The sequence below is a fragment of the Caballeronia sp. RCC_10 genome, assembly GCF_041360715.1.
GTDB lineage: Bacteria > Pseudomonadota > Gammaproteobacteria > Burkholderiales > Burkholderiaceae > Caballeronia > Caballeronia grimmiae.
The window spans coordinates 701,569-814,002 of sequence record NZ_JBFUPT010000001.1; the positions used below are offsets into that span (position 1 = coordinate 701,569).

The window sequence follows — 112,434 nt, forward strand, 5'->3', positions numbered from 1 at the left end:
CCGCGCCATTTTTTCGAAGGGCCTTCCAGACGGAAGGCCCTTTTTGTTTTTGGCGCAGATATTGGCGCGTGATCGAGCCTCGCGCCGGATGGCAGCGCGACGCGCTATACCGGGCCTACCACGCCGTCAGACTGTGAGATCTGCACTAAGCCCTGCTGCGCCACGAGGCGACGCGTCCGCCGCCCACGGATGCTATCGGCGGTGTAGAAGCTGTTTCGTGCATGGAGTCGCGCAAAGGCGCCAAAGCGCCAACTCAATCACGTGCCCCCGCCGGCGACGGACGCATCAATAGTCCGATGCGAAACCACCTCCCCGCCACACCGAATCCCAAGAAAACTCAAGGCCGCGGCGCCGACCGCACATCCCCTATCCGCCCCTCAGGAACAGGAACATCCCCCGCCGTGCTAACGGCAGTCTGCTCCGAGATAGATTCAGCCCGCGTCCCAAGCAGTGTCTGCGGATGCCGCAGATAAACGTCCTCGACGGCATCGCCGAAAGAATGCTGCACGAACGCGCGCAGCAGCGCGATGCGCAGCGACGGCCCGCGCCCTTCCACCGGCTGGCCCTGCGCGCCGAACGTCACCGTGCATTGCACCTCGCCACGCCCGTGATCGCTCATCTCCAGCCGGCAGGCGCGCTCCAGCACGACGGAAGCCGCCTCCCATGACGTCGATGGAAGGAATCGCCCGTCCCATGCCTTGCCACGGTCATTGCCGCGAATGGAGAGCGTCTCTCCGCTGTCGGTGAAGTAGATTTCGCGGATGAAGTCGTGCAGCCCGCGCGCGACCCAGTAGTCGAGCGTGGCGCCTTCGAGATCGGATGTTTTCATTGCGGCGTTTCCCATGCTTTCGGTCGAATGACGAAAGGCATGCACGCCGCGTTCCCGCGCCGCTCAGTAGTCGGCGCGTTCCCGGTCGACACGCATGCCGCCGTCCTGATTGCGATGATGCGGCTCGTCGCTCGGACGCTCCCGCGCAATGCGCATCACGTCCAGGTTCGTGCGCACGCGGCGCATCACGTTGGCGAGATGCACGCGGTCGCTGACCTGAATCACGAAACGCAACAGCTTGGCTTCCTGCGAAACATCTTCGTCCATCGCGATATGCACGATGTTCGCATCCGCCGACGTGATGTCCGCCGCGACCCGCGCGAACACGCCCTTGGTGTTCCGCACGAGCACCTTCACGGCGACATCGAAGAGACGGCCAGGCTGCGGCGCCCACGCGACGTCGATCCAGCGGCCCGGATCGCGCCGATGAATGCGTTGCGCGACGCGGCACTCGGTCGTGTGAATCGCCATGCCGAGCCCGATGCCGATATAGCCCATGATGTTGTCGCCCGGAATCGGGCGGCAACACGGCGACAGCTGCACCGACATGCCCTCGGTGCCCGTAATCACCACCGGCGGCGCGGTATTCGTGTTGTGATGCTCGCGATGCGGATGCTCGTCGTCATCGGCGATGCCGTTCATCAAGACTTCGATGCGCTTCGCCATCACCGCCGCGACGCGACGGCCAAGGCCGATGTCCGCGAAAATTTCCTGGCGCGTCTTGTTGCCCGTCCACTGCACGAGCTTTTCCCACACTTCCGGCGTGACCTCGGACAATGCGAGGCCGTAGCCCTTGAGACTCTGGTCGACGAGCCGCTCGCCCAGTTGCACCGACTCGTTCAGACGCATCGTCTTGAGATAGTGACGAATGGCCGAGCGCGCCTTGCCGGTGCGCACGAAGCCCAGCCACGCGGGATTCGGCTTCGAATACGGCGCGGTGATCACTTCGACGATATCGCCGCTCTTCAGCTCCGTGCGCAGCGGCAGCAATTCGTTGTTGATCTTCACCGCGACGCACTGATTGCCGAGGTCGCTGTGGATCGAATACGCGAAGTCGAGCGCGGTCGCGCCGCGCGGCAGCGGCATGATCTTCGACTTCGGCGTGAAGACATAGACCGCGTCCGGGAACAGGTCGATCTTGACGTGTTCGAGGAATTCGCTCGAATCGCCGGCTTCGCTTTGAATGTCGAGCAGGGATTTTAACCACTGATGCGCGCGCTTCTGCACATCGTTGAGGTCCGCGCCGCCGTTCTTGTAGAGCCAGTGCGCCGCGACGCCCGCTTCGGCGATCTCATGCATCTTGCGCGTGCGAATCTGAAACTCGATGGGCGCGCCGAACGGCCCCACGAGCGTCGTGTGCAACGACTGATAGCCGTTGACCTTCGGAATCGCGATGTAATCCTTGAACTTGCCCGGCACGGGCTTGTAGAGCGCATGCAGCGCGCCGATGCACGTATAGCATTCCAGCGCGCTCTCGACGACGACGCGAAAGCCGTACACATCGAGCACTTGCGAGAACGACAACTGCTTGTCGCGCATCTTCTTGTAGATGCTGAAGATGGTCTTCTCGCGGCCGGTGACTTCGGCGCAAATTTTCGCATCCGCGATGGTGCGCTGCACCGCTTCGAGAATCTTGCCGACCACTTCGCGCCGGTTGCCGCGCGCCGACTTCACCGCTTTTTCGAGCGTGGCGTAGCGATTCGGGTTGAAGTTCGCGAAGCTCAGGTCCTGCAACTCGCGATACGTGTTGTTCAGGCCGAGCCGATGCGCAATCGGCGCATAGATGTCCAGCGTTTCGCGCGCGACGCGGCGGCGCTTTTCCGGCGGCACCGCGCCGAGCGTGCGCATGTTGTGCAGCCGGTCTGCGAGCTTGACGAGAATCACGCGGACGTCGCGCGCCATCGCGAGCAGCATCTTGCGGAAGTTCTCCGCCTGTGCTTCCTCGCGATTTCGAAACTCCATCTTGTCGAGCTTCGACAAGCCATCGACCAGTTCCGCGACTTTCGCGCCGAAGCGCTCTGCGATCTCCGTCTTGGTCACGCCCTGATCTTCGATCACGTCGTGCAGGAGCGCCGCCATGATCGATTGCGCGTCCAGCTTCCAGCTCGCGCAGATTTCCGCGACCGCGACCGGATGCGTGATGTACGGCTCGCCGCTCTGGCGATACTGCCCGAGATGCGCTTCGTCGCTGAAGTGGAACGCCGCCTTGACTTCCTTGATCTCGTCGGCCGAGATGTAGCTCGCGAGCGCGTTCGTCAGGTTCGCGATGGAAACGACGTCGTGCTTGCGCGGCTGCTCCGGCGTTGCGGTCGGGCCGAACAGATGACGGAAAGACTGTTCGAGGACTGCGTCGATGTACTTGCGCGCGGCGTGCGGCTTGTCGGCGTCGAGGAGCGCGTCCTGGTCGATGTCGGAATCGGTCTCGGGGTCCACGGACGCGGAGACGGGCAACGGTGTCTGACTCAAGTTCGCCTCCGTGTTCGTGTGACGCGCCGCTTTACGATCTGTCGCGCCGGTTGCAAGAAATGAAACGCGTATGAAGCGTTAAGACTTTGAAGCCGGCAGCCCTTAAACGGGCACCTTCTTCAGCATTTCGACGCCCACCTGCCCCGCTGCGATTTCGCGCAGCGCGACGACGGTCGGCTTGTCGCGGCTTTCGATTTTCGGGGTGTGACCTTGCGCCAGTTGACGCGCGCGATACGTTGCCGCGAGCGCGAGCTCGAAGCGATTCGGAATTTGTTTCAGGCAGTCTTCGACGGTAATACGGGCCATGTTTGTTTCCTTCTCAATATGAGTTTCATTCTACCTTATGTGACCGGTACGGCTTGGCCACGGCTCGCGTCACGACGCGTGCGAGGGATGAATGCCGAGGTCGACGAAAAGCTGCGTATGACGCGCGTATTGCGACGTGAAGCGCAGCCGCGTCGCGGTGACGAGGCATTGCAGTTCGGTGAGCGCGCGATCGAACTTTTCGTTGATGACCACGTACTCTGCTTCCGATGCATGCGCCATCTCGCTGCCCGCCGCGAGCAGACGGCGCACGATGACTTTCTCCGAGTCCTGGCCGCGCTTCTTGAGCCGGTCTTCGAGCGCATCCAGCGACGGCGGCAGAATGAAGATCTCCACCGCGTTGCGGAACTGCTTCTTCACCTGCTGCGCGCCCTGCCAGTCGATTTCGAGCAGCACGTCGTGGCCCATCTTCATCTGGTCTTCGATCCACAGGCGCGAGGTCGCATAGTAGTTGCCGTGGACTTCGGCGCTCTCCAGGAACTCGCCCTTGCCGTGCCGTTCCATGAAGTCTTCGACCGACACGAAGTGATACTGCACGCCGTTGGTTTCCGTCGGACGCGGATCGCGCGTCGTGTACGAGACGGACAGGCGAATCGCCGGATCCTGCGCGAGCAGCGCGTTGACGAGCGTGGACTTGCCCGCGCCCGAAGGCGCGACCACCATGAACAGGTTGCCGGGATAGACGCCCGTGTAGTTGCTATGCGAGCGGTGTGCGGTGTTCGGCATGATGTTGCGTTACTCCAGATTCTGTACTTGTTCGCGCATCTGTTCGATGAGCAGCTTGAGCGTCATCGATGCATCCGCGAGTTCCTTCGCCGCCGCCTTCGAGCCGAGCGTGTTCGCTTCGCGATTCAGCTCCTGCATCATGAAGTCGAGCCGCTTGCCGACCTTGCCGCCCTTCTGCAGGACGTGGCGAGTTTCAGCGAGATGCGCGGTCAGGCGCTGCAATTCTTCGGCGATATCGATGCGAATGCCGTACATCGTCACTTCCTGACGGATGCGCTCCGCGATCTCTTCGCGCGGCACGCTCGTCGTGGCCGTGTTCTCGGCGGTCGCGATGCCGAGCGCGTCCTGCAAGCGCTCGACGATCTTCTGCTGATGCTTGGCGATCAGCTCCGGCACCAGCGGCGTGATGCGCGCGACGATGGTTTCCATCTCCGTCACGTTATTGATGAGCACGTTGCCGAGCGCCGCGCCTTCACGCGCGCGCACGTCGATCAGATCGGCGATCGCCTGCTTGCCGCACGCAAGCACCGCTTCACGCAGCGTTTCCGGCGACACCGAGCTTTCCGCCAGCACGCCCGGCCAGCGAAGAATCTCGCCGGTGCGCATGCGTTCGGCATCCGGGAAAACGTCGAGCACCGCGCGTTCGAGCGTCGCGAGTTGCGTGAGCGCCTCGCGATTGAGCGCGCCCGCATTGGCCGTCTGCTCGACGCGATTCAGGTTGATGCGAATATCGACCTTGCCGCGCGAGAGCTTCGTCATCAGCATTTCGCGCAATTGCGGTTCGGTCGCGCGCACGTCTTCGGGCATCCGGAAATTCAGGTCGAGAAAGCGCGAATTCACCGTGCGCAACTCCACCGAAACGCCGACGCCGGAACCGCCGGCGCCATTGGGTCCGGCGCCATCCGCGACGACTTCGCGCGTCGCGCTGGCATAGCCTGTCATGCTGTAGATCATGGTCCGTCTCGCGATGTGAGCCTTCCTTGCGAAGGCCGGTTCAACGAAACGCCCGGCGCGTCTGAAGGTGCTTTGGGATGAGCACGCGTGTGCCGCCGGGCGATGAATCGGCATTATCCCATTTTTGCCGCGCGGGCCGCCCGGACAGGCGCTCTCCGCACCCGTCGCGCCCGGCAACGTCTCGCGTTGAATGACGATAAAATCGCTGCACCCGGCGCGATCGGCTTCGAAGCCACGCCTGACCTCTCCTACTCCGGATCACCATGACCGACTCTCCCCTGCTGAAGCCTTCCATTCCACGTCCGAGCGGCCGCCGCGACAGCCAGTTGCGCGATGTCCGCATCACGCGGCATTACACGAAGCACGCGGAAGGTTCGGTGCTCGTCGAGTTCGGCGATACCAAGGTGATCTGCACGGCGAGCATTGCCGAGCGCGTTCCGGCGTTTCTGAGCGGACGCGAGCAAGGCTGGCTGACCGCCGAATACGGCATGCTGCCGCGCGCCACGCACACGCGCAGCGACCGCGAAGCCGCACGCGGCAAGCAGACCGGCCGCACGCAGGAGATCCAGCGCCTGATCGGCCGCGCGCTGCGCTCGGTATTCGATCTCAACGCGCTCGGCCCCCGTACGCTGCATATCGACTGCGACGTGATCCAGGCCGATGGCGGCACGCGCACGGCGAGCATCACCGGCGCGTTCGTCGCCGCGCACGATGCGGCAACGAAGCTGCTCGCGAGCGGGCGCATCGCGCAATCGCCGGTGAAGGATTTCGTCGCGGCGATTTCGGTCGGCATCTTCGATGGATCGCCGGTGCTCGATCTGGATTACGAAGAAGACTCGCAGTGCGATACCGACATGAACGTCGTGATGACGGGCGCAGGCGGTTTCGTCGAAGTTCAGGGCACGGCGGAAGGCGCGCCGTTCTCGCGCGACGAAATGAACGCGCTGCTCGATCTCGCGGACAGCGGCATCAAGGCGCTGATCGCGAAGCAGAAGGCGGCGCTGGAGATCGAAGGTGTCTGATACGCATGGCATGAAGCGCGTGGTGCTCGCGTCGAACAACGCGGGCAAGCTGCGCGAATTTGCATCGCTGCTGGAGGCGGCGGGCATCGAACTGATCGTGCAGGGCGAACTCGGCGTGCCGGAAGCGGAAGAGCCGCACGCGACGTTCGTCGAGAACGCGCTGGCGAAGGCGCGTCATGCATCGGCGTTGACGAACCTGCCCGCGCTCGCCGACGACTCCGGTCTGTGCGTGCGCGCGCTGAACGGCGCGCCCGGCGTTTATTCGGCGCGCTACGCGATGATGAACGGCGGCGACAAAAGCGACGCCGCCAACAATGCGCGGCTCGTCGCGGACCTCGCGAACGAGGCGGACCGCCGCGCATACTATTTCTGCGTGCTCGTGCTGGTGCGGCATGCGAACGATCCCGAGCCGCTCATCGCGGAAGGCCGTTGGCACGGCGAAGTAATCGATGCCCCGCGCGGCGCGAATGGCTTCGGCTACGATCCGCACTTCTTCCTGCCGACACTGAACGCGACTGCCGCCGAACTCGATCCCGCACGGAAGAACGCGCTGAGCCATCGCGCGCTCGCGCTGCGTGACCTGCTGCAACGGCTGAAGGAACTCGCGTGAGCACCGGACCCGACAGCACCAAACGCACGATCAACGTCGTCCAGGCCTTCACGTCGCCGGGCAGCATCCGGCTGACGTCGCTGCCGCCGCTTTCGCTCTACGTGCATTTTCCGTGGTGCGTGCGCAAGTGCCCTTACTGCGATTTCAACTCGCACGAATCAAAGGACGACACGTTCCCTGAAGACCGCTATCTCGACGCGTTGCGCGCCGATCTCGAAAGCGCCTTGCCGCTGGTATGGGGACGTCAGGTCCACACGATTTTCATCGGCGGCGGCACGCCATCGTTGCTGTCGGCGAAGGGACTCGACCGGCTGCTCTCCGATGCGCGCGCCCTGCTTCCCATCGACGCCGACGCCGAGATCACGCTCGAAGCCAATCCCGGCACGTTCGAAGTCGAGAAGTTCGCGCAGTATCGCGTGAGCGGGGTGAATCGCCTGTCGATCGGCATTCAGAGTTTCAACGAGGCGCATCTGAAGGCGCTCGGGCGCATCCACGATGCGAGCCAGGCGCGGCGCGCGGTCGAGATCGCCGCGAAGCACTTCGACAACTTCAATCTCGACCTGATGTTCGCGTTGCCGCAGCAGACGCTGGATGAATGCCGGCAGGACATCGAGACGGCGATCGCATTCGCGCCGCCGCATCTGTCGCTGTATCACCTGACGATGGAGCCGAATACGCTCTTCGCGAAATATCCGCCCGCGCTGCCCGACGACGACGCCGCCGCCGACATGCAGGACTGGATTCACGAGCGCACGCGCGATGCGGGCTATGAGCGTTACGAAGTGTCGGCGTATGCGAAGCCGCACCGGCAGAGCCGGCACAACCTGAATTACTGGCGCTTCGGCGACTATCTGGGCATCGGCGCGGGCGCGCATACGAAGCTGTCGTTTCCGCAGAAGATCGTGCGGCAGGCGCGCTTCAAGCATCCGTCGACGTATATGGATCAGGCGCTGTCGCCCGGCGAAAGCGCGATTCAGGAAGAGCGCCAGGTCGGTCCGCGCGATTTGCCGTTCGAATTCATGCTGAATACGCTGCGGCTCGTCGAGGGTTTTCCGGTCCACGCGTTCGTCGAGCGCACCGGTCTCGCGATGTCCGCGATCGAGCCTGCGCTCGTCGAAGCGGAGAAGCGCGGACTCATCACGCGCGATTTCGAGCGCATCGCGCCGACTGAGCTCGGCCAGCGTTTTCTGAACGATCTCCAGGAGTTGTTCTTGAAGGATCCGCACAGTTGAGCGCGCCCGCGATGGCGCCAGGCTCGGTGATGCGGCATCGTCCTTTCGCGCTTTTCTGGAGCGCGCGGGTGATGTCGTCGGTGGCGTTTCAGATGATGTCGGTCGCGATCGGATGGCAGGTCTATTCGATCACGCACAGCGCCTATGCGCTCGGCCTCGTCGGACTCGCGCAGTTTCTGCCGATGTTCGTGCTCACGCTCGTCGTCGGTCACGCCGCGGATCGCTACGACCGGCGCACGATTGCGTATGTCTGTCAGACGATCGAGGGCATCGCGGCGCTCGTGCTGTGCTTCGGCGCGTGGCGCGGCTGGGATCACGTCGGCCCCATCTACGCGATCGCAATGATCACGGGCGCTGCGCGCGCGTTCGAATCGCCGTCGATGGCCGCGCTGCTGCCGAACCTCGTCGCGCGCAATCAGTTGCAGCACGCGAGCGCGTGGTCGACATCGGCGAATCAGACCGCGCAGATTGTCGGCCCCGCGATGGGCGGCCTGCTGTACGGTCTCGGCGCATCGACCGTGTATGGCGCAGTGACGGCCGCTTTCGTGGTCGCGGCGTGCGCGGTCTCGGCGATTCGCATCGATGACGCCGTGCGCATGCGTGCGCCCTTGTCGTTTGCGGCGTTGTTCAGCGGGGTCAGCTTTATTCGAAGCAAGCCGGTGATTCTCGGCGCGTTGTCACTCGATTTGTTCGCGGTGCTGCTTGGCGGCGCCACCGCGCTGCTGCCGGTGTTCGCGCGTGACATCCTGCATACCGGGCCGTGGGGATTGGGCGTGCTGCGAGCGGCGCCGGCGGCGGGCGCGCTGGCCGGATCGATCTGGCTCGCGCATTTTCCGTTGCGACGGCGCGCGGGCACGGCGCTGTTCGGCGGCGTGATCGCGTTCGGCATCGCGACGATCGTGTTCGGGCTCTCGAGCAATCTGTACGTGTCGCTGATCGCGCTGGCGGCGTTGGGCGCGTCGGATGTGATCAGCGTCGTCGTGCGGATGTCGCTCGTGCAATTGCAGACGCCGGACGAGATGCGCGGACGCGTCGGCGCGATCAATTCGCTGTTTATCGGAACGTCGAACCAGCTTGGCGAATTCGAATCGGGGATGACGGCGGGGCTGTTCGGCGCGGTGCCGGCGGTGCTGATCGGCGGCATCGGCACGATTGCGGTCGCGTTGCTGTGGATGCGGCTGTTTCCCGCTCTAAAGGCGACGCGCACGCTCGAAGGCTGACCGTTTCTTGCGGCCTGCGAGTTGCGCTACAATACGCGCCTTGCTGGAGGTGTGGCCGAGCGGTTTAAGGCACCGGTCTTGAAAACCGGCGAAGGAGCGATCCTTCCGTGAGTTCGAATCTCACCGCCTCCACCAATGCATCAATCGAACCCCGTAAGTCTGATGACTTTACGGGGTTTCTGTTTTTCTGGCCGGGCGATATCGTGGTTTTGTTGTGTTTCAGCTTTCCCTATGTTCTCCTCTCCGCCATCCCCTAAGAAGCAGAGAAGTAACACGCAACAGCAGAAGCAAACCAGAGCGTTATTCTGAATAACCAACATAATGACGGTCGCAGGAATCGAGACAAAGTTTCAGTCTTGCCAAGCCCTGAGCAACCTCGACACCCACGCAATACCACGCGCCCACCGTCAACTAATGAACCCCTCCGACCGCACGCCCTCTAACCCGCCTTAAGCCCACGGAGAACCGCGCATGAAAATCCCAGGCGGCATAACGGCGCTCCTTTTAGCACTCGCTCTCAGCAACCTCATACCGTCCGCGCACGCCGAAGTCCTGCCCAACACCCAATGGCGCGCATCCGACATCACCTTGTTCGACCTGATCCAGAACGGATACACGATAACCGGCACGACGAGCGTCGCCGCGCGCAGCACCGGCCTGCCCGAGGACACCTACATCCTGCAGAAGACAAACAGCGTCTACCGCTGCGTCGAAACGCGCGCGACGGATTCAGCCGCGACGCGTTCCCTCACGCCGCTGCGCTGCGCCGAACTGGTCCAACCCTACCGCGACTGACGCAAATGCCCCGCGTCAGTTGTCGTCCGTTCTGACCGGACGCTCGTGCGGCGCGGGCTCGGCCTTATCGGCATCGGGAACCGAGCCGTTCTCGTTGGGTGACGGCGGCTGTTTTTCAGGCGCGCCGTTGGAAGGGGGATCGTTCGCGGGTGACATGGCTTTCTCCCAAGAGGCGCGGGACGCCTCTCTCCTACCTTAGCACCGCATCCCCGGTGCGCTCAACCCACCGGCGGCTCGCCCGCGCCCGGCTCTTTGCCCGGCTGGTCATTCGGCGCCTGCTTGCGGCCTTCGTCGTTACGCTCCGGCAACTTGCTCTTCTCGTTGTCGCTATGCTCGGCCGGTTGTGCATCTTCAGGGCGATTCGGTTCGCTGCTCATGACTTCCTCCGTTCTCCGTTCGATGTACGACCATTGTTAGCAAGTTTTGCACCCGTCGACGCAATCACCGACTACTATTAAATCATTGGGTCACTCGTGCTTTCGTTCCATGTGCGCCTCATTCATACGACGGTCGGGCATCTGCGTCACGTCGATACTGCTTCTCGCCACCACCGCCTGCACTTTCACGCCGCCGCCGAGCGTCGTGCAGGCGCGCGCCGCCGCGCCCGCGACGCCCGCACCCAGTCCCACGCTCAATGACTACAAAGCGCGCATCGCGGAGCGCATCTTCGAGCGCAATCCGTCGCTCGTGCTGCGGGGCACCCCGCAAGCGATGCTGCGCTCGTTCGTCCTCGTCTCGTTCACCGTCGATCGCAGCGGGCGAGTCGTGCATTCGTCGGTGTATCGCACGAACGGGGACGATGAAGCCGAAGCCACCGCGCTCGCGTCATTGCGACGCTCGGCGCCCTTGCCCGCGCCGCCCGCGCGGCTGCTGAACGGCAGCGGCCAGATCGAACTCTTCGAAGGATGGATGTTCAACGACAACGGCCAGTTCCAGTTGCAGACATCGCACTCGCCGCAGGCGACGACCATCGACTAGCGCCCGCCGGCGAACGAGTTGGCGCTCCCCGCGCCCGGTCGATATACTTTTGGCACCCCCTGCCGGCTCCGACCGGCGCCGCCTTCGCCGCGCGCCGACCCCGCGCGCCGCGCGAAGCGCTCATGCGGCCACGCCGCACCCGCCTTGCGCACACTCTCGCGCAACCCGAGGCATCGTATTTCATCCCTATAAAAGCATGACCGAGCGCCATCGTCCATTTGCGGCCGATGCGCCCAACAGCGCTTCATGAAACGGAGACACCATGTCCTCAACCCCGCTTTCCGCCGCCAACCCCGGCGATAAAGCCCAAAGCACCTCGCGCGTGATCTTCGCGAGCTTCATCGGCACCGCGATCGAGTTCTACGACTTCTACGTGTACGCGACCGCCGCCGCGCTCGTCATCGGGCCGGTGTTTTTTCCGCACGGATCGCCGGCGGCGCAGGCGCTCTCAGCGTTCGTCACCTTCGGCATCGCGTTTCTGGCTCGCCCCATCGGCTCGTTCCTGTTCGGGCATTTCGGCGATCGCGTCGGCCGGAAATCGACGCTCGTCGCCTCGCTGCTCGTGATGGGCGTCTCCACGACGCTCATCGGCTTCGTGCCCGGCTACGATTCCATCGGCAGCCTCGCGCCCGTGCTGCTGTGCATCCTGCGCTTCGGCCAGGGCATCGGGCTCGGCGGCGAATGGGGCGGCGCGGCGCTGCTCGCGACCGAATACGCGCCGAAAGGCAAGCGCGGCCTGTTCGGGATGTTTCCGCAGCTCGGGCCGTCGGTCGGTTTTCTGGCATCGAACGGATTGTTCTTCGGCCTCGCGCTCTCGCTTTCCGACGAACAGTTTCGCAGCTGGGGCTGGCGCGTGCCGTTCATCGTCAGCGCGGTGCTGGTGGCGCTCGGCCTCTACGTGCGCCTGAAGATCGCGGAAACGCCCGCGTTCCGCGCCGCGCTGGAACGCCAGGAGCGCGTGCGCGTGCCCATCGCGACGCTGCTTGGCCGCTATCTCGGGCCGACGCTGCTCGGCGCACTCGCGATGGTCGTCTGCTATACGCTCTTCTACATCTCGACGGTCTTTTCGCTGTCGTACGGCGTCGCCACGCTGCACTTCTCGCGCGAGAAGTTCCTCGGCCTGTTGTGCTTCGCCGTGCTGTTCATGGCGATCGCCACGCCGATCTCCGCTATCGCCAGCGACCGCTTCGGCCGCAAGCCGGTGCTGGCCGTCGGCTGCATCGCGGCGATCCTCTCCGGCTTCGCGATGGCGCCGTTGCTCGGCAGCGGCAACACGGCTTACGTCGCGCTCTTCCTCGTAATCGAACTGTTCCTCATGGGCGTGACGTTTGCACCGATGGGAGCGCTTCTGCCCGAACTGTTTCCGACCAACGTGCGCTATACCGGCGCGGGCGTCGCGTACAACCTGGGCGGGATTCTGGGAGCGTCGGTGGCGCCGTATATCGCGCAACTGCTCGCGAATCGCGGCGGACTCGCGTGGGTCGGCGGCTATGTGTCGGTCGCGGCGGCGGTGAGCCTCCTCGCCGTGCTGGCGATGCGCGAGACACGCGACATCACGCTGGAGTGACGAAGGCGCGGCGCGGCGACACGTTCAACGCTCGCGCCGCCGATCGACGGCGTGCGCGGGTGCCGGCTGCCGCTCGATGACGGACAGACGCGGCGACGGCTTCGCCCCGGCGCGGGCCGCCTCTTTCGCGCGGGCCGCCTTCGCCGCCTTGCGATCCGCCCAGAAGCGCGCGAGCCAGAGCAGCGCGCCGATGGCGAGCGCATCGGCGGCGAGTCCCGCGAGCCAGTGCGACGGCGTCCGCCCCAGTTGATCGACGCCCATCACGCGCAGCGCCGAATCCAGCACGAGCGACACGCACGCGCCCGCGATGAAACACACGAGCCCCTGCTGCCCCACCGTCACGACGCCCGGCAGCCTGCGCGCCAGATCGCCGATCCATCCTCGATACACCGCCCGCGCGACGATCCACGCCACCACCGCGAAGCTCACGATGCGCAGCGTCGCGAGATTTTGCTTCATGTATCCCGGCGGGGCCTGCGTCTCGAGAAACAGCTTCGCAAACGCGAACGTCAGAGCAAAGGCGACCGCGAAGCACGTGAGCCAGCGCGCGGTCCGGCTCGCGTGGAACGTGTCGCTGATCGGCTGCACGCGCGCCAGCACGCCCGCCACGAACATCAGTTGCCAGGCGAACGGGTTGAAGGACCATGCTTGCAGATATGACGCCGGCAGCGCGTGCGTGAGCGGCCCAGCGGCGAGCCACAGGAGCAGGCTGCCGAACATCACGACGACGGGCTTGCGCTGCGCAAGCGGCGCCACGACCGGCATGGCCAGCGCGAATAGCGCATACATCGGCAATACCGACGACAGATACGGCTGCTGGCGCAACGTTGCGACATCGAGCATCAGACCGAACGGACGCCCGAGCAGCGCGGGCCATTCGGTGTATTGCAGCATCGGCGAATCGATCTGAAGGATCATCAGCAGCGCGCCGCCCAGCAGCATCAAAACCGCCGTCAGCAGGTACGCGCGATAGATTTCCCAGCTTCGCTTGAAAAAGCGTTGGCGAGCGGCCGGATGGCCACGGCGAGTCGCGAGCGCCGTGTAAGCCGCCGCCGACGCGTAACCGCCAAGAAACACGAAGACTTCAGCGGAATCGCAGAACGCGTATCGATGCAACGTGAAATGCGACAGCACGCTTCCCGATATGTGGTCGACCGCGATGACCAGCAGCACGATTCCCCGAAAGAAATCGACTTCTAGTGAACGTGTCGTCGGGGAAGTCATCGATCGAATGCTCCACGAACTGCTGTCGGGCGCGCCTCTCAGCGACGATTGCGCGCATTCGGGTTGGTAAGCGGCGCTGCAAGAAGATCCCCTGAAATGCGTGCATCAAAGCTAACACTCGAACGCCGTCCGCAGGCTGGCGGGAAAATGGCGTTTCTGCCGGTTTCACGCGCGGCGCGGCGTGCCTATACTCGATTGCAGCAAGGCACTTCAGCGGAGACCACCATGCGCCTCTATCTGCAAAGCTCGCACCTCGTCGCGATGATCGCCATCGCGCTGTCCGTCGCCCTGCTGCTTGCGATCCGCTTCCGGCCCGCGACATGGCGCGGAGTCCTATGCGAGGCGGTCGTCGCCAATCTCGGCGCAATCGCCGCCGTGATTGCTTTCGAAGTCCTTACGGCTTGAACGTCCGGGCCACGAAGTTCGAAACTCCGTTGAACTTCCATCGCGTGACCCAGTCCGAACGATTAATGCCGCGCGTGCTTGCTCATGGTTCCGGCGCGTGCGGCGCTCTTCTCCTCTCCGCTCCTGTTTTGTGGGAGCGTTTCCTGGGCGCCCGGCGCAAGCCTCGCGCCTGTTCTTTTTTCTGGCGACCGTTCTGCCTTCTCAGCCAGCGCGCCCGTTTATGAGATGGTCGTTATAATCGGCGCTCATCAGAAAGCGACGGCTACCGCATGCTCCGAGCGCTCCGCTCTCTCTCGACCTTGACCACGCGCCGCACGCGCAGTCTGTGGCGGCGCTACGGCATCTTCTGGCTGGGCGCGATTCTCGTCGGTCTCGTCGCGGTGTATTACGCACGGCTCATCGACTGGGGCTACGGCCTCTTCATGCACTATCGCGCCGAGCATCCGTGGCTGCCGCTCATCGTGACGCCGGCGGTCGCGGCGCTGTGCGTCTTTCTCACGCGCAGCTTCTTTCGCGGCTCCGAAGGCAGCGGCATTCCGCAAGTCATCGCCGTGCTGCACAGCCCGACGGCGGCGGCAGGCAAGCGGCTCATGACGCTCAAGATCCTCGCGAGCAAGATCGCCGTTTCCTTCATCGCGATTCTCGGCGGCTTCACGATCGGACGCGAAGGGCCGACCGTGCAGGTCGGCGCGGCGCTGATGTTCAACATGCGGCGGTTCTATCCGCGCTCGAATCTGCTGATCGAGCGGCAACTCGTGCTCGCAGGCGCGGCGGCGGGTCTGTCGGCGGCGTTCAACACGCCGCTTGCCGGTATCGTGTTCGCGATCGAGGAACTGACACGCAGCTTCTCGACGCGGGCGAGCGGCGTGCTGATCACCGGCATCATCATCGCCGGCATCGTGGCGCTGGGGCTGAACGGCAACTACACGTACTTCGGCACCATCGACGTCGGCGCGCATTTCCCCAGTCTGCTGGCAGTCGCGGTCGTCGTGACGGCGGTCATCACCGGTATCGCGGGCGGCGTGTTCTGCTGGCTGCTGCTCAACACGGCGAAGTGGATTCCCGCGCCGCTGCGCACGCTGCACGCATCGCGTCCGGTGGCGTTCGCGGCGCTGTGCGGGCTCGTCATCGCGGTGGCGGGCATCGTGTCCGGCGGGACGACGTTCGGCAGCGGATACGCCGAAGCGCGCGGCCTGCTCGAAGGACGCGAGCATCTGTCGGTGTTTTATCCGCTGCTCAAGATGGTGTCGATGATCGGCTCGTATCTGCCCGGCATCCCCGGCGGCATCTTCGCGCCATCGCTGTCGATCGGCGCGGGCTTCGGCAATGTGCTCCACATGTTCTTCACCGACATGCCGCTGCCGATGCTCATCGCGCTCGCGATGGTCGGCTATCTCGCCGCCGTCACCCAGTCGCCGATCACCGCGTTCGTCATCGTGATGGAGATGATCAACGGCCACGCGCTCGTCATCTCGCTGATGGCGACCGCGCTCATCTCGAGCCGGGTGTCGCGTGCGTTCGCGCCCCCGCTCTACGAGGCGCTGTCCGAGCGCTATGCGACGCCCGTCGCCGCGCAGGCGCCGTCGCCGGAAGTGCCCGCAACCGAAGCGGCGCGCGTCGAAAAACAGGCGTGAACCGCGGCGCGCAAACGATAACGCGCATAAGCAAAAAGCCAGGATCGCCCGATCCTGGCTTTTTCGTATCACAACGCACCGCGCGGACGTACGACGCCGCGCGGTGCGTGATGGCGCGTTACGCCTGCGGAATTTCGATCTTCACTTCCAGCACTTCGAGATCGTCCTGACGTTCGAGGCTCACTCGAATATCGTCATCGGAAATCTTCACGTACTTCGAAATCACGGCAACCAGTTCTCGTTGCAACGCCGGCAGATAATCGGCGGCGGCTTTGCCACCCGCGCGCTCGTGCGCAATGATCAACTGCAAGCGTTCCTTCGCGACCGTAGCGGACTTCTTTTTCTCGCCCAGCAAAAACGAAAGAATCGACATTGCGTCCCCTTACTTGGTGCCGAAGATGCGTTGCAGCAGGCCAGGCTTCTGGTAGTCAGTGAAACGCAGCGCCTTTTCCTCGCCGAGGAAACGCGACACCACGTCCTTGTAGGATTCCGCGACATCTGTGCCGTCGAGATGCACGGCCGGCAAACCCTGATTCGATGCATGCAGCACCGCTTCGGATTCCGGGATCACGCCGATGAGGTCGATGCGCAGGATTTCCTGGATATCGCTGAGCGACAGCATCTCGCCCTCGGAGACGCGCTTCGGGTTGTAGCGCGTGATCAGCAAGTGTTCCTTGACCGGCTCCTTGCCTTCCATCGCGCGCTTCGTCTTCGATGCGAGGATGCCGAGAATGCGGTCCGAGTCCCGCACCGACGACACTTCCGGATTCGTCACGATGAGCGCTTCGTCGGCGAAGTGCATGGCCATCAGCGCGCCCGACTCGATGCCCGCGGGCGAATCGCAGACGATGTACTCGAAGTCCATCTTGATGAGTTCGTCGATGACCTTCTCGACGCCTTCGAGCGTCAATGCGTCCTTGTCACGCGTCTGAGACGCCGGAAGGATGTAAAGGTTCTCGCATTTCTTGTCCTTGATGAGCGCCTGATGCAGGTTCGCTTCGCCCTGAATGACGTTGATCAGGTCGTACACGACGCGGCGTTCGCAGCCCATGATGAGGTCGAGGTTGCGCAGACCGACGTCGAAGTCGATCACGGCCGTCTTGTGGCCGCGTATGGCAAGCGCCGATGCAAAGCTCGCGCTGGTGGTCGTCTTGCCGACGCCGCCCTTCCCCGAAGTCACCACAATGATTTTTGCCATACAAGTACCTTGTGTTCGTCAATAGGTCCGCTTGCGCCTCATGCATGAGCGCGCGCCATACGCAACGGGCGCGCGGCTTCAGGTCAGCCGCAGCGGTTCGATCATGAGCTTTTCTTCGTCGAGCCAGATCTGCACGGGCTTGCTCTGCACATCGGCTGCGAGCGGGTTCTCGGTCGTCCGGTAGATCCCGGCGATGGAAATCAGTTCCGGCTCGAGACACGTGCAGAAGATGCGCGCTTCGAGATTGCCGTGCACGCCTGCGAGCGCGCGGCCACGCAACGGCGCATAGATATGGATGTTTCCTTCCGCGATGACCTCGGCTCCATACGACACGAGCCCGAGCACGATGAGATCGCCCTTCGCGTACACCTGCTGCCCGGAGCGCAGCGGCCTTTCGATGATGGTCGCCGGTTGCGGCAGCGCAGGCGGCGGCTCCTTCGCGACGGCTGCTTCGATGACAGCGGCGGCTTCGGTGTTGGGCCTGGCTTCATCGACGGAGGGCTTCGGCGCACCCCGGCGGTCGCGTGCTTCCAGAATGGGCAAGCCGCCCGCGTTGGCCCATTGAATCGCCCAGGCCTGCGACGGCAACGCGACAACGCCGACGGGACGCATGCGTACGCTTTTCAAAAGCGTCTCAAGCTCAGCCAGCGATACACGCTCGCCTTCGCCGCCGTCAGCCGAGGCGAGGCGCCGCACGTCGATGGCGACGACGTCGTTCGCGAAGAATTCGGGAGTCGCTTCGAAGCGCCGCGTGAGTTCGGTGCGAAGGACGTCGAGGTCGGGAGTCTTGACGACGAAGAGAAGCGTGTCGACGGAGCCGCTGCGCAGTTCGAAGAAGGGCGTTTTGTTGAGCGACATAGGAACGGCCAAAAATTTTGCGTATTTTACAGGCGTACACGCTTGCGGCCATAGTTTTTCAGGCCGATTTTCTGGCATCGAACAGATGAGTGCGTGCGGCGCGCACGCCATGCAAAGGCTGGACGCGGAGGGCTTAAGCGTCGTGTCCGGACTTCATGTGACGCACGTACAGCGATTCCGCTTCCTGCTCGTGCATCGGCATTGCGCGTCGATCGCCGGTGGGGCCGAAGCCGAGGCGTTCGTAGAAGCGCATCGCGTTGCGGTTTTCATCGGCGATCCATGCATGCACTTCCGATGCGCCCTGCTCCGCGAGCCACTGCGATGCGAAGTTGACGAGCAGCTCCCCGCCCCGCAGATGACGAACCGCCGGCGCGACCCACAGTGCGCTCACGAATGCCCGCTTGTCGTCGGCCTCTTCGATATACGCATGCACGAGCCCGGCCGGATGCCCTTCGGTGTACAGCAGAAAGGTGGCGAGCCGGGGCGAGCTGGCGTGCAGCGTGGCGGTATCGTCGAATGATGCGGGATCGACGAGCAGTGCGTCTTCGAGTGTTTCGCCGAACGCGTACGGCGCTTCGCGCAGCGATGCCGTGCGAAGCTCGCGCAAAACCGAACCTTGTTGCGCGCCGATGCGGCTGACGGTCAGTGAGGGACTCATGCGGGCGATTATCTCTCTGGCTTTCTGGCTTTGCCCGGGCGCCTTGCGGCGGCTCGGGCGCAGGCCCATTCGCGTAGCTTCATCCGAACGGGCGAACCCGTCAATTCCTAAATCCTGGAAAGTGCTTTAAAGCGCACGCTTTCGCGGCTTTCCTGGGGCTGTCCGCTCACGGTTGCGCGTAAGCGCCCGTGCCATCCGGCCACGGCGTAAGCAGCTCGAAGCCTTCCTCGGTGACGGCGACCATGTGCTCCCATTGCGCCGACAGCGAGCGGTCCTTGGTGGTGACGGTCCAGCCATCGCGTGATTGCTGCGTGGCCGCGCGGCCCGCGTTGATCATCGGCTCGATGGTGAAGACCAGGCCGGGCTTCAGACGCAGCCCCGCGCCGCGCTGGCCGTAATGCAGCACTTGCGGGTCTTCGTGATACACCCGGCCGATGCCGTGGCCGCAATACTCGCGCACCACCGAGAAGCCTTCGCGATGCGCGACCGACTGGATCGCGAAGCCGATATCGCCGAGCGTCGCGCCGGGACGCACCGCGCGGATGCCGGCGACCATCGCTTCGTAGGTGGTTTCGGTCAGACGCCGCGCTTCCTTCGCAGGCGTGCCGGCGTAGTACATGCGGCTGGTGTCGCCGAAGTAGCCGTCCTTGATGATCGCCACATCGATATTGATGATGTCGCCGTCCTTCAATTCCTTCGGCCCCGGAATGCCGTGACACACCACGTGATTGACCGACGTGCAAACCGTCTTCGGAAAGCCCATGTAGCCGACGTTCGCCGGCACCGCCTTCAGCTCGTCGACGATGAAACGATTGCAGATGGAGTCGAGTTCGTCGGTGGTGACGCCGGGGCGCACGTGTTCGGCGATCATCGCGAGAACTTCGGCGGCCAGGCGGCCTGAGATGCGCAGCTTCTCGATGTCGGCGGGAGTCTTGAGGGTGATGGCCATTGAGCAATGCGGATGGTTTCGTGCCGCCTGCATGCGGGCCCGGAACCGCCTCTGGCGAATGCCGGAGGTGCGCCCCGCACGAGGACAATGGGCCCGATGATAGCATTGCCGCTTTCGGCAACGGGCGGCCGCCGCTCTGGACCACGGCCTTTTGTGCTGTTTTCGGTGTGTGTCGCGTCCGTGCGCCGACTTCGCGTTTTCTCACGGAGCGTTATGACCTTGCATCGCCTTTTTCTCGTTACCGCTTTCGTATCGGCTGCCGGGGCGCTTGCCGCGTGCGGCTCGACCAGTGGCCCGGAACTGCGGGCAGCGAAGCCCATGATCTATGTCTCGTCGGCGCGTGCAGCGTCGGACATATCGGACTGCCTGCAGCGCAGGCTGCCGTCGACGCAAGTGATCCGCGATCAGGGTTCGACGGAGCTTATCGTCGGATCGAATGCGTGGCTCGTGACGCTGACCCCTTCGGGGTACGGATCGATCGTGAAGGTGCAGCAGTCGGCGAGCGATGATGGCGGCGTGCCGGAGCCGCAGATGCGCTTCGATGTGGCGCGGTGCGTGGTCTGAGTCTGCCTGCCGGGGCGCGGGCCATACGGTCCGCGAGCTCTCTGAAACAGCGCCGGAAATGAAAAACCCCGCAAGTCTTGTCGACTTGCGGGGCTCAAGAATTTTGGCGGAAAGGGTGGGATTCGAACCCACGGTACGGGAAAACCGTACGCCTGATTTCGAGTCAGGTACATTCGACCACTCTGCCACCTTTCCGTCTACCAGCTTACTGCTGCCGGCCTTCGCTAAACGGGTCGCTGCTCAACGAAGAATGAAAGTATATCGAAGCCGCTGAAGTTTTCAAGCACCTTTTTGCAAATAAACATCAGGCTGAGGCACGGGCTTCGATCCGTTCCGCACCGCGCATATACGGACGCAGCGCCGCTGGAATCGTCACCGATCCGTCCGCGTTCTGGAAGTTTTCCAGTACCGCAACGAGCGTGCGCCCGACCGCCAGTCCCGAGCCGTTGAGCGTGTGCACGAACTCCGGCTTGCCCTGCGCGTTGCGAAAGCGCGCCTGCATGCGGCGCGCCTGAAACGCCTCGGTGTTCGAACAGCTCGAAATCTCGCGATAGGTGTTTTGGGCCGGCAACCAGACCTCCAGATCGAAGGTCTTCGCCGCAGAGAATCCCATGTCGCCCGTGCACAGCGTGATGACGCGGTAAGGCAGTTCGAGCTTTTGCAGAATGGCTTCCGCCTGGCCGACCATCTCGTCGAGCGCCGCGTACGAATGTTCGGGCGCGACGACCTGCACCATCTCGACCTTGTCGAACTGATGCTGGCGGATCAGTCCGCGCGTGTCGCGTCCATACGAGCCCGCCTCCGAACGGAAGCACGGCGAGTGCGCGGTCAGCTTCACAGGCAGCGCGCTCGCTTCGAGGATGCTCTCGCGCACGGTATTGGTCAGCGAAATCTCCGACGTCGAAATCAGATACTGCGTGACCGTGTTGTCGTCGCCGCCCTTTTCCACGCGGAACATGTCGTCGGCGAACTTCGGCAACTGGCCGGTGCCGTACAGAATCTCCGGATTGACGATGTACGGCGTATAAGCCTCCGTATAACCGTGCTGCTCGGTATGCGTGTCGATCATGAACTGCGCAAGCGCGCGATGCAGCCGCGCAATCGGCCCGCGCAGCAGCGTGAAGCGCGCGCCCGAGAGCTTCGCGCCGGTTTCGAAATCGAGGCCGAGCGGCGCGCCGACATCGACGTGATCCTTCACTTCGAAATCGAAGGCGCGCGGTGCGCCCCAGCGCCGCACTTCGACGTTCTGCGTCTCGTCGTTGCCGACCGGCACGCTTTCGTGCGGCAGATTCGGCACCGTCAGCATCAGATCCGACAGACGCTTCTGCACGTCATCCAGCTGCGCCGCCGATGCCTTCATCGTGTCGCCGATGCCGCTTACTTCCGCCATGACAGCGGACGTGTCCTCGCCGCGGCTTTTCATCGCTCCGATCTGCTTGGACAGGCTGTTGCGGCGCGCCTGAAGTTCTTCGGTGCGAGTCTGAATCTCGCGGCGCTCGGCTTCGAGCGCGGCGAAGGCGGCGACGTCGAGTGTGTAACCCCGATCGGCGAGGCGCTTCGCGACGCCGTCCAGGTCTTTGCGGAGGAGTTGAATGTCGAGCATGACGGGCTGCTTTTGTTAAGTATTCGGAAACGCCGATTCTAGCGTACGGACAGGCCGGGACTGACTGACGCACGTTCGCGCGGAAACGGTACCGGGCCTGTGCGCGAACCGCCTATGCGCAGTCAGCGCCGCCTGATGAAATCACCGCTGAAGTCTAGTCCACCGTCAGCGCGAATCACCGGGGGCGGCCCGCCCGCTTCGCGAAAAACGCGGCGCCCCGGAGCGAAACACCCGGCGCATCAGCGCTTCTTTTCTTCCCGATGCTCGCGCCGCCATGCATCGTCGAGATCGGCGAGGCGTGAAAGTTTTTCGCCGATCTTGCCCTCCAGTCCGCGCGGCGTCGGCTGATACCAGTGCGGCTCGCGCATGCCGTCCGGCAGATACGTTTCGCCGGCCGCGTAGGCGTCGGGCTCGTCGTGCGCGTAGCGGTACTCGTGGCCGTAGCCCAGTTCTTTCATCAGCTTCGTCGGCGCGTTGCGCAGATGCACGGGCACGCCGCGCGACTGGTCCTTGCCGACGAACCGCCGCGCCTCGTTGTAGGCGTTGTAGCCGGCATTCGATTTCGGCGCGACCGCGAGATAGATGAGCGCCTGCGCGAGCGCCAGTTCGCCCTCGGGCGTGCCGAGGCGCTCGTACGTTTCGGCGGCATCGAGCGCGATGCGCGCGCCGCGCGGATCGGCAAGCCCGATGTCCTCCCACGCCATGCGCACGATGCGCCGCGCCAGATATCGCGCGTCCGCGCCGCCGTCGAGCATGCGGCAGAACCAGTACAGCGCCGCATCCGGATTGCTGCCGCGCACCGACTTATGCAGCGCGCTGATCTGGTCGTAGAACGCGTCGCCGCCCTTGTCGAAACGCCGCAGATTCTCCGCGAGCGCGCTGCCGAGCAAGGCGCCGTCCACGTCCGTCGTCTTCTGCTGCGCCGCCGCCCGCGCGACGATCTCGAGGTTGTTGAGCAGCTTGCGCCCGTCGCCGTCCGCGGAGCCGATGAGCGCGTCGCGCGCCTCGTCCGTGAAGGTCAAGCCGCCGAGTTCGGCGGTCGCGCGTTCGAGCAGTTGCGTCAGCTCGTCGGCGTCGAGGCTCTTGAGCACGTACACGGCCGCACGCGACAACAACGCACTGTTCACCTCGAACGAAGGATTCTCGGTCGTCGCGCCGACGAACACGAACAGGCCCGATTCGACATGCGGCAAGAACGCATCCTGCTGGCTCTTGTTGAAGCGATGCACTTCGTCGACGAACACGAGCGTCTGCCGCCCGTTCGCGCGATGAATCTGCGCGGTCTCGACGGCCTCGCGGATATCCTTCACGCCCGACAGCACCGCCGAAAGCGAGATGAACTCGGCGTTGAACGCAGCCGCCATGAGGCGCGCAAGCGTCGTCTTGCCGACGCCGGGCGGGCCCCATAGGATCATCGAATGCGCCTCGCCCGATTCGAACGCGACGCGCAGCGGCTTGTTTGGCCCGAGCAGATGCTTCTGGCCGATCACATCGTCGATGGTGCGGGGACGCAGGCGCTCCGCGAGCGGAACGTTGCCACGGTTTTCTTCGAACATGGGCGGTGGACGCAGTGGATGCAGGTTGGTGCGCTGATCGCACGCAGCAAAAACGCGGCGATAATCTTGCGCTTCTCACGGAGCGCGGGGCATTAGCCATTCGGCCAGGTTTCCGCGCGGCCAGCCGTGGCGCAAAATGGGCAACGATTCCGGGAATTATGACAGCCGGACGCTGCACATGATCGCGCCGGTCGAGAACGCGGCGGCCGTCACTCCGAACCGACACTATCTGGGGATCCAATCCGATGCAGCAAGACAACACGTCCACCTACGCGCCGCTCACGCCGGTGCCCGCCGAGCGGCGCGCTTTCGGCACGAGCGACGCCTTCGCGCTCTGGTTCTCGCTCGGCATCGGTCTCTTGGTCGCACAGGCGGGCGCGCTGCTCGTGCCGGGCTTGTCGCTGCCGCACGCGCTGGTCGCGATCGTCATCGGCACGGTGATCGGCGTCGTGCTGCTCGCGCTCGCCGGCGTCATCGGCACCGACACGGGGCTCGCGGCGATGTCGTCGCTGCGCCCGACGCTCGGCGTGCGCGGCGCGTCGGCGCCCGCCGTGCTGAACGCGGTGCAACTGGTCGGCTGGGGCTCGTTCGAAATCATCGTGATGCGCGATTCCGCCGACGCGCTCGCCCGGCGATCCTTCCATCTCTCGATGCCGCTCGTCTGGACGCTCGTGTTCGGCGCGCTTGCGACGCTGCTCGCGATAAGCGGCCCGCTCTCCTTCGTGCGGCGCTTTCTGCGCACGTGGGGCATCTGGCTGCTGCTCGGCGGCGCGGGGTGGCTGACCTGGAACCTGCTTTCGAAGCATGATCTCACCTCGCTGATGGCGCGTCCCGGCACCGGCGAGATGGCGTTCGGCGCGGGCATCGATCTGGTCGTCGCGATGCCGCTTTCGTGGCTGCCGCTCATTGCGGACTACACGCGCTTCGGGCGCAGCGCACGCGGCACGTTTCGCGGCACGCTGCTCGGCTATGGCATCGCGAACCTGTGGTTCTATGCGCTCGGCGCGGTCTATGGCCTCGCGGCGGGCGGCGGCGATGCGCTCCTGACCGTCGCGCTGGCGCAGGCGGGCGGTGGCATCGCGCTGCTGCTGATCCTGATCGATGAGATCGACAACGCCTTCGCCGACATCCACTCGGCCGCCGTGTCGACGGGCACGTTCTGGGTGCGCGCGAGCGTGCCGATGCTGTCGGCTGGCTACGGGGCGTTGTGCACGCTGGTCGCGCTCTTCGTCGCGATGGGCAAGTATCAAAACTTCCTGCTGCTGATCGGCTCGGTGTTCGCGCCGCTGTTCGGGGTGGTGCTGGCGGATCACTTCGTGGTGAGAAAGCGCCGGGTCGATGCCGCCGCGCTCGGCCGGCTCGACGGGCGCTATGGCTACTCCGGCGGCTGGCACGTGAGCGCGTTCGTCGCATGGGCGATCGGCATCGCCGCGTATCACGCGATCAATCAATGGCTGCCGAATCTCGGCGCGACGCTGCCGGCGCTCGCGCTGGGCGCTGCGTGCTATCTGCTGCTGGTTTCGACGCGGCGGGCGGCATTGGCTTCGTGAGCACGCGTTGGCTTCGTGAGCACGCCGCGCCGCGTGGGCGCTGCGCGCGATGCTACGTTAAAGATGCCCGCATAGTGACGCGGGATGTCGCGTAAGCATGGCTCTAGAATGCGCCTCCCGGGCGCACCCGCGTAGCGGCGGATGATCGGCTCGCATCACTTCCATCCCGACAAGCATTTCGAGCAGTTCAATCCGGGCATCGGCGCGGAATGCTGGCTTCGGCCGAACGACGCGGCCGGCGTGCCCGCGAGACCGAGCGCGCCCGCTTCGGCGCGTGATGCATCGGTAGCGCCGCGCGAGCGGTTTCGTCAAACGCGCCTTTGCACACCCGGCAGCACGCACAACAACTCGAAGGCGAGATTCGCACCGAGCAGCGCCGTCGTGCCGAACGGATCGTACGGCGGCGCGACCTCCACCAGGTCCGCGCCGACGATGTTCAGCCCCCACGCGCCGCGCACGATCTCCAACGCCTGCGGCACCGTCAGCCCGGCGATCTCCGGCGTGCCGGTTCCGGGCGCGAAGGCCGGATCGATGCCGTCGATATCGAAGGTGATGTACACCGGCCCGTCGCCCATCTGCGCGCGCACTTCCTCCATCAGCGGCGCGAGCGACTTGTTCCAGCATTCCTCCGTCTGTACGACGCGAAAACCCTGCTCGCGGCACCAGTCGAAATCGCCCGCTTCGTAACCGGTTCCGCGCAATCCGATCTGCACGACCCGCTCGCAATCGAGCAGACCCTCTTCCACCGCGCGGCGAAACGGCGTGCCGTGCGCGATCTTCTCGCCGAACATCGTGTCGTTGACGTCCGCGTGGGCGTCGACGTGAATCAGGCCGACCTTGCCGTGCTTCGCGTGAATCGCGCGTAGGATCGGCAACGCGATGGTGTGATCGCCGCCGAGCGTGATCGGCTTGCAATCGTGTTCGAGAATCTCGCGATACGCCCGCTCGATCCGGTCGATGGAATCGAGCAGGTTGTACGGATTGATCGCGACGTCGCCGATGTCCGCGACACGCAGCGAATCGAACGGCGCGGCGCGCGTCGCCATGTTGTAGGGGCGCAGCAGCACCGATTCGCTGCGCACCTGACGCGGCCCGAAGCGCGCGCCGGTGCGGTTCGACGTGCCGAGATCGAACGGCACGCCGACGAAACACACGTCGAGTCCGGCGGCGGAGGGCACGTGGGGCAGGCGCATCATCGTCGTGATCCCGCCGCAGCGCGGCATCTGGTTGCCCGACAGCGGCTGCGGCCGCTCGGCGCGATGATCCTGAAAATGCGAATCGAAGTGTTCGGCGGGAGCGAAGAGCGAAGATGTATTCATGGCAGTAAATGTCGCCTAAAAGGTTGACAAACCTCATTAGTACCGTCTTTCCCGCCAAGTTAAAATACAACTGCCATCCACTTCACATCGATAAATATCGATCTATCGGCGGTCCGCATGTTCACTCACCTTTCCGATCTGGATTTGCGGCTGATCCGCGTCTTTCTCGCCATCGTCGATGCAGGCGGCGTTTCATCCGCGCAGGCGACGCTGAACGTCGGGCAGTCCACCATCAGCACCCAGCTCGCGACGCTCGAAACGCGGCTCGGCTACCGGCTTTGCGAACGCGGACGCGGCGGTTTCGCGTTGACGTCGCGCGGCGAGCAGTTCGTCGATGCCTGCCGCACGCTGCTCGTCGCCGTCGATACGTTCGATTCGACCGCGCGCAACGTCGGCAGGACGCTCGTCGGCACGCTCACGCTCGGCATGATCGGCACGACGCCGGTCAGCGCGAACGCGCGCATCAGCGAGGCGATCGCGCGCTTTCGCGAGCGCGACGAATCAGTGCGCTTCTCTGTGCTGGTCCGGTCGCCGAACGAACTGGAGGAAATGCTGCTCGCCGGGCGCATTCAGATGGCGATCGGGTATTTCTGGCATCGCGTGCCGTCGCTCGAGTACACGGAGATTTCCGCGGAGGACCAGCTTGCGTATTGCGCGCGGTTGCATCCGCTGTTCGCGCGGGCGGGCGGCGTGACGCTCGACGAAGCCGCCGAGCATGACTGGGCGTGGCGCAGCTATCCGTTGCCCGAAGCGGGGGCGCTGATGCCCCGCTCGATCAGCGCCGTCGCGGACAACATGGAATCGGTCGCGATGCTCGTACTGTCCGGGCGGCATCTCGGTTATCTGCCGGAGCATTTCGCCGCCTCATATGTCGAGGATGGCCTGCTCGCCCCGCTGAACAAAGAGACGATGCGCTATCGCGTCGCCTTTCAGATGGTCACGCGAGCACGGCGGGACCGCGGGGAACGACGCGAGATTCTCGATGCGTTCGTCGACGATATGAGCGCAGCGCATCGTAGGTGAAACGTTTATTGCAGCCTACAGGCATCCAAAATCGGTGTATCGCTGCCAAGTAGACAGGAATCCTGTCTATTTTGAGATGCGCGCACGAATGTCCTTGGCATCTTGTTCGGACTGTTCTTATTATTGTCTGACGTGCCGGTTCGCGAGATAAGAAGCATCTCGCGAACCGGGCGACCAAGACAACGAACCGGGGGAACGCGATGGGCAGATCGACGCTGCATGCAAGGAAGGCTGGACGTTTGGCAATCGCAGGGGCGGCCGCCTGCTTCGCCATTTCCGCGAGCGCAGTGACCATACAGGGAGGGACCATTACCTTCAGAGGGGCGCTGGTGTCGCCGCCGTTCGGACTTTCGATGCGCACGACATCGGCGGAAGACAACGGATTCTCCACGCGGCGAAGCGCAAGCGGAGCGACGGCCTCGGTGATATTCACGCCCGCGCCGAACAGTTCCCCCAGCGCCGATGTTTCGCTGGTTATCGATAGCCACCGGGCCGCACCGAATGCGCTAGGCGCGACCTTCACGGACGGCAGCGGACATCCGATAAAGGCAGACGGCGCAGGCGCATTTCACGTGAGGCCGTCGGGCGGCGTGCTGTCAATGCAGGAAAAGCAGTTGTCCACGAGGGCCGTGACGCTCGTCACGAACTATCACTGAGCATCGCCGCCGCAAGCGACGCGCGGCTTTCAGGAGCCGCGGGGGGAAGGTGCATCGAGCTTGTGCGGCGGCGTGCCCTCAAAAAAGGACAAGGCATCGTCGCGAGCCAGATGCATTCGGCTTCCGGCGATGAATGCCGGTAGCGAGATCAGGCGGACACGGCGTCAGAGTCGAGTCAACGGGAAGTCACGACGCGCGGCCTCTCGCGGCTCATCACCCGTTGATCACATCCGCGCCCTTCGGCACGTTGAACTTGAAGGTATCGCCCTTGATCGGCGGGTTCTTCTGGATGTTCAGGAACGTCAGCAGCGTGACGTTGCCGAATACGTCGTGCAGTTCCATGGCCTGCAGATTGCCGTCCTTGAAGCCGATGCCGACCGTCTCGAACTGCGTGTCCTTCGCCTTCGGCGTCAGTTCCAGCCAGTCGATGCCGCCCTTCACGCCGGCATCGCGCAGCGTGAAGTTCTTGTCGAGATCGTTGCTGCCGAAGAGGATCGCGGCCGGGCTTGCGCCGAGCGCGCCGCCGAGGCTGCGCACGGTCACCTGATTCAGGTCCTTGTCGTAGACATAGAGCTTGTCGCCGTCCGCCTGCAGGACTTGCGAATACGGCTTCTCATACGACCAGATGAACTTGCCCGGACGCGCAAACATGAACGTGCCGCTGGAGTTCGCACCTTTCGATGCCGTGGGCGTGGCCGACGCGCCGTTGTTCGCTCGGCCAGGCGCCCTCACCTCCTGCTGCGTGAATTCGCCGCGCGCAGCGTGAACCTGCGACACGAACTGCTTCAACTGCTCCGTGCCGCTCGCGAATGCCTGCGTTGCGAAAAGCATCGACGCCGACAACAGCATCGCGCCAAAAATCTTCCCCGTTCGCTGCTTCATAGTCTCGTTCTCCAAATGTTGCCCGCCGTGCGCGACGCTCATTCCGCTTCGCGCGCCGGCGTAAGAATCTCCCGGTTGCCGTTCGACGACATCGCCGAAATGAGGCCCGAGTTTTCCATCTGTTCCAGAAGCCGCGCCGCCCGGTTATAGCCGATGCGCAAATGCCGCTGCACGAGCGAAATGGAAGCGCGCTTGTTCTTGATGACGACTTCGACGGCCTGGTCATACAGCGGGTCGGCCTCGCCGTCGGCCGAGCCCGCTCCCGCGCCGGCCGCGCCTTCGTCGCCATCGCCCGCGAGCCCGCCTTCCAGGATGCCTTCGATATAGTTCGGCTCGCCCTGTTCCTTCAGCTTGTCGACGACGCGATGCACTTCCTCATCCGAGACGAACGCGCCGTGCACGCGCACCGGCAGCCCCGAGCCCGGCGGCAGATAGAGCATGTCGCCCATGCCGAGCAGCGACTCCGCGCCCTGCTGATCGAGAATCGTGCGTGAATCGATCTTCGACGACACCTGAAACGCCATGCGCGTCGGCACGTTCGCCTTGATGAGGCCCGTGATGACATCGACCGATGGCCGCTGCGTCGCCAGAATCAGATGGATGCCCGCCGCCCGCGCCTTCTGCGCAATCCGCGCGATCAGCTCTTCGACCTTCTTGCCGACGACCATCATCAGATCGGCGAGTTCGTCGATCACCACGACGATGTGCGGCAGGCGCGTCAGCGGCTCCGGGGCGTCGGGCGTCAGGCTGAACGGGTTCGGAATCTTCTCGTCGCGCTTCTTCGCTTCGTCGATCTTCGTATTGAAGCTCGCGAGATTGCGCACGCCCATCTTGCTCATCAGCTTGTAGCGGCGCTCCATCTCGGCGACGGCCCAGTTCAGCGCGTGACCCGCCTGCCGCATGTCGGTGACGACCGGACACAGCAGATGCGGAATGCCTTCATAGACGCTCATTTCGAGCATCTTCGGATCGATCAGGATGAGCCGCACCTGATCCGCGCTCGCCTTGTAGAGCAGCGAGAGGATCATCGCGTTGATGCCGACCGACTTGCCCGAGCCCGTTGTGCCCGCGACCAGCAGGTGCGGCATCTTCGCGAGGTCGGCGCAGACCGGATTGCCGCCGATGTCCTTGCCGAGACCCATCGTGAGCGGCGAAGCGCCGTTCGCGTACACCTCGGAGCCGAGAATCTCGGAGAGCTTGACGGTCTGCCGGCGCTGGTTCGGCAATTCGAGCGCCATGAAGTTTTTGCCCGGAATCGTCTCGACGACGCGAATCGACACGAGCGACAGCGACCGCGCCAGATCCTTCGCCAGACCGACGATCTGGCTGCCCTTCACGCCCGTCGCCGGCTCGATCTCATAGCGCGTGACGACCGGCCCCGGATACGCCGCGACCACGCTCACCTCGACGCCGAAGTCCTTCAGCTTCTTTTCGATCAGGCGCGACGTGTATTCGAGCGTATCGGCGGCGATGGTTTCCTGCACCTTCGGCGGCGGATCGAGCAGCGAAATGGCCGGCAACGTGGAATCGCCCGGCAGGTTGGCGAACAGCGGAACCTGCTTTTCCTTCTCGACGCGCTCAGAGCGCGCAGGCGTCGCGACCGGCGGCACGATCACGACCGGCTCGTGGTCCTCCTGCTTCACGCGCGAACGCACGACCTTGCCTTCGCGCTTCGACGCGGCCTCCTCGCCGAGCTTGCGGTCGCGGCCGGCTTCGCGCCGCAGCTGCGCGCCGGTGATCGCGTTCAGAATGCCCTCGCCGACCTTCTCGCACACGGAAAGCCACGAAAAGCGGAAATAGAGCGACAGCCCGATCGCGAGCGCGATCAGCAGAAAGAGCGTGGCGCCGGTGAAGCCGAGTGCATGCGACACATGACGCGCGATCAGGTCGCCGACCACGCCGCCCGGCGCGCGCGGCAGCGGCACCTTCAGCGACCACATGCGCAGAGCCTCGATGCCGTCGCTGGCGAGCAGCACGAGCACGAACGCGAACGCTTCGGCAAGCCAGGTGCGGTCGCGCGGCGCGTCTTCATCGTTCTTCGATGACTGCGCCGCCGGCTCGCTGATGCGCCGGTAATTCGCGATGATGCGCCGCCCGAGCAGCACGACGAGCCAGTACGACGACAGCCCGAACACGAGGAGCAGAATATCCGACGTGTATGCGCCGACGCGGCCGGCCCAGTTCGAGATGCGATCGACGCTCACCGCGTGGGTCCAGCTCGGGTCCTTGCGGCTGTAGGAAATCAGCGCCATCACGAGGAAGAGTCCGAGCGCGACCTGGAGAATCCAGCGAATCTCGGTGAAGAGCCGCGACATGCGGTGCGGCAACGCCTGCGGGCTCGCGGAATAGGATGCTTTTGCCATTGATTCGGTGTCGCTTTTTGCGGCCCTGGGTGGATGAGCGCCGATGGCGCATGGGGCCGTACGAACGGTGGCCTATTGTAAACGCTGCATTGCGGGGAAAGGCGCAAAAACGGCCGCGTTCTTGCATCCTGTAACACTCCTCACATGCCGCTTGCGTGGGGTTTCTGCGTCGAATCTGCGACTGAAGCCTATCAATGCGATTGAAAGGTTCACTCGGAACGCTTTCGCACGGACCTTTATAATCGGGGACTTGCATCCAACTACGGGTCATCGGAATGCGACGCGCGCGGGAAGTCGAACTTGCTGCGCTGGCGTCATCCCTTCGGCTTCCGGCAGACCATCAATAACGGACCATCGCCATGTCTTCATCCCAAAGCGCGCCCAAGCACGCCAAAGTGCTGATTCTCGGTTCCGGCCCCGCCGGCTACTCCGCCGCCGTCTATGCGGCGCGCGCGAACCTGTCGCCGCTGCTCGTCACCGGCCTCGCGCAAGGCGGCCAGCTGATGACCACGACCGACGTCGAAAACTGGCCGGGCGATCCCTCGGGCGTGCAAGGTCCGGAACTCATGCAGCGCATGGAGGAACACGCGCGCCGCTTCAACACCGAGATCGTGTTCGACCACATCCATACCGCGAAGCTCAACGAGCGGCCGTTCCGTCTGATCGGCGATTCGGGCGAGTACACCTGCGATTCGCTGATCATCTCGACGGGCGCATCGGCGCAATATCTCGGTGAGGCGTCGGAACAGGCGTTCATGGGCAAGGGTGTGTCCGCGTGCGCCACGTGCGACGGCTTCTTCTACCGCAACGGCGAAGTCGCGGTAATCGGCGGCGGCAATACGGCGGTCGAAGAAGCGCTGTATCTGTCGGGCATCGCGAAGAAGGTGACGGTGATTCACCGCCGCGACAAGTTCCGCGCCGAGCCGATTCTCATCGACCGCCTGCTCGCAAAGGAACAGGAAGGCGTGGTCGACATCAAGTGGAATCACGTGCTGGACGAAGTGCTGGGCGATGAATCCGGCGTCACCGGCCTGCGCGTGAAGCATACGGGCACCGGCGAAACCACCGACATCGCGCTGCAAGGCGTGTTCGTCGCGATCGGCCACAAGCCGAACACCGACCTCTTCACCGGCCAGGTCGAGATGAAGAACGGCTACATCATCACGAAGGGCGGCACCGCGGGCAACGCGACCGCGACGAGCATCCCCGGCGTGTTCGCGGCGGGCGACGTGCAGGATCACATCTACCGTCAGGCGATCACGAGCGCCGGCACCGGCTGTATGGCCGCGCTCGATGCGCAGCGTTACCTCGAAGCCATCGACGAAACGCCCACGCCGCACTCGATGAGCCACGAAAAGGATCGTTGAACGGCAAGCGATACAGCGCGCCGGGCCGCTAAAATGGGATTCGGCGCGCTGCATTCGACGCTTCGCGACGCCGACCACACCGGCGTTTCGACGACAAAACGGGCCACGGCCCGTTTTTTGTTTCCCGGGATGGCCGCGCGCGTTTCGGCTTCGCGCATGCGACGGCGGCCGCGCCCGTGGCACAATCGGCGCGCCGCGTCGATGCCGTCCTCAGCCGCTTGCTTTTGACCCGCAGCCGACTCTTCTGGCCGAACGATGCCCAAAAATCATCCGCACCCGAACGAACCGAAAGCCCGCCGCCGGGAAGCGCCGCGCCCCGTCGCGCCCGCGCAGAAGCCGGCCGATCCGCGCGAGGTGTCGGCGGCGGTGAAGCGCGAAGGTCTTGCCGGTCTCGCGTCGCTGAAGACCGCGCTCAAAGCCGACGCAGACCAGCGCCAGGCCCGACGTATCGCGGCAGCGCGGGCCGAGCGCGAGGCAGTCGCCGATGCCGACGATTTTCGCCGCGCGATCGGTGAAGTCGAGCCGCTGAAGACACCGCCGCGCACGACCGTGCCGCGCGTGCCGCCCTCGCCGTTGCCGCTGCAAAGCCTGCGCGACGAAGAAGCGGTGCTGCAGGAAGCGCTCTCCGACGAATACGATCCCGAAAGTCTGCTCGACATCGACGAAACGCTCTCCTATCACCGGCCGGGCGTCAGTCAGGAAGTCGTGAAGAAACTGCGGCGCGGCGCGTGGATCGTGCAGGCGCAACTCGACCTGCACGGCATGCGGCGCGAGGAAGCCCGCGAGGCGCTTGCGGAGTTCATCCGCGAATCGGTGAAACGCGGGCTGCGCTGCCTGCGCGTAATTCATGGCAAAGGGCTCGGCTCGATCGGCAAGCATCCCGTGCTGAAGGGCAAGGTGCGCGCGTGGCTCGTGCAGAAGGCCGAAGTGATTGCCTTCTGTCAGGCGCGTCCGCACGACGGCGGCGCGGGGGCCGTGCTCGTGCTGCTGCAACCGGGCGGCACGCCGCGGCATCACAACCATCCACAAGACAAGACCCGCTGAACGGAACGCACGTGCATCCCAGGCTCACCCTCGCCATTTCCATCATGGAGGCGTTCGCGATTTTCGCGTATGCGCTCTCCGGCCTCATCGAAGCGAGGAAGCGCCGGCTCGACGCGGTCGGCGCCTTTCTCGTCGCGCTCGCCACCGCGTTCGGCGGCGGCACCGTGCGCGACGTGCTGCTGTCCCGCCGCCCCTTCTACTGGGTCGAACATCAGGAATACGTGGTCGCGATCTTCGCGATGGCCATCTTCGCGCCGTATTTCCTGCGCGTCACGACGCGTCTCTTCGACCAGCGCGCGCTCCTTGTCACCGACGCCATCGGGCTCGGCCTCTTCAGCGTGTCGGGCACCTCCATCGCCCTCGATGCGCAGATGCCCGTCTTCACCGCGACGATGATGGGCGTCACGACCGGCGTGTTCGGCGGCATCATGCGCGACGTGCTGTGCAACGAGATCCCGCTGATCCTGCGCGATTCCCGCCCCTACGCGGTATGCGCGTTCGCGGGCTGCTGGATCTACATCGGGCTGGAGCAATTCGCCGTCGAACCGATCTATAACGTGCTGATGTCGACGGCGTTCATCCTCGTCGCGCGGCTCATCACGTTCAAGTTCGATATCCGGCTGCCGCATTAGACCCGCGCGGCGCGGGCGGCCAAAGGCATCGATTTGCTACAATCGCGAAGTCAATCCGCCCCGCTCCGCCGCTTCCCGCCGCGCATCGGGGCGCATGTTCCCGGTCGTCAACACGCACACAGAAAATGAACATCGAGCAAGCGCGTTTCAACATGATCGAGCAACAGATTCGTCCGTGGGATGTGCTGGACCAGGACGTATTGAACCTGCTGTCGATCGTCAAGCGCGAGAACTTCGTTCCCGCCGCCTATCGCAACATCGCTTTCGCGGACCTCGAGATTCCGCTGCCGGGCGGCGAACGCATGCTCGCGCCGAAGATCGAAGCGCGCATCCTGCAGGAACTGGCGGTGAAGAAGACCGAAACGGTCCTCGAAATCGGCGCGGGCTCGGGCTACATGGCGTCGCTGCTCGCGCATCGCGGCCGCAGCGTGACGACCGTCGAAATCTCGCCGGAACTGGCTGAATTCGCGAAGCAGAACCTCGCAGCGAATGGCGTGACGAATGCGCAGGTCGTCGAAGGCGACGGCGCGCGCGGCTGGAACGAAGGCGCACCGTACGACGTCATCTGCGTGTCGGGCGGTCTGCCGATCATGCCGCAGGAATTTCTGGAACAACTCAGCATCGGCGGGCGCATTGCGGCGTTCGTCGGCACGGCGCCGGTCATGAAGGCGCAAATCATCACGCGTGTCGACGAAAAGCAGTTCCGCGTGTCCGATGTGTTCGAAACGCTCGTCGCGCCGTTGAAGAACGCGGTGCATCCTTCGCCGTTCAGGTTCTAAACGTCAACCGGTCCGCGGCGCGGGGACACCGCCGCTGCGGATCATCATCGTCCGCTCACGTTCCCATGCAGAATCTCTCCGTTTCCGAACTCGCCGCGTGGCTCGCCGATTCGTCCCGCCCCGCTCCCGTGCTGCTCGACGTGCGCGAACCGTGGGAGCTTCAGACGGCGAAGATGGACAACATCGTGTCCATTCCGATGCGCGACATTCCCGCGCGCAGCGAAGAACTCGACGACGACGCGCAGATCGTCTGCATCTGCCATCACGGCGCGCGCAGCGCCCAGGTCGGCATGTTCCTCGAATCGCGCGGCTTCACGAACATCTTCAATCTGTACGGCGGCATCGACGCGTGGTCGCGTCAGGTCGATCCGTCCGTTCCCACCTACTGAGCCGCTCCGGTCGCCGTGCCGGTCGCCCAGACGGGCTTGCCGGCCGTCGAATAGACGACGAGGTTGCCGTCGCGCTGCATGTAGGCGTAGCCGGCTGCATCCGTTTTCGTGCTCTGCCACACGCGTGCGCCGCCGGCGTTGTAGAGCGACAGCGCGCCGTCTTCCGCGAAGCGCATCACGACGCCCGGCGCTCCCGCCGCACTCGACGACCAGATCGCCGCGCCGTTGACCACGATGGCGAGAAACCCGTCGCGGCCTAGCGTCAGCGAGAATCGTCCGTCGCACGAAGCGAGCGTCTGCCCGACCAATAGCCCTTCGCCCGGCGCAAGCCGGCCGCAGCCCGACGGGGCGCGCACGGCGGGCAAGGCGGCGAACCAGCCGAGATTCGCCGCATCGGCGATGGCTTGCATGCCCGCATCGTTCGGATGCAGGTTGTCGCCGCTATTGAACGCTGCCGCGAAGGCGCTCGCGCCGATGCCCGCGCCGCCGAGTGCGAGCGCCTGGTCGAGCAGGCCATCGCATCCGCTGGATTTGTCGCGCAAGAAGGCGTTCACCGCTTGCCGCGTGTTTTCGATGCCGGGCGTCCATCGCGAAACGCCCTGAAACGGCGTGAGCGTCGAGCAGATGATCTTCACGTTCGCGGCGTGCGCTTGCGCGATCAGTTCGCGGAATGCGTCAACGAGCCGCTGGGCGGTCGGCGGATCGCCGCCAATTAGGTTGTTCACCGCATCGTCGGACACGATGACCCACTTCACGTTGGCCTGTTGCAGCACGTCGCGACCGAAGCGCGTGAGGCCCGCCTGGCCCGATGCGGCGCCATCCGAGAAGAAGTTGTTGCCGCTGATCCCCTGGTTCAGCACGCCCACGTTAATGCCCGCGCCGATGAGCCGCCCGGCCAATCGATTCGGCCAGCGCCCGTTCATGTTCAGCGCCGACGAGAGGCCGTCCGTGATGGATGCGCCGAACGTGACGACCGCGCCCGTCGCGCCCGCGTTGACCACATCGACATTGGTCAGGAAGTAATACGATCGCTCGCCCGCCGCATTCGCGACGCCGCCCGCGAACGACGCATCCCCGCTTGCGTCGCCGGGCGCGATATAGACATCCTGCAATCCGGCGACGTGTCCGGTCGAATTCGGCGGCGTCTTCGACGGCACGTGAACGCTCACGGCGATGTCGCCAAGCGTTGGCACCGGGAAGGCGACCGTATCGCTCGACACGGAGCTGCCCGCTGGAATCGTCACGTAAGACTGCCCGTTGAACGTCGCGACGCGATCGGTCGCGGCGACGGTCTGCGCGCCGCTCGCCCGCTGCGCGAGATGCACATTGCCGATGGTCACCGGCTGTGTACCGAAGAGATTGGAGAACCGCAAACGCGCCGCCGTTCCGCCGATGCTCGTGTGCACGATCTGGCGAATCGTCTGATTGTCGAAGCCGGGATCGCTGGTCACGGCGGGCGCGGCGGACCATGTGCCTGTCCATTGCGGCGCGCTTGTCTGCGCAAAAGCGGGCGACGATACGGCGCACGACAGCAAGACACCGAGCGCGCGCGCGGCGACGGTTCGAAGCCTGTTCGGTCTGTTCACTTGGTCTCCTTTAGCCGACTGTCCCGGCGGCTGAATGAGAATAGATCACGCTACGGCGGTCGCGGGCCGTGCGGCAACGAACGGACAGACGCGGAGAAATGAAAAAGCCGCAGCGCTTCACGCAGCTGCGGCTTTCAAGGACTTCGGATTCGAATTCGTCTTACACGACGTTCATCGCCAGTGCGCTCGCGCGATAGTGCTCGGCGGCCTTGTCGGCATCGCCGAGTTGCTCGTGCAGACGAGCCAGCGCCCGATGCGTCCGAATCTTCAGCGGTTCGTTGTCGGCCAGCTTCAGCGCCGATTCGAGGAACGCCTGCGCCTTGCCCCACAACTGCTGATGCAAGCAGAGCCTGCCGAGCGTGAAGAGCAGATCCGCGTCCTCGGTGCGTTCCTTCTGCCACGCCTCGGCGCGCTGGATCAGCGGGACCGCGTCGCCGCCGACGATGCAATCCGGATAACGCCGCAACAGGCGCGCATCCCAGTTATGCGCGAGTGCGTCTTCGACGATCTTCTTCGCTTCGGCACGGCGATCCAGCGCGATCAGCAGTTCGGCGGCAAGATCAGCGAGACGCGGCGACTGGCGCTCCGTCACCGACAGCGACTGCCAGAATTCGAGCAGCGCGTCGGGATTGTGCCGCCGATCGCGCAACAAATTCTCCGCCGCAACCTGACGCAGCCGCACCGCGACCGCCGGATGCAGCGCCTCGCGCTTCTCCAGCATCCGCACGAGCTTGAGCACTTCGCCCCAGTTCTTCAACTGCTGCTGGGCGCGCAACGCGATCTGCTGCGCGTGGATGCGCCGGCCGCCCTGCGCCTGCATTTCCGTCAACGCGACGAGCGCGCCGTCCGCGTCGCGGCCGTCGGCGCGCATGTCGGCGGTCGCCATGAGGCGGGCATCCTGCCAGTCTGCGCCGGTGACGTGCGTGAGCCATTCGTCGCGGCGCGCGTATTCATGCAGCCGATGCGCCGCGTGCGCCCCGACGAGACCCGCCGCGCCCTTGTTGGCATCGACGGAAAGCGCATCGCGGGCGGCTTTCTCCGCCTTCGAGAAGCGGCCCGCGTACAGATGGCCGATAGCGTCGCGCAAGGACGCATTCGCCTTTGCAAGACGGCTGCGCGCCCGGTATGCGGCGACGCGCTCCGGCATTTTCCACACGCCGCGCGCCGCGCGAATCAGCGCATACAGCACGATGAACAGCACGACGAGCGCCACCGCGAACAGGTTCAGCGACAGGTCCACGCGATACGGCGGCACCACGAACAGAACCTGTCCGCCGTTGAAACCGCCGACCGTCGCGACGATCACCGCGACCGCGAACAGCAGCGCGAGCCAGATGAGTCCACGAATCGTCATCATCCGCCTCGCTTGAACTGGTGCACGGCGGCGAGGCTCGCGTTCAGGTTCGGCACGGCGACCGCGAGCGACGCCTGTTCGACCTGCTTCACGAGCTCGCGCACGGCCTGCACTTTCTTCGACGACGGATCGAAGTAGCGGCCCAGCGACGCGTCGGCGGCCTCGAGATCGGACTTGAGCGTTGGTTCGCTGCGCGACAGCAAGGACAGACGCGCGGACAACAGCCGCAGCTTCACGTTCTCGCGCACGAAGTAACCCTGATCGGGCGACGTGAGCATGGCGTCGGCGTTGTCGATGCGCCGCACCGACACGAGACTCGCCAGTTGCTGCCCGATGCCGGTCGTGATCTGCCGCCACAGCACTTTCCAGCGCGGCTCGCCGGTGGCCGCCGCGATCGACGCGCTATCGGCGGGCGTCGCGGCCTGTGCGCGCGCACGCTCGATCGGCGCTTCGCCGGCGAGCGGCAACCCGTCGATCTGTTCGATGGCGGTATCGAGCTTGATGGCGAGGCCGGTGAGATCGGTCGTCGGCGCGGCTTTCAGCTTGTCCATGTCCTGCGCGATGGCCTTGCGGATGGACACCACTTGCGGGCCGGTCGTCGCGGCGAGGCGCGTGTCGGCGCTCTCGAGCGCGAACAGCGCGAGCTGCACGTTGCCGGTCAGTTGCAGCTGCTGGCTCGCGCTCGACAGAATCTGCTCGACTTCAGCCAGCGTCCAGTCGTCGCGATTGCTCGCGAGGTCCTGATACTGCTGCTGCAACGCCTGGCTGTGCGCTTCGGCATCGTTGAGCTTGCCTTGCAACTGGATGATCTGCGTGTTGAGCGCGCCGGTTGCGCTCGCGGCCTGTTCGGCCTTCGCGCGCAAATCGGCGTTTTGCGCATCGGCCTGCGCCACGCGCTGCGTCAGTTGTTGTTCCTTGCGGTCGACCTTGCGGTTCAGCGCGTAACCGCCCGCGCCCGCGGCAATCGCCACGATGGCGACGACGAACCACAACAATACGGTGCCCGCGCCGCCCCGCCGCTTCTGCTGCTCGTAGGGCGTGAACGGCGTGTTGGGAGGCAGCGGCGGTGTCACGTTCGGCTGAGGTGAAGCTTTCTTGGAATCGTTCGAATCAGTCATGCGTGATTGAGCCGGTTGATGGGCCGGTGAGTTGTCCGGCGAATGGGCCGGTGTGTTGTCCGTCGATACAGCCGCCGATGACGACATCGATGCTCCGGTGCTACGCGGCTGCGCGGCGGCATCTTGCGGAAACAGGGTTTCCAGCGTCTCCACGATGCGCTCATCGCCGGCGCCGGACACCGTAATCCTATCAAAACCCGTCTGGCGCGCGGCTTCGGCGATGCGCGGATGCGGGCAGAGCACCGGCGCACGCTTCAGCCGGGCGATTTCGTCGGCGGTGAGATGCTCGCGGGCCAGTTCGTCGAGATTGCGCACGCCTTCCGAGCTGGTCAGCAGCCACGCGTGCGGTTCGCCGGCGAGCAGCGTGTGGATGCGCTCCCACTTCTGCATCGACGGCTCCGGCAACAGACGCCGGTACGCCGCCGCTTTCTCGACGCGCGCGCCCGCTTCCGCGAGGCGGCCGGCGAGCCACTCGCGCCCGCCGTCGCCGCGCACGATCAGCACGCGCTTGCCTTCGAGCCCGTTCGCGCCGAAATGCGCTTCGATGGCCGCGTAGAGCGCCTCGGAATCGAAACGCGGATCGGCATGCTCCGCCGATGGACTGATGACCCGATGCCCCGGCGCGCTCACGCCTTGCCGCGCGAGCGCCGCGACGCTGCCCGGCCCGACTACGGCCACCGGCACGTCCGCCGGCCACGGCGCGAAGAGACGGCCGAACGCGTGATCGATGGCGTTCGGGGAAACGAACACGACGAGCGCGTAACGCCCGGGGCCGTAGAGTTCGTCGAGGGCGGCGCGCAGCGGGGCGTCGTCGGCGACGGGGGCAATGTCGATCAGCGGAAATTCGAACGCATCGAACTGCGCGCGATGAAGCCGCTCGATGAGCCCCGACGACTGCCCGCCCGGCCGCGTGATGACGACGGTGGCGCGGCGCTGGCTCGCCATCAGGACGGGTCCGCCGCCGACGGCGGCACTCGGTCGTCCCGCGCCGGAGCCGCATTGGGCGCATCGGCGCGGCTCATCGTTGAGAGCGCGTTGACGATGTCCATCGCGCCTTGCGCCTCCAGGTCCGCGGACACGCGCTGGCCGAGCGCGAGCGCACCCGCGAGATCGGGCGCGCGCACGTGCTCTTCGGCGCGCAGCACGCGCTTGCCATCGGGCAGCGATACCGCGCCGCGCAGATAGAGCGCGTCGTCACGCCAATGCGCGTACGCGGCGAGCGGCACTTCGCAGCTTCCGCCGAGCGCCCGCGACACCGCGCGTTCCGCTTCGACGGCGAGCGCGGTCGCTTCATCGTGCAGCGGCTCGAGCCACGCGGCCAGATCGGCGCGGTCCGCGCGAATCTCGATGCCGAGCGCGCCCTGACCGGCAGCCGGCAGACTCTCCGACGCATCGAGCAACGCGCGGATGCGCCCTTCCATGCCGAGCCGCTTGAGTCCCGCCGCCGCGAGAATGATGGCGGCATAGTCGCCGCGATCGAGCTTGCCGAGGCGCGTGTCGAGATTGCCGCGCAACGGCCGCACTTCCAGGTGCGGGAAACGCGCGCGGATCATCGCTTCGCGGCGCAGGCTCGACGTGCCGACGACGCTGCCCGCCGGCAGTTCCGCCAGCGATGCGTAATGCGGCGACACGAAGGCATCGCGCGGGTCTTCGCGTTCGAGAATCGCGCCGAGCGTGAAGCCCTCGGGCAATCGCATCGGCACGTCCTTCAGCGAATGGACGGCCAGATCGGCGCGGCCTTCGGCGAGCGCGGCTTCGAGTTCCTTGACGAAGAGCCCCTTGCCGCCGACTTTGGACAGCGTGCGATCCAGAATCTGATCGCCGCGCGTCGTCATTCCGAGAATTTTGACGTCGCAAGATGGATATAATTTGTGCAGCGCACACCGCACGTGCTCGGCCTGCCACATGGCGAGCCGGCTTTCCCTCGACGCGATGATGAGCGTGGCGGGCGGTGTCGTTGAATGCGTCTCGGAATTCATTGATGCTCGATCGAATGACGGGATGAAATAACGAATAATGGTAGCACGCACGCCAGGGTCCATTTGGCGCGGGCGGCACGCCGGAGCCTTGTCTGGTGCGCCTTTCCGAGCGCCTGCGAGGTCGGCGCCGTGCGTGGCCGCGGCACGGGGAGACACGTGCGCGCCCACACCGCGCTTCGAGCACGTCCGCTTTCGCTGATCCGCATGACACGCCCAGGACGCCGGCCCCGGCCGCCGCGTCTGCCGATGTTCTCTGGCTTGCATCAAAGAGGAATCCAACGTGACGTCTTCCGCATCGGCCCGCCCGGCCAGCAGCAACGGCGCATTGCCTGACTCATCCTCTGACGCGCCGCTCGCGTTCGAGGCGAAGCCATCGAAGAAATCGGACCGCGTGACGCCGCGCAAGAAGCCGAAGGCCGACGCCGTCATCGAAGAGACATCCGCCGAACGCGCGAAGCCCACGAACCGCGCCCGCGACGACAAGGACCGCCCGCTCTTCGAGGACATCCGCTTTCTCGGCCGGCTGCTCGGTGAAGTGTTGCGCGAGCAGGAAGGCGACGCCGTGTTCGACATGGTCGAGACCATCCGTCAGACCGCCGTGAAATTCCGCCGCGAAGACGATGTCGATGCGTCGCAGGCGCTGGAAAAACGCCTGCGCGCGCTGTCGCCGGAGCAGACGGTGAGCGTCGTGCGCGCGTTCAGCTATTTCTCGCACCTGGCGAATATCGCAGAAGACCGGCATCACAACCGCCGCCGGCGCATTCACGCGCTCGCGGGCACCGCGCCGCGGCCCGGCGCAATCGCCTATGCCATCGAGCGGATGCGCGAACAGAAGAACGTCAGCGCGACGCGCAAGCTGCTGCAGAAGTTCTTCGATGACGCGCTGATCGTTCCCGTCCTCACCGCGCATCCGACCGAAGTGCAGCGCAAGAGCATCCTGGATGCGCAGCACGACATCGCCCGGCTGCTCGCCGAGCGCGATCAGGAACTGACCGCCCGCGAACGTGCGCGGAACGAAGCGGTGCTGCGTGCACGGGTGACATCGCTGTGGCAGACGCGCATGCTGCGCGACGCGCGGCTGACCGTTGCCGATGAGATCGAGAACGCGCTGTCCTACTATCGCGCGACCTTTCTGCAGGAAATTCCCGCGCTTTACGCCGATATCGAAGCCGCGCTCGCCGAGCACGGCCTGCCCGCGCGCCTGCCGCCGTTCTTCCAGATGGGAAGCTGGATCGGCGGCGACCGCGACGGCAATCCGAACGTCACCGCCGAGACGCTCGAAAACGCGATCACCCGGCAGGCGACCGTCATCTTCGAACACTATCTCGAAGAAGTGCACAAGCTGGGCGCGGAGTTGTCGGTGTCGGAGCTGCTGTCCGGATCGAGCGCGGCGCTGCAGGCACTCGCCGATGCGTCGCCAGACCGCTCGCCGCATCGCACGGACGAGCCGTACCGCCGGGCGCTGATCGGCATCTACACGCGGCTCGCCGCGAGCGCGCGCGTGCGGCTCGGCGAGGGCGCGGTGTCCGTGCGCAGCGCCGGACGCGGCGCGACGCCGGTCCGCGCGACGCCCTACGCCGACGCCGCCGAGTTCACGCGCGATCTGCACGTGCTGATCGATTCGCTCGCGGAGCATCACGGCGCGTCCCTGTCCTCGCTGCGCTTGTCGCCGCTCGCGCGGGCATCGGAAGTGTTCGGCTTCCATCTCGCGAGCATCGATCTGCGGCAGAGTTCTGACATCCACGAAGCCGTCGTCGCGGAATTGCTGTCGCGCGGCGGCGTCGAGCAGGACTACGCGGCGCTTTCGGAGGAAGACAAGCGCCGCGTGCTGTTGAAGGAACTGGCGCAGCCGCGTCCGCTGCGTCTGCCTTATGCGCGCTATTCCGACCTCGCGACGAGCGAACTCGGCGTGCTCGAAGCGGCGCGCGTGACCCGCGAGAAATTCGGCACGCGCGCCGTGCGCAACTACATCATTTCCCATACGGAAACCGTCAGCGACCTGCTGGAAGTGATGCTGCTGCAGAAGGAAACCGGCGTCCTGCAAGGCTGCCTCGGCAGCGACGACGATCCCGCGCGCGATGGCCTCATGGTGATTCCGCTCTTCGAGACGATCGCGGACTTGCGCAATGCGCCCGTCATCATGGGCGATCTCTTCTCGCTGCCGGGCGTCGATGCGCTCATCGAGAATCAGGGCGGCGAGCAGGAAGTCATGCTGGGCTATTCGGACAGCAACAAGGACGGCGGCTTTCTCACGTCGAACTGGGAGCTGTATCGCGCGGAACTGGCGCTCGTCGCGTTGTTCAAGCAGCGGCGCACGACGCTCAGGCTGTTCCACGGGCGCGGCGGCACCGTCGGACGCGGCGGCGGCCCGACCTATCAGGCGATCCTGTCGCAGCCGCCCGGCACCGTCGACGGCCAGATTCGCCTGACCGAGCAAGGCGAAGTCATCGCGAGCAAGTTCGGCAATCCGGAAATCGGGCGGCGCAATCTGGAAACGGTCGTCGCCGCGACGCTGGAAGCTACGCTCCTGCCGCACGAAAACGCGCCCGCCGATTTGCCGAAGTTCGAAGCGACGATGCAGACGCTGTCCGATGCGGCGATGTCCGCGTATCGCGCGCTCGTCTACGAGACGCCCGGCTTCACCGATTACTTCTTCTCGTCCACGCCGATTGCGGAGATCGCGGAGCTGAACATCGGCAGCCGGCCGGCGTCGCGCAAGCTGCAGGACCCGAAGCATCGCAAGATCGAGGATTTGCGCGCGATTCCGTGGGGCTTCTCATGGGGACAGTGCCGCTTGCTGCTGACGGGCTGGTACGGCTTCGGCAGCGCGGTCACGGCCTATCTGGATCAGGCCGCATCCGACGCCGACCGCACCAAGCGCCTTGCCACGCTGCGCAAGATGCACAAGACGTGGCCGTTTTTTCAGAACCTGCTGTCGAACATGGACATGGTGCTCGCGAAAACCGATCTCGCGGTGGCCTCGCGCTATGCGCAGCTCGTCAGCGACAAGAAGCTGCGCAAGCTCGTGTTCGAGCGGATCGTCGCCGAACACGAGCGCACCTGCCGCGTGCTCGGCGAAATCACCGGCAAGAGCGAGCGGCTTGCCGACAACCCGCTGCTCGCGCGATCGATCAAGAACCGCTTCCCCTATCTCGATCCGCTGAATCACCTGCAAGTGGAACTGCTCAAGCGTCATCGCTCGGGAGACCAGAACGTGCGGCTGCGGCGCGGCATTCATTTGACGATCAACGGGATCGCGGCAGGCCTGCGCAATACTGGCTGACGATCCCGGGGCGAACGCGTCAGTTGCGGCGCTTCGCCTCGATCATCAGCGCGTCCAGTTCGAACGAGCAGTCGTCCTGCACGCTGAAGTACTGGCGCACTTCGTCGGGCGCGCTCGTCCACATCGAGCGGATCGCGGTCACGCGCTCCGGCGGCGTGCGCATCCGCGCTACCCACGCTTCGAATTCCAGCGGAATGCGCCAGCGCTCGGTCACCTGCGCGTCGAAGCCGGCTGCGTCGAGCATCGCGATCCACTCGTTTGCGCGATAGTCGCGAATGTGCGACGCGTCGCGCAGCAATTCGATCGCCTGGATATGCGTGTCGTAAAGCGGATCGTCGATGCCCGCAATATCGATGAACTTCAGCCGCCCGCCCGGCTTCAGCACGCGATGCGCTTCCCGGAGCGCGCGCGGCACGTCGCGCCAGTGATGCGCGCTCATGCGGCTCACGGCCCAGTTGAACGATGCGTCGTCGAACGGCAGCGTCTCGGCGGCGCCCTGCTGCGTGCGGATGGTCGTGAGGCCGCGTTCCTTCGCGGCGGCATCGACCGTGGCGAGCATCTGCGGCGCGATGTCGTACGCCACCACTTCCCGCACATGCGGGGCGATCGCAAAGCTCGCGTGGCCCGCGCCGCAGCCCATGTCGAGCACCGTCGCGTTGCCGCAGGTAGCCGCGAAGGTCGCGGCGAGGTTCTGCAAGTCCGCGCCGGTCGCGTGAACCTGGCTCGTGAGATACGCGGCGGCGGTCGAGCCAAAGGCGTCGGCGACCTGTTCGTGGTGTTTCATCGTGGGCTCCGTTTTGTCGTCGGCTGAAGTGCCTGCCGCTACAATAGAGCCCGCCTTGTACCAGTACAAGTTGAGTAGATATTCTGGTATCGGAACCACCCGTCGAAGTCTGAATGAACGCTGAGAAAAACTCTTCCGAGCCGTTGCCCGAGACGCCTGCCCGCGCACTCGGCGATTTCATCCGCACGCATCGCGAACGCCTGTCGCCGCTCGCCGTCGGTTTGCCGCCGGGACCGCGCCGCCGCACGCCCGGGCTGCGGCGCGAGGAAGTCGCGCAGCTCTGCGGCGTGAGCCCGACGTGGTACACGTGGATCGAGCAGGGCCGCCCGGTGTCCGCTTCCGCCGATGCCCTCGCGCGCATCGCGGTCGCGCTGCAACTGTCGCGCGCCGAGCGGGCTTACCTGTTCGAACTCGCCGCCCAGCGCGATCCCGCCGAGCCCGATCCCGCCGCGCAGGACGTGCCGGCCGCGCTGCTGCAGACGGTCGGGCTGATCGGCGCGCCCGCCTACGTGCTCGACCGCCAGTGGAATGCGCTGCGCTGGAACGCGCCCGCCGCCGAGCTGTTCGTCGGCTGGCTCGACGGCGAGCACGACCGCAATCTGCTGGCGTACACGTTCACGTCGATGGCCGCACGGGAATTGATCGTCGATTGGGACACGCGCGCGCGTCGGCTCGCCGCCGAATTTCGCGCCGATTCCATCCGTCACCTGAACGATCCGCCCACGCGCGCGCTGATCGATTCGCTGACAGCCGCCAGCGATGCCTTCGCGCGTTACTGGGCCTCACAAGACGTCTTCGAGCGCGAAGGCGGCGAGCGCGCGTTTCAGCATCCGGTGCGCGGGCGCATCGTTTTCAATCAGATCACGTTCAAGCCCGCGCATCGCGAGGATCTGAAGCTGGTGATTCTGGTCGGGTCGGAATAGTCCCGAATGTTAAAATCTTCGTCTTCCGGCTTGACGCAAAGCCGCTCCAACCGCTGAAAACATCACCATGACGTCCCAACTCCACAAAAAAGGCGAAGCCTGGTCGGCTCGCTTCTCCGAGCCGATGTCGGAGCTCGTCAAGCGCTATACGTCGTCGGTGTTTTTCGACAAGCGGCTTGCGCTCGTCGACATTCAAGGCTCGCTCGCGCACGCATCCATGCTCGCCGCGCAGAAGATCATCAGCGCCGATGACCTCGCGGCCATCGAGCGCGGCATGGCGCAGATCAAGGGCGAAATCGAGCGCGGCGAGTTCGAGTGGAAGCTGGACCTGGAAGACGTGCACCTGAACATCGAGGCGCGCCTGACGGCGTTGATCGGCGATGCCGGCAAGCGCCTGCACACCGGACGCTCGCGCAACGATCAGGTCGCGACGGACATCCGCCTGTGGCTGCGCGGCGAGATCGACCGCATCGGCGGCCTGCTGACCGACCTGCGCGGCGCGCTCATCGACATGGCCGAGAAAAATGCCGACACGATCATGCCCGGCTTCACGCATTTGCAGGTCGCGCAGCCGGTGACGTTCGGGCATCACCTGCTCGCCTACGTCGAGATGTTCGCCCGCGATGCCGAACGCATGCGCGATTGCCGCAAGCGCGTGAATCGCCTGCCGCTCGGCGCGGCGGCGCTCGCGGGGACGAGCTATCCGATCGACCGTCACGCGGTGGCCGCGTCGCTCGGCTTCGACGGCATTTGCGCCAATTCGCTGGACGCCGTGTCGGACCGCGACTTCGCGATCGAATTCACGGCGGCGGCCGCGCTCGTGATGACGCACGTGTCGCGCTTCTCGGAAGAACTGGTGCTGTGGATGAGCCCGCGCGTCGGCTTCATCGATCTGGCGGATCGCTTCTGCACCGGCTCGTCGATCATGCCGCAGAAGAAGAATCCCGACGTGCCCGAACTGGCACGCGGAAAGACGGGTCGCGTGAACGGGCATCTGATGGCGCTGCTGACGCTGATGAAGGGCCAGCCGCTGGCGTACAACAAGGACAATCAGGAAGATAAGGAACCGCTCTTCGATACGGTCGATACCGTCGCCGATACGCTGCGCATCTTTTCGGAGATGGCGGCGGGTATCACGGTCAAGCCGCAAGCGATGCGCGCTGCGGCGCTGCAAGGCTTCTCGACGGCCACCGATCTCGCGGACTATCTCGTGAAGCGCGGCCTGCCCTTCCGCGACGCGCACGAAGCCGTCGCGCACGCGGTGCGCATCTGTGACGATCGCGGCTGCGATCTCGCGGACCTGTCGCTCGACGCGATGCGCATCGAGTTGCCGAACGTCGCGCATCTGATCGGCGAAGACGTGTTCGACTATCTGACGCTCGAAGGCTCGGTCGCGAGCCGCAATCATCCGGGCGGGACCGCACCGGATCAAGTGCGCGCGGCGGCGAAGGCTGCGCGGGCGGCGCTCTGAACGCGCGCTTGCATCGCACGCATTGCATGAAGGGCCGTCGGATTCGACGGCCTTTTTTGTCGCCACGCGATTGCCGGCATTTCGGGATAATCGCGTGATCGTCCCTGGCGTTCCATCATGATCATTCGCCCCAAGCTGCACTGGTTCCGCATGCTGTTCGTCTGGCGCGGCTCCGTGCTGCCGCAATTGCTGCCGCGCCTCGGGCTGATCTTCGCGCTGTCGGTCGCGGCGATCTTCATGCACGACCACATGCGCCACTATCCGATCGGGCTCGGCACGCCGCCGTTCGCGCTCGTCGGGATCGCGCTCGCGGTGTTTCTCGGCTTTCGCAACAGCGCGAGCTATGACCGCTGGTGGGAAGGCCGCAAGCTATGGGGATCGCTGCTGATCACGGCGCGTTCGCTCGCGCGGCAGGCGCTGGCGTTGCAGCATCCGCGCGATACGGAAGCGACACGGCGCTTTCTCGCCGCGATCGGCGGCTTCGCTCATGCGCTGCGGCACCAGTTGCGCGGCACCGATGCATCCGCCGATCTCGCGCCGCGCCTGCCGCCCGAATTGCTCGCGCGGGTGGACGCCGCGCAATACAAGCCCGCGACGATCCTGCTGTGGCTTGGCGAATGGATCGCGGAGCGCAAGCGCGAAGCGTCGCTCGACGGCTACGCGGTGCTCGCGATGGATCACAACCTGAATGCGCTCTCGGTGGTCGTCGGCGGATGCGAGCGGCTTGCATCGACGCCGCTGCCGTTTTCCTACTCGGTGATGATCCATCGCACGATCTACGTGTTCTGCTTTCTGCTGCCGTTCGGCCTCGTCGATGGCGCGGGCGTGCTGACGCCGCTCTTCGCGCTGCTGGTGGCCTACGCGTTCATGGCGCTGGAAGCGATCGCCGCGCAGATCGAGGACCCGTTCGGGCTGGAGGAGAACGATCTCGCGCTGAGCGCGATATGCGCGACGCTCGAAGCCGCCTTGCACGATATGGCGGCCGATCCGGGGTTTGCTTCCGCGCCGCCCGCCGCGCGGGAGCCGTCGCGGATGTTTATCGTTGATTAGCGGCGAAGGCGGGGCGGGTTGACGAGGCGTCTGGTGAGGTCGTCCCTGCTTCCGCGACGCTCACGCGCACCGATTCATCACCGCTTCCCACAGCCCATCGTTTCGCCCGACGACATGAACCATTCCTCGCCCGTCACTGCCCGCTGCCATTCGAATCGTTCATAATGCTCCGCGATTCACTTGGAGATTCGAATGAAACTGTTTTACAAAGCCGGCGCATGCTCGCTTGCATCGCACATTGTTCTTGAAGAGTCCGGTCTGCCGTACGAGATCGAAGCAGTCGATCTGAAAACGAAGCTGACCGCAAGCGGCGCGGATTTCACGGCGATCAACGCAAAAGGCTACGTGCCCGCGCTGCAACTCGATAACGGCGAATTGCTCACCGAAGGCCCGGCGATCATGCAGTACATCGCCGATCAGGTGCCCGCGAAGCATCTGGCGCCGCTCGCCGACGCCATGGCGCGCTATCGCCTGCAAGGATGGCTCACGTTCATCGGCACCGAACTGCACAAGAACTTCTCGCCGTTCTTCAATCCGGCCGCGTCGAGCGACTGGAAAGCGGCAGCGATGGCCAATCTCGAGCGCCGTCTGGCTTACGTCGCGAAGCACATCGACGACAAGCAGTTCCTGCTCGGCAGTGAATTCGGCATCGCCGATGCGTATCTCTTCACCGTGCTTAGCTGGGCGCCGCACATCGATCTCGACGTAAACAAGTGGCCAGCGCTGGCCGCCTATCAGTCGCGCGTGGGCGCACGTGCTGCGGTTCAAGCGGCAATGAAGGCCGAAGGCCTGATCTGACGCATCGCAGCCCTTCAGCGATAAAAAAAACGGCCCTCGCGGGCCGTTTTCATTTGCAGCATATGAAGCGAAGGTGTCAATCACGCACACAATCGACGAAATACTCGATGCGCCCGTTGATCATCTCGCCGACGAGCCCGTGAATATCCGTATGGAAGCCCGGGAAGCGCTCGTTGAACTCACGCGCGAAACGCAGGTAATCGACGATCGTGCGATTGAAGCGCTCGCCCGGAATCAGAAGCGGAATGCCCGGCGGATACGGCGTGAGCAGAATGCTCGTCACGCGGCCTTCGAGTTCGTCGATCGGCACGCGGTCGATCTCGCGGTGCACGAGCTTCGCGTACGCTTCGGACGGCTTCATCGCCGGCTCCATGCTCGACAGATACATCTCGGTCGTCAAACGCGCGATGTCGTTCGCGCGATAGACGCTGTGAATCTGCTGGCACAGATCGCGCAAGCCGATGCGCTCATACGACGGATGCTGCGCGACGAATTCCGGCAACACGCGCCACAGCGGCTGATTGTTGTCGTAGTCGTCCTTGAACTGCTGAAGCTCGGTGACCATCGAGTTCCAGCGGCCCTTCGTGATGCCGATCGTAAACATGATGAAGAACGAATAAAGCCCCGTCTTCTCCACGATGATGCCGTGCTCCGCCAGGTAGCGCGTCACGATGCCGGCCGGAATGCCGGTGTCGCCGAACTCGCCGTCGACATCGAGCCCCGGCGTGATGATCGTCGCCTTGATCGGGTCGAGCATGTTGAAGCCTTCCGCGAGCGGGCCGAAACCGTGCCAGCGGTCGTTCGGCTTCAGCATCCAGTCCTCGCGATCGCCGATGCCTTCCTCGGCCAGCGCGTCCGGGCCCCAGACCTTGAAGAACCAGTCGTCGCCGTATTCGGCGTCGACCTTGCGCATCGCGCGGCGGAAATCGAGCGCCTCCGCAATCGATTCCTCCACGAGCGCCGGGCCGCCGGGCGCTTCCATCATCGCGGCGGCGACATCGCACGACGCGATGATCGCGTATTGCGGCGACGTCGACGTATGCATCAGATACGCCTCGTTGAAGCGATGACGGTCGAACGTGCTGTTCTCGCTGTCCTGCACGAGAATCTGCGACGCCTGCGAGATGCCGGCGAGCAGCTTGTGCGTGGAGTGCGTCGCGAACACCAGCGCGCCGGTGCGCGGCCGGCCCGCGCCGATCGCGTGCATGTCCTGATAGAACGAATGGAACTCCGCGTGCGGCAGCCACGCTTCGTCGAAATGCAGCGTGTCGAGCATGTCGCCGAGCAGGTCCTTGATCATCTCGACGTTGTAGATCACGCCGTCATACGTGCTCTGCGTGATGGTCAGGATGCGCGGCTTCACCTTCGGATTCTTCGCCAGCACTTCGCGGGCGAACGGATTCTCTTCGATCTTCTTGCGAATGACCTCGGGCTTGAACTCGTTGCGCGAAATCGGACCGATGATGCCGAAGTGATTGCGCGTCGGCGTGAGGAACACGGGGATCGCGCCCGTCATCGTGATCGCGTGGAGGATCGACTTGTGGCAGTTGCGGTCCACGACGACGATATCGCCCGGTGCGACCGTCGCGTGCCACACGATCTTGTTCGACGTCGACGTGCCGTTCGTCACGAAGAACAGATGATCCGCGCTGAAGATGCGCGCCGCGTTGCGCTCGGACGCCGCGACCGGCCCGGTGTGATCGAGCAACTGGCCGAGTTCCTCGACCGCGTTGCACACGTCCGCGCGCAGCATGTTCTCGCCGAAGAACTGATGGAACATCTGCCCGAGCGGATTCTTCAGGAACGCGACGCCGCCCGAGTGCCCCGGACAGTGCCATGAGTACGAACCCTCTTCCGCGTACTGCACCAGTTCCTTGAAGAACGGCGGCGCGAGCGAATCGAGATACACCTTCGCCTCGCGGATGACGTGACGCGCCACGAACTCCGGCGTGTCCTCGAACATGTGGATGAAGCCGTGCAGTTCGCGCAGGATGTCGTTCGGCAGATGCCGCGACGTGCGCGTTTCGCCGTACAGGAAAATGGGAATGTCGGCGTTGCGGCGGCGCACGGCGTCGATGAACGCGCGCAGCGCGACGATCGCCGAGGCCAGCTCGGGCGTATCGCCTTCGACGACGACGTTGTCGGCGTAAGGCAGCAGCTCGTCGTCATCGATCGAAAGGATGAAGCACGACGCGCGGCTCGATTGCTGCGCGAACGCGGCGAGATCGCCGTAGCTCGTCAGGCCGAGCACTTCGGCGCCTTCGCGCTCGATCGCCTCGGCCAGCGCGCGAATGCCGGAACCCGAAATGTTCTCGGAGCGAAAGTCTTCGTCGATGATGACGACGGGAAAGCGGAACTTCATGAGGCGAATCTCCAAATGGAACGACCGCTGCCCGAGCGTCGGATCAGCGGTCTTTCAACTGCGTGCGCGTGTCTGACGATGCGAGGCTCAGGTCTTCGGCAGCGTCACGCCGTGCTGCCCCTGGTACTTGCCCCCGCGATCCGCATAGGACGTCTCGCAAATTTCGTCGCTTTCGAAGAACAGAACCTGGGCCACGCCCTCGTTCGCATAAATCTTCGCAGGCAAAGGTGTCGTATTCGAGAATTCGAGCGTGACGTAGCCTTCCCATTCCGGCTCGAACGGCGTCACGTTCACGATGATTCCGCAGCGCGCGTAAGTCGACTTGCCGAGGCACACGGTCAGGCACGAGCGCGGAATGCGGAAATACTCGACGGTGCGTGCGAGCGCGAACGAATTCGGCGGAATGATGCAGACGTCGCCCTTGAAGTCCACGAACGACTTCTCGTCGAACGCTTTGGGATCGACGATGGTGGAATTGATGTTCGTGAAGATCTTGAATTCGTCGGCCACGCGGATGTCGTAGCCGTAGCTCGACGTTCCGTAGCTCACGATCTTGCGGCCGTCCTCGGCCACGCGCACCTGATCGCGCACGAACGGCTCGATCATCTTGTGCTCTTCGGCCATGCGCCGAATCCACTTGTCGGACTTGATGCTCATAGGAACGCTACCCAGCGTTGCAGCTTGCGATCGCGCGATCCGACCGCAGGCCTTCGGTGAAACGGCGCATGACCCGGCTGGGCCAGACGAAAGACGAATGATAAAAACGAAGCGCGTATTTTACGCGAATGAAGTGCGGCACGAAGCCGGCTGTCTGGCCGGCGCGCTCAGCGCCGGATGACGCCGCAGGCAAGCGCCGGACCTACGTTGTGCGGGCTCATCGTATAAGACTCCGTGGCTTCGCGATGCAGCATGATCGCGCGGGAGATAACCGAGCGCACGCCGTCGAGCGACACGTCCGTCGCGACGATGAAGCCCGTGGCCGTGCCATTGGCGTCCGCGTGAATGTTGCCAAGCTCGCCCTCGAGCCGCCCGCTCGGGCGTGCCCGTTCCCCGGGCAGCGCGAAGACCGGGCTTGCGTCGGCCCCGTTCACGGCGATGCAGTCGCCGCGTTCGTGCACCTGCAACGCGTGATCGCTGTTAGGCGGCATGTCGGTGATGCTGTAGGTGACCTGGACGCCGTCCGATCGCTCGATCAGCGTGATGGTGCCCCGCGCCGTGTTGCCGGGCGTGGGCTTCAGCGTGGCGTCCGCGAGTTTCTCGTGATTCTGGAAGATGATGCCGCAGCCGCTCAGCGCAATGCTGCATGCGGCCGTGGCGAACAAGGCGGCAAGCGCCCTCCCGTCGAATCTGTCTCTCATGCGATCCTCTTGGCGGCCCGCCGACGCCCCGTGCGTCCACGTTGCCGCGCTTCGAAGGCGACATGATACCGCGAGCCGCACCGCACAAGGCTCGCGAAAGACACGTCCAGACGACCGGCGTCAGGTGTTCTGCACGACGATGCTCGGGAACTTCGACGTCATGTCGCGCTGGCGCTCGGCAATCGAAATGGCGACGCGCCGGGCGATCGCGCGATACGTCTCGGCGATGCGGCTTTCCGGCTGCGACACGACCGTCGGCTGGCCCGCATCGGTGCGTTCGCGGATGGAGATATCGAGCGGCAACTGCCCGAGAATCTCGACGCCATATTCCTTCGCCATGCGCTCGCCGCCGCCCGCGCCGAAGATGTGCTCTTCGTGGCCGCAATTCGAGCACACATGCGTGCTCATGTTCTCGACGATGCCGAGAATCGGAATGCCGACCTTCTCGAACATCTTGAGGCCCTTCTTTGCGTCGAGCAGCGCGATGTCCTGCGGCGTCGTGACGATCACGGCGCCCGTCACCGGCACCTTCTGCGACAGCGTGAGCTGAATGTCGCCCGTTCCCGGCGGCATGTCGACGACGAGGTAATCGAGGTCCTTCCAGTTCGTCTGGCGCAGCAGTTGTTCGAGCGCGGACGTGACCATCGGGCCGCGCCAGACCATCGGGTTGTCCTGCTCGATCAGAAAGCCGATCGAGTTCGCCTGGATGCCGTGGCCGGTGAGCGGATTCATCGACTGGTTGTCCGGCGATTCGGGGCGGCCGGAAATGCCGAGCATCATCGGCAGCGAAGGGCCGTAGATGTCCGCGTCGAGCATGCCGACCGACGCGCCTTCCTGCGCAAGCGCGAGCGCGAGATTCGTCGCGGTCGTGCTCTTGCCGACGCCGCCCTTGCCCGACGCCACCGCGATGATGTTCTTGACGTTCGGCAACAACTTGACGCCGCGCTGCACCGCATGCGCGACGACTTGCGAGGTTACATCGACGGAAACGTCGGTCACGCCGGGCACCTGGCGCAGCGCATCGGCGACGAGGCTGCCGATCGCAGCGAACTGCGTCTTCGCCGGATAGCCCAGCACGACGCTCACCGCAACCTTGCCGCCTTCGATGGAAACGTTGCGGATGCTCTTCGTATCGACGAACTTGCGGTTGGTGTTCGGATCGGTCAGGGTGGCGAGTGCGGTGTCGATCCGCGCGCGGTCAATGCTCATTGAAACTCCAGGGAACGCTTGTTGCCAAATCGGCCGTCGCATTGCAACAAACTGAGGAAATTGAAAGTAATTGTTAACGCCGTTGCGCGCGAGTCGTCCTGCGCTGCACTATGCCGCTGCTGTTGCTATCCGGGGACGCATCGCACCGGGCGCACAGACGTGTTTCTCAATATTCCCGTTATTGTAGAGGCTCGTCCGAAAGCCCGTCCGAAGACCCTTTCGCATTGTCGGCGCGTGTCGCCGAAACGCTTTTGAATCAAAGGAGATCAAGATGAATACGAAGTTGTTGACCCGCCTGTCCGTTTTCGCCGTCGTCGGCGCACTCGTTGCCGGCTGCGCATCGCAGCAGGGTACCAATGCGGCCGTCGGCACGGGCGTCGGCGCGGCCACGGGCGCTGGCATCGGCGCGATTTTCGGCGGCGGCAAGGGCGCGGCAATCGGCGCGGCGACGGGTGCGGCGGTTGGCGGCATCACTGGCTACAACTGGCAGGCCATCCGCAACAAGATTTCCGGCGATTCGAAGGGCACCGGCACGCAAGTGACCGAGCAGCAAGACGGCTCGCTCAAGGTCAACATCCCGAACTCGATCTCGTTCGATACCAATAGCTACGCGATCAAGCCGTCGTTCGATCCGGTTCTTAACTCGGTCACGCAAACGTTGCAGCAGCATCCGGAACTGATCGCGAGCGTCGTCGGCCATACCGACAACACCGGCACGGCGGCTTACAACCAGACGCTGTCGCAGAACCGCGCGCAGAGCGTGGCTTCGTACATCTCGACGCACGGCGTTCCGGCGCAGCGTTTGTCGGCGCAGGGCATGGGCCAGAACCAGCCGATCGCCGACAATTCGACGGAAGCGGGCCGCGCGCAGAATCGTCGCGTGGAGATCTATCTGCGCGCGACCGCGCAGCCGGGTCAAGTGCAGTAAGTATCTGATATTGCAGGAGAATGGACGAGCGGGCGCGCTGAGGCGTCATCCGGTGGAAGGTGTCTCAAAAAAATTTGAAACTTGCCGGCGCGGCGCTTGTCTGTTGTTACGGTAGGTGGATGGCTGGACCATCGCCTGCCATTCTCCTCTTGTCGTTGTTGCTCCGGGGCCCCAATGGACCCCGGTTTTTTTTGTGCGGACGGTTTTGACACCGGGTCAGGCGACCGAGATGCTCAGCCGCTTGCCAAGCGTCAACAACGCCGCCTCGATTGCCTCCAGTTTCGACGAATGCCGCGGATCGAGCAGCCGATCCACCTGCGGCATATGCACGTTCAGCCTGCGTGCAAGCTCGGCCTTTCGCACACCCTGCCGGAGCATTTCGTTCGCCAGCAGCACCTTCGACACCACTAGCGCCGGCAGAATGACGACCGGCTGGCCTTTTTTCGGCTTGGAAGGCATCGGCAGTTCGCGCTTTTCGTCGAAGTAAATCTCGATCGCGCTTTGCAGCGCGTCGAGCGCGTTGAGAAGCGCCTCGTCTTCGTCGTCTCCGGCGGAAATGGCTTCCGGAATATCGGGGAAGGTGACAAGGTAACTGTTGTTCGTGTCGAGTTCCAGATTCACTGGATAAGACAGCATGACGGTAGATTCTCCAGAGAACATTGCGACTCCCGCTTATTTCAGTCCAAGTTGTTTCTTGATCTGTGCCACCAGTTTCGTGCCGATCTCCTTACTGCCGTGATCAGGGAAAATGGTGGTCCTGCCGTTCAGTGTCACGCGAAAGTGACTTCCTTTACCGGGCGAAAACATTGCGCCCTGCTCGCGCAGCCATCTGCGGAACTCGCTGTATTTCACGGTCTCTCCGTTGAGCGTTCGGAGAGAGAAACATACAACACCAATGTTGTATCATGCTAAGCGAAAAATGCAACTCAAATGTTGTATGTTGTAGTTGCAATCGGGCAGCGGTTTTGGCGCCCCGCAGTCCCTCCCCTGCCTTCCTCCCCCGCCCTGCTAAAATCGAAAGTCCGCTTTTTCCACAATCCGAAGCAATTCCCTCCAGGCCGCGCCTCTATGTCAGCACCGATTTCCGCCACTGCCGCCGCCGCGTCCGCCGCCACGAACGGCCGCCGCCAGATCCTCGTCACGTCCGCACTGCCGTATGCGAACGGTCAGATTCATATCGGCCACATGGTCGAGTACATTCAGACGGATATCTGGGTTCGGACGCTGCGAATGCATGGCCACGAGGTCTACTACGTCGGCGCGGACGATACTCACGGCACGCCGATCATGCTGCGCGCCGAGAAGGAAGGCATCACGCCCAAAGCGTTGATCGAGCGCGTCTGGAAAGAACACAAGCGCGATTTCGACAGCTTCGGCATTTCGTTCGACAACTACTATTCGACCGATGCCGAGGAAAACCGCGTCCTGTGCAATTCGATTTACAGCGCGCTTCAGGAAGCCGGCCTCATCGACGCACGCGACATCGAGCAGGCCTACGATCCGGTCAAGGAAATGTTCCTGCCGGACCGTTTCATCAAGGGCGAGTGCCCGAAGTGCGGCGCGAAAGACCAATACGGCGACAATTGCGAAGTCTGCGGCTCGACCTATCTACCGACCGAGCTGGTCAACCCGTACTCGGTCGTCTCGGGCGCGACGCCCATCCGCAAGACATCGACGCATTACTTCTTCCGCCTGTCCGACCCGCGCTGCGAAGATTTTCTGCGCGGCTGGGTCGGCGGTCTGGCGCAGCCGGAAGCGACCAACAAGATGCGCGAATGGCTCGGCGACAAGGGCGATGCCAAACTCGCCGACTGGGACATCTCGCGTGACGCGCCGTATTTCGGCTTCGAGATTCCCGGCGCGCCGGGCAAGTACTTTTACGTGTGGGTCGATGCCCCCGTCGGCTATTACGCGAGCTTCAAAAATCTGGCCGATCGCATCGGCGTCGATTTCGATGCGTGGGTCAAGCCGGATTCGACGGCCGAGCAGTATCACTTCATCGGCAAGGACATCCTGTATTTCCACACGCTCTTCTGGCCCGCGATGCTCCAGTTCTCCGGCCATCGCACGCCGACCAACGTGTTCGCGCACGGCTTCCTGACCGTGGACGGCGCGAAGATGTCGAAGTCGCGCGGCACGTTCATCACCGCGCAAAGCGTGATCGACACCGGGCTCAACCCGGAGTGGCTGCGCTATTACTTCGCGGCGAAGCTGAACAGCACGATGGAAGACATCGACCTGAACCTCGAGGACTTCCAGGCGCGCGTGAACAGCGATCTCGTCGGCAAGTACGTGAACATCGCGAGCCGCGCGGCGGGTTTCCTCATCAAGCGATTCGATGGCCGCGTGCAGGACAGCGCGATGCAGCATCCGCTGGTCGTGCAATTGCGCAGCGCAATCCCGCAGATCGCCGGATTCTATGAGTCGCGCGAATATGGCCGCGCGCTGCGCACGACGATGGAACTCGCCGACGCGGTGAACCACTACGTCGATTCCGCCAAGCCGTGGGAACAGGCGAAGGACCCGGCGAACGCGGTCGCGCTGCACGAAACCTGCAGCGTCAGCCTCGAAGCGTTCCGCCTGCTGTCGCTCGCGCTGAAGCCGGTGCTGCCGAAGCTGATCGAATCGGTCGAGGCGTTCCTCGGCATCGCGCCGCTCGTCTGGGCGGACGCGGACAAGCCGCTGTCGTCGGCGAACGCGGTCAACGCGTACAAGCACCTGACGACGCGCGTCGATCCGAAGCAGATCGAGGCGTTGCTGGCGGCGAATCGCGACTCGCTGCAAGCGGCGACGGACGCACCGGCAGCAGTGGCGAAGACCGCCGCAAAGAAGGACGCAAAGGTGGAAGCGAAGAGCGAAGAGTCCGGCGTCATTTCCATCGACGACTTCGCGAAGGTCGATCTGCGCATCGCGAAGATCGTCGATTGCAAGGCGGTCGAAGGTTCCGACAAGCTGCTGCAACTGACGCTCGACATCGGCGAGGAAAAGACGCGCAACGTGTTCTCGGGCATCAAGTCGGCGTATCAGCCGCAGGATCTGATCGGCAAGCTGACGGTGATGGTCGCCAATCTCGCGCCGCGCAAGATGAAGTTCGGCCTGTCGGAAGGCATGGTGCTCGCGGCCTCCGCCGCAAACGAGAAAGCCGAACCGGGCCTTTACATCCTCGAGCCGCACAGCGGTGCGAAGCCGGGCATGCGCGTGAAGTAAGGCGCATCGGCTGAAAAAGACAAAGGGCACGCGAAGTCTGCGTGCCCTTTTTCATTGCTGCATCGCGCCTTCAGTCACCCGACGAATCCGACTCCACCGCCGACGATGCCCCGAACGGCGCCGACACGCCCGACGCGCCCGATGCCGCCGATGGCTGCACCGCCGGCCCCGATGATGTCGACATCGATAGCAGGCGCGCCCACGAGTTGAAGCGCCGCGTGTACGACAGGTCGACGCCCTGATACGTGCCGCCATAGGCCGTCGCGGACCAGAACCGCGACAGCGCGAGCGTGGCCTTGACAGCGTTCTGCGCCGACTGCAAGCCCTGCTCGTAACCGAGCACGAGACGCTCGTTGATCGCCTTCGACAGCAGCACCACTTGCGGGTCCGTCAGCCCCACTTCGCTCGATCCGACCGTGAACTCATCCAGCCCCACCGTCTGCGCGATCTTCGCGCCACCGCGGCTGCCGAGCAGCGCGAGCGCGCTCGTCATCGCGCTTTGCTGGCCGACGTTGTTGCCCTGATCGGTGCCGTGGCCGAACAGCAGCCACGAGAGCTTTTCGTTGTCCGGCACGTTCGGCTCGGAGATCAGCTTCGCCACCGGCGACTGCACCGTGCCCGTCACCTGCACGCCCGCTTCGATTTCCTGATTGCGCCGCATCGCGAGAATATTGATGCCCGGATTCGCCACCGGTCCGTTGAAGGTGAAGAAACCGTTCTCGATGCCGAGCTTGCGCCCGAACGCCGTGTAGGTCGAACCGGGCGTCACGCGCACGTTGCCGACCGCGCGCAGCGGCATGTTCGGCGCGCTCGTCGCGGTGATGGTGCCCGCGAGCCCGAGGTCCGCGCCCGCGCCCTTGAAGCGGAAACGCTGGCCCAGATTGATGTCGATGTTCGCGCGCGGCGTGAACGGCCCGACCGGCTTCTCGGTCGCCGCGACGATCTGCTTGCCGTTTTCGCCCTTTACCGTGCCGTCGGGGCGCACGATCACGACATCGTCGCCGAGCGCGGGCGCGGAGCTTTCCGGCAAGTCGAAAAGCGCGTGATCGACGTTGAACTTGCCGTTGATAGCCATGCCGCCCTGCAATCCGGCATTCGCGATGCTCGCGCTGCCCGACAGCATCAGTTCGCGATCCGGCGAGGCGAACAGCTCCAGCTTGTCCGCGATGATGCTCGCCGTCAGATCCGGCTCCTGCTGATCGAGCCGCACCTTGCCGGTCGCGCGGAGCAGGCCGCTCGCGCCGTGGAACTCGACCTGCCGGAAATCGACGAGATTCTCGGACAGCGCAATGCGGATGATGCCGTCCTTCAACTGCACGCCCTGATCGACGACCGTCGCTGAAATAGCGTCGCCGGTCAGCGACCCCGACAGGCTCGGTTTCGCGACGATGCCCGCGATCGTCAGCTTCATCGCGAGTCTGCCGCCGAGCAGATAGTTCGCGCCGAGCAGGCCGCCGGTCGTGCGCAGTTCGGGCACGTTCGCGTCGATGCCCCCGGACAGCGGCGCTTCGTCGGCCACGGTCAGCATGCCGTCGCGCGGGACGAGCGTCGTGTGCACGTTGGCGTCGATCACGCCGATGCGGCTCGCCTGCGCGTGCAGCGTCGCGTTGAGGCGATTGTCGTTGGCGAAATCGGCGCGCGCGACGATGTCCGAGATGCCGAGCGCCGCGACCCCGCGTGTGCCGTCGATCGTCACATCGCCGCCGCGCCGCTTGATCTGCGCGTAGCCGCTGGCCGTCGTGCCGAGCGAAAAATCCCAGTTGCCGTCGAAGATGAGGTCGGTTCGAATCGACGATTCCTCGCCCGTCATCTGCCGCCGGACTTCGAGCATGCGCGGCACCGAAAGATTCGTGAGCGTGCCCGCCGACTGAATGCGCCCGCCTTCCAGCGCGAACGATTTGAGATTGAGCGCTGCGCCCTCCGCGACGAGCCGCGTTGCGCCGAGCACGATGCGCTTCGGCCCGTAACTCACCGACAGCGGCGATTCGAGGTTCACCGAAGGCGTGCCCTTGTTGGTGAGCTTCGTGATCGCGCCGTCCCAGTGCGGGCCATCGGCGGCGTCGGTGAACTTGCCGTTTGCGCCGAGCGTGAGGTTCACCGGCTGGCCCTGCACCTTGCCGGTAGCGGTGACGCCGAGCGTGTGCTGCATGCGCGTGCCGTTCAGATTCGCATCGAGCGTGGCGACTTCGATGCCCGATGTGCTCGCATCCCGCGCCTTCAGGGTGAACACGAGCGCGCCGTTCGCGCCGTCGCGGATGTCGGCGTGGCCTTCCGCGTGGCCGAGGCGGTTCGCGCCGAACACGACGCCATCGGCCTGATAGTTCGCCGCGATGTCCGGATGCGCGAGCGAACCGGTCAGATCGCCGTTCGCCTTCACCGTCCCCGCGATCCCGAAGCCGAGGCGCTCCAGTTGCGGCGCGTCGATGCGAAACCGCAGACGGTCGCCCGGCGCACCGAAACTGCCGTCCAGCTCGGCATCGTTGCCGGCCACCGACAGCTTCGCCGTGCTCGGCAGCACGCGCGTGCCGGCGATCTGCAGCGTGCCCGCGCCGGTGAGCGGCAGGTTGTCGTACATGCTGTCGTCCAGCTTGAACGTGGCCTTGGCCGTCAGCGTCGGCGCGAGGACGCCCGATGCGGCGAGTGTCCCGTTCACGCGCGCCTCGACCACGCGCGGAGGCGTCGCCGCTATTTTTGCAACGGGTTTCGACGCGGTTTTTTGCGCGATCAACTGCTGCTGAAGCAAGAGCGGGTTGAAGTCGACGAACTTCGCCTTCAGGTCGTAGCTCGAATGGACGTCCTTCTTGAGCACGCCGCTCGCCTCCACGCGGCCCTTGCCGACGGTCAGCTTTACGTCGTCGAGCGTGGTTTGTTTCGCGTCCAGCTTGATCCTGGCCTGCGCGCGGATGGCCGCTTTCGGATCGTTCAGGTCGACGGTCACGGACTGCGTGTCGCCCGCGAGAACGACGCCGATCGGCCCCGCGAAGTCGGTCGGACGCATGCTCGGTTCGATCGCGTTGAGATCGAGTTTCGCCACTTTCAGATCGAATCGTCCGTGGCCGCCCGAAATGGCGCCGCCGCCCGTAATGGCCGCGTCCTTCAACAGCCGCACGTTCAGATCGCCGATGCTTTGCGCCGATGCGTCGAGCCGCACGTTCGCGCGCGCGTCGATGAGCGGCAACAGCTTTTTGTCGATGGAACCCGGCTTCGCGTTGACGATCGACACCGGTCCGCTCACGGCGAACGTCTTCGCGCCTTCCACCGGCTTCACTTCGGCGCGCACGGCGAGATCGGCGGCGGGCGCGCCTGCGCTGAACGCCTGCGGGTTGATGTGGTCGGCGGTGACGATGGCGCGCTTCAGCGGCACATCGGCGAACGGCGTCGCTTCGACGTGCGCCTGGCCCGCGAGCTTCATGCCGCTGGCATCGACGTCCGCGATCAGGTCTTCGAGGGAGCCTGAGAGCCGCGCGCCGACCTGCACCGCCTCGTCGTTGACCTTGCCGGCGTAGGTCGCGTCGCCGGAGAGCGGGAACGGACGCGCGCCGCCGTCGAGTCTCGCCGCGGCCGTCACCGACCCGAACGGCGTCGTGAGCCGCTGGACGGCGGCCTCGTGATGCTGGCCGTCGCTGCGTCCGTTGAAGAGCAGGCCGGAGAATTCGGTCGTCGTCGCGCCCTGATGCAGCCGCAGCTTCGCGACGCTCAGATCGCGGACGGCAAGCTGAATCGGCAGACGCAGATCGCGCGGCAGTTCGGTCTTCTTGCTAGGCTCGTTCGATGGCGCGATGCGCGCGTCGATCGTCCCGATGTGCAGATAGTCGATGGTGAAGCGCAGCGGATCGCGCGTGAGCGCCCAGCGGCCCGAGACGCTATCGACGGCGATATCCGTGCCCTTGCCGTCCTTCCAGCGCACGTCGCGCAATTGCAGGCCGGTCGCGATCGCGCCGCCGTCGAGCTTGCCGGTGAGCCGCCCGCCGAGCAGCGAGGTCGCCGCGTCCCAGGCGTAGCGCGTGCCGCGATCGGTCGTCAGCGCGAACAGCACCGCGCCGAGCGCGAGCACCACGATCAGCACGACGGCGAGCACGAACGCGCCGATCCAGCGCAGCAAGCGCCGCTTGCCGCGCGGGCGTTGCGGCGTTTGGGGCGTTGGGGGCGCATCGCCGCCGGGGGGGGCGCCGTTGCTGTCGTTCGCCGGGTTGCCTGAGTCCGTCATGCCTTCTTTAGGTGAAAATATCGTCGATGCATCGCTCAGAAAGCGATGCCGAGCGTCAGATACGGCTTGATGCTCTTGTTCTTGAGTCCATACGCGACGTCCACGTTGACCGGGCCGACCGGGCTGCGCCATCGCGCGCCGACGCCCACGCCCGGCTGGAACACGCGCTCGCCCCAGGTATCGGTCGCGGTGCCGATGTCGAAGAACACCGCGCCGCCCCAGTCGTGCGTGAACCAGTGCTGATACTCGCTGCTGCCGGTCACCATGTACTTGGTCGGCAGGATCGAGCCCGACACGTTATGGCCAATGCTCAGATAACTGTAGCCGCGCACCGAGTTCGCGCCGCCCGCGCGAAACAGCAGCGACGCCGGCACGCCGCTCGACGGCCCGGTCGTGAACACGCCGCCGAACTCCGCGCGGAACACGAGAAGATCGTTGCGGCCGAGCGGCAGGTATTGCTGCATGTTGGTGTAGAGGCGCGCGAACGTCTGATCGGTCAACAGGCCCTTCACCGCGAAGCTGGCCTCGGCGCGAACCACGTTGCCGCGGCGCGGAAACAGCGGATCGTCGACGTCGCGGCGCACCCACGTCCACGCGGGCACGAGCGCGCGCGCCGTCGACGGATTCGGCTCGTTCTGCGTCAGGCGGTCGTCGTAGAACGTGAGCGAGTATGTCGTGTCGATGTTCTGCGTCGAGCGCGACCGCTGCACGCCGACGCGCGCGCTGTAGATGTTCGTGTCCGAGACATCGGTGATCGTGTAGGAGCCGAAGATCGCGTTGATCCAGCCGCGCGAATCCGGCGGCATCGCCAGTTGCACGCGGCCGTACTGCTGAGTCTGGTCGAGCCGGCCCGAGATGGTGAACGGATACGCCGCGCCGAACGTGTTCAGGTAGCTGTACGCGCCCTGGACGTGGAAACCGTTGTCCGTCGCGTAGCCGACGCCGTAGCGCACGCTGTGATACGGATACTCGCTGACCTTGACGTGCAGCGGCGTTTCGAGCGGCTTCGTGACGTCGTTGTCGGCGTCGATCGCGACGCTCGCGTAATACGGCGTGTTCTGCACTTGCCGCTGCAGTTCGTTCACGCGGGCGATGTCGTAGATGTCGCCTTCGTTGATCGGATTCACGTTCTCGATGATCTTCTGCGGATAGCGCTTGGTCCCGCTGATATCGAGCTTGCCGAAGGTGAAGGTCGGGCCGCTGTCGAACGTGACGGACAGATCGGCGATATGCGTGCGCGGATTGATCCGCGCCTGCGAGCGGACGATCCGCGCGCCCAGATAGCGGCGCGATCGCAGCGCCTTCAGCGCGGCGTTCTTCGCGTCGTCCCAGGCGCCCTGCGTGAAAGGATCGCCCTCTTTCATCGCGAACGCGAAACGCGCGGCGTTTTCCTGCTTGCGGTCTTCAGTCGTCACGGCGCCGGTGAACTTGAGGTCGACGGAGGCGACATTCGTCTGCGGACCCGGATCGACGCTGACCTTGACCGAGCGCTTGTCGTCGGCGGTCGTGACGTCGGTGCGGACGACCGGCGTGAAGTAGCCTTCGGTCGCGACGAGATCGCGCACGTCTTTCGGCGTGGCCGTGACGAGGAACTGGAACTGGTCGTCGCTGACATCGTCGCGTTTGGCGAAACGCGCGAGATCGAGATGATCTTTCAGCAGCTTCTTGACGTTGCGTGGCGCGTCGATGTCCACGTCGTACTTGGCGAAAGCGGGCGCGGCAACCGTCAGCAAGGCAAGCGCCGTCAGCACCGTCAGCGCCGCAGACGGGCGATCGCCGGCAGCCGGCGCGAGCGGCTTCATCGCGTGCACGAGCGGCTTCATTGAGTGCAGTTTCGCGGCCGCGCCGCGCACCGCACACACCAGATCAAACGAACGCCCCGCCAAACGCGACCTCCGGCATCGGAAAAACAAAATAGAAAGGCGAAAGCGGGTCCGCCATGCGGTTCTCGTGCGCAAATCGGCGCAGCACGGCGCGCGAGCGCTATTTCACCACACCGCCACGCCCCGCCGACGTAAAAATGCGGCAACGGCGCGCGAACCGTGCGCCGTTGGACGGCCCGGACCGCGCCCGGTTCCCGCCGATTAGCACGCGCATGCGCGAAATGCGCGGCCGCGAGCCGTCCGATATGCGCGACCCCGCCGATGCTTGCGGTAAAATCGCGGCGAACCTGCGGCCCGCCCTGCCCGCTCTGGCTCGCCGAATGCACGGCGACAAGGCACGGCGACATGGCACGGCGAATGCGCCACCATCCAACGAACCGCATCGAACCAACGGAAGCCGGATCATGTATCAGTCGGACATCACCCAATTCATCAATCAGTTGAAAACGCAGAAGCCGTCGCTCGAAGAAGAGCAGCGCCGCGGGCGCGCGCTCCTGTGGGACAAGCAGCCGATCGACCTCGACGAGCGCGACCGCCAGCAGACTTCGCGCGTGAAACAGACGCCTTACGTCTACTACCAGAACTTCTGAACGTGAGCGCCGGCCACGAGCCGCAACCGCCGCAGGCCGATTCGCGCGGCGACCCGCGCGACGACGCCCGGAAGTCCCGCGACGTGGCGCTCGCCGCCCCCGCGACCGATTCGACGCCCGACACGATCGACGGCGTCGCGTTCGCGCATCTCTACGGCGAGCCGCTCTGGAAGCTGCCGACCGATCTGTACATTCCGCCCGATGCGCTCGAAGTCTTTCTCGAAGCGTTCGAAGGCCCGCTCGACCTCTTGCTGTACCTGATCCGCAAGCAGAACTTCAACGTGCTCGACATTCCGATGGCGGATGTCACCGCGCAATATCTCGGCTATGTCGACCAGATTCGCGAGTCGAATCTCGAACTCGCGTCGGAATATCTGCTGATGGCGGCGATGCTGATCGAGATCAAGTCGCGCATGCTGCTGCCGGTCAAGAAAGCGGATACCGGCGAGGACGCCGAAGACCCGCGCGCCGAACTCGTGCGGCGTCTGCTCGAATACGAGCAGATGAAACTCGCGGCGCAGCGCATCGATCAGTTGCCGCAACTGGGCCGCGACTTCCTGCGGGCGGACGTGTATATCGAACAGTCGACGGAACAGCGCTTCCCCGACGTCGACATGAACGATCTGCGCGCCGCCTGGGCCGACGTCATCAAGCGCGCGAAGCTCGTGCAGCATCACAAGATTTCGCGCGAGGAACTGTCGGTGCGCGAGCACATGAGCGTGATCCTGCGCCGCCTGCAGAACGCGCGCTTCATGGAGTTCAGCGAACTGTTCGATACGGCTCGCGGCGTGCCGGTCGTCGTGGTGAACTTCATCGCCATGCTGGAGCTGTCGCGCGAATCGCTGATCGAAATCACGCAGGCCGAGCCTTATGCGCCGATCTACGTGAGACTGGCGTACTCTCCCGCCTAGAAGCCGCCCTTTCCTTACCTTCCCTTGGAGCGGCCGGTACGCCGCCGCCCGCCAGGAGACACCCGCTCGATGAAAGTCATCAGCTCCATTCACGAACTGCGCGACCAGTTGCGCGGTCAGAACCGCACCGCCTTCGTTCCGACGATGGGCAATCTCCACGAAGGCCATCTCTCGCTGATGCGTCTCGCGCGCCAGCACGGCGATCCGGTCGTCGCGAGCATCTTCGTCAACCGGCTGCAATTCGGTCCGAACGAAGACTTCGACAAGTACCCGCGCACGCTTCTCGACGACATCGAGAAGCTGCAAAGCGAGAACGTGTACGTACTCTTCGCGCCGACCGAAACCGACATGTACCCGGAGCCGCAGCAGTACCGCGTGCATCCGCCGCATAACCTCGGCGACATTCTCGAAGGCGAGTTCCGCCCCGGTTTCTTTCAGGGCGTGTGCACCGTCGTGATGAAGCTGATGTCGTGCGTGCAGCCGCGTGTCGCGGTGTTCGGCAAGAAGGACTATCAGCAGTTGATGATCGTGCGGCAGATGTGCCACCAGTTCGCGCTGCCGACGGAAATCATCGCTGCCGAGACCGTGCGCGACGAGGACGGCCTCGCGCTGTCGTCGCGCAATCGCTTCTTGTCGGCGGATGAGCGGGCGGAAGCGCCGCAACTCGCGCTGCAACTCAATCGCGTGCGTGAAGGCGTGCTGTCGGGTAATCGCGATATCGCCGCACTCGAGCGCGACGCGATGAACGCGCTCGCCGAACGAGGCTGGAAGCCCGATTACATCAGCGTGCGCAAACGCGTCGACCTGCTTGCGCCGGGCGAAGCGGATGCCAACGCGCCGCTCGTCGTGCTCGCTGCGGCGAAGCTCGGCGCCACGCGCCTCATCGACAATCTGGAAATCTGAAGGAAGTCTGCAACATGCAATGCACCATGCTCAAATCGAAGATTCATCGCGCGACGGTCACGCACTGCGAGCTGCATTACGAAGGCTCATGCGCCATCGACGAGGATCTGCTCGAAGCGGCGAATCTTCTGGAGAACGAGCAAATCGACATCTGGAACGTGAACAACGGCGAGCGCCTGACGACGTACGCAATCAAGGGCGAGCGCGGCAGCGGCATGATCTCGCTGAACGGATCGGCGGCGCGGCGCGCGCAACTGGGCGATCTGGTGATCATCGCGGCGTTCGCTTCGGTCGATGAGGAAGAGATCAAGGCGGGCTGGAAGCCGAACCTCGTGTTCGTGGATGGCGAGAACCGGATCAAGGGCAGCCGGGATCATGTCCCGACGCAGAACTGGACCTGATTCTCTCGATTGACGTGTAATGAAAGCCGGCGCTTCTCTTCGGGGAGCGCCGGTTTTTTATGGCGCGGCGTCCTTTGCTGCCGTAAAGGCGCAAAACGCTTGCCGCTATTTCTTCCCCGCCCAGTCGATGATCGGCTGCCACTGCTCCAGATCCTTCTCGACACGGCTTTTCGCCACGTCCCATAGCGTCAGGCCGTGCGCCGCGAGCTGCACATAATTCTGCGTGTCCCGCAGATATCCCAGCACCGGCAGATCGAGCCCTTCGACGAAACGATGCAGTTGATCCGCAGACCGCGTGCGCGCGTCCACGCGCATGCCGACCACCCCGATCTGAATCGCGCCCTTGCGCACCGCCTTTTCCTTCGCCAGCTTCGTCAGGAAGTCCTGCGTGGCGAGAATGTCGAACATCGACGGCTGTAGCGGCACGATCACCTTGTCGGCCAGTTGCAGCGCGAGCGCGAGCCGGTTGCCATGCACGCCGGCAGGTGTATCGACGACGGCTTTTTCCAGACCTTTCGGCGGCTTCGCGGGCGCGTCGACATCGACGCCCCACTCTTCGATCTTCGGTAGCGTATCGACCCGCAGCGACAGCCACGCATGGGCGGAGCGCTGCTTGTCGAGATCGGCGAGCGCGACCCATTCGCCGTTCGCCGCGAAGTGCCCTGCGAGATTGGTTGCGAGCGTGCTCTTGCCGACCCCGCCCTTTGGATTTGCCACCACGATCACGGTCATGAAATGTCCCGGAGTTTGTGCGGCGCGCGTCATTCCAGGAGAGCGCGCGCCGTTTCGTCGTTATAGAACGGATGCATGATTCGAGCCGTTGATATTATCGGCAAAAAGCGGTGCGCGCGGCACGCTGGCCGAACGGCCAATTGGGTCGCACGCGCTTTTCATCACACCTCGACGGATTACGCCCATGCCGCTTCGCCCCGATGTCACGCTCGATTTCCTGCGCAACCGCCAGAAAGGCCGCCTGCCCGATCTGCTCGGCGTGCAGCTTCTGTCCCTCGACGAAGGCGCGCTCGCCGGCGAACTCGTGATCCGGCCGGAACTGCTCGCGCCGAACGGCTTTCTGCACGCGGCGACGGTCGTCGGACTCGCGGATACGTGCTGCGGGTATGCGTGCATCGCGCATCTTCCCGAGAAGGCGCAGAACTTCACGACGCTCGAACTCAAGAGCAATCATGTGTCGACGGCGCGCGAAGGGAAGATCGTCGCAAAGGCGAGCGCCGTGCATCTCGGGCGCAGCACGCACGTCTGGGATGCGACGGTGACGAACGGCGACGGGAAGCTGATCGCGATGTTTCGGTGCACGCAGATGATTCTGTATTGACGCTCGCGCGTCTCAGCCAAACGCGCCCATCACCGCATCGAGATCGAGCGCCTGCGCGAACGCATCCGCCAGACGCTCGAGCGATGCCTCGCGCAGCGCCGGGTAATCGAGCGGCGCGGCATCTTCGACGCCCGCCCACGCGAGCAGCGCGGCGCACGCTTCGGGCGTGTCGAAAAGGCCGTGCAGATACGTCGCGGCAATTTGTCCATCGGATGAAATAGCGCCGTCGCCGCGCCCGTCATCGAGCATCACGGCGGGATTCGCCAGCGCCGCGCCGCTCGTGCGCCCCATGTGAATCTCGTAGCCGCGCACCGGCGCATCCGCCGCGCCGATCGCGAGCCGCCCCGTCACGTTCTCCAGTTGCTTGTGCGGCGTCAGCACCGTGTGCAGGTCTAGCAAACCCAGCGCGTCGACACACCCCGCCGCGCCTTCGACGCCATCCGGATCGTCGATCTCGCGCCCCAGCATCTGCATGCCGCCGCATATGCCGAGCACCTTACCGCCGTATCGCAGATGCCGCGCGATCGCACGATCCCAGCCGTGCTCGCGAAGCCACGCAAGATCGCGCTGCACGTTCTTCGATCCCGGCAGCACGATCAGGTCCGCCGGCGGCGGCGCGACGCCCCCGCGCACGTATTCGAAATCAACCTGAGGATGCGCCCGCAGCGCATCGAAGTCCGTGTGATTGCTGATGCGCGGCAAGGCCGGCACGATCACCTTCAGCGCCGGCCGCTCGCCGCGTGCGTGAACATCGCGCGGCAGCATGTCCTCGGCATCGAGTGTCAGGCCGTGCAGATATGGCAGCACGCCGAGCACCGGCTTGCCGGTCTGCGCTTCGAGCCAGTCGAGCCCCGGCTTCAGCAACGAGATATCGCCGCGAAACCGGTTGATCACGAAGCCCTTCACGCGCGCCCGCTCGCTCTCCGACAAACACGCCAGCGTGCCTACGAGATGCGCGAACACGCCGCCGCGATCGATATCGGCGACGAGCACGACCGGGCAATCGACGTGTTCCGCGAAACCCATGTTGGCAATATCGCGATCGCGCAGATTGATTTCGGCGGGACTGCCCGCGCCTTCGACGATGACCGCCTCGAACTCCGAGCGCAGCCGCGCATAGGACGCGAGCACGGCATCGAACGCGGTGAGCTTGTACGCGTGATACGCGCGGGCATCGAGATTGGCGTGCGCGTGGCCGTGGATGATGACCTGCGCGCCGCGATCGCTCGTCGGCTTGAGCAGCACCGGATTGAAGTCGATGCGCGCCGGCACGCCCGCCGCGATCGCCTGCAAGGCTTGCGCGCGGCCGATCTCGCCGCCATCGACCGTCACCGCGCTGTTGAGCGCCATGTTTTGCGGCTTGAACGGCGCGACCCTGACGCCGCCTCGCCGCGCCAGCCGGCACAGGCCCGCGACGAGCGTGCTCTTGCCGGCATCGGAGGTGGCGCCCTGAATCATCAGCGTGCCGCGTGGCGTGAATGGCATCGGGAAGTTCCTCGGAAGCGCAGCCCGCTATCTTATCCCGCCGCTACAATATTGCGATGACCTCCAACGTCCCTGTCGCCACGCCGCGCGATCTGACCTTCATCCTCGGCGGCGCCCGCTCGGGCAAGAGCGCCCATGCCGAACGCCTTGCCGCCGAAAGCGGCCTGCCCGTCGCCTATCTCGCGACCGCGTGCATCGGCGACGACGAGTTCGCCGAACGCGTGCGGCATCATCGCGAGCGGCGTCCCGCGCACTGGACGCTCGTGGAAGCGCCGCTCGATCTCGCGGGCGCGCTGCGTGAAGCGGATCGCGCGGGACAGTGCGTGCTGATCGATTGCCTCACGCTCTGGCTCGCCAATCTGCTGTGCCCGCCCGAATCCATGCACGATGAGCCCGCCACGCTTTCCCATCAAGCCACGCAAGCCTTCGATGCCTTCGACCGCGCATTGGCCGATGTGCGCGGCAAGGTCATCGTCGTCAGCAACGAAATCGGCCTCGGCGTCGTGCCGCTCGGCTCGGTGACGCGCCTCTATGTCGACGAACTCGGCCGCCTGAATCAGCGCGTCGCCGCCGCGAGCACGCGCGCGACCTTGATGGTTGCGGGCCTGCCGCTCGCGCTCAAGGGCTGACGCGATGCTGCTGCTCTCCGTCTATGCGATGGCGCTGCTCGCGGTGCTCGGCGTGATCGTCGATCGCGTGTTCGGCGAACCGCGCAGGCGTCATCCGCTCGTCGGCTTCGGCACGCTCGCGGCGAAGCTCGAAGCGCGCATGAACACCGGGCATCGCGCGCGGCCGGCGGGAATCGCCGCGTGGATCGCTGCGGTCGCGCCGCCGGTCGTCATCGCGTGGATGCTGGTGAGCGTGCTGCCGTTCTCGTACGCCTGCCTCGTCCACGTGCTGCTGCTGTGGTTCGCGCTCGGCGCGAAGAGCTTGCGCGAGCACATTGCGCCGATTGCCCGCGCGCTGAGTTTCGGCGATATCGACGGCGCGCGTGCGCTGACATCGCGCATCGTCTCGCGCGATACCTCGCACGCCGATGAAAACGCGCTGTCGCGTGCGGCTGTCGAATCGGCGTTGGAGAACGGCAACGATGCGATCTTCGGCGCGCTCTTCTGGTTCGCGGTGGCGGGCGGTCCCGGCGCGCTCGCGTTCCGTCTCGCCAACACGCTCGATGCAATGTGGGGCTATCGCACGCCGCGTTACCTGCGCTTCGGCTGGGCGGCCGCGCGCTTCGACGACGTGCTCAATTTCATTCCCGCGCGGCTCACGGCGGCGACCTACGCGCTCACCGGCGACACGCGCATGGCGTGGCATTGCTGGCGCACGCAGGCGCCCTCGTGGGACAGCCCGAACGCGGGCCCGGTGATGGCCGCGGGCGCGGGCAGTCTGAACGTGCTGATCGGCGGCGCGGCGGTGTATCACGGCGTGCTGGAAGCGCGGCCGACGCTCGGCGCGGGCCACGATGCCACGCCGCGCGATGTGGTGGCCGCGCTGCGGCTCGTCGATCGCTCGATGATGCTGTGGCTCGCGGTGCTGCTCATTCTTGCGGTTTTCAGTGTGACGACGAATGGCTGATCCGATTCTCCACGGCGGCAATCTGCGCGAAGCCGCGCACCGCTACGCAATTCCACTCGACGACTGGCTCGACCTGTCGACGGGCATCAATCCGCGCGGATATCCCGTGCCGCCCGTGCCGCCCGACGCCTGGCGGCGCCTGCCCGAAGACGACGACGGCCTCGCCGACTCAGCCGCCCGCTACTACGGCGCACCGCTCGCACTGCCGGTGGCCGGATCGCAGGCGGCGATTCGCGCGTTGCCGCTCCTGCTGAAGCGCGGCGTCGCGGGCGTCGCGCCGCTGGCTTACGGCGAATACGCGCCGGCGTTCGCGCGCGCGGGCCATTCGATCGAAACGCTCGACACTGCAAGCGGCGAATTGCCGGCCACGCTCGATCACGTCATCATCGGGAATCCGAACAATCCGACTGCCGAGCGCCTTTCGCGCGAGACGCTGATGCGCTGGCACGCGCAACTCGCCTCGCGTGGCGGCACGCTGATCGTCGATGAAGCGTTCGCCGACGCGGACCCGGATGCATCGCTTGCCGCCGAGACGGCGCGCGGCGGGCTCGTCGTGCTGCGCTCGGTCGGCAAGTTCTTCGGGCTGGCGGGCATACGCGCGGGCTTCGTGCTCGCCGCGCCCGCCGTCACCGATGCATTGCGCGATGCGCTCGGCGCGTGGACGGTCGGCGGCCCCGCGCGGCACGCGACGATGGCCGCGTTTGCCGATCAAGCGTGGCAGCAGGATACGCGCGAGCGGCTGCGGCGCGATGGCGCGCGCCTTGCCGCACTCATCGCACGTCATGGCTTCGACGTGCGGGCCACGCCGCTCTTCACGTGGACGCCGACGCCGCGTGCGCCTTCGCTGCAACATGAGCTGGCGATGCGCGGTATGTGGACGCGCCTTTTTGATCGGCCGGGCATGACGACGAGCCTGCGCATCGGCTTGCCGGGAAGCGAAGGCGACTGGGCGCGGCTCGAACGCGCACTCGCGGAGATCGGCGCATGAGGTTGGTCGCGCTCTTCGCCCTGTTCATCGCGATGCACGCCCGCGCCGCGATCACCGTCACCGACGACACCGGCGCGCCCGTCACGCTGCCCGCCCCGGCGACGCGGGTCGTAAGCCTCGCGCCGCACCTCACCGAGTTGCTGTTCGCGGCGGGCGGCGGCGGGCGCATCGTCGGTACGGTGAGTTACAGCGATTACCCGAACGAAGCGCAAGCGATACCGCGTGTCGGCGACAACAAGGCGCTCGATCTCGAACGCATCGTCGCGCTGCATCCGGACCTGATCGTCGTATGGCGGCACGGCAACGCCGCGCGTCAGATGGATCGCCTGAAGGCGCTCGGCATTCCGCTCTATTACAGCGAGCCGAAGCGTCTCGAGGATATCGCCGCGAGCATCGACAAATTCGGCGGGTTGCTCGGCACGCAGGAGCGTGCGCGCGCGGCATCGACGGCATTCACGCGCGATATCGCGCAACTGCGCGGCAAGTACGCCGCGTTGCCGCCGGTGCGCGTGTTCTATCAGGTCTGGGACGATCCGCTGATGACGCTCAATCGCGACAACGTGTTCAGCGAAGTCATCGGCGTGTGCGGCGGCGTGAACGTGTTCGCAGCCGAAGCGCCGCGCGTGCCGACGATATCGACGGAAGCCGTGCTCGCGGCCAATCCCGAAGCGATCGTGACCGCGACGCCCGGCGCAACGAAGCCGGATCGCGCGCTGCCGGCGCTCGACCGGTGGAAGCGATGGACATCGATGACCGCGGTCGCGCGCGGCAATCTGTTCGGCATCGATGGCGATGTCATCAACCGGCCGACGCCGCGCATCGCGATCGGAGCGGCCGAGTTATGTCGCGATCTGGATGTGGCGCGGGCGAAGCGATAAGCGCGACTTACGCGTTCCACCGCACGACGACCCATCGCTCACCCGCCCGACGAAGCCAGACGATCCCTTCGAAATCGATTGCCCACTGCAACACGCTCGCATAGTCGAGCCGAAGCAGACGCGCCGCCAGCACCCGCATCACGCCGGCGTGCGCGACGACATGCATCGCGGACGAAGCATCGGCGGATGCCTCGTCGAACCAGGCGAACACGCGGGCGCTGAACTGAGCGAGACTCTCGCCGCCATGCGGACGCGCGTGCTCGATGTCAACGGCCCACGCATCGATCAGCGCGCGATCGATGTCATCCCACGCGCAGCCTTCCCACGCGCCGAAGTGCATCTCGGAAAGCCGCGCATCGATGCGAGCAGTCCCGAGCGCATCCGCGAGCGATGCACAGCGGCGCAAAGGACTCGAATGCCATCCGTCGACGCAATCGGGCACGTGCAGCGCACGCATCCTCGCGAGCACGTCACGCGCCGATTCGCGCGCATCGCGAACAAGCGGCGCATCGGTCTGGCCGTAGCACACGCCCGCATCAATTGCGACAGCGGGATGACGTATCAGTACGAGATCCATGCCAGTCCGGTGAGATAGATCGCAAGCTCGAACACCTGCTGCGCGCAGCCGAGGCAATCGCCCGTATAACCGCCGATGCGCCGCACGAAGTAGCGCCCCGCGATGAAACGCAGCGACGCAAGCACGACAAGCGTCACGCAGGCGAAGCGCCAGCCCATCCATAGAAGCCACGGCAAGCCGAACGCCAGTGCAAGCGCGAGCGACATGACGCTCATGCGCTGCGCGACCGGCTTCGCCTTGCCTTCGGCGCGCACGTAATCGAGCGTGACGAGATAGCTGATCGCGAACGCGCGGCTCGCGGCGTGCGCGGCGATCATCAGCATTGCGGCGCGCATCGGCGGCAACGCGGCCAGCGTCTGCCACTTGAGCGCCAGCGCGATCACGAGCGCAATCGCCCCGAATGCGCCGATGCGCGAATCGTGCATGATGCGCAGCACGTCGTCGCGCGTATAGCCGCCGCCGAAGGCATCGGCGCAATCGGCGAGGCCGTCTTCGTGGAACGCGCCGGTCAGCACGAGCGTCGCGGTCATCGACAGCAAGACGGCCACGCCCGCCGGAAACACGCATAGCGCCGCGAGGTAGACGAGCGCCGCGACCCCGCCGACCATCGCGCCGACGAGCGGAAAGTAGCGCGCCGCCGCGTTCAGATACTCGCGCTCGAAGCCGACCCAGCGCGGCACCGGCACGCGCGTGAAGTAGCCGAGCGCGGTGAAGAAGTAACGCAGCTCGTCGAGCGGACGGCTCATGGCTGCGCGTCTTGCTTGTTCGATACGCCCGCCGAATCGAAGCTCGCCATCTCGTCGACGAACGCGACGGCCGCGCGCAAAAGCGGCAACGCGAGCGCCGCGCCCGTGCCTTCGCCAAGACGCAAGTCGAGTTGCAGCAGCGGCGCGGCGTCGAAGTGCGCCAGCATGCGCCGATGCCCCGCTTCGTTCGACGCATGCGCGAACACGCAGTAATCGAGCACGTCCGGCGCGATCTTCGATGCGACCAGCAACGCCGAACTCGCGATGAAGCCATCGACGAGCACCGTCATGCGCGCCTCGGCTGCGGCGAGGTACGCGCCCGTCATCATCGCGATCTCGAAGCCGCCGAACGTGGCGAGCGTATCGATCGCATCGCCGCCCGACGCATGCGTCGCGAGCGCGCGGGCCAGCACGTCGCGCTTGTGCGCGAGCCCGCGATCGTCGAGGCCGGTGCCGCGTCCGACACATTCGTCGATCGGCAATGCGCACAGGCGGCTCATCAGGCACGCCGCCGCCGATGTATTCGCGATCCCCATCTCGCCGAAGCCGATCACGTTCGTGCCGAGCGACGCGTGATGCCGCACGCGCGCCGCGCCCCGCGCGATGGCTTCGAGCGCCGTGTCGCGCGACATCGCCGCTTCATGCGCGAAGTTGCGCGTGCCGAGGCCGAGCGACAAACGCTCGTAACCGTGATCGATGGGTATCGGCGTCGCGACGCCCGCATCGACGATTTCGAGCGCCATGCCGACGGAACGCGACAACGCGTTGATCGCCGCGCCTCCGCTCAGAAAATTCGCGACCATCTGCGCCGTCACTTCCTGCGGATACGGACTCACGCCTTCAGCGGCGATGCCGTGATCGCCCGCGAACACGATCATCGCGGGACGGTCGATGCGCGGCTTCGTCGTGCGCTGTATCAGGCCCATTTGCAGCGCGAGCGGTTCAAGCCGCCCGAGGCTGCCCGGCGGCTTCGTCTTCATGTCGATGATGCGGCGCAGTTCGGGTTCGATGGCGCGATCGAGCGCGCGAGGCATCGGAATGGACATGGGCGATTCCTTGGTCATGAGGGGAAGCGAGGCACGAGCGCTTCATGCTCGCCATCGCGGATGAGCGCGAGCGGATAACCGAACGCGGCGCTCGCACGCTCGGCCGTGAGCACATCGGCGACGAGGCCGCCCTGCGCGCCGCCTTGGCCGTCGAGCAATAACGCATGCGTGGCAAAGCGGCGAGCGAGGTTCAGGTCGTGACACGAGAGCACGACCGCGCGGCGTTCATCGCGTGCCGCTTTCACGAGCGCATTCAGGCAGTCGATCTGATGATGCAGGTCGAGATGCGCGAGCGGTTCGTCGAGCAAGAGCAGCGGCGCGTTCTGGCACAGCACGGCGGCAAGCGCCACGCGTTGCCGTTCGCCGCCCGAGAGCGTCAGCACGTCGCGGGTTGCGAACGCGGCAAGGCCCAGCGCATCGAGCGCGGCGTGCGCGGCGGCGCGGTCGTCGTCGCTTTCCCAGCCCCAGCCGGTGAGATAAGGGAAGCGGTTGAGCAGCACGGTGTCGAGCACGGTCGCGCTGAAGGCGTCGTGCGTGCTCTGCGGCATCAGCGCGCGCCGGCGGGCAAGGTCCGCCGCGCGCCATTGCGCGAGCGCGCGGCCATCGAGCGATACGACGCCCGCCGCCGGTTTCGCGAGGCCCGCGAGGACGCCGATGAGCGTCGTCTTGCCCGCGCCGTTCGGCCCGGCGATGCACCACACTTCGCCCGCCGCGATGGTCGCGCTCAGGCCATCGACCAAGGTGCGGTCGCCGGCGCGCAGCGTGAGCGTGTCGATATGAAGTGTGTTCATCGCGGGCGGCGCAACAGCATCCACAGGAACATCGGCACGCCGACGAGCGCCGTCACGACGCCGACCGGCAACTGCCCCGGCGCGATGATCGTGCGCGCGGCGAGATCGGCGCTCATCACGGCGAGCCCGCCCGCGAGCGGCGCGGCCGGCACGAGCATGCGCTGATCGTTGCCGAAGGCGAGCCGCAGCAGATGCGGCACGACCAGCCCGACGAAGCCGATGGTCCCCGCCGTCGTCACCGCAGCCGCCGCCGCCAGCGACGCGACGAGATAGACGCGCAGGCGCAACCGTTCGACCGGCACGCCGAGCGCCCGCGCGGCGGCATCGCCGCGCAAGAGCACGTTCAGCTGCGGCGCGACGGGCGCGATCACGGCAAGCGCCACGCCCAGCGCAATCATCGCGGGCCAGGGAGTCGCTGCGCCGTTGAGGTCGCCGGTGAGCCAGAAGAGCATGCCGCGCAGCCGGTTCTCCGGCGCGATGCTGAGTATCAGCGTGATAAGCGCGCCCCATCCCGCCGCGATCACGACGCCCGTCAGCAAAAGCCTCGGCGATGCCTCCTGCTCCCCATGCCACACGTGCCTGCGAGCAAGGCCGAGCACCAGCACGATCGACACGAACGCGCCGATGCACGCGGCGAGATCGACGCCCCACCACGGCATCGACGCTAGCATCGCGGCCAGCGCGAACGCCGCCGCGCCGCCGGATACGCCGAGCACGTACGGCTCCGCGAGCGGATTGCGCAGCAGCACTTGCAGCAGCGCGCCGGCGAGCGCGAGCAGCGCACCCGACGCAAACCCCGCCAAGGCGCGCGGCAAACGCAAGGTGAGCACGATGTCATCGGCGATATCGGGCGTGGCCGAACGGGCATGCAGCAGCGCGGCGATCGCACGCGACATCGGCAGATTGACGCTGCCGAGCGCAAGCGATGCCGCGAGCGCGGCGAGCGCCATCGCGCCGAGCGCGAGCCAGATCAAGACGGCGCGGCTAGCGTTCATCGTTCACCAGCGACGACGCCACGCTCACGACGGATTCCATCCGAGCGTGATGTACGCACCGCGCCGCGGCGTGTTGTACGAATAAGCGAGTTCATAGTCCCGGTCGAACAGATTGTCGATGCGCGCGCTCACGTACCACGACTTCGTGATGTCATAGCGCGCGGACAGGTTCACGACGCCATAGCCCGCGAGCGTTGAATCGTAATCGCTGCGCGCGCCGCTCACGATCCACTCGCCGCCCACGCGCCAGCGTCCGATCGAACGATGCGCCGACAGCGATGCAAAGCGCCGCGCACGCCTCGTCAGTTCTTCGTGATTCGTCTCGTCGACGGGATTCTGGAACGTGACGCCCGCGCGGATATCGGTAGCGCCCACGTGCCCCGCCCACGATCCCTCGACGCCCTGCACCTTCGCGCGTCCCACGTTCTGCGCGATATAGAAGCCGCTGCCGTCCGATACGTAGTCGATTAGATTCGAATAGCGCGTCTGAAACGCCGTCACCCGCAGCACGCCCACTGCGTCCGATGCATATTGCAACGCGGCCTCGACCGAATGGCTGCGCTCCGGCTGAATCGACGCATTGCCGCTGAACGGATAGTAGAGGTCGTCGAAGCTCGGTGCGCGGAACGACGCCGCATAGCTCGCGCTCGCCCGCCAGTGAGCGTCGAACTTGTACGCGTAGCCGAGATAGTAGCTGTTCGCGCCGCCGAAGTCGGAGTACTGGTCGTGCCGCACGTTCGCCTGCACTTCGCTCCGACCGAAGCGCCCCACGTAGCCCGCGAACACCGAATTGACGTGACGGTCGGGCGCGCTCAGTTGATCCGAATCGAGCGACTGATCGAGATGCTCATAGCCGAACAGCAGCTTGTGGGCATCGGTGAGCCTGAAGTCGTTTTGCCAGAGGTACTGATGATTCTCCGAGTTGAATCGGCTCGTGTACACGCCGTTCTGCTCGATGTTCGCGCGGTCCTGCCCCTGCGCGATGGTGAAGTGCGTGGTCCAGCGATCGGTGAGCCTGCCGTTCGCGAACACCGAAGCCGAACGCACGCGGTCGTGCGTCTTGTTGATGTCGGCAGGGGTGCCGTATGCATCGTCGAAGCTGTCGACGCCGTTCGATTGCAGGAAGCGCACGCCCGCATCCCACTTGTCGGTGAACTTGTGGCGCAGCGTCGCGGCGACGCTTTCGTTCAAATAACCGTTCGCGTTCGGATTCGCACCGGGCGCGAGCGCCGGATCGATCGACGAGAAGCCGTCGGTCTTTTCGCGGGACACGTTCAGGCTGAAGGTGGTGCGGCCCTCGGCATCCAGCGCGCCGTCGACGCCCGCCGATTGACGCTGCGTGTGATAGCTGCCGTACTCGGCTTCGAAGTGAAAGCGCGGCGGGTGGGCATCGCCCTCTTTCGTGAAAATTTGCACGACGCCGCCGATCGCATTCGATCCATACAACGCCGATACATTGCCGTTCACCACTTCCACGCGGCCGGTCTGATCGAGCATCATTTGCGACAGCTGCGCCGCGCCGAGCGATACCGATTCGACACGCACGCCATCGATCAGCACGAGCGATTGCGACGACGCCGCGCCGCGTATGTACACGCCCGAGTTCGCGCCCGGCCCGCCGTTTCGTGTGACCTGTACGCCGGGCGCGAGCGCGATCAGGCCGAGCACGTCGCGAGCGTTGGTGTCGGCGATGTCCTGCTCGTCGAAGAGCGACGTTTGCGGGAGCGAATCGGCGAGCGGTTGCGCGGTGCGCGTCGCCGTGACGACGACGGGCGCGAGCGTTTGCGCGGCGGTATCGGCATGAGCAGATTGCACGAGTAGCGCGCTGAACGCCGCGCACGATGCCACGCAAACGGCGCGACGCTTCATGCCGGACGGAGATGAAACCATGCTTGAGAATCCAGTTCGGGGCTGGCGCGTGCCCCGCTCCCCGCGAGGTCTGTGCGCGACGCGCGCGCCGCTATGCCGATGACATGGACGCGCTGGACGATTGGCCGGTATCCGGGCTGGCGACGCTTCGTCCCGCCTTCCCGCGCATGGCGCGCAGTGGCGTCGACATGTTTCTTGCAGGGCGTGCCGCATGGCGAGTGACCGTGCGATGCGATGCGAGAAACGCGCGAGGGACGACTTGCAACTTGCGTTGCGGTCGCTTACCGTTGCGGGGGCAGCACAGGTTGGCGCGTCCCGGTCATGTGCCGTGGACTTCGCTCCCTGTTTCCCGTTTGACTGCATCCGCGAGAGAAGCGGACGCGAGCACCAAAAGTGCGGCAAGTGTAGGAGCGGGCATCGGGGCCGTCAAGAACGCGCGCCGTGCCCGGCACCCTGCAATCAACACGCACGCTCGCTCTTTCCACACACAAATGCATCGCGATGCGCGCATGTTCCGGGGTTGTTACGTCTCGAAACGAGACAATTATCGGAAGCTGCTTTGAACCGCGCTAAAATGCCAGGTCTTTAGAGGACGCAGCACATGCTCAACGAACTCGAATCACTGTCAGGAAACATCGGCCGGCTGATCCAGATCAGCGAGCGCCACCATCAGGCGCGTCTCGCGCTCGAAGCGCAAATCGAACAATTGCGCGCCGATTACGCGGGCGTTCAGGCCGAGCTCGTGCAGGTGCGAAGCGAGCGCGACGCATTGCAAGCCGAGCGCGACTCGCTCTCCGCGAAGATCGACGACGCACAGGTGCGCCTCAACGCAATCCTCGAGAAGCTGCCGCGTGGCAAAACGCATCACGCCGAAAGCGACAATCAGCTCGACCTTCTCAACGCCGAATCGCAGGCATCGCGCGACGCGCAGCCCGAACATGCGCATGCTGAAGAGATGCACGGCGAACATCATCACGGAGAGAAGGCATGACGACCACGCAAATCGAAGTATCCATTCTCGGGCAGCCGTATCGCCTTGCGTGCTCGCCGCAAACGGAAGCCGCGTTGCGCGAAGCAGTCGCCCGCGTCGACGCCGAAATGAACAAGATCCGCAATGCAAGCAGCGTGCGCGGCACGGATCGCATCGCGGTGATGGCCGCGCTGTCGCTGGCGTCCGAATTGCTTCGGCTGCAGGAAAGCGTGCGTCACGGCGAAGCCTTCCCGGCCGAAGAAATCCGCCGCACGGTGCACTCGATGAACCAGCAGCTCGGCGCGGTCATCGCACAATATGAAGTGCAGTGAGTGCAAGCCGTTTGCATGATGCGCTGATCTAATCAGCCTCGCGGTGTCAATCAAAAAAAGATACTGCGCGATCACGGCGCAGGGGCTGCACAAGGCAAATGATTGGTGTAGAGTGAGGTTTCCCTGCCTGGTGCGCCAAGGTCATATATTCCTTGAACCAATGTCACATTGGCACGGTTGCGGAACCTTGTAACACGGGCGCGCGCGTCACTAGTCTGATGTACCCGAAGTGTTGCTTACCGCGACCAATCTTGAACCCAGGTTCAGGATGCCGGCCTAGCGGCTGAGGCGGGGACCTTATCCAAACGGCATCGGTTTATCCGATGCCGTTTTCATTTGCATCGCCGATTCTTCCCGCTCTCCTCATGCGCTACTGGCTGATGAAGTCCGAACCGGACGAAGCGAGCATCGATCATCTCGCGCACGCGCCGAAGAAAACCCTGCCGTGGACCGGCGTGCGCAACTATCAGGCGCGCAACTTCATGCGCGACCAGATGCAAATTGGCGACGGCGTGCTCTTCTATCATTCGAGCTGTCCGGAGCCGGGTATCGCGGGCATCGCGAAGGTTGCTTCGACGGCCTATCCCGATCCCACGCAGTTCGATTCCAAGAGCCCCTACTTCGATCCCAAGTCCACGCAGGAAACGCCGCGCTGGCTGCTCGTCGACGTGAGCTTCGTCAGGAAAACGCCGCTCATTGCGCTTGCCGAATTGCGCGCGCACGATGCGCTTTCGGACATGCAAGTGCTGGCGCGCGGCAACCGGTTGTCCATCACGCCCGTCACCGAAGCGCAGTGGCGCTTTATTACCGAACGGCTCGCCGGAGACCGGAACTAAGGGCGCGAATGGACCGCCTAAGAGCCGTCGCGAAACGCGCGACGTTACAGGCCGGAGTCCTTCGATGATGAACAAGAAAATCGCCGCCGCACTCGCTCTCGCGATGTCGAGCGCCGCGCTCACCTTCTCGGCCACTGCCGCTGCGCAGACGGTCATCGCCAATCCGCAGCCTTCGGGCGTGCTCTCGCTGTCGGCTCAGGCCAGCACGCAAGTGCCGCAGGATGTCGTCACCATTATGCTCTTCTACGAGCAGGAAGCCGCCGATCCTTCATCGCTGACGACCACGCTGAATCAGCGTGCCGAGGCCGCCTTGCGCGAAGCGAAGGGCGTCGAAGGCGTCACCGCGAAGAGCGGCGCGTTCAGCGTGTATCCGTCGACGGATCGCGACGGCAAGATATCCGCGTGGCGCGGACGCACGGAAGTCGTGCTCGAATCGCATGACTTCGCGGCGGCCTCGAAGCTCGCGGGCAAGATGAGTTCGTCGATGCAGGTCGGCAACGTCACGTTCTCGCTGTCGCCGGAAGCCCAGCGCGCCGCTGCGCAGAAGCTCTCGACGCAGGCCATCGATTCGTTCCGCAAGCAGGCACAGGCCGCAGCGCAGGCGTTCGGCTATAGCAGCTTCACGATCCGGGAAGTGAACGTCGGCCAGAGCGGCGTGGCGCCGCGTCCGGTGATGATGATGCAGGCGCGCGGCATGAACGCCGATGCAAAGATGGCCGCGCCGATGGCGCTCGAAGCCGGCACGACGATGGTCACCGTCGACGTATCCGGCTCCGTGCAGATGGGGCGTTAAACGCCGTTGGTTCAGGCGGCGTTGGCCGGCACGCGCCGATGCCGCTTGTACGCCCACACCATCAGGACGATGCCCGCGATGACCATCGGCAGCGAAAGCCATTGGCCCATCGAAAGATTGAGCGCGAGCAGGCCGAGGTAATCGTCGGGTTCGCGTGCGAATTCCACCGTGAAGCGCGCGAGCCCGTAGCCGATCAGGAACAGCGCCGAGACTGCACCCATCGGACGCGGCTTGCGCGAGAACGTCCAGATCAGGATGAACAGCACGATGCCTTCGAGCGCGATCTCGTACAACTGCGACGGATGGCGCGGCAGCATCTGATACCGCTGGAAGACTTCGCTCAGATGCCATGGCGCATCCAGTTGCGGATTCTTGGCGAGCCAGACGGCGTCATCGTTCGACGAATGCTGGAAGAGCATGGCCCACGGCGCAGCCGGGTCCGTCACGCGGCCCCACAGCTCACCGTTGATGAAGTTGCCGAGCCGCCCCGCTGCCAGACCGAGCGGCACCATCGGCGCGACGAAATCCGTCACCTGCAGCCACGTGCGCTTGCGCTGATGCGCGAAGAGCACCATCGCGAGCGTCACGCCGAGAAAGCCGCCGTGAAACGACATCCCGCCTTCCCATACCTTGAAGATATCGAGCGGATGCGACAGGTAGTAGCTCGCCTTATAGAACACCACGTAGCCGAGGCGCCCGCCGAGAATGGTGCCGAGCACGCCGTAGAACAGCATGTCGTCGATGTCCTTCGCGGTCCAGCCCTGGTTGGCGACGAACGGCAGCTTCAGCCGCAGCCGGCCAATGACGATGGCCGAAATGAACGCCACCAGATACATGAGCCCGTACCAGCGCACGGCAAGCGGTCCGAGATGAATGGCTACGGGATCGAAATTGGGATGTATAAGCATCGTAAGAAAGTCAAAGCAAAGCGGGAAGTCAGGCACGAATCATAAAGCAGAGACGGCTGCGGCCCGCGCGCGCACGATCTCGATGAACCCGGCAAGCACCGGGCTCACCTCCGCCGCGCGCCACACGAGCCCCGTTTCGACAACGGGCGCATCCGCCACCGGCCGCAACGGACGATACACCACGCCCGTGCGTCGCAGATGCCGCAGCGACTGCGGCACGAGCGCGACGCCCATGCCCGCCGACACGAGGCTCACGATGGTCTGCATCTGAATCGCCTCCTGCCCGATGCGCGGCGTCAGCCCCGCCGCGGCGTAGCAACCCATGATGATGTCATACAAGCCCGGCGCGAGACGCCTCGGAAACACGACGAGCGGTGCGGCAGCCAGATCGCGCAGATCGACGGGCGTGTCGGCCCATTCCGCCGCGCCTTGCTGCAACTGCGCGGCCGCTTCCGCCGACATCGCGACGACGAGCGGTTCGCGTGCGATCGGCAGATACGACAGCGACATCGCGTGCCGGGGCGGCAGCGGCGGAATGACGAGGCCCGCATCGATGCGGCCCGCGACGAGTTCTTCGATCTGCACGTCGCTCGTTGCTTCCGTCAGTTGCAGCCGCACGCCGGCATAGCGCGCGCCGAAATCGCGCAGCAGCGCGGGCAGCAAACCGTAATCAGCTGTCGACACGAACGCGAGCGACAGCACGCCCGCCTCGCCGCGTGCGAGCGATTGCGCGAGCGGACGCAGCGCGTCGGCGGAAGCGAGCAGCCGGCGCACTTCGGGCAGCAAGTCCTTGCCGACCGCCGTCAGTTCGACCGTGCGCTTCGTCCGCGCGAACAGCGCCACGCCGAGCGCGTCCTCCAGCGCTCGAATGGCTTGCGAGAGGGGCGGCTGCGTCATGGCGAGGCGCGCGGCGGCGCGGCCGAAATGCATTTCTTCGGCGACCGTCACGAAGTAGCGCAGCAAGCGCATCTCGATGGGCGGGTTCCGCTCTTCCATTGATATGTTTCGCGACCTAATAAGCCCTGAATAATATATTGGACAGGCACAAGCCGACGCTTCATTCTTGGGCCACTAGACCAAAAATTCTCACGGAGCCCCCATCATGCCGTTCAATCGCCGCTCGAAAAACATCACCCAGGGCGTCGCGCGCTCGCCCAACCGTTCGATGTACTACGCCCTCGGCTACAAGGAGGAAGACTTCGACAAGCCGATGATCGGCATCGCCAACGGGCATTCCACCATCACGCCGTGCAACGCGGGCTTGCAGCGCCTCGCCGACGCCGCTATCGCCGCCATCAGGCAGTCCGACGCGAACCCGCAGATTTTTGGCACACCGACCATCTCCGACGGCATGTCGATGGGCACCGAAGGCATGAAGTACTCGCTCGTGTCGCGCGAGGTGATCGCGGACTGTATCGAGACTGCCGTGCAGGGCCAGTGGATGGACGGCGTGGTCGTGATCGGCGGCTGCGACAAGAACATGCCCGGCGGGATGATCGGCCTTGCGCGCATGAACGTGCCGGGCATCTACGTGTATGGCGGCACCATTCGTCCAGGCAACTGGAAGGGCAAGGACCTGACGATCGTGTCGTCGTTCGAGGCCGTCGGTGAATTCACGGCTGGCCGCATGTCGGAAGAGGACTTCAAGGGCGTCGAGAAGAACGCGTGTCCGTCGACAGGATCGTGCGGCGGCATGTACACCGCCAACACGATGAGCTCGTCGTTCGAGGCGCTCGGCATGTCGCTGATGTATTCGTCGACGATGGCGAACCCCGACGACGAGAAAGTCGACTCGGCGGCTGAATCGGCGCGCGTGCTGGTCGAAGCGGTCAAGAAGGACCTGAAGCCGCGCGACATCATCACGAAGGAGTCGATCGAGAACGCGGTCGCGCTGATCATGGCGACGGGCGGTTCGACCAACGCGGTGCTGCATTATCTGGCGATCGCGCACGCGGCGGAAGTCGAGTGGACCATCGACGACTTCGAGCGCATGCGCAAGAAAGTGCCGGTCATCTGCGACCTGAAGCCGTCGGGCCAGTACGTCGCCACCGATCTGCACAAGGCGGGAGGCATCCCGCAAGTGCTGAGAATCTTGCTCGATGCAGGCCTTTTGCACGGCGATTGCATCACGATCACCGGCCGCACGCTCGCGGAGGAACTGAAGGACGTGCCGGGCAAGCCGCGCGTGGATCAGAAGGTCATCTTTCCGATCGAGCAGGCGCTCTACAAGCAGGGCCACCTCGCGATTTTGCGCGGCAATCTCGCGGAAGACGGCGCGGTCGCGAAGATCACCGGCTTGAAGAACCCGGTCATCACCGGCCCGGCGCGCGTGTTCGACGACGAGCAGACCGCGATGGAGGCCATTCTCGCGGACAAGATCAAGGCCGGCGATGTCGTCGTGCTGCGCTATCTCGGCCCGCAAGGCGGCCCCGGCATGCCGGAGATGCTCGCGCCGACATCGGCGATTATTGGCAAGGGGCTGGGCGAATCGGTCGGTCTCATCACCGATGGGCGCTTCTCGGGCGGCACGTGGGGCATGGTGGTCGGCCACGTCGCGCCGGAAGCGTTCGCGGGCGGGACCATCGGCCTCGTGCAAGAGGGCGATTCGATCACCATCGATGCCCACAAGCTGCTGCTGCAACTGAACGTGGATGACGCGGAGATCGCGCGTCGGCGTGCAGCGTGGAAGAAGCCGGCCCCGCGTTATACGCGTGGCGTGCTGGCGAAGTACGCCACGCTGGCGTTGCCGGCGAATCGCGGGGCGGTGACGGGCTGATCGACGTCGCAATCCGTAGCACGCAATGACAAAGGGGCGCACATGCGCCCCTTTGTCTTTTGAACCCGATCCCGCTCAAGCCTCCCGCTGCCGCCGCAACTCCTCTTCCACCGCGACGCTCACCCATTCGCGCATATGCGCTTCCAGCGCAACAGCCACTTCGCGCGTGATGTCCTGCACGAGCCTCGCCGAATGTGCGCGCAGCACATCCTGACAACGCGCTTCGATCAGCGCGCGCGCATCGCCGTTCAGAAACTGCGTGACACGCCCCTGCAAGCGTTGCGCGACGAGTTCCGCCTCGTAGGCGACCGTCGCTTCGTCAGCCGTCGCCGCTCGCGCGAATTCCGGCTTGCCGGGCACGACGACATCGGTGAGAACGGGAATGGATGGATCGAAGGAATCGGACGTGTTCGTGGTGTCGGTCATGGTCTTGTATGGGTCGTCAGAGGTCTCCGTGCGCCGATGCTAACGCACGCGCACCGCCACGCACTGTTCGCTCAGCCGCCTTGCTTGTGCGTTTCGATGGCGTAGCCGCGATCGCGATAGAAGCGAAAGCGCTCGCGCCCGGCAGCGAGATCGTCGCCCTCGTTGCCGACGATCTCGATCAGCCGCTCGAAACGCGCGAACTGCGCGGGCACCGGCGCGCCGAGATTGACGAGCACCTGGTGATGCGGCACGTCGTTGAGATCCGATGCCAGCACCACCGGGGTTTCCTGCGCGAGCGGGCTTTTGGCCATGCAGTGCGGCACGAACTCGAGCGGCGCGAACGTCCACAACTGCTCGTCGAACGCGGCAAGACGCTGCGGCTCGGCAAGCACGACGAGCGCCCGCCCGCTCGCATACGCCTTGCGCGCGAGGCGGCACGCATAGGCGAGCGGATCGCCGACATTCGTATGGAAGTCGATGCGCGTCACGGTTTCGCTCACTGCCCCGCGCGATCGATCAGGAATTGCGACAGCAGCGGCACCGGCCGGCCCGTCGCGCCCTTCGCCGCGCCGCTCTTCCACGCGGTCCCGGCGATATCGAGGTGCGCCCACGGATAGTTCTGCGCGAAACGCGACAGGAAGCACGCCGCCGTCACGCTGCCCGCCGGACGCCCGCCGATGTTCGCGACATCCGCGAAGTTCGACTTGAGCTGCTCCTGATACTCGTCGTCGAGCGGCAGACGCCACGCCGGATCGACCGCCTCGCGCGATGCGTCGAGCAGTTCGCCCGCAAGCGCGTCGTCCTTCGAGAAGAGGCCCGTGTTGTGATGACCCAGCGCGATGATGCACGCGCCCGTCAACGTCGCGATATCGACGACGGCGGCCGGCTTGAAACGTTCGGCGTAAGTGAGCGCGTCGCAAAGAATGAGGCGGCCTTCGGCGTCGGTGTTGAGCACTTCGATGGTCGTGCCGTTCATGGCCGTGACGATGTCGCCGGGCTTCAATGCGTTGCCCGCGGGCATGTTCTCGCAGGTCGGCACGACGCCGATCACGTTCAGCTTCAGGCCCATTTCCGCGACGGCGCGCATCGTGCCGAACACCGAGCCGGCGCCGCACATGTCGTACTTCATCTCGTCCATCGCCTCGCCGGGCTTGATGGAGATGCCGCCGGAATCGAACGTGATGCCCTTGCCGACGAGCACGATCGGCGCATTGGAGGCGTTCGACGCATTCTTGCCGCGCGCCTTCACCGGCTCGCCCGCGCCCTGGTAATGCATGACGATGAACTGCGGCGGCTGCACCGATCCCTTCGCGACCGACAGGAACGAACCCATGTTCAGCGCCTCGATCTGCTTCTGCCCGAGCACTTCGACCTTGAGCTTCCAGTCGCGGCCAAGCTGCTTGGCGGTCTGGCCGAGATAGGTCGGCGTGCAGACGTTGGGCGGCAGATTGCCGAGATCGCGCGTGAGGTCCATGCCGTTCGCGATCGCGACGCCTTGCTTGGCCGCGACACGCGCCGCTTTCTCTTCGGCGGTATCGATGCTGAAGACGATCTTTCTGAGCGAGCGCTCGCCGTTTTCCGGCTTGCTCTTCATCTGCGAGAACTTGTAGGTCAGTTCGCGCAGCGCGAGGATGGCCGCGCGCACGCCCCAGTCGCCGGTGCGTTCGAGAATCGGCAGTTGAGCGAGCGTGAAGGTGACTTGCCCGATCTTCGTGCCGAGAATCACGCGCCATGCCGCGCGCACGGCTTCGCCATACGCTTTCTGATTGAAGGCGTCCTGCTTGCCGAGGCCGACGAGCAGCACACGCGCCGCGCCGATGCCCGTCACTTCGGGGATCATCAGCGTCGTGCCGGCGCGGCCGCTCATGTCGCCCGCCTTGACGACGCGCGAAATCAGCCCTTTCGTCGCGACATCCATGACGCGGGCGGCGCCTGTAAGTGTCTGTGCTTCGAACACGCCGAGCACGACCACATCGGCTTTCCCCGTCAGGAAACCATTTGCCTCGCCTTTGCTCCAATCACAGGCTTTTATGCTAAAGTCCATCGCGCTTATCCTCGGTAAAATCTGGGCTGAAGGATGAAAGCCGCAATTATCCGCTATTTTCACCGCGGCGGTCACAGGCTCACGGCGCAAGGGAACGAAGCGTCGACCCTCGCGTCTGTAGAACGAATAGCCACGCTGCCGCCGCCGGCCTCAAGCAAAATTCAATGATCTTCGAACGCTCCCTGCAGCGCGAACTCGCGTACACGGCCGGCGCCGTGTTCATGGTGCTGCTCACGATCATGCTCACGACGATGATGATCCGCATTGTCGGCTTCGCGGCGTCAGGCCAGGTCGACCCGCGCGACGTCGTCGTGCTGATCGGGCTCACGGTCATCGGCTATCTCGCCGTCATGCTGATCGTGACGCTCTTCGTCTCGATCCTCTTCGTGCTCACGCGGTGGTATCGCGATTCGGAGATGGTCGTATGGCTCGCCTCGGGCGTCAGCCAGACGCAGCTCATCAAGCCGATCGCCACGTTTTCCACGCCGATCATCATCCTCATCATCTTCTTCGCGTTCGTCGGCTGGCCGTGGTCGAACCAGCAAAGCAAGCTCATCAAGGCGCGCTTTCAGCAGCGCGATGAAGTCTCGTTGCTCGCGCCGGGGCAGTTCCGCGAATCGCCGTCGAGCCATCGCGTGTTCTTCATCGAGAAGATGTCGCCGGATCAGGGGCATGTCGAAAACGTGTTCGTGACGAGCACCGAAGGCGGCAAGGTCAACGTGATCGTCTCGAAGAACGGCCACACCGAAACGCGCGCGGACGGCGACCGCTTCATCGTGCTGGAAAACGGCCGCCGTTACGATGGCGAGCCCGGCCAGCCCAACTTCCGGATCATGGAATTCGCGCGTTACGGCGTGAAGATCATGAATCATCAAGTGGTCAACACGCCATCGACGACGGGCATCTCCACGCCCGATCTGCTCGCCGATCCGACCCAACAGAACCTCGCTGAGTTCGCGTGGCGGCTGGGCTTGCCGCTCATCGCCGTCAATCTGATGCTGCTTGCCATTCCGCTGTCTTATCAGAACCCTCGCCGAAGCCGGACCATCAATCTCGTGATGGCCGTGCTGATCTATCTGACGTACTCGAATCTGCTGAACGTGGTGCAGTCGTGGATCGAGCAAGGGAAGCTCTCGTTCGGCGTGGGCATCGCGGGGCTGCATATTCTGGTGAGCGCGGTCGTCGCGTTCATCTTCTGGCTGCGGGTGCGCAACCGGCCGCTCTTCACACGCGCGATGTTCACGCGCTCGAAGGGAGCGTAAGCAATGCGCATCTACGAACGTTACTTCGCGCGCCAGATTTATCTCGCGTTCATCTTCATCCTGTTTGCGTTCTCGGGCCTGTTCTTCTTTTTCGACCTGATCAATGAGTTGAACACGGTCGGACACGGCAACTACAAGTTCACGCTCGCGGTGCTGCGCGTCGCGTTGCAGACGCCGTCGCGCTTCTACGAAATCATTCCTGTCGCGGCGCTCATTTCCGCTATCTACGTGTTCGCGCAGATGGCGGCGGCGTCCGAGTTCACCATCTTCCGCGTGTCGGGGCTATCGACGGGCACCGCGTTGCGCTCGCTGTTGAAGATCGGCGTGCCGCTCGTGCTCGTGACGTATCTGATCGGCGAAGTGATCGGCCCGTATTCGGACCAGTTGTCCGAGCGCGTGCGGCTGGAGGCGCTGGGGTCATCGGTGTCGTCGAACTTTCAGTCGGGCGTGTGGGTGAAGGACACGCTCAACGCGAAGGAAAACGGCGAACAGGTCACGCGCTTCGTCAACGTGGGCACGCTCAATCCCGATACGACGATCGCCAACGTGCGCATCTATGAATTCGATTCGAAGTTCCGGCTGTCGAACGTGCGCGTCGCCAGGAGCGGCGTGTTTCAGCCGCCCGGCCACTGGAAGCTGACTGGCGTCACGGAAACGCAACTGATCGACGCGCAGCCGCAAGCCGTCGATCCGGGCGATACGCTCAATCCGGTGTATCGCGCGAAGGAGACGGCGCTGCCCGAATACTCGCTGCGCTCCGAGCTGACGCCGCAGATTCTGTCGGTGTTGCTGGTGTCGCCCGACCGGATGTCGATGTTCAATCTGTTCCGCTATATCCAGCACTTGACGGAGAATCATCAGGACACGCAGCGGTATCAGATCGCGTTCTGGCGCAAGATTCTGTATCCGTTCGCGGTGCTGGTGATGCTGGTGCTGTCGCTGCCGTTTGCATACTTGCATACGCGCGCCGGGGTGGTCGGCGTGAAGGTGTTCGGCGGCATCATGATCGGCATGAGCTTCCAGTTGTTCAACACGCTGTTCTCGCACATCGGCACGTTGAATACGTGGCCTGCACCCATCACGGCGGCGGCGCCCGCCCTCGCCTATCTGGCGATCGGCTTGCTGGGCCTGAAGTGGGTGGAACGGCACTGAGTCCTCTCGGGAGAGCGTGATGGGCAAGCACGGCATCATCCTGTTCGGCCACGGCGCACGCGATCCGCGCTGGGCCGAGCCGTTCGAACGTCTCGCTGCAAAGCTGCGTTCGTTGCGCGGCGATCCGGTTGCGCTCGCGTTTCTCGAACTGATGACGCCGGATTTACCCGCTGCAGTCGCCGCGCAAGCCGCCGATGGCTGCGATGCGATCACCGTCGTGCCGGTTTTCTTCGGACAGGGCGGGCATGTACGGCGCGATTTGCCGCAGGTGATCGATACGTGCCGCGCGGCCCATCCGGGCGTGGTCATTCATTGCGCGACGGCTGTCGGCGAGGACGATGGCGTGCTCGACGCGGTCGCGAGGTATTGTTTGACGCAGGTTTAGCGTTTGGGCGTTGGCCGTTGGGCTGAGTGTCGGATCGCCCATAAGCGCGACGCCATGCCGATGACAGAGCCTGTCATCGACGAACTTCGACGCGGCGCGCGCTAGCCTGACCGCCACACCGCCGCTCATCCTCCACGCAACTGCCAGAACAACGCGCGATCAAACGGGGCCCACATCGGCACTCGCACGCCGGCAGCGTCGAGCGCATTGCGCGTCCACTGATTGCAGGTCAGAAACGCCGAATAGTGCCCGTGCGCTTCATAGAAAGCGTCGTAATCGTTGTAGTGGTGTCCCGGCACGTTCGTGGATTGTCCGTTGGCATCGAGCTTCACAGTCCCGAGCACATACGCCGCCACGCGCTGATACGCAGCAACAGAAATCGTAATCTGCAGCGCATCGTCCGATGCCACGCTCGGCGCGGCCATGAACTGGACGTGCAACACCGTGCTGCCGCGTCCCGAAAGCGCGCGCAAGGCCGTCGATGCCCGCAGATCGCTCCATTCCGGCGTGTTCAGATAGAACTCGCGGTCGCCCCAGCCGACTTCGATCATGTCGGATCGCGCCGACGCAGCGGGCATGCGCGTATCCGACGGCGAGAAATAGCGGGACCAGTCGACGCCCGCCGCATTGCGCGGCAGCAAAAGCGCGGCATGAACGCCGTTGGTCGTAAGCCAGATGGTGACGCCCTCGCCGGGGGCGACGGGTTGCCAGTCACGGTTGCCGGGCACCATAGCGGCCACCAGCGCGACGAGCGCGTAGCCCAGCAGCAGCGAAACGACGAGCCCCATCGCACGCGCAGTCCATCGACTGGCCCAACGCACAGCGTTGCCGACACGAGCCGAAAGAGAACGTGGCATTCCTGACGACCGATGAACGCGATACCCGGCGAAGCATTCAGCAGCGCCGGCTCAAAGAAAAAACGCACCTTCCGGTGCGCTTTTCTGGCGAACTCAAAGCAGCATCACGCGGCCATCCCTTTCAGATACACCCGCGGCTTCACCGCCGACGCCCTTTCGCGAAACGCCTCTCCGATCATCAGCAGACTCGGCTGCGACGGATCGAGCCATTCCTGCGCCTCGCCGAGCGCCATTTGCGCGAGCGTCAAGGTCAGCGTGCGTTCGCGCGGCGTGCTGCATGCCTCGACGATCGCTACCGGCGTCGATCCCGGACGCCCGGCGTCGATGAGCTGCTGCGCGATCTCCGGCGCACTGTCGCGGCCCATGTAGAACACGAGCGAATCGGCCTTCGCCTGCTCGCGGATCGTGTCGCTATCGGCGGCGCGGCTGTGCGTCGCCAGCGCCACGCTGCGTGACACGCCGCGCAGCGTCAGCGATCGCCTGAGCGTCGCCGCACTCGCCAGCGCCGCCGTGATGCCCGGCACCACGTCATACTCGATGCCCGCCGCTTCCAGCGCGCGCATTTCCTCGTCGGCGCGGCCAAAGAGCATCGGGTCGCCGCCCTTCAGACGCACGACGACGCCATGCTCGCGCGCCGCATCGACGATCTGCTTGTTGATGAAATGCTGGGCCGTCGAGCGCTGCCCGCAACGCTTGCCGACCGCGATCTTCTTCGCGTGCGGCGCGTAGTCGAGCATTGCCGGTTCGATCAGCGCGTCGTGCAGCACGACATCGGCCGATTCGAGCAGGCGCATGCCGCGCACGGTGATTAGATCCGCCGCGCCCGGCCCCGCTCCGATCAGATAGACCTTACCCATCGCATTTCACCCGTCATTAAGCCGCGATTGCGCGAATCATACCCGCCGCGACCGTGTGATGCGTCGCCTCGTCGATCAGCACGAACGCGCCCGTTCCCTGATGCGTATCGTACGCGTCCGCGACGATCGGCTTCTGCAGCGTCAGCGCCACGCGGCCGATGTCGTTCATCGCGAGCGTCGTGCGGTCCACCGAATGCGACAGCGTATGCACGTCGAGCACCTGCTTCACCGCGCCGATGCGCGCGAACACGGTATTGGTCGTCTGCTTGAGCAAATACTTGCGCTGCGGCGAAAGCGGCTCTTCGTCGAACCAGCAGAGGTCGGCTTCGAGCTTCTTCGCCGGATCGACGGTTGCGGACGCCGGCACGAAGGTGTCGCCGCGCGATACATCGACGTCTTCGGTCAGGCGAAGCGTCACCGTCTGACCCGCGAACGCGCGATCCACCGGGCTCACGCCGCCCGGCACCGGCGCGATGATCTCGGCCACCGTCGCCTGGCGATTGCCCGGCAGCACGGTGATCGCATCGCCGACGCGCACTTCGCCGGCTTCGACGCGGCCCATGTAGCCGCGGAAGTCGTCGGCTTGCGAGCCGTCCTGACGCGCAACCCACTGCACCGGGAAACGCAGCGCCTGTTCGTTCGGCTGCGCGACCGGCAGCAATTCGAGCAGATCGAGCAGCGGCTCGCCCGCATACCAGGGCATGCGCTCGCTCGCGGTCACGATGTTGTCGCCCTTGAGCGCCGACACCGGCACGAAGCGCACGTTGTCGAGTCCGAGCTGACGCGCGAGCGCGACGTAGGCATCGCGAATCTCGTTGAAGCGCGCCTCGCTGTACTCGACGAGGTCCATCTTGTTGATCGCGACGATCACGTGCTGCAGGCCCAGCAGCTTGACGATCGCGCTATGGCGCTTCGTCTGCGGCAGCAATTGCGCTGCGCCGTTCTCGAACGTGACGCGCGTCGCGTCGACGAGAATGATCGCCGCATGCGCCGTCGATGCGCCCGTCACCATGTTGCGCGTGTACTGCTCGTGGCCGGGCGTATCGGCAATGATGAACTTGCGCTTCGCGGTCGCGAAGTAGCGGTAGGCAACGTCGATCGTGATGCCCTGCTCGCGCTCGGCTTCGAGGCCGTCCGTCAGCAGCGACAGATCGATTTCATCGCCGACCGTGCGCTTGTTCTTCGCACGGGAAATCGCGGAAAGCTGATCCGACAGCACGGCCTTGCTGTCGTACAGAAGGCGGCCGATCAGCGTGCTCTTGCCGTCGTCGACGCTGCCCGCCGTAATGAAGCGCAACACGCCCAGGTCTTCGGCTTGATAAATGCTCATGATTCGTTCGTTCCTTGGACGTGATGCTTAGAAATAGCCTTGCTTCTTGCGCTGTTCCATTGCGGCTTCGGATGCCTGATCGTCCATGCGCGTCGCGCCGCGTTCGGTGATTTCCGTCACGGCCGTTTCCGCGATGATCTTTTCCACATCGTCGGCATCGCTCGAAACCGGGCACGTGCAGCTGATGTCGCCGACCGTGCGGAAGCGCACCTGCGCCATTTCCGGGGTCTCGCCTTCGCGCACCGGCGTGAGCGGCGTCACCGGCACGAGCAACCCGTTGCGGCGGACGATCTCGCGCTCGTGCGCGTAGTAGATCGACGGCAGTTCGAGCTTCTCGCGCGCAATGTATTGCCACACGTCGAGTTCGGTCCAGTTGGAGATCGGAAACACACGCAGATGCTCGCCGGCATGCAGACGCGCGTTGTAGATGCTCCACAGTTCCGGGCGCTGCGCCTTCGGGTCCCATTGGCCGAATTCATCGCGGAACGAGAAGATGCGCTCTTTCGCGCGGGCCTTCTCTTCGTCGCGGCGCGCGCCGCCGATCATCGCGGTATAGCCGTGTTCCTCGATGGTCTCGAGAAGCGTCACCGCTTGCGCCGCATTGCGCGAATCGGTTTCGCGACGCAGGCGCACGGTGCCCTTCTTGATCGAATCTTCGACATGGCCGACGACCAGTTCCGCGCCGATCTCCGCCGCGCGGCGATCACGGAAGTCGATCACTTCGTCGAAGTTGTGGCCGGTATCGATATGGACCAGCGGGAACGGCAGCACCGTCTTGCGGCCCGCGCCGAGGCCGAAGGCCTTCAACGCGAGATGCAGCACGACGACCGAATCCTTGCCGCCCGAAAACAGCAGCGCGGGCTTGCTGCATTCCGCGACGAGTTCGCGCAGGATGTGGATCGACTCGGCTTCGAGCCAGTCGAGATGGTCCATCCGCGTCGCCCGGTTGACGATCGGGGTCGTGACGTTGGGGTCGAGCGTCGTGCTCATATTCGTCGATCCTTTTATGGCGGCGCCAAGCAAGGCGTCGCGTTCGGTAACAGGGTTGTGCTGCGGCGTCTTCGCGCCTCGATGTCTTTTGGTCAGATCGCCGAACTGGGAGTTTCTTCGACGATCCTGATGCTGCTGATGTTGGTCATGTGCAGACCGCATTCCTTCGTATCGCGCGACTCCCACCACCAGCGGCCCGCCCGGCTGTCCTCGCCGGGACGCACGGCGCGCGTGCAGGGCTCGCAGCCGATGCTCGGATAGCCGCGCGCATGCAGCGGATTCACGGGCACGTCGAACGCCTTCAGGTAGTCCCACACATCGGCTTCGCTCCAGTCCGCGAGCGGATTGAACTTTGCAATGCCGCGCGGCGCGTCGTGCTCTTCCTCGTGCAGTTCCGCGCGCGTCACCGACTGCTCGCGGCGCTGGCCCGTCACCCACGCGGAAACATCGCCGAGCGCGCGGTTGAGCGGCTCCACCTTACGGATATGGCAGCAGCTCTTGCGCAAATCAATGCTCTCGTAGAACGCATTCGCGCCGTGATCGCGCACGTAGGCGTCGACGGCATCGGCCTGCGGATGAAACTGCTCGATGTCGTAGCCGTAACGTGCTTTCACGGCGTCGATCATGCCGAGCGTTTCCGCGTGCAGGCGGCCGGTGTTCAGCGAAAAGATGCCGATCTTCACGCCACGGGAAAGAATCGCGTGCGTGAGCACCATGTCTTCCGCGGCGAGGCTGCTGGCTAGCTTGACGCGGTCGTGGCGCGCTGCGATGGAATCCAGCAGCGCATCCAGACGGTCAACCCTGGCTTGCAATTCTGGCGTCATGCCTCAGGCTCCGAGCGTGGCGAGCACCGCGGCGCGGCGGCGGAACAGCGGTTCCGGATTGTCGTTCGCGCCCTGATACAGCTCGGTGAACTCGTTGAACGCGTTGAGCGCGTCGTTGATGTCCTTGTCGGCGCGCACGGCGAAAGCGTCGAAGCCGCAGCGATGGTGGAAGAACACCTGGTCGCGCAACACGTCGCCGATGGCCCGCAACTCGCCCTTCCAGTGATACCGCTCACGCAGCAGGCGGCCGATCGAAAAGCCGCGGCCATCGCGGAACACCGGGAAATCGACCGCGATGACCGCGATCTTGTCGAAATCCGGCGCGATATCCGCAGGCTCGTCGTCCGGAGCGAGCCACACGCCGAGCTCGTCCTTCGAGCGCGATGCGGCGATTGCATCCTTGTGTTCCTTCCACAACGCGAACGGCAGGATCACCTTGCCGGCCGGCAGCGCGTCGGCTGCGGGCAGCGAGCCGTCTTCGGCGGCGCGGATCACGGTGAAATCGTCTTCGACGACGGCGCGGTTCTTGATAATCAACGTCATCTTCAAATCCTCAAGCGTGTGCCTGGCGCGATGCGTACACGCGCTCCTTGAACGGCGCAATGCCGATGCGACCGAACGTATCGATGAAGCGCTCGCCTTCGATGCGGTTGTCGACGAACGTATCGATCACGCTCGACACGACGTCCGGCATCTCATGCGCCGAGAACGACGGGCCGATGACCTTGCCGAGATGCGCACCGGTCGCGCCGGAGCTTTGCTCGCCGCCGAGCGTCACCTGATACCACTCCGAGCCGTCCTTATCGACGCCCAGCACGCCGATGTTGCCGACGTGGTGATGACCGCACGCGTTCATGCAGCCCGAGATGTTGATCGACAGGTCACCGAGGTCGTAGACGTAGTCGGCGTCGTCGAAACGCTGCTGGATCGCTTGCGCAATCGGGATCGACTTCGCGTTCGCGAGCGAGCAGAAATCGCCGCCGGGGCACGAAATGATGTCCGTCAGCAAGCCGATGTTCGCCGACGCGAAACCGACCGCCTTCGCGCGTTCCCACACGGTGAACAGGTCGTGCTTCTTCACGTTCGCGAGAATCAGGTTCTGCTCGTGCGACACGCGGATCTCGCCGAAGGAGAATTCGTCGGCGAGCGCCGCGACGTCGTCCATCTGCTTGTCGGTCGCATCGCCGGGAGCGATGCCCGTCGGCTTCAGCGACAGCGTCACCGATGCGTAGCCCGGCACCTTGTGCGGGCGCACGTTGCGTTCGACCCAGCGCGCGAATGCCTTGTTCTCGATCAGATGCTTCTCATACGATGCGTCCGTGTCCGGCAGCTTCTCGTAGGCCGGCGGCGCGAAGAACTTCGACACGCGCTCGACTTCGTCCTGCGTAAGCGTGGACGGGCCGTCCTTCAGATGCAGCCACTCTTCCTCGACCTGCTTCGCGAACTTCTCCGGCGACAGCGCCTTCACCAGAATCTTGATGCGCGCCTTGTACATGTTGTCGCGGCGGCCGTAGCGGTTGTAGACGCGCAGCACGGCTTCGCAGTAGGTCAGCAGATGCTGCCACGGCAGATCTTCCTTGATGACCGCGCCGATGATCGGCGTGCGGCCGAGCCCGCCGCCCGCGAGAATCCTCGCGACGACTTCGCCCTGCGCGTTCTTCTTCAGATAGACGCCGAGATCGTGAATCTGCACCGCCGCGCGATCTTCCGCCGATCCGCACACCGCGATCTTGAACTTGCGCGGGAGCCAGGCGAACTCGGGATGGAACGTCGACCATTGACGCAGGATTTCGGCCCACGGACGCGGATCGACTTCCTCGTCCGGTGCAACGCCCGCGAACTGGTCCGCCGTGATGTTGCGGATGCAGTTGCCCGATGTCTGGATCGCGTGCATCTGCACCGAAGCGAGCTTGCGCAGGATTTCGGGCGTCTCTTCAAGCTCGACCCAGTTGAACTGGATGTTCGTGCGCGTCGAGAAGTGGCCGTAGCCGCGATCGTGCTCGCGCGCGATCGTCGCCAGCATGCGGAGCTGGTCGCTGCGGAGGTTGCCGTAAGGAATGGCGATGCGGTGCATGTACGCATGACGCTGCATGTACAAGCCGTTCTGCAGCCGCAGCGGACGAAACTCCTCTTCGCTCAACTCGCCCGACAGACGTCGGCGAACCTGATCGGCGTACTGTGCGACTCGCTCGTCGACGATTCGCTGGTCGACCTGATCGTATTGATACATTCGGGGGCCCCAAGTTTTTGTTTGCGCGCTGCGTCCCAGGTTACGCGGCGCAGATAACCATTGATTCGCCACTGCGCGGGTCGTTCAGACGGAACGATCATTTGCTAATGACAAAAACAGCTATGGATATTGGAAAAATTGGACTGATAGTAATAAACCTGCTATATATTGCAAACGACTGAAAAATTACTTTGATATGCAATCGGGTAATAACGAAGGGTTCTAAATGAATTTGCATCAGTTCCGCTTCGTGCGTGAGGCCGTGCGGCAGAACTTCAACCTGACGGAAGCAGCGAAAGCACTGTATACATCGCAACCCGGCGTCTCCAAGGCGATCATCGAGCTTGAGGACGAGCTGGGCGTCGAGATCTTCACGCGCCACGGCAAGCGCGTGCGCTCGCTGACCGAGCCGGGACGTATCATCCTCGCTTCGGTCGAAAAAATCCTGCAGGAAGTCGAGAGCCTGAAGCGCGTCGGCAAGGACTACGCGGCGCAGGATCAGGGCAATCTCGTCATCGCCGCGACGCATACGCAGGCGCGCTACTCGCTGCCGGCGGCCATCGCCGAGTTCAAGAAGCGCTTTCCGAAGGTGCATCTTTCGATCCTCCAAGGCAGCCCGACGCAGGTCGCGGAGATGGTCATCCACGATCAGGCGGATATCGCCATCGCCACCGAGGCCATCGCCAATTACAAGGAACTCGTGTCGCTGCCCTGCTTCCAGTGGCAGCATCTCGCGGTCATGCTGCCCGAGCATCCACTGCTGGAACGCAAGCTTCTCACGCTCGACGATCTCGTGCAGTACCCGCTCATCACGTATGACGCCGCATTCGCCGGCCGCAGCAAGATCAATCAGGCGTTCGCGCTGCGCGCGCTGAGTCCGGACATCGTGCTCGAGGCCATCGACGCGGACGTCATCAAGACGTATGTAGAACTGGGGCTGGGCGTCGGGATCATGGCGGATATCGCGTTCAACCCGGAGCGCGACCGTCATTTGCGCGCGATGCCCGTCGGCCATCTGTTCGGCACCAACGTCACGCGGCTCGCGCTCAAACAGGGCGCTTATCTGCGCAGCTATGTGTACACGCTCGTCGAACTGCTGTCGCCTTCGATGAACCGCAAGCTGATCGAGCAGGCGCTTGCGGGCGGTCACGAGACTTACGAACTCTGACTACGACGGTGCAAACGCTGCCACAACAAATACGAACTTCCCTGGAGACCATCCGATGACGTTGTCGAAGATCACGCGCCGGCTTGCTGCCGGCGCCGCCCTCGCTTTGCTGGCCGCCGCCGCGCAGGCGCAGATCAAGGTGGGCGTGGACTTGTCGAGCACCGGCCCCGCCGCCGCGATCGGCATCACGAGCAAGAACGCGATGCTGATGTGGCCGAAGACCATCGCCGGGCAAGACGCGCAGTACATCATCCTCGATGACGGTTCGGACCCGGGCGCGGCCGTGCGCAATATCCGCAAGCTGATCACCGAAGACAAGGTCGATGTGATCGTCGGCCCGAACATCACGCCGGCGGCGCTCGCGGCGCTCGATCCCGTTTCCGAATATCAGACGCCGATGATCACGCTGATCGGATCGGCGTCGGTGGTCGAGCCGCAGGAAGGCAAGAAGGTGTGGGCGTTCAAGATGGCGCAGACCGACCGCGCAATGGCCGACGTGATGACGCGTTACATGGCGAATCACGGCGTGAAGACGGTGGGTTTCATCGGCTTCGCGGACAGTTACGGCGATAGCTGGCTGAACGAGTTCAGCAAGTTCGCGGCGTTGCGCCATATCGAGATTGTCGGCAGCGAGCGCTTCAACCGGACCGACGCGAGCGTCACCGGGCAGATTCTCAAGCTGATAGCGGCGAAACCGGACGCGGTGCTGATCGCGGGCGCGGGAACGCCGACGGTGCTGCCGCAGCGCACGCTCGTCGAGCGCGGTTATAAGGGCGCGATCTACCAGACACACGGCATCGCGACGCCGGAGTTCATCAAGCTCGGCGGGAAGGATGTCGAAGGCACGCTCTTTCCGACGCAGCCGGTGGTCGTCGCGCGCACGTTGCCGGCGGATCATCCGTCGAAGAAGGCGGCGCTCGCGTTCGTCGAAGCCTATGAGGGCAAATACGGCAAGGGCACCGTCACGCAGTTCGCCGGCGATGCGGCGGGCGTGTATCCCCGTTTGCAGGATGCCGTAGCGCGCGCGTTGAAAGCCGGGAAGCCCGGCACGAAGGAATTCCGCGTCGCGTTGCGCTCGGAACTGGAACACGCGCATGAGCTGGTGGTGCCCAATGGCGTGGTGAATACCAGCGCGAGCGATCACGTCGGGCTGGATCAACGGGCGAGCGTGATGGGTGTCATTCGGAACGGCTCCTTTAACTACCTGAGCCAGTGATCTTCGGCTGCATGGTCGCGTGACGGGCGCTGCTTGCTCATCGCGAGGATTTCGGTCATAATCGCCGACTACTCGATTTGGACGTTCCGCCTGGTTCGTCCTCTGTCGAGAAAGACAGCGTGCCCAGGTGGTGAAATTGGTAGACGCAGGGGACTCAAAATCCCCCGCCGCAAGGCGTGCCGGTTCGATTCCGGCCCTGGGCACCAGAGATTTTGATGTGAAAAGCCGCTCCTTCGGGAGCGGCTTTTTGCGTTTGAGCGGCTTTTTGCGTTTGAGCGGCTTTTTGCGTTTGAGCGGCTTTTTGCGTTTGAGCGGCTGTTGCTAGGACGCGGTCGGTCGCCGGAGCGCGGGTTGAAGGGACGAGCAACGGCTCCAAGCGGACGTCGGCACAAGCGGCCGGTGGTCACGAAAGAAATCCATCAAGACGTCCAGCACTTCCCCTTCTCTCTTCGCTCGAAAAGCGCAGTACGCCGAAGCGTCGATCATTGGCTGCAAGGGCCGACGGTAGATCGGCCACTCGGCCAATAGCGCTCCCGTCTTTCCCGGATCATCATTGCGCGAATGTGCGCAATACCGTAGAACCAATACGTTTTTTCCCGCGAGAATCGTAAGCGACGGTATCGGTGAATCTTCGCGCGCCCAGGACACGAGCACACTCGTTCGGCTTGCTTATGGTTATCCCGATGCCGTGGCTAGCCCGCGCGTTGCGCCAACCTGACCCGGCACGAGTCCGCATGATGCAACCCGAATATTCGCTGTCGCTCGATGCGGTGATCTGCCGCCGCTGCAACGTCGTTTCGCCCGCCGTCGACGACACCTGCCCGTCGTGCGGAGCGGATCGCGAGGGCGCGATCTTCACCAGCGCCACGGATACTCACGCTGCCGCCGCCCGGACCGACGATCAACGCGACTTGGTCGATCTACGCGACACCGGCTGGCTCACGCGGCTCGTGCGTCGAAGAATGGTGACGTCGTATCCGAGCCTCGTCGAACCCGGCGACGCGCTGGCATCGCCCGAACGCAAGCCCGCGCGAAAAGGGCTCGCCGTTCTGATCAGCGGCGCGGTCGCGGGCATCGCGGCGGGCGGGTATCTCTATTTGCAGTCCGATGCGGACCGCGCGCCGGCGCAATCCGTCAGCACGGCGGGCGCGGTTGGCGGCGGATCGTCGGCGTCGCAACGCCGCGACGATGCGGACCGGCACACGCTCGCGCGGCGGCAGGAGGATGATGCGCAGAAAGCGGGTGGCGTGGCAGGGACGACAAGGTCGGCGGCTACGCCTGTAGATGCATCGGCATCCGCCGCGACGGTGCACACGGCGCGGGTTGCGCCAGCGAGTGCATCGGGTATCGGCTCGTCGGCTACCGAAGCTGTTTCTGCGGTGAAGGCTGCACCGCCCGTCGTGGAATCGAAGGCGGCGCTCGTCAAGGATACAAGAGCCACAGGCGTCGCATCGGCGAGTGCTCCGGCCTCCACGTCCGTTCCGGAAGCCGTTCGCAGGAACATCGCATCGACCGCCAAGAGCGTGCCGGCAGTCAGCATTCCTGCGATGGCGACGGAGCCGCCGATGACGCGCGAGGCGTCGCGACGAGCCGTCGCGGATGCGGTCAACTCCGCTTCGAAGCGCGACCGCGTCACGGCGAGCATGGCAACGGGTGTGGTCGCGACGCAAACGCCGTCGAGCGCAGTCTCGGTCTCGAAGGACGCGTCGGCCTCGCAGAGCAAGTCGTCGCCGAAGCGGGAAGGCACGGAGGACGCGAGGGTTGCGGCGTCTGACGCATCGTCAGGCGCGGGAACGGGCGTCGCGAAGGCGGTGCCATCCGTGACGTCTACGGCTGCGGTAAAAACCGGCACTGCGGCAACGCCGAGCGCAGCGGCATCGCAATCGACAGCGGCATTGGCACGCACGTCCAATACTGCAGCAGTTTCAGCACCGCACACATCGTCTGCGGCGTCGAAAGACGTATCACCGTCCGCTGCGACTATCGCGGCCAATACCGCGTCCGGCACCGCCGACAAGCCGGCGCCGAAAGACGCATCGCGGTCTACTGTGACTATCGCCGCCGCAACGGCATCCACCACCGCCGCCAAGCCCGCGTCGAAAGACGCATCACCGTCCGCTGCGAGTATCGCCGCCGATACCGCGTCCAGCCCCACAGCCAAGGGCGCGCCGGACGCCCCTAAACGACCCTCGACCCTCGCCTCGACGGAACGTCCGATCCCGCAGCCCCCCATCGTTGCCCCTCGCGACGCGCCATCGGCAACAGAAGCGCGCACGATCGCAGCCGTCCGGCAGGCACTCGCAAACCGCGATATCGCCGCGGCGCGCCGATCCCTCCGCAGCTTCGCGCCGATTCAATCGCGCAGCCCGCAGATTCAGCAACTCGCAGCCGATGTTGCGCGTCAGGAACGCGCACGCGACAGCGCGATAGCCAGCGCCCGCTCATGCGCAGCGAACCACGATCCCGCATGCACGTTACGAAACGCGCGGCGCGCCGTCGCGCTCGATCCACGCAACCCCCAGGCGCAGGCCGTCCTGAAACACGCGACGACCATGCAAGCCGACGCCAACACCGCCTATTTCCAGAAGGCGAGCGCGCTGCCGGCGCCGGTCGTTCCATCGATGACCTTCGACGGACGCTGGAGCATCGCCGCCAAGAGCGCATCGGCGGAAAGCAGCCGGAACGACGCATCGAAGTCGTATTCGATTTTCGGATGGGGCGTGCCAGCCGTATCGAAGGGACGCGGCGACGCACATTGACGGCAGCGGCCGCCCGACGCCGCCACGCGCTGACGCACGCCTGCGCGCAGTGAGTGCGCATACCTGCAACGGCCGTCAGCGAAGCGCATCGGCCGTCGCGCCGTCCTTGCTAGAATGCGCGCTCCAACTCCCCTCCATCCGATGGACCTCGAAACCCTCCTCTTCTCCCAAGGCTTCGGGTCGCGTCGCCAGTGCCGCGGGATCATCGCCGAAGGGCGCGTGTGCATCGGCGGCGAAGCATGCACCGATCCGCGCGCCGATTTTCCCATCGCACCGCCGCTCGATTTCGACGTCGACGGCCGCACGTGGACCTATCGCGAAAAGGCGTACCTCGCGCTCAACAAGCCGGCGGGCTATGAGTGCTCGCGCGACCCGCAGCATCACCTGAGCGTGTTTCACCTGCTGCCGCCCCAACTCGTCGAGCGCGGCGTGCAGCCGGTCGGGCGGCTCGATCAGGACACCACCGGCCTGCTCCTCCTTTCCGACGATGGCGCGTTCGTCCATGCGTTCACGTCGCCGAAACGCAAGGTGCCGAAGCTCTATCTCGCGACGGTGCGCCATCCGCTCGATGACGCGCAACTCGCGAAGCTCCTCGAAGGCGTGCTGCTGCACGGCGAGACCAAGCCGACCGCCGCGCTCGCCGCCCATCGACGGGATGACCGGCTGCTCGAACTAACCGTGCTCGAAGGCAAGTACCATCAGGTAAAGCGGATGGTGGCCGCGGCGGGAAATCGCGTGGAGCAATTGCATCGCGAGCGCGTCGGCGGCTATGCGCTGCCGGCATCGCTCGGAGAAGGCGACTGGCGCTGGCTCGATGCGGACGACCTTGCTGCTTTGCGCGCGAACGACAACGTTCGAGCCTGAAGCGGCCCGATACGCCGCGACGCGATGACTAAGCCCCGTCGATTTGCAAATCGGTAGAACTCCCGACGCCCGCCCGCTGCATTGCAGCATGCCTTCCGGTTCCGCCGCTCATATACTCGTCTTACGGAACCAGAATGATTAAAACAAGGGCAGGAGGGCATCATGGCTTCCCACATGAGCGTCGCGCTGATTGCGTTCGTCGGGTTGTGCGCGGTCCTGATCGGGGTATTGGGCGTCGTCATGCACATGCGTCACAAGTACTCGCCGAATCTGATCGGCGCGTTGATCGGCGCACTGATGTGCTTCGTTCTGCTCGAAACGATTCCGGCGCTGATCTAGCGCGGCATGTCCGCTTCGCGCGCCGCTCCGGCGTGCACGCGAATTCGCTCGCGGAGAAAATCGTCGACGGTGGGATAGCGCAGCGCGTATCCCAGTTCGCGCTTGAGACGCTCGTTGCGAAGCCTTCGCGATTCGCGCATGAATGAAAGCGTGACCGGCTCGAGCCGCGTTTCGGCTTCCTCGCGCGTGATGCGCGGCACGCGCGGCAATCCGCAGGCGTCGGCCACGCGGTCGAAATAATCGGCCATGCGCAGGTCCGTATCGTCCGATGCGTTGATCGCGCGCTGCGGCTTTCCCCGCACCAGCGCGCGAACGATGATCGCGGCGAGATCGTCGGCGTGAATGTGATTCGTATAGACGTCGTCGCGTTCGACGAGCGCGGGCATCGCCCGTTCGATGCGCGCGCGCGGCAGACGGTCTTCCGCATAGATTCCGGGAATTCGCACGATCGACACGCGCCAGCCGCTTTGCACGCCCGCATCGCGTAACTGCTGCTCCGCCGACGCCCGCCGCCGCGCACGCTCGTTCCCGGGCCGCACGGGCTGCGTTTCGTCGATTTGCGCGCCGCGACAATCGCCGTAGACGCCTGTTGTGCTCGCATAGACGAAGCGCACCGAACCGCTACGCGCTGCGATTGCCGATGTGGCTCCAAAAAGGGCGTCGGGTACAATGAAAGAAGGGTTGCGCCACGCGGAACGTGCAGCCGTGGCCGCGTGCGCGCCACGTGCCACCGAGCGGCGAGGCGCGCGCAAGGCTGCAAGCAAAGCACGCGTGCGGCGGTCCGTATCGCCATCGCGCTGAGGCGGCGCGAGATGCAAAACGTGCCGTGCGATGCCCGCAAGCCTGGCGAGACTTCTGCGCGCATCGAGGTCGCCGGGAATCGGCAACGCGCCCGCGGCGCGCAGTTCCGCTGCACGTTCCGGATGATGCGTGAGCGCGATCACGCGCGGTCTCGCGGCGCGGGCATGGAAAAGCGGCAACGTGCGCAGCCCGACATCGCCGCATCCGACGATCAGCACGCGCGGGCGGCGCAGAATTCGAGTGGCGATCATGCGGAGCATTGTATCCGCCGCTCGTTCCAGGCGTTTGGCCGCTGAAGGCGGCATCGAAAGACATACTCACACCATCGCACGAAATCGATCTATGGCATTCAACGTAACGCTCCGGCAAAGCGGCCGGCAGTTTCAGGTGGAACCCGACGAACCGGTGCTGACCGCCGCGCTGCGTCAGGGAATCGGCCTCCCCTACGGCTGCAAGAACGGCGCTTGCGGCTCCTGCAAGGGCGCGGTCGTCCAGGGCGAAGTCGAACAGGCGCCGCACTCGTCGTCGGCGCTCTCCAACGATGAAAAGACCCGCGGCATGGCGCTCTTCTGCTGCGCGACGGCGCAGAGCGATCTGACCATCGACGTGCGCGAAGTGGCGGGGGTCGGCGACGTGCAGGTGAAGAAGCTGCCCTGCCGCGTCAACGCGCTCGAGCGCCGCGCGGACGACGTCATCGAACTGAAGCTGCAGTTGCCCGCCAACGAGCGCCTGCAGTATCTCGCGGGGCAGTACATCGAATTCATCCTGAAGGACGGCAAGCGCCGCAGCTATTCGATGGCGAGCCCGCCGCATCACGAAGGGCCGCTCGAACTGCACATTCGCCATATGCCGGGCGGCACGTTCACGGACCACGTGTTCGGCGCGATGAAGGAGCGCGATATCCTGCGCTTCGAAGGCCCGCTCGGCACGTTCTTCCTGCGCGACGAATCGGACAAGCCGATCGTGCTGCTCGCGTCGGGCACGGGCTTCGCTCCGATCAAGGCGATCATCGAGCATGCGGTGTTCAAGAACCTGAATCGCCCGATGACGCTCTATTGGGGCGGCCGGCGCAAGAAGGATCTGTACATGATGGACCTCGCCGAGCAATGGGCGAAGGAAGTCCCGAACTTCAAGTTCGTGCCGGTGCTTTCCGAACCCGATGCGGGCGACAACTGGACTGGCCGCACGGGCTTCGTTCATCGTGCTGTCGTCGAAGACCTGCCCGATCTGAGCGCGTATCAGGTCTATGCGTGCGGCGCGCCGGTGATGGTGGAATCCGCGCAGCGCGATTTCACGCTGCATCACCGGTTGCCGGAGGACGAGTTCTACGCGGACTCATTCACGAGCGCAGCGGATCTCGCGCATCCGGTCTGATCGGCGTGGCAGGCAGGCCGCCGGCGCGCAGAATTTCCGCGCTGGCGGTTTACAGGCTCGAACGTCATAACGTATCCTTCGCGAATGAATCGAATTCTGAACGCACTCCGACGCCGCCGCTCGCCGCTTCCCTAGGGATGCCGCTGGCTCGTCAAGCATTCGCGCTCGTCATGGTTCGGTTGTATGAAGCGCAGAGAATGAAGCCACGGAAACACCGTGGCTTTTGTTTTTTGTGCGCCGTTTTCTCTTTCGTCATCGCCTCGTGGAGCCCGCTGTCATGAATTTCAATGAGTACCCCGTCGATTCGCTGATGTACATCACGAACCGCCCCGAGATCGTGTTCACGCACGGCAAGGGCTCGTGGCTCTACGACAACACCGGCAAACGCTATCTGGACTTCATTCAGGGCTGGGCGGTCAATTCGCTCGGCCATTGCAACGACGGCATGATCGAAGCGCTGGACAAGCAGGCGCGCACGCTGATCAATCCGTCGCCGGCGTTCTATAACGGCCCGATGGCGCAGCTCGCGGACTTGCTCACGCAGCACAGCTGCTTCGACAAGGTGTTCTTCGCGAACAGCGGCGCCGAGGCCAACGAAGGCGCGATCAAGCTCGCACGCAAGTGGGGGCGCAAGTTCCGCAACGGCGCATACGAGATCATCACGTTCGATCACAGCTTCCACGGCCGCACGCTCGCCACGATGTCGGCGAGCGGCAAGGCCGGCTGGGACACGATCTATGCGCCGCAAGTGCCGGGCTTCCCGAAAGCCGATTTGAACGATATCGCCTCGGTCGAGAAGCTCATCGGCGAGAAGACCGTTGCCGTGATGCTCGAGCCGATTCAGGGCGAAGGCGGCGTGATTCCCGCGACGCGCGAGTTCACGGAGCAATTGCGTGCGCTGACGAAGCGGCACAATCTGCTGCTGATCGTCGATGAGGTGCAGAGCGGCTGCGGACGCGCGGGGACGTTGTTCGCCTATGAGCTGTCGGGCATCGAGCCGGACATCATGACGCTCGGCAAGGGCATCGGTGGCGGCGTCCCGCTCGCCGCGTTGCTGTCGAAGGCGGAAGTCGCGTGCTTCGAAGCCGGCGACCAGGGTGGCACGTATAACGGCAATCCGTTGATGACGGCGGTGGGCTATTCGGTGATTTCGCAGCTGACTGCGCCGGGCTTTCTGGAAGGCGTGCGTGAGCGCGGCGAGTATTTGCGTGGCGAACTGCTGAAACTGTCGGATGAGCGCGGATTCAAGGGCGAACGTGGCGAAGGCTTGCTGCGCGCGCTGCTGCTGGATAGCGACAAGGGACCGCAGATCGTCGAGAAGGCGCGGCTGATGCAACCGGATGGTCTGTTGCTCAACGCGGCGCGTCCGAATTTGCTGCGCTTCATGCCTGCGCTCAATGTGACCAAGGACGAGATCGATCAGATGCTCGCGATGCTGCGTTCGGTGCTCGATACGCTGTGATCGTTCGGACTTTCGAAGCGGGCGATCGCGATGCCGTGATCGCTCTGTGGCGCGATGTGTTTCCCGAGTATGCGGATGCGTCGAGGCCGCAGCGCGATCCGGCTTTGTCGATCGCCAACAAGCTGTCGACTCAGCCTGAGTTGTTCTTTGTCGGTGTGGTGGACAGGGTCGTTGCCGGGACTGTCATGTGTGGTTATGACGGGCATCGGGGGTGGGTTTATTCGCTTGCCGTCTGCCGTTCTCTTCGGGGGCGCGGGTTCGGGCGGCGGTTGATGCTTCATGCTGAAGCGGCGCTTGCCCGGCTTGGATGCCCGAAGGTCAATCTGCAGGTGCTCTCCGTTCGGGGTGAGTTGGTTTCGTTTTACGAACGGATGGGGTATCGGGTTGATGATGTTGTTAGTTTGGGCAAGCGGCTTTAGGTTTTTTCGGTTTGTTGAATTTGAATTCGTGCCGGTCTATCTGCTCGCCCCTCCCCGGGGAGGGGCGCGCTAATAGACCGACACGAAAGAAAAAAACTCCCCGCGCCCGCGAGCAAGAAAACTCACTCGCCGAGATAAGCAGCCCGAACCTTAGGATCATCAAGCATGATCTTGGCATCGCCCGACATAGTGACAGTACCCGAATCCATCACATACCCGCGATTAGCGGCCTGAAGCGCGAGCCGCGCGTTCTGCTCAACGAGAAGGACGGTCAAGCCTTCTTTCGAAATCTCGCGAACGACTTCGAAGATCTTTTCGACCATGATGGGAGACAGCCCCATCGAAGGCTCATCGAGCAAGAGCAGCTTGGGCCGCGACAACAAAGCACGAGCCATCGCAAGCATCTGCTGCTCACCGCCGGACAACGTCCCCGCGTACTGCGACGCGCGCTCCTTCAAGCGAGGAAAGAAGCCGAACATACGCTCGGTATCCTTCTGAATGCCATCGGCGTCATTGCGCAGATACGCCCCCATCTGCATGTTCTCGAGAATCGACATGCGAGCGAAAATGCCGCGCCCTTCCGGCACCATCGCGAGGCCGCGCTTCAACAGCTCGTGCGTCGGCACGCCCTTGATCGACTGACCCATGTACTCGATATCGCCGCCCGAATAGGGCTTCAAACCGGTAATGGCCTTCATCGTCGTGGTCTTGCCCGCGCCGTTCGCGCCGATCAGCGTAACCAGTTCGCCCTGCCCGACTTCCAGATCGACACCCTTCACCGCCTGGATGCCGCCGTAATTCACCTGCAGGCCCTTGACCTTCAACATCGCATTCATGGTCGCCATTTAGTGCACCCCCGCACCCAGATATGCCTCGATCACCTTCGGGTCCTTCTGCACGTCCTGCGGCAGACCTTCGGCGATCACCTTGCCGTAATCGAGCACCGTCATGCGGTTGCACAATCCCATCACGAGCTTCACGTCGTGTTCGATCAAAAGAATCGTCCTGCCGTCCGCGCGGATCTTGTCGAGCAGACGCGTCAGTTCGACCTTCTCCGTCGCGTTCATGCCCGCAGCGGGTTCGTCGAGCGCAAGCAGCTTCGGATCCGTCGCCAGCGCACGCGCGATCTCGAGCCGGCGCTGATGCCCGTACGACAGATTGCGCGACGTATAGTCCGCGTACTGCAGCACGCCGACATATTCGAGCAGTTCCAGCGCGCGTTCCTTGATTTCGCGCTCTTCGCGCCGTTCGGCCGGCGTCTGCAACACCGCGCCGATCAGACCATGCTTCGTGCGCACGTGACGGCCGACCATCACGTTCTCGAGCGCCGTCATGCCGCCAAAGAGACGAATGTTCTGGAAAGTGCGCGCGATGCCCGCCTTCGCCACCTGATACACCGCAGTCGGCGTATAGGCTTCACCGTCCAGCTTGAAGACGCCCGAATCCGGCGTGTAAAGGCCCGTGATGACGTTGAAGAACGTGGTCTTGCCCGCGCCGTTCGGGCCGATCAGACCGTAAATCTCGCCTTCCTTGATTTCGAGGCGCACATCGGAGAGCGCCTGCAAGCCGCCGAAACGCTTGTTCACGCCCTGCACGGACAATCGAGTACGTTTGTCGCTCATTTTCAATCCCCCGCTTAGGCGCGCACCGGCTTCTTGCCGTTGCGCTTCGCGATCTTCGCGATCTTGTCTTCGTGTTTCGCGGCGGGCCACAGGCCTTCCGAGCGATACAGCATGATCAGCACCATCGCCAGACCGTACAGCAACTGACGGATGACTTCGGTATCCACGATCTGATGGCCGAAAATGGCGTTTTGCAGCGGGCCCATCGTCGAGCGCAGGAATTCAGGGAAAACCGCGAGCAGCACCGCGCCGAGAATCACGCCCGGAATGTGGCCCATGCCGCCCAGCACCACGCACGCCAGCACCACGATCGATTCCCAGAACGTGAACGATTCCGGCGACACGAAGCCCTGGAACGCACCGAACATCGCGCCCGACAGGCCGCCGAACGACGCGCCCATCGCGAACGCGAGCAGCTTGACGTTACGAGTGTTGATGCCCATCGCCTTCGCCGCGATTTCGTCCTCGCGGATCGCCGCCCATGCACGGCCAATACGCGAATGCTGCAGACGCGTACATACCCAGATGACGGCCAGCGCGCCCAGCACGAACAGGTAGTAGTACATGTAGACCGACGGGAACTTGAAGCCGAAGAACTCGTGCGTCTGCGACAGATTGAAGCCCGCCACCGTCACCGGATCGATGCCCGTAATCCCCTTCGGACCGTTCGTGATGTTGATCGGACGATCGAGGTTGTTCATGAAGATCCGGACGATTTCCCCGAAGCCCAACGTCACGATCGCGAGATAGTCGCCGCGCAGTCGCAGCGTCGGCGCGCCGAGCAGCACGCCGAAGGTGGCGGCGAGCGCCATCGCGACCGGCACGATGAAGAGGAAGGGCACGTGCAATCCGCCCGGCGCGAGGTGCGCGATCCATTCGAACTGCGAGGTGAGCTGCGGCGACGACAGCAGCGCCGCCGTGTACGCGCCGACCGCATAGAACGCGATATAGCCCAGGTCGAGCAGGCCGGCGAAGCCGACCACCACGTTGAGACCGAGCGCCAGCATCACGTAGAGCATCGCGAAGTCGAGCACGCGGACCCAGTAGTTGCCGCCGGCCGCGCCGATCACCATCGGCGCTGCGATCACGAACACGGCGGTCAGAACGCCGACGACGAGCGTCTTCGTCGTGTTCTTCTCGGGGATGAGCGTCGTCGACGGCTCAATCGGTTGAATCGATGTCATTTTATTCAGCTCCTCACACGGTCTTTAAGCGCGATCCGCGACACGTTCGCCGAGCAGACCCGACGGACGGAACACGAGCACGATGATCAGCACGATGAAGGCGAACACGTCCTGATAGTTACTGCCGAAGACGCCGCCCGTCAGATTGCCGATGTAACCGGCGCCCAATTGCTCGATCAAGCCGAGCAGCACGCCGCCGACCATCGCGCCGCCCAGATTGCCGATACCGCCCAGCACCGCCGCCGTGAACGCCTTCAGGCCGGGGATGAAGCCCATGTAGAAGTGCGCGT

General features: G+C 64.6%; 107 protein-coding genes, 3 tRNA genes, 1 other RNA gene and 1 riboswitch (1 of these 112 only partly in view). Of the genes, 54 read left to right on the top strand and 57 right to left on the bottom strand.

The features are described from left to right. Positions 1-337: 337 nt before the first annotated feature. From AB6804_RS03335 to AB6804_RS03355, 5 genes are all read right to left on the bottom strand, one after another. On the bottom strand, positions 338-829 hold the full coding sequence (locus tag AB6804_RS03335; RefSeq protein WP_370885216.1) for a phage protein NinX family protein: 492 nt from the start codon (positions 827-829) through the stop codon (positions 338-340). A 63-nt stretch (positions 830-892) separates the two neighbouring features. Then, complete coding sequence (locus AB6804_RS03340) at positions 893-3,262, bottom strand: bifunctional (p)ppGpp synthetase/guanosine-3',5'-bis(diphosphate) 3'-pyrophosphohydrolase (protein WP_035961107.1); 2,370 nt, start codon at positions 3,260-3,262, stop codon at positions 893-895. A 135-nt stretch (positions 3,263-3,397) separates the two neighbouring features. Beyond that, on the bottom strand, positions 3,398-3,601 hold the full coding sequence (gene rpoZ, locus AB6804_RS03345) for a DNA-directed RNA polymerase subunit omega (protein ID WP_006025620.1): 204 nt from the start codon (positions 3,599-3,601) through the stop codon (positions 3,398-3,400). Between the two features lie 69 nt (positions 3,602-3,670). Next, positions 3,671-4,345 (bottom strand): guanylate kinase, encoded by a 675-nt coding sequence (gene gmk, locus AB6804_RS03350; protein WP_370885217.1) that lies wholly within the window; start codon positions 4,343-4,345, stop codon positions 3,671-3,673. 9 nt (positions 4,346-4,354) lie between these two features. Beyond that, positions 4,355-5,299 (bottom strand): YicC/YloC family endoribonuclease, encoded by a 945-nt coding sequence (locus AB6804_RS03355; protein ID WP_370885218.1) that lies wholly within the window; start codon positions 5,297-5,299, stop codon positions 4,355-4,357. Between the two features lie 281 nt (positions 5,300-5,580). Here AB6804_RS03355 and rph point away from each other — a divergent pair, with 281 nt between their 5' ends. From rph to AB6804_RS03390, 7 genes are all read left to right on the top strand, one after another. Further along, complete coding sequence (gene rph / locus AB6804_RS03360; RefSeq protein WP_370885411.1) at positions 5,581-6,321, top strand: ribonuclease PH; 741 nt, start codon at positions 5,581-5,583, stop codon at positions 6,319-6,321. Positions 6,322-6,331: 10 nt separating this feature from the next. Continuing rightward, positions 6,332-6,931 (top strand): RdgB/HAM1 family non-canonical purine NTP pyrophosphatase, encoded by a 600-nt coding sequence (gene rdgB / locus AB6804_RS03365; RefSeq protein ID WP_370885412.1) that lies wholly within the window; start codon positions 6,332-6,334, stop codon positions 6,929-6,931. Beyond that, positions 6,928-8,163: a radical SAM family heme chaperone HemW gene (gene hemW / locus AB6804_RS03370; RefSeq protein ID WP_370885219.1), complete on the top strand. Its 1,236-nt coding sequence runs from the start codon at positions 6,928-6,930 to the stop codon at positions 8,161-8,163. The genes rdgB and hemW overlap by 4 nt, the downstream gene beginning before the upstream one ends. Before the next feature lie 11 nt (positions 8,164-8,174). Continuing rightward, positions 8,175-9,383 (top strand): MFS transporter, encoded by a 1,209-nt coding sequence (locus AB6804_RS03375; protein WP_370885413.1) that lies wholly within the window; start codon positions 8,175-8,177, stop codon positions 9,381-9,383. 45 nt (positions 9,384-9,428) lie between these two features. Next, a tRNA-Ser gene (locus tag AB6804_RS03380) sits at positions 9,429-9,518 on the top strand. Next, entirely contained in the window at positions 9,491-9,640 is a 150-nt protein-coding gene (locus tag AB6804_RS03385) for a hypothetical protein (RefSeq protein ID WP_370885220.1), read from the top strand. Before AB6804_RS03380 ends, AB6804_RS03385 begins: the two co-directional genes overlap by 28 nt. A gap of 214 nt (positions 9,641-9,854) precedes the next feature. After that, positions 9,855-10,178, top strand: a complete 324-nt coding sequence (locus tag AB6804_RS03390; protein ID WP_370885221.1) for a hypothetical protein — start codon at positions 9,855-9,857, stop codon at positions 10,176-10,178. A 15-nt stretch (positions 10,179-10,193) separates the two neighbouring features. Here the strand turns inward: AB6804_RS03390 and AB6804_RS03395 are convergent, their stop codons facing one another. Both AB6804_RS03395 and AB6804_RS03400 read right to left on the bottom strand, forming a co-directional pair. Beyond that, positions 10,194-10,334, bottom strand: coding sequence for a hypothetical protein (locus AB6804_RS03395; RefSeq protein ID WP_370885222.1), 141 nt, complete (start codon positions 10,332-10,334; stop codon positions 10,194-10,196). 62 nt (positions 10,335-10,396) lie between these two features. Then, positions 10,397-10,555 carry a hypothetical protein gene (locus AB6804_RS03400; RefSeq protein ID WP_167569245.1) on the bottom strand — a complete coding sequence of 53 codons (159 nt, stop codon included), beginning with the start codon at positions 10,553-10,555 and terminating at the stop codon, positions 10,397-10,399. A gap of 109 nt (positions 10,556-10,664) precedes the next feature. On the opposite strand from AB6804_RS03400, the gene AB6804_RS03405 reads away from it, so the two are divergent. Continuing rightward, positions 10,665-11,156: a TonB family protein gene (locus tag AB6804_RS03405; RefSeq protein WP_370885223.1), complete on the top strand. Its 492-nt coding sequence runs from the start codon at positions 10,665-10,667 to the stop codon at positions 11,154-11,156. A 262-nt stretch (positions 11,157-11,418) separates the two neighbouring features. Then, complete coding sequence (locus AB6804_RS03410; RefSeq protein ID WP_244793205.1) at positions 11,419-12,723, top strand: MFS transporter; 1,305 nt, start codon at positions 11,419-11,421, stop codon at positions 12,721-12,723. A gap of 24 nt (positions 12,724-12,747) precedes the next feature. Here the strand turns inward: AB6804_RS03410 and AB6804_RS03415 are convergent, their stop codons facing one another. Further along, on the bottom strand, positions 12,748-13,947 hold the full coding sequence (locus AB6804_RS03415) for an OpgC domain-containing protein (RefSeq protein ID WP_370885224.1): 1,200 nt from the start codon (positions 13,945-13,947) through the stop codon (positions 12,748-12,750). A 225-nt stretch (positions 13,948-14,172) separates the two neighbouring features. Here AB6804_RS03415 and AB6804_RS03420 point away from each other — a divergent pair, with 225 nt between their 5' ends. Next, positions 14,173-14,352, top strand: coding sequence for a hypothetical protein (locus tag AB6804_RS03420; RefSeq protein ID WP_035961093.1), 180 nt, complete (start codon positions 14,173-14,175; stop codon positions 14,350-14,352). 269 nt (positions 14,353-14,621) lie between these two features. Then, positions 14,622-15,986, top strand: coding sequence for a chloride channel protein (locus AB6804_RS03425; RefSeq protein WP_370885225.1), 1,365 nt, complete (start codon positions 14,622-14,624; stop codon positions 15,984-15,986). Positions 15,987-16,104: 118 nt separating this feature from the next. On the opposite strand, the gene minE is transcribed toward AB6804_RS03425, so the two are convergent. The 5 genes from minE to map all read right to left on the bottom strand — a co-directional run bounded on the left by minE (position 16,105) and on the right by map (position 19,649). Then, positions 16,105-16,359, bottom strand: coding sequence for a cell division topological specificity factor MinE (gene minE, locus AB6804_RS03430; RefSeq protein WP_008350955.1), 255 nt, complete (start codon positions 16,357-16,359; stop codon positions 16,105-16,107). A 9-nt stretch (positions 16,360-16,368) separates the two neighbouring features. Beyond that, a complete protein-coding gene (minD, locus tag AB6804_RS03435; RefSeq protein ID WP_035960590.1) occupies positions 16,369-17,184 on the bottom strand; it encodes a septum site-determining protein MinD in 816 nt (271 codons plus the stop codon). 78 nt (positions 17,185-17,262) lie between these two features. Beyond that, complete coding sequence (gene minC / locus AB6804_RS03440; protein WP_370885226.1) at positions 17,263-18,042, bottom strand: septum site-determining protein MinC; 780 nt, start codon at positions 18,040-18,042, stop codon at positions 17,263-17,265. A gap of 133 nt (positions 18,043-18,175) precedes the next feature. Then, positions 18,176-18,700: a GNAT family N-acetyltransferase gene (locus tag AB6804_RS03445; RefSeq protein ID WP_370885227.1), complete on the bottom strand. Its 525-nt coding sequence runs from the start codon at positions 18,698-18,700 to the stop codon at positions 18,176-18,178. Positions 18,701-18,866: 166 nt separating this feature from the next. Next, positions 18,867-19,649, bottom strand: a complete 783-nt coding sequence (map, locus tag AB6804_RS03450) for a type I methionyl aminopeptidase (protein ID WP_035960586.1) — start codon at positions 19,647-19,649, stop codon at positions 18,867-18,869. Positions 19,650-19,862: 213 nt separating this feature from the next. Here map and AB6804_RS03455 point away from each other — a divergent pair, with 213 nt between their 5' ends. Then, on the top strand, positions 19,863-20,213 hold the full coding sequence (locus tag AB6804_RS03455) for a hypothetical protein (RefSeq protein ID WP_370885228.1): 351 nt from the start codon (positions 19,863-19,865) through the stop codon (positions 20,211-20,213). 104 nt (positions 20,214-20,317) lie between these two features. Here the strand turns inward: AB6804_RS03455 and AB6804_RS03460 are convergent. The 3 genes from AB6804_RS03460 to AB6804_RS03470 form a co-directional block, all read right to left on the bottom strand. Next, positions 20,318-20,408, bottom strand: a tRNA-Ser gene (locus AB6804_RS03460). 109 nt (positions 20,409-20,517) lie between these two features. Continuing rightward, on the bottom strand, positions 20,518-21,816 hold the full coding sequence (serS, locus tag AB6804_RS03465) for a serine--tRNA ligase (protein ID WP_370885229.1): 1,299 nt from the start codon (positions 21,814-21,816) through the stop codon (positions 20,518-20,520). Between the two features lie 239 nt (positions 21,817-22,055). Further along, on the bottom strand, positions 22,056-23,372 hold the full coding sequence (locus AB6804_RS03470; RefSeq protein WP_370885230.1) for a replication-associated recombination protein A: 1,317 nt from the start codon (positions 23,370-23,372) through the stop codon (positions 22,056-22,058). A gap of 245 nt (positions 23,373-23,617) precedes the next feature. On the opposite strand from AB6804_RS03470, the gene cytX reads away from it, so the two are divergent. Then, the gene (gene cytX, locus AB6804_RS03475) at positions 23,618-24,922 is read left to right on the top strand and encodes a putative hydroxymethylpyrimidine transporter CytX (RefSeq protein WP_370885231.1); all 1,305 of its coding nucleotides are present in this window, start codon (positions 23,618-23,620) and stop codon (positions 24,920-24,922) included. 308 nt (positions 24,923-25,230) lie between these two features. Here cytX and speB read toward each other — a convergent pair whose 3' ends face one another. Then, complete coding sequence (gene speB / locus AB6804_RS03480) at positions 25,231-26,241, bottom strand: agmatinase (protein ID WP_370885232.1); 1,011 nt, start codon at positions 26,239-26,241, stop codon at positions 25,231-25,233. A 117-nt stretch (positions 26,242-26,358) separates the two neighbouring features. On the opposite strand from speB, the gene AB6804_RS03485 reads away from it, so the two are divergent. Together AB6804_RS03485 and AB6804_RS03490 are read left to right on the top strand one after the other, a co-directional pair. Further along, a complete protein-coding gene (locus AB6804_RS03485; protein ID WP_370885233.1) occupies positions 26,359-27,264 on the top strand; it encodes a LysR family transcriptional regulator in 906 nt (301 codons plus the stop codon). Positions 27,265-27,503: 239 nt separating this feature from the next. Then, positions 27,504-27,920 carry a hypothetical protein gene (locus tag AB6804_RS03490; protein WP_370885234.1) on the top strand — a complete coding sequence of 139 codons (417 nt, stop codon included), beginning with the start codon at positions 27,504-27,506 and terminating at the stop codon, positions 27,918-27,920. 213 nt (positions 27,921-28,133) lie between these two features. On the opposite strand, the gene lolA is transcribed toward AB6804_RS03490, so the two are convergent. Next, positions 28,134-28,802: an outer membrane lipoprotein chaperone LolA gene (gene lolA / locus AB6804_RS03495; protein WP_035961078.1), complete on the bottom strand. Its 669-nt coding sequence runs from the start codon at positions 28,800-28,802 to the stop codon at positions 28,134-28,136. Positions 28,803-28,840: 38 nt separating this feature from the next. After that, positions 28,841-31,165, bottom strand: a complete 2,325-nt coding sequence (locus tag AB6804_RS03500; protein ID WP_370885235.1) for a DNA translocase FtsK — start codon at positions 31,163-31,165, stop codon at positions 28,841-28,843. 359 nt (positions 31,166-31,524) lie between these two features. Here AB6804_RS03500 and trxB point away from each other — a divergent pair, with 359 nt between their 5' ends. The 5 genes from trxB to AB6804_RS03525 all read left to right on the top strand — a co-directional run bounded on the left by trxB (position 31,525) and on the right by AB6804_RS03525 (position 35,376). Next, complete coding sequence (gene trxB / locus AB6804_RS03505) at positions 31,525-32,532, top strand: thioredoxin-disulfide reductase (protein ID WP_370885236.1); 1,008 nt, start codon at positions 31,525-31,527, stop codon at positions 32,530-32,532. A 255-nt stretch (positions 32,533-32,787) separates the two neighbouring features. Beyond that, positions 32,788-33,576, top strand: coding sequence for a Smr/MutS family protein (locus tag AB6804_RS03510; protein WP_370885237.1), 789 nt, complete (start codon positions 32,788-32,790; stop codon positions 33,574-33,576). A gap of 11 nt (positions 33,577-33,587) precedes the next feature. Then, positions 33,588-34,208, top strand: coding sequence for a trimeric intracellular cation channel family protein (locus tag AB6804_RS03515; RefSeq protein WP_035960573.1), 621 nt, complete (start codon positions 33,588-33,590; stop codon positions 34,206-34,208). Between the two features lie 125 nt (positions 34,209-34,333). After that, entirely contained in the window at positions 34,334-34,987 is a 654-nt protein-coding gene (locus AB6804_RS03520; protein ID WP_035960571.1) for a protein-L-isoaspartate O-methyltransferase, read from the top strand. A gap of 65 nt (positions 34,988-35,052) precedes the next feature. After that, a complete protein-coding gene (locus AB6804_RS03525; protein WP_370885238.1) occupies positions 35,053-35,376 on the top strand; it encodes a rhodanese-like domain-containing protein in 324 nt (107 codons plus the stop codon). Here the strand turns inward: AB6804_RS03525 and AB6804_RS03530 are convergent. The 4 genes from AB6804_RS03530 to hemC form a co-directional block, all read right to left on the bottom strand. Further along, positions 35,370-36,962 carry a GDSL-type esterase/lipase family protein gene (locus tag AB6804_RS03530; RefSeq protein ID WP_370885239.1) on the bottom strand — a complete coding sequence of 531 codons (1,593 nt, stop codon included), beginning with the start codon at positions 36,960-36,962 and terminating at the stop codon, positions 35,370-35,372. The genes AB6804_RS03525 and AB6804_RS03530 overlap by 7 nt on opposite strands. Positions 36,963-37,122: 160 nt before the next feature. Continuing rightward, a complete protein-coding gene (locus tag AB6804_RS03535; protein ID WP_244794816.1) occupies positions 37,123-38,316 on the bottom strand; it encodes a heme biosynthesis protein HemY in 1,194 nt (397 codons plus the stop codon). Then, on the bottom strand, positions 38,316-40,379 hold the full coding sequence (gene hemDX / locus AB6804_RS03540; protein WP_370885240.1) for a fused uroporphyrinogen-III synthase HemD/membrane protein HemX: 2,064 nt from the start codon (positions 40,377-40,379) through the stop codon (positions 38,316-38,318). Before hemDX ends, AB6804_RS03535 begins: the two co-directional genes overlap by 1 nt. Then, positions 40,379-41,413, bottom strand: coding sequence for a hydroxymethylbilane synthase (hemC, locus tag AB6804_RS03545; protein ID WP_370885241.1), 1,035 nt, complete (start codon positions 41,411-41,413; stop codon positions 40,379-40,381). The genes hemDX and hemC overlap by 1 nt, the downstream gene beginning before the upstream one ends. A 280-nt stretch (positions 41,414-41,693) precedes the next feature. Between hemC and ppc the strand changes: the two genes are divergently transcribed. Continuing rightward, entirely contained in the window at positions 41,694-44,696 is a 3,003-nt protein-coding gene (gene ppc, locus AB6804_RS03550; RefSeq protein ID WP_370885242.1) for a phosphoenolpyruvate carboxylase, read from the top strand. Between the two features lie 19 nt (positions 44,697-44,715). On the opposite strand, the gene AB6804_RS03555 is transcribed toward ppc, so the two are convergent. Next, positions 44,716-45,480: a methyltransferase domain-containing protein gene (locus AB6804_RS03555; RefSeq protein ID WP_370885243.1), complete on the bottom strand. Its 765-nt coding sequence runs from the start codon at positions 45,478-45,480 to the stop codon at positions 44,716-44,718. A gap of 113 nt (positions 45,481-45,593) precedes the next feature. Here AB6804_RS03555 and AB6804_RS03560 point away from each other — a divergent pair, with 113 nt between their 5' ends. The 4 genes from AB6804_RS03560 (at position 45,594) to gstA (ending at position 49,722) form a co-directional block, all read left to right on the top strand. Next, complete coding sequence (locus tag AB6804_RS03560; RefSeq protein ID WP_370885244.1) at positions 45,594-46,403, top strand: helix-turn-helix transcriptional regulator; 810 nt, start codon at positions 45,594-45,596, stop codon at positions 46,401-46,403. 67 nt (positions 46,404-46,470) lie between these two features. Further along, positions 46,471-47,874, top strand: coding sequence for an argininosuccinate lyase (gene argH, locus AB6804_RS03565; protein WP_370885245.1), 1,404 nt, complete (start codon positions 46,471-46,473; stop codon positions 47,872-47,874). 117 nt (positions 47,875-47,991) lie between these two features. After that, positions 47,992-48,924, top strand: a complete 933-nt coding sequence (locus AB6804_RS03570) for a bestrophin family protein (RefSeq protein WP_370885246.1) — start codon at positions 47,992-47,994, stop codon at positions 48,922-48,924. 192 nt (positions 48,925-49,116) lie between these two features. After that, a complete protein-coding gene (gene gstA, locus AB6804_RS03575; RefSeq protein ID WP_370885247.1) occupies positions 49,117-49,722 on the top strand; it encodes a glutathione transferase GstA in 606 nt (201 codons plus the stop codon). 76 nt (positions 49,723-49,798) lie between these two features. Here gstA and AB6804_RS03580 read toward each other — a convergent pair whose 3' ends face one another. From AB6804_RS03580 to apbC, 4 genes are all read right to left on the bottom strand, one after another. Then, the gene (locus tag AB6804_RS03580) at positions 49,799-52,084 is read right to left on the bottom strand and encodes an arginine/lysine/ornithine decarboxylase (RefSeq protein WP_035960554.1); all 2,286 of its coding nucleotides are present in this window, start codon (positions 52,082-52,084) and stop codon (positions 49,799-49,801) included. Positions 52,085-52,171: 87 nt separating this feature from the next. Then, positions 52,172-52,741 carry a dCTP deaminase gene (dcd, locus tag AB6804_RS03585; protein ID WP_014190693.1) on the bottom strand — a complete coding sequence of 190 codons (570 nt, stop codon included), beginning with the start codon at positions 52,739-52,741 and terminating at the stop codon, positions 52,172-52,174. Positions 52,742-52,908: 167 nt separating this feature from the next. Then, a complete protein-coding gene (locus AB6804_RS03590) occupies positions 52,909-53,442 on the bottom strand; it encodes a superoxide dismutase family protein (RefSeq protein WP_370885248.1) in 534 nt (177 codons plus the stop codon). Between the two features lie 120 nt (positions 53,443-53,562). Further along, positions 53,563-54,651, bottom strand: a complete 1,089-nt coding sequence (apbC, locus tag AB6804_RS03595; protein WP_370885249.1) for an iron-sulfur cluster carrier protein ApbC — start codon at positions 54,649-54,651, stop codon at positions 53,563-53,565. Between the two features lie 271 nt (positions 54,652-54,922). On the opposite strand from apbC, the gene AB6804_RS03600 reads away from it, so the two are divergent. After that, complete coding sequence (locus AB6804_RS03600; RefSeq protein ID WP_035961071.1) at positions 54,923-55,579, top strand: OmpA family protein; 657 nt, start codon at positions 54,923-54,925, stop codon at positions 55,577-55,579. A gap of 216 nt (positions 55,580-55,795) precedes the next feature. On the opposite strand, the gene AB6804_RS03605 is transcribed toward AB6804_RS03600, so the two are convergent. Both AB6804_RS03605 and AB6804_RS03610 read right to left on the bottom strand, forming a co-directional pair. Then, positions 55,796-56,215 carry a type II toxin-antitoxin system HicB family antitoxin gene (locus tag AB6804_RS03605; protein ID WP_370885250.1) on the bottom strand — a complete coding sequence of 140 codons (420 nt, stop codon included), beginning with the start codon at positions 56,213-56,215 and terminating at the stop codon, positions 55,796-55,798. 36 nt (positions 56,216-56,251) lie between these two features. Next, positions 56,252-56,431 carry a type II toxin-antitoxin system HicA family toxin gene (locus AB6804_RS03610; protein ID WP_370885251.1) on the bottom strand — a complete coding sequence of 60 codons (180 nt, stop codon included), beginning with the start codon at positions 56,429-56,431 and terminating at the stop codon, positions 56,252-56,254. Between the two features lie 216 nt (positions 56,432-56,647). Between AB6804_RS03610 and metG the strand changes: the two genes are divergently transcribed. Next, positions 56,648-58,786 (top strand): methionine--tRNA ligase, encoded by a 2,139-nt coding sequence (gene metG, locus AB6804_RS03615; RefSeq protein ID WP_370885252.1) that lies wholly within the window; start codon positions 56,648-56,650, stop codon positions 58,784-58,786. 70 nt (positions 58,787-58,856) lie between these two features. Here metG and AB6804_RS03620 read toward each other — a convergent pair whose 3' ends face one another. Beyond that, complete coding sequence (locus tag AB6804_RS03620) at positions 58,857-62,993, bottom strand: translocation/assembly module TamB domain-containing protein (protein ID WP_370885253.1); 4,137 nt, start codon at positions 62,991-62,993, stop codon at positions 58,857-58,859. A 35-nt stretch (positions 62,994-63,028) separates the two neighbouring features. Continuing rightward, the gene (locus AB6804_RS03625; RefSeq protein WP_370885254.1) at positions 63,029-64,879 is read right to left on the bottom strand and encodes an autotransporter assembly complex family protein; all 1,851 of its coding nucleotides are present in this window, start codon (positions 64,877-64,879) and stop codon (positions 63,029-63,031) included. 398 nt (positions 64,880-65,277) lie between these two features. On the opposite strand from AB6804_RS03625, the gene AB6804_RS03630 reads away from it, so the two are divergent. The 4 genes from AB6804_RS03630 to panD all read left to right on the top strand — a co-directional run bounded on the left by AB6804_RS03630 (position 65,278) and on the right by panD (position 67,681). Further along, positions 65,278-65,466 (top strand): DUF3460 family protein, encoded by a 189-nt coding sequence (locus tag AB6804_RS03630; RefSeq protein ID WP_174447191.1) that lies wholly within the window; start codon positions 65,278-65,280, stop codon positions 65,464-65,466. A gap of 83 nt (positions 65,467-65,549) precedes the next feature. Next, the gene (locus AB6804_RS03635; protein ID WP_035961065.1) at positions 65,550-66,377 is read left to right on the top strand and encodes a ScpA family protein; all 828 of its coding nucleotides are present in this window, start codon (positions 65,550-65,552) and stop codon (positions 66,375-66,377) included. 69 nt (positions 66,378-66,446) lie between these two features. Then, positions 66,447-67,280, top strand: a complete 834-nt coding sequence (gene panC, locus AB6804_RS03640) for a pantoate--beta-alanine ligase (RefSeq protein ID WP_035960544.1) — start codon at positions 66,447-66,449, stop codon at positions 67,278-67,280. Between the two features lie 14 nt (positions 67,281-67,294). Beyond that, on the top strand, positions 67,295-67,681 hold the full coding sequence (gene panD / locus AB6804_RS03645) for an aspartate 1-decarboxylase (protein WP_370885255.1): 387 nt from the start codon (positions 67,295-67,297) through the stop codon (positions 67,679-67,681). A gap of 105 nt (positions 67,682-67,786) precedes the next feature. On the opposite strand, the gene AB6804_RS03650 is transcribed toward panD, so the two are convergent. Next, positions 67,787-68,413 carry a ParA family protein gene (locus AB6804_RS03650; RefSeq protein ID WP_035961063.1) on the bottom strand — a complete coding sequence of 209 codons (627 nt, stop codon included), beginning with the start codon at positions 68,411-68,413 and terminating at the stop codon, positions 67,787-67,789. Between the two features lie 184 nt (positions 68,414-68,597). Here AB6804_RS03650 and AB6804_RS03655 point away from each other — a divergent pair, with 184 nt between their 5' ends. Continuing rightward, positions 68,598-69,014, top strand: a complete 417-nt coding sequence (locus AB6804_RS03655; protein ID WP_035960541.1) for a PaaI family thioesterase — start codon at positions 68,598-68,600, stop codon at positions 69,012-69,014. A gap of 12 nt (positions 69,015-69,026) precedes the next feature. Here the strand turns inward: AB6804_RS03655 and AB6804_RS03660 are convergent, their stop codons facing one another. After that, positions 69,027-70,499: a cobyric acid synthase gene (locus AB6804_RS03660; protein WP_370885256.1), complete on the bottom strand. Its 1,473-nt coding sequence runs from the start codon at positions 70,497-70,499 to the stop codon at positions 69,027-69,029. A 56-nt stretch (positions 70,500-70,555) separates the two neighbouring features. Here AB6804_RS03660 and cobU point away from each other — a divergent pair, with 56 nt between their 5' ends. The 4 genes from cobU to AB6804_RS03680 are packed head-to-tail and all read left to right on the top strand — an operon-like array spanning position 70,556 to position 73,940. Further along, positions 70,556-71,128: a bifunctional adenosylcobinamide kinase/adenosylcobinamide-phosphate guanylyltransferase gene (gene cobU / locus AB6804_RS03665; protein WP_370885257.1), complete on the top strand. Its 573-nt coding sequence runs from the start codon at positions 70,556-70,558 to the stop codon at positions 71,126-71,128. A 4-nt stretch (positions 71,129-71,132) separates the two neighbouring features. Beyond that, positions 71,133-72,074, top strand: a complete 942-nt coding sequence (gene cbiB / locus AB6804_RS03670; RefSeq protein WP_370885258.1) for an adenosylcobinamide-phosphate synthase CbiB — start codon at positions 71,133-71,135, stop codon at positions 72,072-72,074. Further along, positions 72,067-73,062: a threonine-phosphate decarboxylase CobD gene (gene cobD, locus AB6804_RS03675; protein WP_370885259.1), complete on the top strand. Its 996-nt coding sequence runs from the start codon at positions 72,067-72,069 to the stop codon at positions 73,060-73,062. Before cbiB ends, cobD begins: the two co-directional genes overlap by 8 nt. Beyond that, positions 73,059-73,940 carry a cobalamin-binding protein gene (locus AB6804_RS03680; RefSeq protein WP_370885260.1) on the top strand — a complete coding sequence of 294 codons (882 nt, stop codon included), beginning with the start codon at positions 73,059-73,061 and terminating at the stop codon, positions 73,938-73,940. The genes cobD and AB6804_RS03680 overlap by 4 nt, the downstream gene beginning before the upstream one ends. Before the next feature lie 7 nt (positions 73,941-73,947). Here AB6804_RS03680 and cobC read toward each other — a convergent pair whose 3' ends face one another. Genes cobC through AB6804_RS03710 form a run of 6 tightly spaced genes read right to left on the bottom strand, consistent with a single transcriptional unit; the run spans position 73,948 to position 79,985 of the window. Continuing rightward, positions 73,948-74,517, bottom strand: coding sequence for an alpha-ribazole phosphatase family protein (cobC, locus tag AB6804_RS03685; protein WP_370885261.1), 570 nt, complete (start codon positions 74,515-74,517; stop codon positions 73,948-73,950). Then, positions 74,502-75,263 carry an adenosylcobinamide-GDP ribazoletransferase gene (locus AB6804_RS03690; protein WP_370885262.1) on the bottom strand — a complete coding sequence of 254 codons (762 nt, stop codon included), beginning with the start codon at positions 75,261-75,263 and terminating at the stop codon, positions 74,502-74,504. Before AB6804_RS03690 ends, cobC begins: the two co-directional genes overlap by 16 nt. Then, positions 75,260-76,309 (bottom strand): nicotinate-nucleotide--dimethylbenzimidazole phosphoribosyltransferase, encoded by a 1,050-nt coding sequence (gene cobT / locus AB6804_RS03695; protein ID WP_370885263.1) that lies wholly within the window; start codon positions 76,307-76,309, stop codon positions 75,260-75,262. Before cobT ends, AB6804_RS03690 begins: the two co-directional genes overlap by 4 nt. A 14-nt stretch (positions 76,310-76,323) precedes the next feature. After that, positions 76,324-77,100 (bottom strand): ABC transporter ATP-binding protein, encoded by a 777-nt coding sequence (locus tag AB6804_RS03700; protein WP_370885264.1) that lies wholly within the window; start codon positions 77,098-77,100, stop codon positions 76,324-76,326. After that, positions 77,097-78,095 (bottom strand): FecCD family ABC transporter permease, encoded by a 999-nt coding sequence (locus AB6804_RS03705; RefSeq protein WP_370885265.1) that lies wholly within the window; start codon positions 78,093-78,095, stop codon positions 77,097-77,099. Before AB6804_RS03705 ends, AB6804_RS03700 begins: the two co-directional genes overlap by 4 nt. 24 nt (positions 78,096-78,119) lie before the next feature. Continuing rightward, complete coding sequence (locus tag AB6804_RS03710) at positions 78,120-79,985, bottom strand: TonB-dependent receptor plug domain-containing protein (protein WP_370885266.1); 1,866 nt, start codon at positions 79,983-79,985, stop codon at positions 78,120-78,122. Between the two features lie 84 nt (positions 79,986-80,069). After that, positions 80,070-80,371, bottom strand: a riboswitch (cobalamin riboswitch). Between the two features lie 194 nt (positions 80,372-80,565). Between AB6804_RS03710 and AB6804_RS03715 the strand changes: the two genes are divergently transcribed. The 5 genes from AB6804_RS03715 to AB6804_RS03735 all read left to right on the top strand — a co-directional run bounded on the left by AB6804_RS03715 (position 80,566) and on the right by AB6804_RS03735 (position 82,895). Next, entirely contained in the window at positions 80,566-80,955 is a 390-nt protein-coding gene (locus tag AB6804_RS03715) for a hypothetical protein (RefSeq protein WP_035960524.1), read from the top strand. Beyond that, entirely contained in the window at positions 80,952-81,266 is a 315-nt protein-coding gene (locus AB6804_RS03720) for a cell division protein ZapA (protein WP_370885267.1), read from the top strand. The genes AB6804_RS03715 and AB6804_RS03720 overlap by 4 nt, the downstream gene beginning before the upstream one ends. A 117-nt stretch (positions 81,267-81,383) precedes the next feature. Then, a non-coding RNA gene (gene ssrS / locus AB6804_RS03725) (6S RNA) lies at positions 81,384-81,565 on the top strand. Between the two features lie 66 nt (positions 81,566-81,631). Further along, on the top strand, positions 81,632-82,102 hold the full coding sequence (locus AB6804_RS03730; protein ID WP_370885414.1) for an EVE domain-containing protein: 471 nt from the start codon (positions 81,632-81,634) through the stop codon (positions 82,100-82,102). 67 nt (positions 82,103-82,169) lie between these two features. Continuing rightward, complete coding sequence (locus AB6804_RS03735) at positions 82,170-82,895, top strand: SIMPL domain-containing protein (protein WP_370885415.1); 726 nt, start codon at positions 82,170-82,172, stop codon at positions 82,893-82,895. Positions 82,896-82,906: 11 nt separating this feature from the next. Here the strand turns inward: AB6804_RS03735 and lgt are convergent, their stop codons facing one another. Together lgt and AB6804_RS03745 are read right to left on the bottom strand one after the other, a co-directional pair. Further along, positions 82,907-83,803: a prolipoprotein diacylglyceryl transferase gene (gene lgt, locus AB6804_RS03740; protein ID WP_370885268.1), complete on the bottom strand. Its 897-nt coding sequence runs from the start codon at positions 83,801-83,803 to the stop codon at positions 82,907-82,909. 39 nt (positions 83,804-83,842) lie between these two features. Next, entirely contained in the window at positions 83,843-84,799 is a 957-nt protein-coding gene (locus AB6804_RS03745; RefSeq protein WP_035960518.1) for a LysR family transcriptional regulator, read from the bottom strand. Between the two features lie 106 nt (positions 84,800-84,905). On the opposite strand from AB6804_RS03745, the gene ilvD reads away from it, so the two are divergent. Beyond that, positions 84,906-86,579: a dihydroxy-acid dehydratase gene (ilvD, locus tag AB6804_RS03750; RefSeq protein ID WP_370885269.1), complete on the top strand. Its 1,674-nt coding sequence runs from the start codon at positions 84,906-84,908 to the stop codon at positions 86,577-86,579. A 75-nt stretch (positions 86,580-86,654) separates the two neighbouring features. Here the strand turns inward: ilvD and AB6804_RS03755 are convergent, their stop codons facing one another. From AB6804_RS03755 to AB6804_RS03765, 3 genes are all read right to left on the bottom strand, one after another. Further along, positions 86,655-87,005 (bottom strand): DUF2486 family protein, encoded by a 351-nt coding sequence (locus AB6804_RS03755; RefSeq protein ID WP_035960516.1) that lies wholly within the window; start codon positions 87,003-87,005, stop codon positions 86,655-86,657. 71 nt (positions 87,006-87,076) lie between these two features. Then, positions 87,077-87,493, bottom strand: coding sequence for a DNA polymerase III subunit chi (locus AB6804_RS03760; RefSeq protein WP_370885416.1), 417 nt, complete (start codon positions 87,491-87,493; stop codon positions 87,077-87,079). 8 nt (positions 87,494-87,501) lie between these two features. Further along, entirely contained in the window at positions 87,502-89,049 is a 1,548-nt protein-coding gene (locus AB6804_RS03765) for a leucyl aminopeptidase (protein WP_370885270.1), read from the bottom strand. A gap of 164 nt (positions 89,050-89,213) precedes the next feature. Here AB6804_RS03765 and lptF point away from each other — a divergent pair, with 164 nt between their 5' ends. From lptF to AB6804_RS03780, 3 genes are read left to right on the top strand one after another with little or no spacing between them, the layout of a single operon-like run. Then, positions 89,214-90,311, top strand: coding sequence for an LPS export ABC transporter permease LptF (gene lptF / locus AB6804_RS03770; protein ID WP_370885271.1), 1,098 nt, complete (start codon positions 89,214-89,216; stop codon positions 90,309-90,311). A 3-nt stretch (positions 90,312-90,314) separates the two neighbouring features. Beyond that, positions 90,315-91,463 carry an LPS export ABC transporter permease LptG gene (lptG, locus tag AB6804_RS03775; RefSeq protein ID WP_370885272.1) on the top strand — a complete coding sequence of 383 codons (1,149 nt, stop codon included), beginning with the start codon at positions 90,315-90,317 and terminating at the stop codon, positions 91,461-91,463. 19 nt (positions 91,464-91,482) lie between these two features. Beyond that, a complete protein-coding gene (locus tag AB6804_RS03780; protein ID WP_035960511.1) occupies positions 91,483-91,848 on the top strand; it encodes a sirohydrochlorin chelatase in 366 nt (121 codons plus the stop codon). Between the two features lie 125 nt (positions 91,849-91,973). On the opposite strand, the gene AB6804_RS03785 is transcribed toward AB6804_RS03780, so the two are convergent. The 7 genes from AB6804_RS03785 to AB6804_RS03815 form a co-directional block, all read right to left on the bottom strand. Further along, positions 91,974-92,636 carry a TIGR02117 family protein gene (locus tag AB6804_RS03785; RefSeq protein WP_370885273.1) on the bottom strand — a complete coding sequence of 221 codons (663 nt, stop codon included), beginning with the start codon at positions 92,634-92,636 and terminating at the stop codon, positions 91,974-91,976. 173 nt (positions 92,637-92,809) lie between these two features. After that, complete coding sequence (gene cobA / locus AB6804_RS03790; RefSeq protein ID WP_370885274.1) at positions 92,810-93,562, bottom strand: uroporphyrinogen-III C-methyltransferase; 753 nt, start codon at positions 93,560-93,562, stop codon at positions 92,810-92,812. A 16-nt stretch (positions 93,563-93,578) separates the two neighbouring features. After that, the gene (locus AB6804_RS03795; protein WP_370885275.1) at positions 93,579-94,892 is read right to left on the bottom strand and encodes a sulfate adenylyltransferase subunit 1; all 1,314 of its coding nucleotides are present in this window, start codon (positions 94,890-94,892) and stop codon (positions 93,579-93,581) included. Between the two features lie 27 nt (positions 94,893-94,919). Next, the gene (gene cysD, locus AB6804_RS03800) at positions 94,920-95,882 is read right to left on the bottom strand and encodes a sulfate adenylyltransferase subunit CysD (RefSeq protein ID WP_244793301.1); all 963 of its coding nucleotides are present in this window, start codon (positions 95,880-95,882) and stop codon (positions 94,920-94,922) included. A gap of 92 nt (positions 95,883-95,974) precedes the next feature. Further along, entirely contained in the window at positions 95,975-96,706 is a 732-nt protein-coding gene (locus AB6804_RS03805; protein ID WP_370885276.1) for a phosphoadenylyl-sulfate reductase, read from the bottom strand. Positions 96,707-96,709: 3 nt separating this feature from the next. Continuing rightward, a complete protein-coding gene (locus AB6804_RS03810) occupies positions 96,710-97,249 on the bottom strand; it encodes a DUF934 domain-containing protein (protein ID WP_370885277.1) in 540 nt (179 codons plus the stop codon). A gap of 10 nt (positions 97,250-97,259) precedes the next feature. After that, positions 97,260-98,936, bottom strand: coding sequence for a nitrite/sulfite reductase (locus AB6804_RS03815; protein ID WP_370885278.1), 1,677 nt, complete (start codon positions 98,934-98,936; stop codon positions 97,260-97,262). Positions 98,937-99,162: 226 nt separating this feature from the next. Between AB6804_RS03815 and AB6804_RS03820 the strand changes: the two genes are divergently transcribed. The 6 genes from AB6804_RS03820 (at position 99,163) to AB6804_RS03845 (ending at position 105,282) form a co-directional block, all read left to right on the top strand. After that, positions 99,163-100,104 carry a CysB family HTH-type transcriptional regulator gene (locus AB6804_RS03820; RefSeq protein ID WP_035960499.1) on the top strand — a complete coding sequence of 314 codons (942 nt, stop codon included), beginning with the start codon at positions 99,163-99,165 and terminating at the stop codon, positions 100,102-100,104. Between the two features lie 55 nt (positions 100,105-100,159). Beyond that, positions 100,160-101,320 (top strand): ABC transporter substrate-binding protein, encoded by a 1,161-nt coding sequence (locus tag AB6804_RS03825; RefSeq protein ID WP_370885279.1) that lies wholly within the window; start codon positions 100,160-100,162, stop codon positions 101,318-101,320. Between the two features lie 121 nt (positions 101,321-101,441). Then, positions 101,442-101,526, top strand: a tRNA-Leu gene (locus AB6804_RS03830). A gap of 528 nt (positions 101,527-102,054) precedes the next feature. Next, positions 102,055-104,079, top strand: a complete 2,025-nt coding sequence (locus tag AB6804_RS03835; RefSeq protein WP_370885280.1) for a hypothetical protein — start codon at positions 102,055-102,057, stop codon at positions 104,077-104,079. A 141-nt stretch (positions 104,080-104,220) separates the two neighbouring features. After that, positions 104,221-104,943 (top strand): pseudouridine synthase, encoded by a 723-nt coding sequence (locus tag AB6804_RS03840; RefSeq protein WP_370885281.1) that lies wholly within the window; start codon positions 104,221-104,223, stop codon positions 104,941-104,943. A 162-nt stretch (positions 104,944-105,105) separates the two neighbouring features. After that, positions 105,106-105,282, top strand: coding sequence for a hypothetical protein (locus tag AB6804_RS03845; RefSeq protein ID WP_035960495.1), 177 nt, complete (start codon positions 105,106-105,108; stop codon positions 105,280-105,282). Here the strand turns inward: AB6804_RS03845 and AB6804_RS03850 are convergent. Further along, entirely contained in the window at positions 105,279-106,334 is a 1,056-nt protein-coding gene (locus AB6804_RS03850; protein ID WP_370885282.1) for an NAD-dependent epimerase/dehydratase family protein, read from the bottom strand. The two genes, AB6804_RS03845 and AB6804_RS03850, sit on opposite strands and share 4 nt — an antisense overlap. Before the next feature lie 91 nt (positions 106,335-106,425). Here AB6804_RS03850 and AB6804_RS03855 point away from each other — a divergent pair, with 91 nt between their 5' ends. From AB6804_RS03855 to AB6804_RS03865, 3 genes are all read left to right on the top strand, one after another. After that, positions 106,426-107,457, top strand: a complete 1,032-nt coding sequence (locus AB6804_RS03855; protein WP_370885283.1) for a CDP-6-deoxy-delta-3,4-glucoseen reductase — start codon at positions 106,426-106,428, stop codon at positions 107,455-107,457. Between the two features lie 277 nt (positions 107,458-107,734). After that, complete coding sequence (locus AB6804_RS03860) at positions 107,735-108,919, top strand: acetylornithine transaminase (RefSeq protein WP_370885284.1); 1,185 nt, start codon at positions 107,735-107,737, stop codon at positions 108,917-108,919. After that, a complete protein-coding gene (locus AB6804_RS03865; RefSeq protein WP_370885285.1) occupies positions 108,916-109,338 on the top strand; it encodes a GNAT family acetyltransferase in 423 nt (140 codons plus the stop codon). Before AB6804_RS03860 ends, AB6804_RS03865 begins: the two co-directional genes overlap by 4 nt. 122 nt (positions 109,339-109,460) lie before the next feature. Here AB6804_RS03865 and AB6804_RS03870 read toward each other — a convergent pair whose 3' ends face one another. The 4 genes in view from AB6804_RS03870 to AB6804_RS03885 are tightly spaced (at most 24 nt apart) and all read right to left on the bottom strand, a layout consistent with a single transcriptional unit that may run on beyond the window. Beyond that, entirely contained in the window at positions 109,461-110,183 is a 723-nt protein-coding gene (locus AB6804_RS03870; protein WP_035960490.1) for an ABC transporter ATP-binding protein, read from the bottom strand. Continuing rightward, positions 110,184-110,960: an ABC transporter ATP-binding protein gene (locus AB6804_RS03875; RefSeq protein ID WP_250450553.1), complete on the bottom strand. Its 777-nt coding sequence runs from the start codon at positions 110,958-110,960 to the stop codon at positions 110,184-110,186. 14 nt (positions 110,961-110,974) lie between these two features. Then, positions 110,975-112,144 carry an ABC transporter ATP-binding protein gene (locus AB6804_RS03880; protein ID WP_188885317.1) on the bottom strand — a complete coding sequence of 390 codons (1,170 nt, stop codon included), beginning with the start codon at positions 112,142-112,144 and terminating at the stop codon, positions 110,975-110,977. Positions 112,145-112,168: 24 nt separating this feature from the next. Beyond that, positions 112,169-112,434, bottom strand: partial view of a branched-chain amino acid ABC transporter permease gene (locus tag AB6804_RS03885; RefSeq protein WP_370885286.1) — the 3' portion only. 685 nt of this gene lie beyond the right edge of the window; 266 of the gene's 951 nt are visible here — the last part of the coding sequence; the start codon falls outside the window, past its right edge; it ends in the stop codon at positions 112,169-112,171.

What these genes read in the sequence shown, in the direction of transcription:
- AB6804_RS03335 (WP_370885216.1), bottom strand. Translation starts at nt 829, where the DNA reads ATGAAAACATCCGATCTCGAAGGCGCCACGCTCGACTACTGGGTCGCG.
- rpoZ (WP_006025620.1), bottom strand. Translation starts at nt 3,601, where the DNA reads ATGGCCCGTATTACCGTCGAAGACTGCCTGAAACAAATTCCGAATCGC.
- gmk (WP_370885217.1), bottom strand. Translation starts at nt 4,345, where the DNA reads ATGCCGAACACCGCACACCGCTCGCATAGCAACTACACGGGCGTCTAT.
- AB6804_RS03355 (WP_370885218.1), bottom strand. Translation starts at nt 5,299, where the DNA reads ATGATCTACAGCATGACAGGCTATGCCAGCGCGACGCGCGAAGTCGTC.
- rdgB (WP_370885412.1), top strand. Translation starts at nt 6,332, where the DNA reads ATGAAGCGCGTGGTGCTCGCGTCGAACAACGCGGGCAAGCTGCGCGAA.
- AB6804_RS03375 (WP_370885413.1), top strand. Translation starts at nt 8,175, where the DNA reads ATGGCGCCAGGCTCGGTGATGCGGCATCGTCCTTTCGCGCTTTTCTGG.
- AB6804_RS03390 (WP_370885221.1), top strand. Translation starts at nt 9,855, where the DNA reads ATGAAAATCCCAGGCGGCATAACGGCGCTCCTTTTAGCACTCGCTCTC.
- AB6804_RS03395 (WP_370885222.1), bottom strand. Translation starts at nt 10,334, where the DNA reads ATGTCACCCGCGAACGATCCCCCTTCCAACGGCGCGCCTGAAAAACAG.
- AB6804_RS03400 (WP_167569245.1), bottom strand. Translation starts at nt 10,555, where the DNA reads ATGAGCAGCGAACCGAATCGCCCTGAAGATGCACAACCGGCCGAGCAT.
- AB6804_RS03405 (WP_370885223.1), top strand. Translation starts at nt 10,665, where the DNA reads ATGTGCGCCTCATTCATACGACGGTCGGGCATCTGCGTCACGTCGATA.
- AB6804_RS03410 (WP_244793205.1), top strand. Translation starts at nt 11,419, where the DNA reads ATGTCCTCAACCCCGCTTTCCGCCGCCAACCCCGGCGATAAAGCCCAA.
- AB6804_RS03415 (WP_370885224.1), bottom strand. Translation starts at nt 13,947, where the DNA reads ATGACTTCCCCGACGACACGTTCACTAGAAGTCGATTTCTTTCGGGGA.
- AB6804_RS03420 (WP_035961093.1), top strand. Translation starts at nt 14,173, where the DNA reads ATGCGCCTCTATCTGCAAAGCTCGCACCTCGTCGCGATGATCGCCATC.
- AB6804_RS03425 (WP_370885225.1), top strand. Translation starts at nt 14,622, where the DNA reads ATGCTCCGAGCGCTCCGCTCTCTCTCGACCTTGACCACGCGCCGCACG.
- minE (WP_008350955.1), bottom strand. Translation starts at nt 16,359, where the DNA reads ATGTCGATTCTTTCGTTTTTGCTGGGCGAGAAAAAGAAGTCCGCTACG.
- minD (WP_035960590.1), bottom strand. Translation starts at nt 17,184, where the DNA reads ATGGCAAAAATCATTGTGGTGACTTCGGGGAAGGGCGGCGTCGGCAAG.
- minC (WP_370885226.1), bottom strand. Translation starts at nt 18,042, where the DNA reads ATGTCGCTCAACAAAACGCCCTTCTTCGAACTGCGCAGCGGCTCCGTC.
- AB6804_RS03445 (WP_370885227.1), bottom strand. Translation starts at nt 18,700, where the DNA reads ATGAGTCCCTCACTGACCGTCAGCCGCATCGGCGCGCAACAAGGTTCG.
- map (WP_035960586.1), bottom strand. Translation starts at nt 19,649, where the DNA reads ATGGCCATCACCCTCAAGACTCCCGCCGACATCGAGAAGCTGCGCATC.
- AB6804_RS03455 (WP_370885228.1), top strand. Translation starts at nt 19,863, where the DNA reads ATGACCTTGCATCGCCTTTTTCTCGTTACCGCTTTCGTATCGGCTGCC.
- serS (WP_370885229.1), bottom strand. Translation starts at nt 21,816, where the DNA reads ATGCTCGACATTCAACTCCTCCGCAAAGACCTGGACGGCGTCGCGAAG.
- AB6804_RS03470 (WP_370885230.1), bottom strand. Translation starts at nt 23,372, where the DNA reads ATGTTCGAAGAAAACCGTGGCAACGTTCCGCTCGCGGAGCGCCTGCGT.
- cytX (WP_370885231.1), top strand. Translation starts at nt 23,618, where the DNA reads ATGCAGCAAGACAACACGTCCACCTACGCGCCGCTCACGCCGGTGCCC.
- speB (WP_370885232.1), bottom strand. Translation starts at nt 26,241, where the DNA reads ATGAATACATCTTCGCTCTTCGCTCCCGCCGAACACTTCGATTCGCAT.
- AB6804_RS03485 (WP_370885233.1), top strand. Translation starts at nt 26,359, where the DNA reads ATGTTCACTCACCTTTCCGATCTGGATTTGCGGCTGATCCGCGTCTTT.
- lolA (WP_035961078.1), bottom strand. Translation starts at nt 28,802, where the DNA reads ATGAAGCAGCGAACGGGGAAGATTTTTGGCGCGATGCTGTTGTCGGCG.
- AB6804_RS03500 (WP_370885235.1), bottom strand. Translation starts at nt 31,165, where the DNA reads ATGGCAAAAGCATCCTATTCCGCGAGCCCGCAGGCGTTGCCGCACCGC.
- trxB (WP_370885236.1), top strand. Translation starts at nt 31,525, where the DNA reads ATGTCTTCATCCCAAAGCGCGCCCAAGCACGCCAAAGTGCTGATTCTC.
- AB6804_RS03510 (WP_370885237.1), top strand. Translation starts at nt 32,788, where the DNA reads ATGCCCAAAAATCATCCGCACCCGAACGAACCGAAAGCCCGCCGCCGG.
- AB6804_RS03520 (WP_035960571.1), top strand. Translation starts at nt 34,334, where the DNA reads ATGAACATCGAGCAAGCGCGTTTCAACATGATCGAGCAACAGATTCGT.
- AB6804_RS03525 (WP_370885238.1), top strand. Translation starts at nt 35,053, where the DNA reads ATGCAGAATCTCTCCGTTTCCGAACTCGCCGCGTGGCTCGCCGATTCG.
- AB6804_RS03535 (WP_244794816.1), bottom strand. Translation starts at nt 38,316, where the DNA reads ATGACGATTCGTGGACTCATCTGGCTCGCGCTGCTGTTCGCGGTCGCG.
- hemDX (WP_370885240.1), bottom strand. Translation starts at nt 40,379, where the DNA reads ATGGCGAGCCAGCGCCGCGCCACCGTCGTCATCACGCGGCCGGGCGGG.
- hemC (WP_370885241.1), bottom strand. Translation starts at nt 41,413, where the DNA reads ATGAATTCCGAGACGCATTCAACGACACCGCCCGCCACGCTCATCATC.
- AB6804_RS03555 (WP_370885243.1), bottom strand. Translation starts at nt 45,480, where the DNA reads ATGAAACACCACGAACAGGTCGCCGACGCCTTTGGCTCGACCGCCGCC.
- AB6804_RS03560 (WP_370885244.1), top strand. Translation starts at nt 45,594, where the DNA reads ATGAACGCTGAGAAAAACTCTTCCGAGCCGTTGCCCGAGACGCCTGCC.
- argH (WP_370885245.1), top strand. Translation starts at nt 46,471, where the DNA reads ATGACGTCCCAACTCCACAAAAAAGGCGAAGCCTGGTCGGCTCGCTTC.
- AB6804_RS03570 (WP_370885246.1), top strand. Translation starts at nt 47,992, where the DNA reads ATGATCATTCGCCCCAAGCTGCACTGGTTCCGCATGCTGTTCGTCTGG.
- gstA (WP_370885247.1), top strand. Translation starts at nt 49,117, where the DNA reads ATGAAACTGTTTTACAAAGCCGGCGCATGCTCGCTTGCATCGCACATT.
- AB6804_RS03580 (WP_035960554.1), bottom strand. Translation starts at nt 52,084, where the DNA reads ATGAAGTTCCGCTTTCCCGTCGTCATCATCGACGAAGACTTTCGCTCC.
- dcd (WP_014190693.1), bottom strand. Translation starts at nt 52,741, where the DNA reads ATGAGCATCAAGTCCGACAAGTGGATTCGGCGCATGGCCGAAGAGCAC.
- AB6804_RS03590 (WP_370885248.1), bottom strand. Translation starts at nt 53,442, where the DNA reads ATGAGAGACAGATTCGACGGGAGGGCGCTTGCCGCCTTGTTCGCCACG.
- apbC (WP_370885249.1), bottom strand. Translation starts at nt 54,651, where the DNA reads ATGAGCATTGACCGCGCGCGGATCGACACCGCACTCGCCACCCTGACC.
- AB6804_RS03600 (WP_035961071.1), top strand. Translation starts at nt 54,923, where the DNA reads ATGAATACGAAGTTGTTGACCCGCCTGTCCGTTTTCGCCGTCGTCGGC.
- AB6804_RS03605 (WP_370885250.1), bottom strand. Translation starts at nt 56,215, where the DNA reads ATGCTGTCTTATCCAGTGAATCTGGAACTCGACACGAACAACAGTTAC.
- metG (WP_370885252.1), top strand. Translation starts at nt 56,648, where the DNA reads ATGTCAGCACCGATTTCCGCCACTGCCGCCGCCGCGTCCGCCGCCACG.
- AB6804_RS03620 (WP_370885253.1), bottom strand. Translation starts at nt 62,993, where the DNA reads ATGACGGACTCAGGCAACCCGGCGAACGACAGCAACGGCGCCCCCCCC.
- panC (WP_035960544.1), top strand. Translation starts at nt 66,447, where the DNA reads ATGAAAGTCATCAGCTCCATTCACGAACTGCGCGACCAGTTGCGCGGT.
- panD (WP_370885255.1), top strand. Translation starts at nt 67,295, where the DNA reads ATGCAATGCACCATGCTCAAATCGAAGATTCATCGCGCGACGGTCACG.
- AB6804_RS03650 (WP_035961063.1), bottom strand. Translation starts at nt 68,413, where the DNA reads ATGACCGTGATCGTGGTGGCAAATCCAAAGGGCGGGGTCGGCAAGAGC.
- AB6804_RS03655 (WP_035960541.1), top strand. Translation starts at nt 68,598, where the DNA reads ATGCCGCTTCGCCCCGATGTCACGCTCGATTTCCTGCGCAACCGCCAG.
- AB6804_RS03660 (WP_370885256.1), bottom strand. Translation starts at nt 70,499, where the DNA reads ATGCCATTCACGCCACGCGGCACGCTGATGATTCAGGGCGCCACCTCC.
- cobU (WP_370885257.1), top strand. Translation starts at nt 70,556, where the DNA reads ATGACCTCCAACGTCCCTGTCGCCACGCCGCGCGATCTGACCTTCATC.
- cbiB (WP_370885258.1), top strand. Translation starts at nt 71,133, where the DNA reads ATGCTGCTGCTCTCCGTCTATGCGATGGCGCTGCTCGCGGTGCTCGGC.
- cobD (WP_370885259.1), top strand. Translation starts at nt 72,067, where the DNA reads ATGGCTGATCCGATTCTCCACGGCGGCAATCTGCGCGAAGCCGCGCAC.
- AB6804_RS03680 (WP_370885260.1), top strand. Translation starts at nt 73,059, where the DNA reads ATGAGGTTGGTCGCGCTCTTCGCCCTGTTCATCGCGATGCACGCCCGC.
- cobC (WP_370885261.1), bottom strand. Translation starts at nt 74,517, where the DNA reads ATGGATCTCGTACTGATACGTCATCCCGCTGTCGCAATTGATGCGGGC.
- AB6804_RS03690 (WP_370885262.1), bottom strand. Translation starts at nt 75,263, where the DNA reads ATGAGCCGTCCGCTCGACGAGCTGCGTTACTTCTTCACCGCGCTCGGC.
- cobT (WP_370885263.1), bottom strand. Translation starts at nt 76,309, where the DNA reads ATGTCCATTCCGATGCCTCGCGCGCTCGATCGCGCCATCGAACCCGAA.
- AB6804_RS03700 (WP_370885264.1), bottom strand. Translation starts at nt 77,100, where the DNA reads ATGAACACACTTCATATCGACACGCTCACGCTGCGCGCCGGCGACCGC.
- AB6804_RS03705 (WP_370885265.1), bottom strand. Translation starts at nt 78,095, where the DNA reads ATGAACGCTAGCCGCGCCGTCTTGATCTGGCTCGCGCTCGGCGCGATG.
- AB6804_RS03710 (WP_370885266.1), bottom strand. Translation starts at nt 79,985, where the DNA reads ATGGTTTCATCTCCGTCCGGCATGAAGCGTCGCGCCGTTTGCGTGGCA.
- AB6804_RS03715 (WP_035960524.1), top strand. Translation starts at nt 80,566, where the DNA reads ATGCTCAACGAACTCGAATCACTGTCAGGAAACATCGGCCGGCTGATC.
- AB6804_RS03720 (WP_370885267.1), top strand. Translation starts at nt 80,952, where the DNA reads ATGACGACCACGCAAATCGAAGTATCCATTCTCGGGCAGCCGTATCGC.
- AB6804_RS03730 (WP_370885414.1), top strand. Translation starts at nt 81,632, where the DNA reads ATGCGCTACTGGCTGATGAAGTCCGAACCGGACGAAGCGAGCATCGAT.
- AB6804_RS03735 (WP_370885415.1), top strand. Translation starts at nt 82,170, where the DNA reads ATGAACAAGAAAATCGCCGCCGCACTCGCTCTCGCGATGTCGAGCGCC.
- lgt (WP_370885268.1), bottom strand. Translation starts at nt 83,803, where the DNA reads ATGCTTATACATCCCAATTTCGATCCCGTAGCCATTCATCTCGGACCG.
- AB6804_RS03745 (WP_035960518.1), bottom strand. Translation starts at nt 84,799, where the DNA reads ATGGAAGAGCGGAACCCGCCCATCGAGATGCGCTTGCTGCGCTACTTC.
- ilvD (WP_370885269.1), top strand. Translation starts at nt 84,906, where the DNA reads ATGCCGTTCAATCGCCGCTCGAAAAACATCACCCAGGGCGTCGCGCGC.
- AB6804_RS03755 (WP_035960516.1), bottom strand. Translation starts at nt 87,005, where the DNA reads ATGACCGACACCACGAACACGTCCGATTCCTTCGATCCATCCATTCCC.
- AB6804_RS03765 (WP_370885270.1), bottom strand. Translation starts at nt 89,049, where the DNA reads ATGGACTTTAGCATAAAAGCCTGTGATTGGAGCAAAGGCGAGGCAAAT.
- lptF (WP_370885271.1), top strand. Translation starts at nt 89,214, where the DNA reads ATGATCTTCGAACGCTCCCTGCAGCGCGAACTCGCGTACACGGCCGGC.
- lptG (WP_370885272.1), top strand. Translation starts at nt 90,315, where the DNA reads ATGCGCATCTACGAACGTTACTTCGCGCGCCAGATTTATCTCGCGTTC.
- AB6804_RS03780 (WP_035960511.1), top strand. Translation starts at nt 91,483, where the DNA reads ATGGGCAAGCACGGCATCATCCTGTTCGGCCACGGCGCACGCGATCCG.
- AB6804_RS03785 (WP_370885273.1), bottom strand. Translation starts at nt 92,636, where the DNA reads ATGGGGCTCGTCGTTTCGCTGCTGCTGGGCTACGCGCTCGTCGCGCTG.
- cobA (WP_370885274.1), bottom strand. Translation starts at nt 93,562, where the DNA reads ATGGGTAAGGTCTATCTGATCGGAGCGGGGCCGGGCGCGGCGGATCTA.
- AB6804_RS03795 (WP_370885275.1), bottom strand. Translation starts at nt 94,892, where the DNA reads ATGAGCATTTATCAAGCCGAAGACCTGGGCGTGTTGCGCTTCATTACG.
- cysD (WP_244793301.1), bottom strand. Translation starts at nt 95,882, where the DNA reads ATGAGCACGACGCTCGACCCCAACGTCACGACCCCGATCGTCAACCGG.
- AB6804_RS03805 (WP_370885276.1), bottom strand. Translation starts at nt 96,706, where the DNA reads ATGACGCCAGAATTGCAAGCCAGGGTTGACCGTCTGGATGCGCTGCTG.
- AB6804_RS03810 (WP_370885277.1), bottom strand. Translation starts at nt 97,249, where the DNA reads ATGACGTTGATTATCAAGAACCGCGCCGTCGTCGAAGACGATTTCACC.
- AB6804_RS03815 (WP_370885278.1), bottom strand. Translation starts at nt 98,936, where the DNA reads ATGTATCAATACGATCAGGTCGACCAGCGAATCGTCGACGAGCGAGTC.
- AB6804_RS03820 (WP_035960499.1), top strand. Translation starts at nt 99,163, where the DNA reads ATGAATTTGCATCAGTTCCGCTTCGTGCGTGAGGCCGTGCGGCAGAAC.
- AB6804_RS03825 (WP_370885279.1), top strand. Translation starts at nt 100,160, where the DNA reads ATGACGTTGTCGAAGATCACGCGCCGGCTTGCTGCCGGCGCCGCCCTC.
- AB6804_RS03835 (WP_370885280.1), top strand. Translation starts at nt 102,055, where the DNA reads ATGATGCAACCCGAATATTCGCTGTCGCTCGATGCGGTGATCTGCCGC.
- AB6804_RS03840 (WP_370885281.1), top strand. Translation starts at nt 104,221, where the DNA reads ATGGACCTCGAAACCCTCCTCTTCTCCCAAGGCTTCGGGTCGCGTCGC.
- AB6804_RS03845 (WP_035960495.1), top strand. Translation starts at nt 105,106, where the DNA reads ATGGCTTCCCACATGAGCGTCGCGCTGATTGCGTTCGTCGGGTTGTGC.
- AB6804_RS03850 (WP_370885282.1), bottom strand. Translation starts at nt 106,334, where the DNA reads ATGATCGCCACTCGAATTCTGCGCCGCCCGCGCGTGCTGATCGTCGGA.
- AB6804_RS03855 (WP_370885283.1), top strand. Translation starts at nt 106,426, where the DNA reads ATGGCATTCAACGTAACGCTCCGGCAAAGCGGCCGGCAGTTTCAGGTG.
- AB6804_RS03860 (WP_370885284.1), top strand. Translation starts at nt 107,735, where the DNA reads ATGAATTTCAATGAGTACCCCGTCGATTCGCTGATGTACATCACGAAC.
- AB6804_RS03870 (WP_035960490.1), bottom strand. Translation starts at nt 110,183, where the DNA reads ATGGCGACCATGAATGCGATGTTGAAGGTCAAGGGCCTGCAGGTGAAT.
- AB6804_RS03875 (WP_250450553.1), bottom strand. Translation starts at nt 110,960, where the DNA reads ATGAGCGACAAACGTACTCGATTGTCCGTGCAGGGCGTGAACAAGCGT.
- AB6804_RS03880 (WP_188885317.1), bottom strand. Translation starts at nt 112,144, where the DNA reads ATGACATCGATTCAACCGATTGAGCCGTCGACGACGCTCATCCCCGAG.